We start from the raw sequence: 111,729 nt of genomic DNA, 5'->3' as shown, positions 1-111,729 counted from the left end.
CGCCAGATGGCGAGTTCCAGATGAAAATGGGTGAAGGTGTGGCGCACGTCGCCGGTCCGGCGTCGCCAGTCCAGCGAGAGGCGGGCGAGGTCCTCCGGCATCCCCGCAAGGTCGTCCATCGCAGCCGTCTCGCCCCACGCGCTGACCGGCGGTTCGCTCATCCCGCCGAGCAGTCCCTTCGGCGGACGCCGGCGCATCAGCACCGCCCCGTCGGCGCGCACGGCGACGAACGCCATGCCGCGCCGCGTCGGCTTGGCCGCCTTGGGGGCCTTTCGCGGCAGCGTCTCGGCGATGCCGGCAAGCCGAGCGGCGCAGGGATCGGTCCAGGGGCAGAGCGCGCAGGCGGGCTTGCGCGGGCTGCACAGCGTCGCGCCAAGGTCCATCATCGCCTGGGCGAAATCCCCGGGACGCGCTTCCGGCACCAGATCCGCGGTCGCGGCCCGGATTTCGGGTTTCGCCGCCGGCAGGGGCGTCTCGATCAGGCGGAGCCGGGAAATCACCCGTTCCACATTGCCGTCGACCACGGCAGCCGGACGGTCGAAGGCGATCGCGGCAATGGCGGCGGCCGTATAGGGGCCGATGCCGGGAAGCGCGCGCAGGCCTTCCTCGGTCCGGGGAAAGCGGCCGGCGAGCTCGCTGGCGATGGCCTCGGCGCAGGCCTTGAGGTTGCGGGCGCGGGAGTAGTAGCCAAGTCCGGCCCAGGCTTTCATCACCTCCGCCTCGTCGGCGGCGGCGAGATCCTCGACGCTCGGCCAGCGGGCAAGAAACCTCGCGAAATAGGGGCCGACCGCCTGCACTGTGGTTTGCTGGAGCATGATTTCCGAAAGCCACACCCGATAGGGATCGGGGGCTATGCCGCGCGCCCGGTCCTTCGGCGACACCCGCCAGGGCAGGGCGCGGGCGTGCCGATCGTACCAGCGGAGAAGGTCGTCGGCGAGAGAGGGTGTCGCGGTCGGCATCGGGTCGGCGGTTTCCTTGCGGCGGGCGGGCTTGGCACCGGCAAGCAGGATCGGGCTGCGGCGGGCGATTTCAAGGGGCGGCGGGCGCAGTCCTGTGGCAAAGCTGTGGACGGGGCAGGGATGACCTGCCGAAAGCTCTGGAGTGGCTGAAAACCGCGACGCGTGGCCCATGCGACTCGGACGAAGTGTCGTTAAATCGACTCAATTACGGAGTCGACTGAACCTATGAGTGATTCGCACAAGACGATGGCCGCCGGCGGCGCACAGCAGGGCTCGAGCCTGCGCTGGGTTACCCGTGCGCGCCCGATTGGCGATCTCATCGGCAAGGCGCTTGAGAAGTCCTGCCGCCGCAGGGGGTTCGCCGCCGCCGATCTCGTCGTTGACTGGCCGGATATCGTCGGCGAGCGCTACGCCGGGCGGGTCCAGCCGCTCAGGGTCGACTGGCCGCGCGTGCCCGAGGGGGCCGTCGATGGCGAGCAGAAGCCGGCGACGCTCGTCGTGCAGACCGATGGCGCGACGGCATTGCTGCTCACCCATGAAGTGCCCCAGGTGATCGAGCGCATCAACGGCTTCTTCGGCTGGGCGGCGATCGGGCGTATCCGCATCCTCCAGCGCCCGCTGACGCCGCCCAAGCGCACGCCGCCGAAGAAGCCGCGTCCGTTGACCGCCGAGGAGGAGCGCGAGCTGGAGGCGAAGCTTGCCGCCGTGCGGGGCACCCGCCTTGGCGAGGCGCTGGAAAAGCTTGGCCGCGCGGTGATCGCCAAGACCCGATAGGGTGCGATCACGCGCTGCTCGCGATCTTGTGAGCGGCGCTTAAAGCGGACAATCGCCCCGTTCCAAATGACGCCATATTCTCCTTGTCGGTTGACCGGAACGGCAAAGGCGATAAGAAGCCGGACGACGCCGCTGAAACCTCGATCAATGGGAGCCTTCCCCGTGAGCCTCAATCGCCGCCAGTTTATTCTCCGTTCCACCGCCCTCATGGCCGCAACAGGCCTGGCGCTGAACGCGCTTCCGGCGTGGGCCCAGGAGGTCGACGTCGACAAGCTGATGGAACCGGGCTTGCTGCCCGAAAATTCCATGGGTCCGGAAGACGCAAAGCTCACCATCGTCGAGTATGCCTCGATGACCTGCGGCCATTGCGCCCATTTCCACAAGACCACCTATCCGCATCTCAAGAAGGAATACATCGACACCGGCAAGGTGCGGTTCGTCTTCCGCGAGTTCCCGCTCGATCCGGTCGCAGCCGGCGCCTTCATGCTGGCGCGCTCGGTGCCCAGGGACAAGTATTTCGACGTCATCGACATCATGTTCGAGCAGCAGCGCACCTGGGCGTTCACCGACGACCCCTACAATGCGATGCTGAAGCTGGCGCAGCAGATCGGCTTCACCAAGGAGAGCTTCGAGAAGACGCTGTCCGACCAGAAGCTGCTAGAGGGCATCGAGGCCAACCGCGAGCGCGCGTCGAAGGAGTTCGGCGTCAACGCGACGCCGACCTTCTTCTTCAACGGCAACAAGGTCAGCGGCGCGCTGACGGTTGCGCAACTCGACGAGGAAGTTGCAAAGTACCTCTGACGGCCGGGGCCTTCCCGCGCCAGACTGATGAACCATTCGCCGCCCGGACAACGCGCAGGTCCCGGGCGGCTTTCGGCTTTGTTGGATGAGGCAAGGGGTTGCGGCCGCCATGGAGGCTTTGGGGCAATGATGGCTGAACGGACGGACCTTGTGGTCTCCCGGCCGGATTGTGCCCGCGCCTTTGCCGTGGTGGCGCCAACGCGCATGGCGCGGGTCGCGCGGCCATGAAGTTCTCCAAACTCCGCGTTCTCGGGTTCAAGTCTTTCGTCGAGCCGATGGAATTCATCATCGGTGACGGCCTGACGGGTGTTGTCGGGCCGAACGGATGCGGCAAGTCCAATCTTGTCGAAGCCCTGCGCTGGGTGATGGGGGAAAACTCCTACAAGAACATGCGTGCGTCCGGCATGGACGACGTCATCTTCTCCGGCAGCCTCAACCGGCCGGCGCGCAACACCGCCGAGGTGACGCTGTTTCTGGACAATTCCGACCGCACCGCGCCGGCCGGCTTCAACGATGCCGAGGTGCTCGAGGTGACCCGCCGCATCGAGCGCGAGTCCGGCTCCAACTACAAGATCAATGCTCGCGACGTGCGTGCCCGCGACGTCCAGCTCCTCTTTGCCGACGCCTCTACCGGCGCGCGCTCGCCCGCCCTCGTGCGTCAGGGCCAGATCGGCGAGCTCATTGCCGCCAAGCCGACCTCGCGCCGCCAGATCCTCGAGGAGGCGGCCGGCATTTCCGGCCTTCATTCCCGCCGCCACGAGGCGGAGCTGCGTCTGCGTGCCGCCGAGCAGAACCTCGAGCGGCTGGAGGATGTGCTCGTCCAGATCGACGGCCAGGTCGACAGCCTGCGCCGGCAGGCGCGTCAGGCGGGGCGCTTCCGCAATCTCTCAGCCGAGATCCGTTCCGCCGAGGCCGCGCTCTACTATCTGCGCTGGCTCGATTGCCGCGACCGGCTGGCGGAAGCCGAGCGGGAGTTTTCCGAGGCCGAGGCGGGCGTGCGGGAGGCCGCGACCGTGCAGGGCGATGCGGCCCGTGCTCAGGCGATTGCCGCCCTCAAGGTGCCGGAAACGCGCGACGCGGCCGCTGCCGCCGGTGCGGTTCTGCAGCGCCTTGTCATCGCCCGCAACGAGCTTGATGGCGAGGAGCGGCGTGTACGCGAGCGGCTCGAGGATCTCGGTCGCCGGCTTCAGCAGTTGCATCAGGACGTCGCCCGCGAGGAAGAGCTGCTCGCCGACAACGACGGACACCTGGCGATTCTCGCCGAAGAGGAAGAGGAGCTGCGCGGCGAGGCGATGGCCGAGGAGGACCGTGCCGAAGAGATTGCGGTGCGCGTCGACGAGGCCGAGACCGTGGTCGCTGCCGCCGAGGAGCGCTTGTCCGCGCTCACCCAGGAGCAGGCCGGGGTTCTGGCGCGACGCCAGCAACTCGCCGATGCCTTCGAGACGGCGCGCCAGCGATCAGACAAGCTCGCGCGCCAGCACGAAAGCGCGCGGTCCGACCTTGCGGGACTTGAAGCTGAAGTCGAGGACGCGCCGGATCTCGAAGCCGGGCGCGAGGCGCTGCTGGCGGCCGAGGAAACTCTGTCCGAGGCGGAGGAGCGTGTGCTCGAGGCGGAGGAGCGCACGGCCGCGTCTCGCGCCCGAATGGAGGCCGCGCGCGGCCCGCTCGGCGAGGCGGAGGCCCAGGCGTCGCGGCTGGAGACGGAGGCGCGCACGCTTGCCGAGGTGCTTGGCGAGGGCCAGCAGGGCGATTTACCGGCCATCGTCGAGGCGATGTCGGCCCGTCCGGGGTATGAGACCGCGCTTGGCGCGGCGCTGGGCGAGGATCTTGACGCGCCGCTCGGCGGCGATGCGCCGCTTCGCTGGACAGAGCCCGCCGAAGAGACTGTCGGGGCCGCCGATCCGGCGCTTCCCGCCGGAGTGGAGCCGCTGGCTGGCTTCGTCGATGCGCCGCGTGCGCTTGCCCGCCGGCTGGCGCAGATCGGCGTGGCGGAGGCGGCGGACGGCGCGCGGCTGGCCAGGCACCTGGCGCCCGGGCAGCGGCTTGTCAGTCTGGATGGCGCCCTGTGGCGCTGGGACGGTTTCGTGGTTGCCGCCGACGCGCCAACGCCGGCGGCCCAGAGGCTGGCCCGCAAGAACCGGCTTGCGGCTCTCGATGGTGAGATTGCGCTGGCGCGGGAGCGGCTCGAGGAGCAGCGCGCCGCCTTTTCGGAACTTGGCGACACGGTTCGGCGCGCCGCGGAAGACGAGCAGACGGCGCGCCAGAAGATCAGGGAGCTGCGCGGCGCGGCCGAGGCCGAGCGCCAGCGGGTGATCCGGCTGGAGCGTGCCCATGCGGAGGCCGAGGCGCGGCTTGCGTCCCTGCGCGATGCCCTGGAGCGCATCGAGGCGGATCTGGAGGAGGCTCGCGCCGCGTCTGAGGAAGCCGGCGAGGCGATGCGCGAGATCGGCGAGGACGCGGGGCTTGCCCGCGCCATCGAGGAGGCCCGTGCCGCTGTGGTCGAGGCGCGTGCGGCGCTGTCGCGCGAGCGCGCGAGCGCCGAGGGACTGGCGCGCGAGGGTGAGATGCGCCGCCGCCGCATGGAAGCAATCTCCCGCGAGCGCGCCGCCTGGAGCCAGCGCACCGCCGGCGCCCGCCAGCAGGTGCAGGTGCTGCGCGAGCGCATGGAGGCGGCCGAGGAAGAGCGTGCCGAGCTGATCGAGGCACCCGACGACATCGACTACAAGCGCCGCACGCTGCTCACCGAGATCGCGAAGGCGGAGGAGGCGCGGCGCGCCGCCGACGATGCGCTGGCGCGCGCCGAGGCTTTCCAGCGCGACGCCGACATGGCCGCCCAGGCAGGCCTTTCGGCGCTGACGGATGCACGCGAACGACGCATCCGAGCCGAGGAGCGCCTGCGGGCGGCGACCCAGCGCAAGGGCGAGATCGAGGCGCTGATCGATGAGGCGCTGGAGGTGGCGGTCGCCGCGCTTCCCGGTCTTGCCGGGCTGAAGGAAGGAGCGCCGCTGCCCGAACCGGAGGCGATCGAGCGCCGCGTGGACCGGCTCAAGGCCGAGCGCGAGCGGCTGGGCGGTGTGAACCTGCGGGCGGAGGACGAACTGCGCGAGATCGAGGAGCAGCGCGGCACGCTCACCGGCGAGCGCGACGACCTGATCGAGGCGATCAAACGCCTGCGCGGGGCGATCTCCAACATCAACAGGGAGGCGCGCGAGCGTCTTCTCAAAGCCTTCGAAACGGTGAACGCTCACTTCCAGCGGCTGTTCACCCATCTTTTCGGCGGCGGCACGGCGGAACTGCAACTCGTCGACGCCGAGGACCCGCTCGACGCCGGGCTGGAGATCATCGCCCGCCCGCCAGGCAAGAAGCCCCAGACCATGACGTTGCTGTCGGGTGGCGAGCAGGCGCTCACGGCGATGGCGCTGATCTTCGCCGTCTTCCTGACCAATCCGGCGCCGATCTGCGTGCTCGACGAGGTCGACGCTCCGCTCGACGACGCCAACGTCGAGCGCTATTGCGACCTGCTGGAGGAGATGACGCGCTCAACCGCCACGCGCTTTGTCGTCATCACCCACAACCCGATCACCATGGCGCGGATGAACCGGCTTTTCGGCGTGACGATGGCCGAGCGCGGGGTCTCGCAGCTCGTCTCCGTCGACCTCGACACGGCGGAGCGATTCCTCGAAGCCGTGTAGGGGCGAGGCGTCGCGCGCCGCCGTGACCGCGGCATTTGTGCGGAGGCGCCTCCAAAAGCCTGTGAGTAACGGCGTTTCCATTTTATTTTCAGCAACTTGACATGTTCTGATGCCTCCTTGACAGGGCCGGGGGTGCCGACTATGGTGCGCCCGGCTTTCAAGGGCAGGCGGGCATTTGGCCGGCTCCAGTCTGGGAAGGGGACGCAAGCATAATGTCTCCGGAAGAGAACGGACCGGGCGAGGGGGATCGCGGGTTTACGGAAGCCGAACTGTCCGAGCGAAAGAGCCGGCTGATGCGGGCGCTCGAGGAACGGCAGGAGGTGGCGGAAGCGTCGCTTCGCAAGTCGTCTTCATCGGGTGCGGGTCAGGGGTACGCTCAGGCAATGAAGCTGTCGACGGAGTTCGTCGCCGGCATCGTCGTCGGAGCGGGTCTTGGCTGGTTGTTCGACGCAGGACTGGGGACAAGTCCCTGGGGGCTGATCGTCTTCCTGCTGCTGGGCTTCGCTGCTGGCGTGCTGAATGTGCTGAGATCCGTCGGAATGGTGTCGGATCCGGTTGACAAGGCGCGCAACGGACGGAAATGAACCAGTTCACGACGCGAAAGCGTTCAATGCGACCGCTAAAGAGGGGCTGACCCGGTGGCGAACGATCCGATCCATCAGTTCCAGATCACCAAGCTTGTTCCGATCGAGGTCGGCGGCCTCGATCTGTCCTTTACGAACTCCGCCCTCTTCATGGTTGTGACCGTTGCGGTCGTCTCCATGGGGCTGATCCTGTCGACGAGCGGACGCGGTCTCGTTCCGAGCCGTTGGCAGTCGATCGCCGAGATGGGCTACGAGTTCGTTGCCGGTACCTTGCGAAGCTCGGCCGGCAACGAGGGTATGCGCTTCTTCCCGCTGGTGTTTTCGCTCTTCGTCTTCGTCCTGACGGCGAACATGCTCGGGATGTTCCCCTATTTCTTCACGGTCACCAGCCACATCATCGTCACCTTCGCGCTGGCGCTGGTGGTGATCGGTACCGTGACCATCTACGGCTTCGCCCGGCATGGCGTGAAGTTCCTCAAGCTGTTCGCACCTGACGGCGTTCCCGCGGCAATGATCCCGCTGGTGACGCCGATCGAGATCATCTCCTTCCTGTCGCGCCCCGTCAGCCTGTCGGTTCGTCTGTTCGCCAACATGCTGGCCGGTCACATCACGCTGAAGGTGTTTGCCGGCTTCGTGGTCTCGCTCGGCGCAGCGGAAGGTTTCGGTCTCCTCGGTCCCGCATCGGCGATCCTGCCTCTGCTGATGACCGTGGCGCTGACCGGTCTGGAGTTCCTCGTCGCCTTCTTGCAGGCGTACGTGTTCACGGTTCTGACTTGCATGTACCTCAACGATGCGCTGCATCCGAGCCACTAAGAGTCAGTCTGGTTCGACCGCGCAATGAGGCGCGGTCGCCCTTGTCGTCGCTGAAATTACCCCATCTAAGGAGCAAGTGTCATGGAAGCTGAAGCAGCAAAGTACATTGGTGCCGGTCTCGCATGTCTCGGCATGGGCGGCGCCGCCCTCGGCCTTGGCAACATCTTCGGCAACTATCTGTCCGGCGCGCTGCGCAACCCGTCTGCGTCCGACAGCCAGTTCGGTCGTCTCATCCTCGGCTTCGCCGTGACCGAGGCGCTCGGCATTTTCTCGCTGCTCGTCGCTCTTCTCCTGCTGTTCGCCGTCTAAGATCGCGACACGCGTCAGCGACGCAAACTTTCCAGCCGGGCGCGCAGCCGCGCCCGGCTGGCGCACCGCGCAAGGCGCGGTGTTTGCATGGCTGCGGCATTGGAGATGAACATGGCCACGACCGGCGCCGAGACCCACAGCGAAGTCAATACCCACGCTGTTATCGAGATCCCGGCCGACGAGCATTCGGTCGGCACCTTTCCGCCTTTTGACGGCTCGACCTTCGCGTCTCAGCTGCTCTGGCTGGCGATCACCTTCGGTGTTCTCTACTGGATCATGAGCAAGGTGGCGCTGCCCCGGCTCAGCGGCATCCTCGAGGACCGCCGCGATCGCATCGCGGGCGACGTCGCCGAGGCGAACCGCCTCAACGAGGAGAGCAACGCCGCCATCGCCGCCTACGAGCAGGCGCTCGCCGAGGCACGCGACAAGGCGCACAAGATCGCCCAGGAGACGCGCGACAAGCTCAAGACCGAGGTCGACAGCCGCCGTCACCAGACCGAGGAAGATCTTGCCGGGAAGCTGGCTGCCGCAGAGCAGCACATTGCCGAGATCAAGACCTCCGCGCTCGCCAGCGTCGGCGAAATCGCGACCGAGACGACTTCCGCTCTCGTCGAGACGCTGATCGGAAAGGCGCCGACGGAGAAGGAACTTAACACCGCCGTCGACGCGGCGATGAAGTGAGGACGCGCTGATGGACGCCACAGCATGGGCACTGGTCGGCCTGATTCTGTTCTTTGTCGTGCTGGCCTATTTCAAGGTCCCTGGCATGATCGGAAGCTCGCTCGACAAGCGGGCGGACACGATCCGCAAGGAACTGGACGACGCGCGCAAGCTGCGTGAGGAGGCGCAGGCTCTCCTCGCCGACTATCAGCGTCGTCGTCAGGAAGCCGAAGGCGAGGCCGAGGGCATCATTGCCGAGGCCAAGCGCGAGGCGGACCGCATGACGGTCGAGGCGAATGCCGCCCTCGAGGAGATGATCGCCCGGCGCACGGTTGCCGCCGAGCAGAAGATCGCGCAGGCCGAGGGGCAGGCGATTGCCGAGGTCAAGGCACGCGCCTCCGACCTGGCCATCGAGGCCGCCCGTGCGATTCTGTCGAAGAAGGTCACCGGCGCGGTCAGCGAGAAGTTGCTCTCCGAGAGCATCGATGCGGTCAAGACCCGTCTGAACTGAGTTCGCCCCCGGGTGCCTGGCGCCCGCGCGGACGCGAAAACGCGAACGGCCCTTCGGGGCCGTTTTTGCGTTTCAGTGCGCTGTCTTTTCAGGGAACTGTCTTGCGGGGGCGATGCGGCCGCCGTCAGCGGTCTTTGTCGGGTGCTTTGCCGGCCGCGGCTGCAGCAGCGACCGGACGGAAGCTCATCCGGTGCAGCGGCGATACGCCGGCCTCGGCAAGCGCGGCGGCGTGTCGGGCCGTGCCGTAGCCCTTGTGGCCGTCGAAGCCATAGGCGGGCCAATGGGTCGCCATGCGCTTCATCAGCCGGTCGCGCGCGACCTTTGCGATGATGGAAGCGGCTGCGACGCACATCAGCCGGCCGTCTCCCTTGACGACGGCTGCGCCCGGAACAGGAAGCCCCGGCGGTACGTCGCGTCCGTCAATCAGGCAAAAGGTCGGGGACAGTGGAAGGGCGCGTGCCGCGCGCGCCATGGCAGCCAGGGTCGCTGCGCGAATGTTGCGCCTGTCGATGGTTTCCGGTGCCGCATAGGCAAGCGCCACATGGGCGCGTGCGCAGATCTCCTCGAAGAGCCTTTCGCGTTCGGCCTCCTTGAGCACCTTGGAATCGGCGAGACCGTCCGGCACGTCGCCCGGTACGAGGACTACCGCCGCCACGGCGACCGGTCCGGCCCAGGGCCCGCGCCCGGCCTCGTCGATGCCCGCGAGCCGATTGTCGAAGCGTGCCGCGATCCGGGCTTCCGCACCGGGGTCGATGGCGTCAGGTATCTCGAGCCGGTCGAAGAGCGGCATGGATCCGCGAAGGGTCATGCCTGCGCGTCGGGATAGGGGGGAGCGTGCCTCATCTGACGTTCCTGCCGCGAAACGCCGGCAAAGACAAGTACGGGCATCGCTGCGCGGAGGTGCGGCAAGCCGGTCACGACGCTGCGGTCAAAACAGTTGCAGCTGGACGCCGCCCGCGCGCGGCGCGAGGAAGGCGTCCTTGTTCAGCGCCCGCCGCTTGGCGTTCATGCCGATGCGTTTTGCCGCGAGCTGAAACCGGCGGCCAAGCTGCTCGGCATAGGGGCCCTCGCCCTTCATGCGCTTCTGCCACTGCGCGTCGTAATCCTTGCCGCCGCGCATCGAGCGCACGAGGTTCATGACATGGCGATAGCTGTCGGGGCGGTGCCGCAACAGCCAGTCGCGGAAGAGCGGGCTTACCTCGATAGGAAGGCGCAGCAGGATGTAGCCCGCCTCGCGCGCGCCTGCCTCGTGGGCGCTCTCCAGGATCCGCTCCATTTCCGAATCGGTGAGCGCCGGGATCACGGGGGCAACCATCACGCTTGTCGGTATGCCCGCCTCGGACAGGCCGCGGATGGCGGCGAGCCGCTTTTCGGGCGTTGCGGCGCGCGGCTCCATCGTGCGCGCCAGCTTGCGGTCGAGCGTCGTGATCGAGAGCGCCACCTTGACCAGGCCGCGCTCTGCCATGGGGCCCAGAATGTCGATGTCGCGAAGCACCAGCGCCGACTTCGTGACGATGCCGACAGGATGATTGCAGCGGTCGAGAACGGTCAGGATCTCGCGCATGATCTTCCACTGGCGCTCGATGGGCTGATAGGGGTCGGTGTTGGTGCCGATGGCGATGGTGCGCGGCGCGTAGCCGGGGCGCGACAATTCCCGCTCGAGCAGCTCCGCCGCGTTGGGCTTGACGGTCAGGCGGCTTTCGAAGTCGAGTCCTGGCGACAACCCGACATAGGCGTGGCTCGGCCTGGCGAAGCAGTAGACGCACCCGTGCTCACAGCCGCGATAGGGATTGATCGAGCGGTCGAAGGAAATGTCGGGCGATTCGTTGCGGGTGATGATCGTTCGCGCGCGCTCCTCGTGGACGTGGGTGCGCAGGGTTTCGATCTCGTCGAGCGTTCCCCAGCCGTCGTCGAAGATCTCGCTGCTTTCCCGCTCGTAGCGCCCGGCCATGTTGAGGCCCGCGCCGCGTCCGGATGCGCCGCGGGCATCGCCGGCGGGCGGCGCGCCGGGCTCCGGCGCCGGGGGAAGAGGAGGGGAAAGAGGACGCTGCGTCCTGCCCGTCTGCATTGCCTGTCTGCTCCTGATCGGCATCAGCCTGAGTCACGCCTAATAGTGTGAACATATCAGGAACAAATAGCGCTGAAAAGAGACCCGTGGAGGGGCGTGCCAGAAGACCTGCAGCACCGGCGGCCATGGAAAAGTGACGGACGCTCGCTTTCTGTGTAGGCGGCTATGCGAGACAAAGCTGCGCCATTGAAGCCGGTGCCTGATCTGAGGCTATGGCGACAGCATGGCCGCGCGCTGTAGAGCGGGCGGCCATGCCATGGGGTCGTGCAATGCGGCCGCCGGCGTTAGCAGGTCGGGCGCGGTCGCTCCGTCGAGCCGCCAATAAAGAGCATGACGGACGCGCGGGTCACGGCAGCAAGTCCGGCGCTGTAGATCGGGGCGACCGCGCCAAGTCCTTCCAGCAAGAGGCCGCCAAGTACGGCACCGCTCGCGATGGCAACTTGAAAGGCTGTCGACAGAAGCGCCCCCGCAGTTTCGGCCTGATCGGGCGCTGCCTGGGCATTCCAGCTCGATATCGCGACCGGGAACGTTCCGAAGCCGAGCCCCCAGATCGCGGTTGCGACGAAGATGATGGGCGTCGTGCTCCCCTGGCTGGCCAGAACTGTCGTTCCAGCCGCGATGACGAGCGCCCCGCCGGCGGCAGTCAGAGCGGGACTGCGGGAGGACAGCGCTCCGCCGATCAGGTTTCCGAAGAAACCGGCGACACCGAAGGTCAGCAGCACGATTGAGATCGTCTTTACGTCGAGCTGCGGGCCGGCTTCCAGGAAGGGCCGGACGAAGGAGATGCCGGCCGTGTTTCCACAAAGGACGAAGAACACGGTTGTCAGGCCTGTCAGCACTGCCGGGCGGCTCAAGGTCATCCGGAACGACGCGATGCTGGGCGGGGTGGCTGTCGGAAGCCTGGGGATCGTCAAAACCTGCCCGGCAAGGGCGATGAAAGCGACGGCCGCGGCCATCAAGAAGGCGGCGCGCCAGCTCAGGACATCGCTGAGATAGGCGCCGATAGGTGCGGCAATGACGTTCGCGACGGATACGCCGGTGAAGATGATGGACAGGGCCAGAGGAACCTTTCCACCCGGCACGAGGCGCATCGTCAATGCGATTGCCATGGCCCATGTCCCGCCAAGCGCAACGCCCAGCAAGGCGCGCGCGGCAAGCAGCACAGGCAGGCTGGGGGCCAGTGCAGACATCGAAGTGGCAACGAAGAACAGGATACCCAGAATTCGGACCAGTCTTTGCCGGTCGAGGTGTCCCGATCCGAGAACGAGCAGCGGGCCCGCCACGGCGGCGATGATCGCCGTGGCGGTAACGGCCTGGCCGGCGGCGCCGTCGCTGACGCCAAGCTCGGACGCCATGGGCGTGATGAGACCGATGGGGAGAAGTTCGGTGGTCACAAGGCCGAAGAGCCCGAAGGACAACGTGAAGACCGCAGGCCAGTTGGCCCTGGCCTCGACATCTCCGCGAGCGGGGGGCGGAGAACCGGAAATGGAATTGGATGACATTTTTCGTCTTCTGGCTTTGTGGTCGCTGTGGAGCGAGCTTGTACGACCTCGACTATGGTTTAGGTCAAGGGGAATCCTTGCGCGCTCTGGCCGTACGGAATGTGCTTGCCCGGTCGCACGGATGTCGCGATAAGCTGAAGTAATGTCGAGGTTTGCCAAGGTGCCAGCATGAAAACCGAACTGACTGTCGGAGAGATGGCCAGACGCTCGGGCGTCGCCATATCGACCCTGCACTTTTACGAGAAAAAAGGTGTGCTCAAATCGCGCCGGACCGCAGGCAATCAGCGGCGGTATCCACGCGGCCTCCTTCGGCTTGTCGCAATTATCCGAATAGCGCAGCGGGCAGGGATCTCTCTCGCCGAGATCAAGGAAACGCTGTCTTCCCTACCCGAAGACCGCGCGCCCACTGCTCAGGAATGGCGCGTATTCTCCGCGAGTTGGAAAGATCGGCTGGAGCAACGAATAAGGGCGCTCAGTCAGCTTCGTGACGACTTGCAGGGCTGTATCGGCTGCGGATGCCTTTCCATGGAGGCTTGCCCGCTGCGCAACCCCGAGGATGTGTTGGGAAAAGACGGAGTTGGCCCGGTCCTGTTGGACTGAGGCATTCCGCGCGCCCACGCGAATTTCGGGGGCCCAAAAAAATGCCGCCCGGAGGGGCGGCAGGTGCGTCGGGGGAGGTATTGGCAGGGGGAGAACTTCTGGAAAGCTGAAAAAAGGGGCAGGCCCCGCCTCCCACGTGGGACGAGTGGGAGGCGGAGCCTGTCTCGCAGCGCCGGTTAGCCGCCGCTGTTGGAGGTGAGCACCTCGAACTCGGCCTCGGAAAGCGAGCCGTTGCCGTCCGCGTCCGCTGTGTTGAAGGCCTCCTGGGTGAGATTCGGCATCGCCGTCGCGAGCTCCGCGATGGAGAGTTCGCCGTTCTGGTCGACGTCGATCTCCGCGAAGCTCGGGGCCTGTGCAAGGGCCGCGCCGGTGAACGAGGTGAGAGCGGCAAGCGCGATGATCGTCTTCTTCATGGGTGCCTCCTTTTGGTCAGTCTGCCGGTCTCCCCGTTGGGACTGGGAGACCGCAGGCCGGCGGTGGTGCCGTCCATGTGAAGCAAGGTGGCGGTCGGTGCGGGCGATAAATAGGCTGTCAAGGGGTAACAGTGGGGAATGATCGTGGCGGAACCTAGATGTGACTGAAATGTGATCTCGAGTTACTGTAATAATTACAGATGATAAAAACGCAGCGTCACATTGATGATTTCGGCCGGCGGAAAAACTACGTTCCGAAATCCCTGTTATTCATGACAGGGGGCGGGCATGACGATCTGGCGGCCGGACGGGCGACCAGACCCTGAGTGCGGCTCCGCGCGAAACGAAAAAGGCCCCCGGATCGCTCCGGGGGCCGGGGAGGCCAGGCGGGTGGGGCGGCGGCGGTCCGCCGCGCCCTCACAGTTCGAACTGATAGGTCTCCGGCGCCCAGCGGTAGCCCTCACCGGAGGACTGGATGTAGCCGATGCCGGGGAACGGCATGTGATAGCCGATGACCGGCAGGCGGTCGGCGGCGGCCATGTCGAAGATCCGCTTGCGCGTCGCTGCGGCCTGCGCCTTGTCCATGTCGTAGCGCACATGCCAGTCCGGCCGCTGCACGGAAACGACGAAGTGGTTGGCGACGTCGCCCCACACGAGCAGCCGCTGGCCTTCGCTTTCCAGGTGGAACGACATGTGGCCCGGCGTATGGCCGAAGGTGTCGATGCCGGAGATGCCGGAGACGACCGTGCCCTCGTTGCCGATGAAGGTGGTTTTCTCGGCAAGCGGCGTGACATTGGCGTGGACCAGCTTGGCGACGCCTTCGGTCGGGCCGGTCATGCGCGCCTCCGCCGACCAGAAGTCGTATTCCGACTGCCCGGTGACATAGCGTGCGTTGGCGAAGGTCGGCTTTCCGTCGCGCATCAGCCCGCCGATATGGTCCGGGTGCATGTGGGTCAGCACGACGACGTCGATCTGCTCGGGCGCATAGCCGGCAGCCCGGATCTGCTCGGGCAGGGACCCCGCCTCGCCACCAAGCCCGGTGTCGAAGAGCACGAGCTCGGACCCGGTGTTGACCAGCGTCGGGGTGAAGCCATTGACCATGCGCCCGCTTGGCAGGCTGTTGGCCGCCAGAAGCTCGGCGACGGCCGAAGCCTCCTGGTCGGTGCCGAAGGTGGGATGCGGCCCGTCCATCGCGCGCGCCGCATCGCGGAGTGTGGTGACCTCGAAGGCGCCGAGCTTGATGCGGCGGAAGCTGGGGGCGGAGGCGCCGAGCATCGGCGCTCCTGCGCTGGCGATGCGCGTCTGCGAGAGCAGCGCCGGCGCGGCAAGCGCCACCGTCGCCGCGCCGGCGATCAGGGTGCGGCGATTGACCGTCTGAAGCGTCATGGTCTGGATCCTCCCGGATGAGATGAAGTCGTCGCAGTCGAACCTAGGATGACTCATGCGCCAAGGGAGACCTTCTCACGAAACCGTGAAGGCTTTTGATGCCGTTGCGTCAGAGCGAGGGGATCTCAGGCTTCCCGCAGTTTGCCGCGCTTCAGGTGTTCGTCGAGCCTGGGCATGATCTCCACGAAGTTGCAGGGCATGTGCCGATAGTCGAGCTGCCACTTGAGAATGCCGTCCCAGGCGTCCTTGCAGGCACCGGGCGAGCCGGGCAGCACGAAGATGTAGGTCGCCCCGGCGACGCCGCCGGTCGCCCGCGACTGGATCGTCGAGGTGCCGATCTTATCGTAGGAAATGCGGTGGAACACCTCCGAGAAGCCGTCCATGCGTTTCTCGAGCAGCGGCTCGATCGCCTCCGGCGTCACGTCGCGCCCGGTGAAGCCGGTGCCTCCGGTGGAGATGATGACGTCGACGCCGGGATCCTCGATCCAGCGGTTGACCGCCGCGCGGATCCTGTCGACGTCGTCGGTGACAATGGCCCTGTCGGCGAGCCGGTGGCCGGCATCCTCGATCCGTGCGGCCAGCGTTGACCCGGACCTGTCCTCGTCCAGCGAACGCGTGTCGGAAACGGTCAGCACCGCGATATTGAGCGGAACGAAGGGGCGGCTGTCATCGATGCGTGACATGATCATGGATCCTTGCAGGCAGGGGTTTGCATCGCGGGCGTTGCCAAGAATAGGCTCGGGCCAGGTTCCGCGCCACAACGAAGACCGCCGCGCTCCGTCGCAGATGGGCAGGGCGTACCGGTGGATCAAGGGGCAGGCGCGGGCGCGGCGAGAGGGAGGCGCAAGGCGGCATGGACTGGTGGGCTTCCGTCGACGCCTATTGCGAGCGTCTCGATCCTGGCTTCTGGGCGGAGCCGGTCAACGCGTTGACCAACGCCGCCTTTCTGGTCGCCGCCCTGGCTGCCTGGGGGCTGGCAAGGGCACGCGGCCGCATCGATCCGGCTGTCGGCCTGTTGATCGCGATCCTTGCGGTCATCGGCCTGGGCTCCTTTCTATTCCACACGTTCGCCAACCGCTGGTCCGGTGTTGCCGATGTGCTGCCGATCGCGGTCTTCATTCACGTCTATTTCTATCTGGCGCTGACCAGGCTGCATGGCCTGTCGCGGCGGGTTTCCGCGTTTGCGACAGTGCTCTTCCTGCTCGGCGGCTTCGCCGTCGCGCGCCTGGCGTCGGGGCTCGGTTCTGGCGCTGGCTACCTGCCGGCGGCGCTGGCCATGCCGGGCGTCGCCGTCGCGCTTCGCCTGCGCGGGCTGGCCGGAGCCGGGTCGCTTCTCGCCGCTGCCGGCGTCTTCATCGTCTCGCTCGCCTTTCGCACAGCGGACGCGGCTGTTTGTCCTGCTTTCCCCCTTGGTACGCATTTCGTATGGCATTGCCTGAACGCCGTCGTGCTCTTCTTGTTGATTCGCCTGCTGATACGGGCGAAGGGTGAAGAAGCGACGGTGGCCGCGCCAACCGTTTCAACTGCCGAACCCTGGCCGGGCGCCGCCCCGGCCGCCGACCGCAAGCCCGAGTGACCCGCCATGACCGATGCGCCGAAGACAGCCCCGCACACCGCGACGAACCATGCCCGCGATCTTGATGAGGCGGCGCTGTTTTATCACAGCCACCCGCAGCCGGGAAAACTGGAGATCCAGGCGACCAAGCCGCTCGGCAACCAGCGCGATCTGGCGCTCGCCTATTCGCCGGGCGTGGCGGCGCCGTGCAACGAGATCGCCCGCGATCCGGCGATGGCGGCCTACTACACCGCGCGCGCCAATCTCGTGGGCGTGATCTCCAACGGCACGGCGGTTCTTGGGCTTGGCGCCATCGGGCCGCTCGCCTCCAAGCCGGTGATGGAGGGCAAGGCGGTGCTCTTCAAGAAGTTCGCCGGCATCGACGTCTTCGACATCGAGGTCGACGAGACCGACGTCGAGCGTTTCGTTGACGCGGTCGCGGTGCTCGAGCCGACCTTCGGCGGCATCAACCTGGAGGACATCAAGGCGCCGGAATGCTTCATGATCGAGCGCGCCCTGCGCAAGCGGATGAACATTCCCGTCTTTCATGACGACCAGCACGGCACCGCCATCATCGTCGCCGCGGCGGTCAAGAACGCGCTTGAGCTTGCCGGCAAGGACATCTCCAAGGTCAAGATCGTCACATCGGGCGCAGGCGCGGCCGCCCTTGCCTGTTTGAACCTGCTCGTCTCCCTCGGCGCTGCCCGGGAAAACATCTTCGTCACCGACATCGAGGGCGTCGTCTACGAGGGTCGCGAGAGCCTGATGGACGAATGGAAGTCGATCTTTGCCCAGAAGACCGACGCGCGCACGCTGGCGGAGGTCATTCCCGGTGCCGACGTGTTCCTGGGGCTTTCGGCGGCCGGCGTGCTGAAGCCGGCGATGGTCGCCTCCATGGGCGACAGGCCGCTGATCCTGGCGCTCGCCAATCCGCGCCCCGAGATCATGCCGGAAGACGCGCTCGCCGTGCGCAACGACGTGATGATGTGCACCGGCCGCTCGGACTATCCGAACCAGGTCAACAACGTCCTCTGCTTCCCCTATATCTTCCGCGGCGCGCTCGATGTGGGCGCGACGACCATCAACGAGGAAATGAAGCTCGCCGCGGTCACCGCCATCGCCGAGCTTGCCCGCGAGGAGCCCTCCGACGTTGCCGCCCGCGCCTATGGCGGCGTGACGGAGACCTTCGGTCCGAAGTACCTCATTCCCTCGCCTTTCGACCAGCGGCTGATCCTGCGCATTGCCCCGGCTGTCGCCCGCGCGGCGATGGAAACCGGCGTCGCGGTGCGTCCGATCACCGACTTCGACGCCTATAACGACCGGTTGAACCGCTTCGTCTTCCGCTCCGGGCTGATCATGAAGCCGATCATCGCCGCCGCGCGCGCCAGTGAGACCCGCATTGCCTATGCCGACGGCGAGGACGAGCGCGTTCTGCGCGCCGCCCAGGTGCTCATCGAGGACCAGCTTGCGCTGCCGATCCTGATCGGCCGTCCGTCGGTGATCGAGAATCGCTGCGAGCGCTTCGGTCTCAAGATCCGTCCCGGCGTCGACTTCGAGTACATCAATCCGGAGGACGACCCGCGGTACCGCGATTATGTCGACACTCTGTTCTCGATCGCCGGCCGGCGCGGTGTGACGCCGGAGGCCGCCCGAAACATCGTGCGGTCCAATCCGACGGTGATCGGCGCGCTCGCCGTACGTCGGGGCGAGGCGGATGCGCTGATTTGCGGGCTGGAAGGGCGCTATTCCAAGCACCTGGGCAATGTTCGCAGCATCATCGGCATGGCGCCCGGCGTTCAGGACTTTTCCGCCCTGTCGCTGCTGATCAATTCGAACGGCGCGACCTTCTTCACCGACACCTATGTCACCATCGACCCGTCGGCGCGCGAGATCGCGGAGATGACCCGTCTCGCGGCGGAGGAGATCAGCCTCTTCGGCATTACCCCGCGCGCCGCGCTGCTGTCGGCCTCCAACTTCGGCTCCCGCGACATGGCCTCGGCCGGCAAGATGCGCGAGGCGCTGGAGCTGCTGCGCGAGATCGCGCCGGACTTGCAGGTGGACGGTGAGATGCACGGCGATAGCGCGCTTTCCGAGGCGATGCGCAACCGTGTCATGCCGAACTCGCGCCTGACCGGGGAGGCCAACCTTCTGGTGTTCCCGTCGCTGGATGCGGCCAACATCGCCCTCAACCTGGTGAAGGTGATGACAGACAGCCTCCACGTCGGGCCGATCCTGCTTGGCACGGCGCAGCCGGCGCACATCCTCACCCCGTCGGTGACCTCGCGTGGCGTCGTCAACATGTCGGCCTTCGCGGCGGTGGAGGCGCAGACCAAGCGCCTTCAGGCGCAAGCCTGATCGATTTGCCGGCTTAGGCCGAAAGACAAGGCGCCGCGTCATGCAACCGTCGTCGGCATGATGCACTCTGAACGTGCCGGGGAGGCAGGTTCAGGTGGCAAGCATGTCGCATTATCTCGTGGTCTATGCCACGTCGGAGGGACAGACACGGAAAATCGCCGAGCGCATCGCGGCGCGCCTGAAGGCGGCCCGCGCGCAGGTGACGCTCGTCGATGCGCGCGCGGCGGCGGCTCTCGAGCTTGGCCTCTTCGACGCGGCCGTGCTTGCCGCCTCGCTGCATCTGGGACGCCACCAGGCAGAGATGGTCGACTTCATCCGCCTGCAGCGGGCGCGGCTCGAGCGGGTGCCGACGGCGTTCGTTTCCGTCAGCCTGTCGGCGGCGTCGATGCTTGCGGAGGATCTGGCCGACGCGCGCGCCGTGGTCGAGGATCTCTTCGATGAGCTGCATTGGGAGGCGACCAGCGTGCATCTTGCCGCTGGCGCCGTCCATGACAGCCGCATGGGCCTTCTCAAGCGCTGGGTCATTCACCGGATTCTGCGTGAGAAGGGCGTCGCGATGCCGGCGTCCGGCGAGCTGGAATTCACCGACTGGGCAGCGCTTGATCTTTTCGTCGACGGGTTCATCACCCGTGTTGTTCCCTTTGCCCGCGAGACCGCCTGAGATCTCGTGACCCAGCCAGCGTGCGTGACCGCGGGGGGAGGCGAAAAAGCAAAGGCCCCGCGCGGAGAACCGCCGGGGCCTTTTTCGTCATGTGGTGGCGAAGCGCCGGATCACATGTTCGGATAGTTGGGGCCGCCCGAGCCTTCCGGCACCGTCCAGGTGATGTTCCGGTTCGGGTCCTTGATGTCACAGGTCTTGCAGTGGACGCAGTTCTGCGCGTTGATCTGGAAGCGCGGCGCGTCTTCGCCCTCCTCGACCCATTCATAAACGCCGGCCGGGCAGTAGCGGTTCGACGGACCCGCGAAGACGTCGTGCTCGGATGCCTTCTGCAGTGCCATGTCCTTCACCTTGAGGTGGATAGGCTGATCCTCCTCATGGTTGGTGTTGGACAGGAACACCGAGGAGAGCTTGTCGAAGGACACCTCGCCATCCGGCTTCGGATAGGCGATGGGGGTGAAGTTCGCCGCCGGCTCCAGGCAATCCGAATCGCGCTTGCCGTGCTTCAGCGTGCCGAAGAAGGAAAAGCCGAACAGTTCGTTGGTCCACATGTCGAGCCCGCCGAGGAGCGTGCCGATCCGGGTGCCGAAGCGCGACAGCAGCGGCTTGACGTTGCGCACGCGCTTCAGGTCCTTGCCGATCTCGCCGGCGCGCCAGGCGCTGTCATAGGCGGCAAGCTCGGTGTTGGCCTCGCCGCGCGCGAGCGCGCCCATGACCTCTTCCGCGGCCAGCATGCCGGAGAGTATCGCGTTGTGCGAACCCTTGATGCGCGGCACGTTGACGAAGCCGGCCGAACAGCCGATCAGCAGGCCGCCGGGGAAACTCGTCTTCGGGACCGACTGGAACCCGCCCTCGGTGATGGCGCGCGCGCCGTAGGAGATGCGCTTGCCGCCCTCGAAGGTCTCGCGGATCGCCGGGTGCGCCTTGAAGCGCTGGAACTCGTCGAAGGGCGAGAGATAGGGGTTCTTGTAGTTCAGGTGGACGACAAAGCCGACCGCCACCTGGTTGTCCTCCAGATGGTAGAGGAAGCTGCCGCCGCCGGTCTTGTCGTCAAGCGGCCAGCCGAAGGAGTGCTGAACGAGGCCCGGTCGGTGCTTCTCCGGAGCGACCTGCCACAGTTCCTTGATGCCGATGCCGAACTTCGGCACATCGCAGGCGGCATCGAGCTCGTAGCGGGCGATCAGCTCCTTGGCGAGCGAGCCGCGCGCGCCTTCGCCGATCAGCACGTATTTGCCGCGCAGCTCCATGCCGCGCGTGTAGCCGGCGTTGGGCTTGCCGTCGCGGCCGACGCCCATGTCGCCGGTGGCGACGCCGACGACGCGACCGTCCTCGTCATAGAGCACCTCGGCGGCCGCGAAGCCGGGATAAACCTCGACGCCGAGCGCCTCGGCCTTCTCGGCAAGCCAGCGGCAGACGTTGCCGAGCGAGACGATGTAGTTGCCGTGGTTGTTCATCAGACCCGGCATAAGGAAGTTCGGCAGGCGCATGGAGCCGGCCGGCCCGAGCAGCAGAAAATGATCCGCGCTCACCGGCGTCTTGAAGGGCGTGTCCGCCTCCTCGCGCCAGTTCGGCAGCAGCCGGTCGATGCCGACAGGGTCGACCACCGCGCCGGAGAGAATATGCGCGCCGACTTCCGAGCCCTTCTCGAGCACGACCACGGACACGTCCGTCCCGCTTTCCTGCGCAAGCTGCTTGACCCGGATCGCCGCCGACAGGCCGGCAGGACCGGCGCCGACGATCACCACGTCGAAATCCATGCTCTCGCGTTCCGGCAGCTCGTCCGTCTCGGCCATGCCCGTCTCCCTCTTTTTCTGGCGCGTACCCGCTCTTTCTTTAGTGCAGTGCGAAAGCGCTCGCAATCCGCCTTGCCATAGTATCCGGCTATATGCCTTTGACGTAAGGGGAATGTGGCGCGCTTCTCCGCCGGCGTTGCGCGCGCGCGCCGGATGCGTCACAACAGCCCCATGGGACCGAGCCGACCGACCGACGGGGAGACTGCCTTCCCCCACGCCCCGCCGCCCGAGGTGGTGCGGGGGCTGGAAGCGCTCGTCGATTTCTATCTCGGCACCGGCGCGGATGCCTGGATCGGCGACGAGGCGGTTGACGCCTTCGCCCTGACGGAGCTTTCGCTTGCCGTGCGCAGCGCGCCTGCGTCATCGCGGGGCGCGCAAGGCGACGCGGGGGAGGGGGCGTCTTCCTTCCAGAACGAGCCCCTTGCCCGGCCGATGGAGCGCTCAGCGCCGAAAGCGCCGCTGACGCGCGAGCCTGCCCGAGCGATGCCCGCCCCGCCGGCGCAGGCCCGCGAAGGCGGCGAGATCCCGACCATTCCGGGCGACGAGGCCATCGCCACCGCGCGTGAGGCGGCGGCCACCGCCGGCAGCCTTGCGGAACTGCGCGATATTCTTTCCCGCTTCGAAGGCTGCAACCTGCGCCTCACGGCCAAGTCGCTGGTCTTTGCCGACGGCAATCCGCAGGCTGACGTGATGTTCGTCGGCGAGGCCCCGGGGCGCGAGGAGGACCGCTCCGGTGTTCCCTTCGTCGGCCGCTCCGGCCAGTTGCTCGACCTGATGCTGGCCGCCATCGGGCGCGACCGGTCGCAGGCCTATATCACCAATGTGGTGCCCTGGCGTCCGCCCGGCAACCGCACGCCGAGCCCGCAGGAAACCGAAATCTGCAAACCCTTCGTCATGCGTCAGATCGAACTGGTGCGGCCGAAGGTGCTCGTCTTTCTCGGCGGTGCCTCGGCCAGCGCGCTTGCCGGAACCCAGGAAGGCATCCTGCGCCTGCGCGGCCGCTGGCTCGACGTTCCGCTCGGGCCGGCCGCCGGAGGCGGGACGCTGCGGGCCATGGCGACGCTGCACCCGGCCTATCTGCTGCGCAACCCGATCCAGAAGCGCTATGCCTGGCGCGACTTCCTGGCGATCCGCGAGGCACTGGAAAGCGCCTGAACCCGTCGCGCGGCCCGCGTTTGCCGCGCGGTTCTTTGTATCGGCGCGGTTGCGTCCTATATCGTTGGGTGACGCTTTATCCTTTCCGACGCCGATTTCGAGGTTCGCCCGCGTGTTCAATCGCCTTCGCAAGTTTCTCCCCGGCAAACTCGGCAAGGTGCCGGTCACCGTGCCCGTCGTCCGCCTGAGCGGTGCCATCGGCATGGGAGCGCCCTTTCGCCCTGGCTTGTCGATGGCAACCGTTGCCCCGCTTCTTGATCGCGCCTTCGCGCTTGACGCGCCGGCGGTGGCCTTCGTGATCAATTCGCCCGGCGGTTCGCCCGTCCAGTCGCGGCTGATCCACGACCGCATCCGCCAGCTCGCAGGCGAGAAGAAGCGCGAGGTGCTGACCTTCATCGAGGACGTGGGCGCCTCCGGCGGCTACATGCTGGCGATTGCCGGCGACGAGATCCACGCCGATGCCAATTCCATCGTCGGCTCCATCGGCGTCGTCTCCGCCGGCTTCGGTTTTCCCGAGGCGATTGCCCGGCTTGGCATCGAGCGCCGGGTGCATACCTCCGGCGAGAGCAAGGCGATCCTCGATCCCTTCCGCCCCGAGCGCTCCGAGGATGTTGCCCATCTCAAGGCGATCCAGCAGGAAGTGCACGAGGATTTCATCGCCATGGTGAAGGCGCGGCGCGGCGACGTGTTGTCCGATGCGCCGGATCTGTTTTCCGGCCTGTTCTGGACCGGCCGCACCGCCCGCGACCTCGGCCTGGTCGACCGCCTCGGCGATATCCGCTCGACGCTGCGCGCCCGCTTCGGCGATGATGTGCGCATGCGGCTGATCGGCGGGCAGCGCTCGCTGTTCTCGCGCAAGCAGGGTGTTGGCGTCGGCCTTTCGGCCCTTGCCGCCGGCGCGCCGCTTGCCGCCGGCCTTGCCGGTGATACGCTGGCAACGCTTGAGGAACGCGCGATGTGGGCGCGCTACGGACTGTGAGCGCGCGAGCGCCCTGCCGCTTCTGGGGATTTTGAGATGGTCAATGTGATTGCAGCCGCGAGCCTCGCCATTGGCGGCTACCTGCTGGTCAAGGCGGCGCGGCGCGAGATGGCCCGCGTTGAGCGCAAGGTGTCTGAGGCGGCCAGAAAGACGGCAAAGGGCGAGGCGATCCCGACCCTTGAGCGCGACCCGGAAACCGGCCGTTACCGCCCGAAGGACTGAGCCGGACGGGGAAACCCGCCCGACGCCTGCCCGCGATCCGCGTCGGCGCGGAAAACGCTGCCTGAAACGGAAGCGACAGGACCGTCGTCGACGTGTCCTGTCGCCTGCCTGTCAGCCGGCGATCTTGGAGAAGTCGGCGACCTCGCGCGTCGCCTCACGGATTTCGGCGAGAAGGCGCAGCCGGTTGAGGCGCAGCGCCGCATCCTCGGCATTGACGAGGATATCGTCGAAGAAGGTGTCGACGGGCGCGCGAAGGCCGGCGAGCGCCGTCATCGCGCCGGCGAAATCCTCTCGCGACAACGCCGCGCGGATCGCCGCGCGCGCCGTATCGATGGCTGCGGCGAGCGCGATTTCCGCCGGCTCGACCAGATGGTCGGCATGCGGCGCGCCCGTGATGGTGCTGCCGTCCTTCTTCTCCTCGGCGCGCAGGATGTTCGCCCCGCGCTTGGTGCCGGCGAGAAGGTTCGCTCCGTCCTCGGTTGCAAGGAAGGAGCCGAGCGCCTCGACACGCTTCACCACCATCAACAGGTCGTCCTGGCCGTCCAGCGCGAAGACCGCGTCGATGAGATCGTGCCGCGCGCCTTCCTCCTTCAGATGGACCTTCAGCCGGTCGGCGAAGAAGGCGAGGAGATCGGCGGCAAGCGCGTTGTCGTTGCCCGCCATTGCCGGGTTCGCGACTGCCAGCAGCGCGCCGAGCTTCAGCCTCAACCCGTTCTCCAGCACGATGCGGATCACGCCGAGCGCCGCGCGGCGCAACGCGAAGGGGTCCTTGGAGCCGGTCGGCTTTTCGTCGATCGCCCAGAAGCCGGTCAGCAGATCGAGCTTGTCGGCGAGCGCAACGGCGATGGCGACAGGGTCGGCCGGCACCGCGTCGGATGGGCCCTGCGGCTTGTAGTGGTCCTCGATGGCGACGGCGACCGAGGCGTCCTCGCCCTGCAATTCGGCATAGGTGCGGCCCATCTGGCCCTGCAGTTCGGGGAACTCGTAGACCATCTGCGTCGGCAGGTCGGCCTTGGCGAGCCGTGCCGCACGCTCCGCCTTGTCAGCGTCAGCGCCAACAAGCGGGGCGATCTCGCGGGCCAGCGCCTCGAGTCGGCGCACGCGCGCGCCCTGGGTGCCGAGCTTCTCGTGGAAGACGACGCTGTCGAGCTTCGGCAGACGGCTTTCCAGCGAAGCCTTCAGGTCTGTCTCCCAGAAGAAGCGGGCGTCCGAAAGCCGGGCGCGGATCACCTTCTCGTTGCCGGCGATGATCGTCGCTCCGCCGTCCGGGGCCTCGATGTTGGAGACGGCGACAAACCGGTTGGTGAGCCGGCCGGTGGCCGGGTCGCGCATGACGAAGCACTTCTGGTTGGCGCGGATCGTCAGGCGGATCACCTCGTCGGGAAGCTCCAGGAACGCCTTCTCGAAGGTGCCGACGAGAACCACCGGCCATTCCACCAGGCCGGCGACCTCTTCCAGCAGCCCCTCGTCCTCGACCAGCTCCAGCCCGAGCGCCATCGCCCGGTTGCGCGCGTCATGGGCGATGATGTCCTTGCGCCGGTCGGCGTCGAGCACGACCTTCGCCTTTTCCAGCTTTTCGGCGTAGTCCTCGAGCCGGCGCACCTCGAAGGCGTCGGGCGCATGAAAGCGATGGCCGCGCGTTGTCTTGCCAGAGCGGATGCCGTCGATCTCGAAGTCGATGACCTCCGGCTCCTCGGTCTCGGGGCCGTAGCTGGCGACGATGGAATGCAGCGGGCGTACCCAGCGCAGCTGCCCCGTTCCCCAGCGCATGGACTTCGGCCAGGGGAAGGTGCGGATGATCTCCGGCATCACGTCGGCGACGATTTCGCCCGTCGCCCGGCCGGGCTTCTCGATCACGGCGACATAGAAGTCGCCCTTCTTCGGGTCCGTAACGATGCTGGCCTCGTCGATGGAGGCAAGCCCCGCGCCGCGCAGGAAGCCCTCCAGAGCCTTTTCCGGGGCGCCGACGCGCGGTCCCTTGCGCTCCTCGCGGGTCGCTTTCGAGCCCGCCGTCAGACCGGCGATGTGCAGCGCCAGCCGTCGGGGCGTGGCGAAGGCCTTGGCGCCCTCATAGGTGACGCCCGCGTCGACCAGCGCATTGGTCACCAGCGACTTGAGGTTTTCCGCGGCACGGCGCTGCATGCGGGCGGGGATTTCCTCGCTGAACAGCTCCAGGAGAAGATCGGGCATCTTGGCGTCTCGATTGGTTCATGGGCGCGGCCGGTCGGCACGCTGAATGATTGCCTGCGTCCGTTAGCAAGCGGGGGCCGAAAAGTCACCCCCCGGCGCCGGCCGGGAGGTTGCGAATTTCGCGAGGGCGCGGTCCATCCGCGCCGTGCTTACCAGCCGCCGCCGCCGCCACCGCCGCCACCGCCGCCGGAAAAGCCGCCGCCGCCGGAAAAACCGGAGCTGGAGGATTTGGGCGCCGGCAGCGAGGAGGAAAAGCCGCTCGCCATCCCGCTCAGTGTGTCGCCGAAGGAGCCGGCGACGTCGCTGCTGTCGAAATGACGGCCCGAGTAGAAACCGGGATGGTAGCTTGCCGCCAATGCCGCTCCCTCCGCACTCGCAAGCCATGTCTGGAAGGCGCCCGACCACGGTTTCTCGACGCCGAGCGCAACGGCGAAGGGGAGGAGCGTCTCGAAATGGGAGGGGGACATTTTCGGCGCCCCTTCCATGTTCATCCGGTCCTTCTCGGCGACCGTCAGATACATCTTCAGGCCTTCGATCTCGTCCGTCACCTTCCGCCCGAGCGCTGTCGGGGCACCCAGAAGCCTGGCGAAGAGGACGTTGACCATGAGCAGCGCCAGCGCGATCATCGGCAGCACCGGCATGCCGCCGGAGGTGAAGACCAGGAACACGGTGCTGAAGATCAGACCGAAACCGAGGACGAAGAAGGCGACAAGGGCGAGAACGACCCGCTTGACGATGCCGCTTGCCCGGCGGAACGACTTGCCGAAATTGACCGAGGCGATCGTGACGAAGATGCCCATGAAGGCGACCGGGATGAGCAGTGCGACCTGCTCCTCGTTCAGGTCTCCGAAGACGAGAAGCACGAAGATCGACAGGACGCTGAGCGCGATGCCGGGGACCAGATAGAAGCGGTTCTTCTTGTAGTAGCGCTCGCGGTTCTCGCCCTCGATGGCCGCGCGAAAGGCGTTGCCCAGCTTCTGGATGGCCGGACCATTGGCCTTCTCGAGCGTCAGCGGTTCGCCGCGCGCGTCCATCCACTTGACGATTGCCGCCTCGCCGCGCGGCAGCCCGCCGCGCGCTCGGCTGTCGCCGCCCGGGCGCGACAAGGTCAGGTCGCCTTCCACGTCGTCGAAGTGCAGGTATCCCTTGACCGCCAGATTCAGGCAGGCGGCCGAAAGCGCCTTCCAGCCGCCGTCGCCGAAACCCTTGTCGGCGACATAGGCCGACAGCGCCGGCGACAGGCCGTCGGGTGCCTCGAAGCGCGGGAAGATGACGCCGGCGCGCGGGTCTCGTCCGACCGTCCGCCAGGCCCAAAGATAGTAGCCGAGAACCAGCAGCCCGCCGAGGCCGCCGAGAATTTCCAGCTTGTGATCGAGGAAGAAATAGCCGGCCTCGTCGCTGGCGGTCGGTTCCGCCACCGCCCCCTTCGGCATGGCGATGAGGACGCTCAGTCCCTCACGCGGCGCGAGCGGTCGCGTCGTGGAAAAGACCAGCCGGTTTCCGCCATCCTCCCGCCGGATCGTCGCGTCGCGCGCGGTCGAGCCATAGGCCCCGGTGAAGGCGTCGGCCTTTTCAGCCTTAACCCCGTCCGGAAGCACGACGCGCGCCGTCGCCGTGTCGATGGGAAAGGCCCACTGGTTGCCGGTGGCGTTCCAGTAGACCTCGTCGTGATCGGCGAAAAAGCGGACCTGGCGTGTTGTCTCGTAGACGATCCGGTAGCTGTAGATGCCCGGACGCAGGAACATGTCGGACGAGCCGATGTAGATCCTGACGCCGTCGCCCGAGCTGTTGGTGCGGTGCGGTTCCTCGTGTCCGTCGCGCTCGACCGAGACAAGATCGAAGCCGGCGCGTGCCCGCCGTCCCCCGGCTGCCTCGAAGGTGAGCGGAATGTCGCGGAAGATGCCGCGCCGGATCTCGTTTCCCTCCGCGCGCACGCGGATCGTTTCCGTGACGGTGAGCACGCCGTCGCGGGCAACGCGCACGTCGCTGTCGAAGGAGAGGATGCGTTCATCCGCATGCGCCGCGGCGCCGAGAAGGATCAGCAGCGGCGCGAGAAGGGCGAGGACGCGCGCCATCGCGGCAGGGCGGGAGTGCATGGCGGAGGCCTTCAGAACGAGACCTTGGGAACGGTGCGCTCCGCCGGGTCCTCGATTTCGAAATACTCTTCCTGGGTGAAGCCGAAGCGGCCGGCGACGAGGTTCGAGGGGAAGCTCTCGACCAGAATGTTGAGCGCCCGCACCGCGCCGTTGTAGTAGCGCCGCGCCATCTGCAGCGCGTCCTCGGCCTTTTCCAGGGAGGCCTGAAGGTCGCGGAAACCCTCGTTCGCCTTGAGGTCGGGATAGGCCTCGGCGACGGCGAAGAGCCGCCCCAGCGCCTGGGACAGCATGCCCTCCGCCTGGGCGCGGCCGGCGACGTCGTCGCGCGGCATACCAGCGGCCTTTGCGCGCATCTCCGTCACCGCCTCGAGCGCGTCGCGCTCGTGGCTGGCGTAGCCCTTCACCGTCTCGACCAGATTGGGAATAAGGTCCGTGCGTCGCTTGAGCTGCACGTCGATGCCGCTCCAGCCCTCGCGCACCATCTGCCGCTTCCGCACGAGGTCATTGTAGAGATAGACGAGGTAAAGGCCGATCAGGACGATCAGCCCGAGCACGATCCAGGTTGCCATATCGCGTAGTCTCCGTTCGCCCGCGCAGGAAGCGCAGGCTATTGCAAGTCTCGCGCAAGTGGAAACCGGATTTGCCCGGCCCGCTGTGACGGATGTCACGGCGCGGGGAGAAGCACCGGTTCGCCCGGCCTCGGCCGCCGGCGCGAACCGGGAATATCCGCTGCTCAGCCCGCGACGTAGCCGACGCCACCGGCTTCCGTCTCAAGGAAGGCGCCGCCGCAGGCCTTGGCCAGCTCGCGCACCCTGAGGATATAGCTCTGCCGCTCCGTCACAGAGATGACGCCACGCGCATCGAGCAGGTTGAAGACGTGGCTCGCCTTGATGCACTGGTCGTAGGCGGGCAGCACCATCTGGTGCACGGCGGCGCCGGTCGTCTCGCGGGCCCTTGCGCCCAGGTCGAGCAGGCGGCGGCATTCCTCTTCCGCGTCCTTGAAGTGGCGAAACAGCATGTCGGTGTCGGCATGCTCGAAATTGTGCCGCGAATATTCCTGCTCCGCCTGCAGGAAGACGTCGCCGTAGGTGACCTTTTCCGCGCCCTCGCGGCCGTTGTAGTTCAGGTCGTAGACGTTATCCACGCCCTGGATGTACATCGCCAGGCGCTCGAGGCCATAGGTCAGCTCGCCCGAAACGGGCGCGCACTCGAAGCCCGCGACCTGCTGGAAGTAGGTGAACTGCGACACTTCCATGCCGTCGCACCAGCACTCCCAGCCAAGCCCCCAGGCGCCCAGCGTCGGGCTTTCCCAGTCGTCCTCGACGAAGCGCACGTCATGGAGGTCCGGGTCGAGGCCGATGGCCTTGAGGCTCGCCAGATACAGCTCCTGCAGGTTCTCCGGAGAGGGCTTCAGGATCGCCTGGAACTGGTAATAGTGCTGGAGCCGGTTGGGGTTTTCCCCGTAGCGCCCGTCTGCCGGGCGGCGCGACGGCTGGACGTAGGCGGCTTTCCAGGGACGCGGACCGAGCGAGCGCAGGGTGGTCGCGGGATGGAAGGTGCCGGCGCCGACTTCCATGTCGTAGGGCTGAAGCACGACGCAGCCCTGGTCGGCCCAGAAGCGCTGCAACGTCAGGATGAGCCCCTGGAAGGAGTTCTCGGGCCGCATATGCGCGGCGACCGCGTCGCTCGTCATGTCTCTTCGTCCCCTGGTGAAACTCCGGCTGCCAGCCGGACCGCTCGGCGCAGGCAGGCGCCGGGCGGAGAGGTGCCATCAACCTTGCAGCGCGTCAAGGCGGAGCGGCTGCCGGAGCAAACGGTGAGCCTGTGCCGCACGTCACAGCGCTTGCAATGCCGTTGCGTCATTGTCTGGTCATGGAGGCGAGGAGAGCGCCAAGGCGCCGCCTCCACAACCCGGACCGGCCGGGATGATCCCGCCGGCCACTTGGAGGAAATGACGATGATCACCTTGAAAACACTTGCGATCACCGGCCTTACGGCCCTGTCGATCTGCAGCTTTTCCGCATCGGGCATGGCCCAGAGCGCCGGGGCCGGCGGCGGCGGTTCGAGCGCGGCCTCCTCGAGTGACGGCCAGGGCGGTGGCGGCTCGCGGACCTGGAGTTTCCGCGGTTCGGCGAACGGCCCGATCATCTGCGCCTCGGCGGCCTGCATGGCGCGCGCCGCCTCGCCCGCCGCTGCCGCCGGGACTCCTCCGAGCAACTATCAGCGTCCCGATCGGGTGCGCAATCTGCCGGCGGAGTCCTGCAACACGGTTCGCTATGTCTATCCCAACGGCACCGTGATCGTGCAGAAGGAATGCCCGCGCGCCGTCACCGGGGTGATGACCACCCACAGGTAGGACGCGTGACAGGTCGGGACGGAAGAGGGGGCTGCGCGGCGCGCGGCCCCTTCCGTTTTTAGGCAGGGCGTGTGCAATTCGTGCAATCTCGCGCCGGAATTTCGAAAACATGTCGCGTTCCGACGCGATTTCGTCATTCCGCCGGCTGGCCGGCGAGCCTTGCCACGGGCGCCTCGCGGATCGGCCAGTGGACCAGCGCCGCGAACAGCGCCAGCGCGATCCCGAGCCACCAGATGACGTCGTAGGAGCCGGTCTGGTCGTAGAGCCGGCCGCCGAGCCAGACGCCGAGGAAGGCGCCGATCTGGTGGAAGAAGAAGACGAAGCCGAAGAGGGTGGCCATGTAGCGCGGTCCGAACATGACCGCGACCAGCCCCGAGGTTGGCGGCACCGTGGATAACCACAGGAAGCCCATGGTGCCGGCGAAGATCAGCACGGTCACGGGCGTCGCCGGAACCATCAGGAAGAGGGCGATGGCGATGGCGCGGCCGAGGTAGATCGCCGACAGCAGGTAGGGCTTGGAGAAGCGTCCGCCGATGTAGCCCGACGCGAGCGCCCCGAAGACGTTGCAAAAGCCGATCAGCGCGATGGCGATGGCGCCCCAGCTCGCGTCGAGGCCAAGGTCGACGATATAGGGCGGCAGGTGCACGGTGATGAAGGCGACGTGGAAGCCGCAAACGAAGAAGCCGAAGGAGAGCAGCACGAAGCCGCGCGTGCCGAAGGCCTCGGCGATCGCCTGGCCGACGTTCTGATCCCGTTCCCCGGACGCTGGCGAATGCGGCGTCGGCTTGCCCTTCAGCGCAATCGCCAGGAAGGGCACGAACATGGTGATCGCGGCGAGGATCATCAGCGCCTGCTGCCAGCCGAAACCGCCGATCAGCCCCTGGCCAAGCGGCGCGAAGAGGAACTGGCCGAAGGAGCCGGCGGCGGTGCCGACGCCGAAGGCGAGCGAGCGCTGGGCCGGGGTCACGGCGCGACCGAAGGCGGCGAGCACCAGCGAGAACGACGAGAAGGCAACACCCAGGCCGATCATTACGCCGGCCGAGATGTAGAGCATGCCTGGCGTTTCGGCATTGGCCATGAGCACCAGACCGGCCATGTAGACCACCGCGCCGAGCGCGATGGTGCGCGCCGTGCCGTAGCGGTCGGCGACCATGCCGGCGATGGGCTGGCCGGCGCCCCACATCAGGTTCTGGATGGCGAGCGCCAGCGAGAACACCTCGCGCGACCAGTCGCGCGCCTCCGTCATCGGCGTCAGGAACAGGCCGAGAGCGGACCGCGGGCCGAAGCCGATCATCGAGATCAGGCAGCCGCAGACGATGATCAGCGCGAGGTTGGGGCGGTCGGCGAACCGGGAAGCACCGGGCGGTGCGGACGCAGGCGAGGAACGGGTCATGGACGTGGATCCTGTCGAGGCGACCGGAGCGTCGAACGCGCGCGCCCGGACCGCCCGGGATCACCGCCGCCGCCGAGTTCCCGGCCTCTGGTGGGAGCGTTCCCGCCGCGCGGCCAGGGCGCGCATGGCCCGGCGCACGAGGAAACCGTTGCCCCGATCATGGGGGGAAACCCGGATGCGGAAAAGCGAAAGATTCTGATCGGAACCATTCACCCTGCTCATGGGTGATCGGGAGCGCGGTCCGATGGAAGCATTCGCGCAAGCGCCTCCGGCAGAGGGCATCAAGCGGAACGAGGTCAGTCGCTTAGGTCGTGTGGACAAACCTGATCCATTGGCGGATCGTTGCGAGTTGCATGAAGCCGAGAAAGCTTGATGCCAGCTTGTCGTACCGGGTTGCGATGCGGCGAGAGTGCTTGAGACGGTTGAAGAAGTGCTCGATGCGATTGCGCAACGCGTACTTGGTCTTGTCGACCGGCTTCTGGAGCTTCCGGTTCGACTTGGTTGGAATGACCGGGTCGGCCCCGCGCCGTTCAAGGTCGTTGCGGATTGCATCACTGTCGTAGCCCTTGTCGGCCAGCATCGCGGTTGGATTGGGCGCCTCTTCCTGCATCAAATCCTCATAAGCGGCCATGTCCGAGGCCTGGCCGGGGGTCAGGCAGAAGCCGATGGCAAGACCCTGCGCATCCGTTCGGGTATGAAGTTTGGTAGTGAGCCCACCGCGCGAACGGCCAATAGCATTTCTATGAATCCCCCCTTTCCGCCGGCTGCGTGCTGGTGAGCTCTTACAATCGTGCTGTCGATCATCTGCATGGTGGCGTCAGCCACCTCGCTTCCGGCAAGCGCTGCCAGCATCACGTCCCATACGCCGGCTTCAGTCCAGCGGCGATACTGGCGGTGGATCGAGTTCCAGTTGCCGAACTCGTCCGGCAGATCACGCCACGGCGAACCCGTCCGCGTGATCCAGAAGATGCCGTCCAGAACCTTGCGGTGATCTTGCGGCAGACGGCCGCCACGTGAACGGTTCTCAATCAGGAACGGTGCGAAGAACGCCCATTCCACGTCGCTCATCAGCCCTCGAATCAACGCCGCCCTCCTCAAAGAGCAGCGTTGCATCACAGCTTTAGCGGATCGCCAATGCAGCAGGGAGGGGCCCAATTCACCCGAGACCAATCCTTTATCGGTGCTTGAGCTCCATGAACCGAATGCGGTTATTGAAGGGATCGATGACCTGTAGTTCTATCCGGTCCCCCTCATCCTGAAGTCCAGGCTTCATGTAGCGATAGTCCTGGGTCTGAAGCTCTTTGTGAAGGTTGCGGATGCCCGTCATATAGACGCACATGTTGCCACCGGGGGTGGCATCGCCAGCATGTTCCGACAGGTGCAGCCTGAGCCCTGATCGCGAGATCTGCATGTAGAGCGGGAAGTTGTCGCCGTAGCGGTGTTCCCAATCGACGGTGAAACCGAGAAATCCGAGATAGAACTCGTTCGCCTTCTCGACATCAAATATGCGGACGATGGGCACCGCCTGTTCGAGGGAAATCCCCTCGGAACGCACGGCCTCGTCATCGTCGACTTTCGCCGATAGGACATTCCAGTTCGGCAGCCCGAACTGGCGGGCGATGATTTCCAGTGCCTCGGTGTGGGTGATCGTCGCCCCACGCTCGGCAAGTGCTTCCCGCATGGCTTTTGCCATGGCCTTTGCATCGCGATAGTCGCGCATGTCCGTTTCCTTCGTCACGGCGAAGTCTTCGTCAGCGCCCGCATTACCAACGCCTTCGCCCGACGGTTGAACGGTCAGGAAGGATTGAGTGGGAGGCATTTGCCATGCCCCCTTCAGGGGGCGCGGGCTGCTGGCCGCCTCCAGCCATAAAGCCAGCTTAGCGATGGGGTCCGCTGTTGTCAGCAAAGAAGTTACACAACGGATATGGATCAGGTTTGTCCACACGACCTAGATTTGGGCCCCTCGAATGCGTCGGGAGATTTTCTCATTACATGAAAGAAAGAGAATTTATCAAATAAATATTATAATAATATTATGAATTCAGAATATATAATACATGATATATCAGTATTTTTTGAGATTATAAAAAGTTACGACAGCGTCAGCCTCTCGGCCAATCCTTTTGCGAAAGCGGTTTTACGATGCGACACACCGAGCCTGCGCGTCCCGGCATCCGCATCGAGCAGAGGCAGAAGCGTGAGGTCGTCGCGCCCGTCTCCATGGGAGAGCGGCACAAAAGCGATCCCCAGTCCTGCGGCAACCAGATCCAGCAGTTGCGTGTCATTCGTGGTCTGCGCGACGGGAGATACCAGCGAGGCCCCAAGCTCCATCTGATCCGCATTCGGGCAGTAGGGCCGATGAATCAAGGGATGATCCCGAAGGTCGGCCAGGTGCACTCCAGACAGGGCGGAAAGCGGATGAAACCGCGCGACGGCGACGCGAAAAGGCTCCTCCGCCAGCGGAATGAACGCGTGGTTATCCGGAACGCATGCGTCTGACAGATAGGCTATGTCGCTGTCGCGCGGCTTTTCGGTGAAGCTGAAGATCAGCGTCGCGAAATTCCGACGCAGACTGCTGAGCCCGGGCGCGATCCCCTGGATCAGAACGTCGGGCGCGCAATGGATTCGGACAGTTCGCTGCGGCTGGTCGCGCAGCCGCGTCTCCAGTGTGGCGAGATGAGTGACGCTCTGTTCGGCGTCTTGATAGAGCCTGCGCGCCAGCGGCGTGGGGGTCAGCCCCGTTTTCGATCGCAGAAACAGGGGCGCGCGCAGCTTTTCTTCCAGTTTCTGGATCGCCACTGACACCGTCGGCTGGCTGACGCCGTTTGCGCGCGCCGCCTGGCTGAACGTGCCGGTCTCGAATGCGCTGGTGAAGTAGCGCAGCGTGTTGAGGTCGATCATAGCAAATGACTATATCAAGGATAGTTAGAATAGCAATTTCATAACCATAGGCGCGGCTGCATATAGGCTTTGTCACAGCAAAAGGGATTTATGATCATGCAGATGACCCCCGCACGGCCGGAGGCGACAGCCATTGGGCAGATACTCGCCAAGTTCGTCGCCGGCGACCCGTCGCTCTTCGAGCTGATGTCGGACGATATCGATTTCCGCATCGACCACTTCCGCGACGCACTCGATACAAGCTGGCAGCAAGCCAAGTCCCGCGAGGCCCTGATGGCCGTGATCGGGCGGCTCGGTCGGGAGGTGTTTCCGAAAGGCACCGAGGCGCTTGGGATCGACAGCTACGCCTTGGGCGACGGCTGGCATCTGACCCTGTTCAATCAACGGTTCTTTTATGGCGAGAGGCAGCGTGACGTCACCAGCCTGACGTTCATCGTCTCGCACGAAACCGACGGCTTGCTGGATTTCTTCCGGGAGACAGTCACGAACATCGTGGACGTCTGACCGGCGGTCTCGTGGAGGGCTTGCCAGTCAGTTCGCACTCCAGTCAGGTCGCATATCCAACGGGACGCACATCGGTCCACATCCTAGCCGCCGAACGGCCAGAAGAGGCTTCGCCGGGGTGCGGCGGGGGGCGCTTCGGCGGCGTGGGCCGGATGCTCGCTTTCCTGCGCGGCACCTTCGGGCGGGTAGGGCAGGGCGTTCTCGATCTCGGCGATTTCCTCGGCGGTGAGATTGGGAAAGGGCAGGTGCCCGCCGCGACGCCAGCCGTCGACCTCCTCGGCGGCGCGCGTGCCCTTTTCCTTGTCGATCCCCCGGTCGCGGCCGAAGTAGAGGGTTTGCGCCGGATAGGCGAAATCCGTCCCGGAATTTGCGACGATGGTCATCATCCGCAGGAACAGGTCCTCCTGAATGGCCAGGAACTCGGACCAGTCCGTCGAGCGAATGTAGGCGAAGATCTCCACCTCGATGCGGTTGTGCTCCACGCCGGTGAAGCGCACGCGCGCCGGATCGGCCGTGACCCTGGGGTGACCGACGAGCAGCCTGCGAACCTCGGTGAGGACGAAGCGCAACTGGTCCGGCTCCGTCTCCGGGCGCAGCGCGAACGTGCGGCGCATGAGAATGCTGTCGCGCCTGGTGAAGTTCTCGAGGTGCAGGCCGACGAATTCGGCGTTGGGGATCGAGATCAGCGTGCGCTCGATTGTCCGGATGGTGGTCGCGCGCAGGCCGATGCGCTCCACCGTTCCGATCCGTCCGTCGAAGCGGCCAAACTCGCCGACATCGACCGGACGGTCGGCGAAGAGGATGAAGCCGGAGATGACGTTCTCCAGCGTCGAGCGGGCGGCGAGCGCGATCGCGATGCCGCCCATGCCAAGGCCGGCGAGCGCCGCGCCATAGGGAATGCGCAGCGCCTCGGCGAACAGCAGGATGTTGGCGCAGATGATCAGCACCTTGATCACGCCGACGAGCAGCGAGGCCAGGATTTCGCCGCGCGCGCTGATCAGCCCGGCGCGGTCGAAGGCCCTGTGGCCGTGATCGATGACCCAGAACTCGATGGGGATCGTTCCGACAATAATGGTCAGGACAGCGAGCGTCTTGACCACGCTGGCGAATTCGGATGGCAGGCCGAGGATCGCGAACCCGGCGTAGCTTATTGCACCGAACACCAGCAGGCGGATGCCCCACACCGCATAGGGCGCGGGCTTCTCGGCTCCGGCGTCTTGCCACAGCAGGCGGCGCAGCGACAGCAGCAGGAAGCCGCCGATGATGCTGGCGAGCGCGGCGCAGGCAAAGACGGTCGCCAGCGCGATCCACTGCCAGACCTCCAGAGGGCCGGCCGAGCGCAGGCCGGTCGGCGCGACTGCGGCGACCAGCGCGCGGATGCGAAAATAGGTCGCTTTCGAGTGGGCGTCATAGGGCAGGATGCGCACCGCCGGAGGCAGGTTCTCCGTCGCCGCATAGAGCGAGCGGATGGACCGCAGCGTCTCCGGGGTGAACTTCCATTTCAGGCCGTCCGCGGTCTCGGTCGGCGCCAGCACGATGTCGCCGGCGGCATGCATGAAATAGACGAAGGGTTCACGCGCTCCCGGGTCGTTGGGGATCTCCTGGAAGATCACCTCGCCGATGCGGGCAAGCACTTCGTTGAGATATTCGGCCGCCAGAACGGCCTCGCGGTCGCGCACCACGGGCGGCATTTCCGAAAGGTCGAGCGCGGCCAGGGCCGTGTCCTGCATCGCCGGGCCGGCGCGCATCGCGTCGAGAAATGCCTCCATGGTGGCACGCGGCGTGTCCATGGCAAGCAGGCCGACGCGCGGTGCGAGCCCGCTGTCCGCCTCCGACACGATCTGCTTGAGCATCGTCTTCACCGCCTCGGGCGAGGGCGGGACCATGAACCAGTCGTCATTGATGCGCCGGAACTCCAGCGGCAGGGTGCGCCCGTCGTAGCGGGTGAGGACCAGTTGCGCGCGCTCGCCCGACGGCGGACGGGTCTCGAAAATATCCGGATCGACCGTGAACTGGTTCATCAGCAGCGCCAGCGGCCCGAGTTCGCGGACGTGGTTGGCCTGGTCGTTTTCCGGGAAGACCATCAGCGCGATCAGGTCGTCCTGATATTCCAGCCGGCCGCTTTCCACCGCATCCGCGGCGACGAGAAAGGTGCGCAGGGTTTCCGCCGGCGTCGATTGCAGCGGTTTCAGGTTGCGTTCGTCGTCGGGCAGGATGCGCGATCCCGTCCACCACTGGTTCTTGCCGAAGCGGCCGATGAAGCTGCGTCCGTCCTCGGCGAGGATGAACTCGAAGGTTCCAGACCCCTTGGGCGCGGACCAGGTGCCGATCAGTCGCTTGCCCTCGACGCGGCCCTCGAGCATGCCCGTGTAGGCCGGATAGCGGCCGACGACCTTGTCCTCCTCCTGCTTCAGGTAGACGCGCGCGCCGCCACCCAGCCAGCGGGAATCCCAGATGCCGTTCCAGTCCTGCGCCGAGGTGGCCAGAGCGGGAGAACAGGCGAGCCAGCCGGCGAGCAGCGCAAGAACCAGGGCGCGTGCGGCAGGTGCGGACAAAATGCGGCTCGCGCAGAGGGGGCGCGGGGAAGAGGGCTGTGTCGATTGAAAGGCTCGCGACCGAAGCCGCCGGAAAAGGACATTACGAAGAAGCGGATGGTCCATCGGGGCCTGTGCCTGTCATGGTCGCGAGTTGGCCGTGGTGCTTGATTTTCAAGTTATTCAGCCATTTCCGTTTCGTCCAGCCGGCCGTCCCGCATCGGGCGTTGTCACGGCGACCGCGGAGGCCGCGCGCGCCGGTGCGCCTGACATTTGTTCATGTCCTACAAAAGGCATTGGCAAGCGGCATGCGCCTGCCTATATATGAGCACGAAGAGCATAAGCGTCGGCTAGGGCCGCGTTTTTTAAACCAGCATTTATGCTCAAATTGAGTATAAAGATTCGAGCCGCACAGGCCCGATGCAGGAGGACGGCCTGAAAGGGCCGGCCCGCACTCAGTCAGGGAGGTCGCCATGTCGACCATCGCACTTGCCACGGGCGCACTTGCCAACGACAGCGGCGCTGCCGCGCCGGTCCGTTCCGCGACCCGCGCGTTTCCGCCGGTCGAGCGTCCGGTCCTGGCCTTCACGGAGGAGGTGAAGGCAGAGACGGCCGAGGTCTACGAGAAGGTCAAGCACTTGATCCCGGAGATCGAATGGCCGCTGCTGGCGCCGGTGATCCACGCGATCAACAAGCTCAAGAAGCAGCGCAACGCGGTCATTCTGGCGCACAATTACATGACGCCGGAGATCTTCCACGGCGTCTCCGACATCGTCGGCGACAGCCTGGCGCTGGCCAAGGAGGCGGCGAAGTCCGAGGCCGATGTGATCGTCCAGTGCGGTGTGCACTTCATGGCCGAGACCGCGAAGATCCTCAATCCGGACAAGACGGTGCTGATCCCGGACATGAATGCCGGCTGCTCGCTGGCCGAGTCGATCACCGCCGCCGACGTGCGGGGCCTGCGCGAGAAATATCCGGGCGTGCCGATCGTCACCTATGTCAATACCTCCGCCGACGTGAAGGCGGAATGCGACATCTGCTGCACCTCGGCCAATGCCGTGCAGGTGGTGGAGAGCCTCAACGCGCCGCGCGTGCTGCTTATCCCCGACCAGTATCTGGCCGCCAATGTCGCGCGCCAGACGGATGTGGAGATCCTCACCTGGGCGGGTGCCTGCGAGGTTCACGAGCGCTTCACCGCCGAGGAACTGCGCGAGTACCGGGCAATCGAGCCGGGCGTCAAGATCGTCGCCCACCCGGAGTGCCCGCCGGAAGTGGTGGACGAGGCGGACTTCACCGGCTCGACCACGGGCATGATCGACTGGGTGAAGGAGCACCGTCCGGCCAAGGTCATGCTCGTCACCGAGTGCTCGATGGCCGACAACATCGCCTCCGCGACGCCCGGCGTCGACTATGTGCGGCCCTGCAACCTGTGCCCGCACATGAAGCGCATCACGCTGTCCAAGATCCTCGACGCGCTCGTGGAGATGAAGGACGAGGTGATTGTCGACCCGGTCATCGCCGCCCGCGCGCGCCAGTCCGTGGAACGCATGATCAACCTCAAGAGCTGAGCCTGCCAACGGGGCGCGGTCGATGGCCGCGCCCCGTTTTTCCTCGCAAGGCCGGTCCGCCGGACCGATGGCGCGAGGACATTCCTGAAATCGGCTCTTGATGATATGGCGCGAAAGACCGAGTCTGACGTGCAATCCCCCGCCGGTCCCGACAGGCAAGGCGATGCCGGCTCCCGGCACACCCAGGGTCACCCGACCGACGCTCCCTCCTTGCCGCCACTTGCGGCCTTCTCGGACCCAACCACATGACTTCCAACCTTTCCGCGACGACTCACATCGACGACGTCGTCATCCTGGGGGGCGGCCTGACCGGCCTTTTCTGCGCGCTCAAGCTGGCGCCGCGTCCGGTGACGATCCTGTCCACCTCGCCCATCGGCGAGGGCGCGTCCTCGGCCTGGGCACAGGGCGGCATCGCCGCCGCGGTCTCCGACGATGACAGTGCAGCAGCCCACGCCCGCGACACGATCGCCGTCGGCGGCGGCATCTGCGACGAGAACATCGTCCGCCTGATGACCCAGGAAGCCGGCGACCGGGTCCGCGACCTGCTCGGCTACGGCGTTCCCTTCGACATGGATCTGGAAGGCCGGCTGCAGCTCTCCCGCGAGGCGGCGCATTCGGTCAACCGCATCGTGCGCGTGCGCGGCGACATGGCCGGGCGCGCGATCATGGATGCGCTCGTCGCCGCCGTGCGCAAGACGTCGTCGATCCGCGTCGTCGAGGGCTATATCGGCGAAGAGCTGCTGAGCGAGGGCAAGCTCGTTACCGGCGTTCTCGCCCGGCGGCGCGGCGACCGCGAGCGGCTTGCCTTTCCCGCCCACGCAGTGGTGCTCGCCTCCGGCGGCATCGGCCACCTCTATGCGGTGACCACCAATCCGGGCGAGGCGAACGGCCAGGGCATCGCCATGGCCGCGCGCGCCGGGGCGGTGATCGCCGACCCGGAGTTCGTCCAGTTCCATCCGACCGCGCTCGACGTCGGCATCGATCCGGCGCCGCTTGCCTCCGAGGCACTGCGCGGCGAGGGCGCGACGCTGATCGACCGCGACGGCAAGCGCTTCATGCTCGACATCGATCCGCTGAAGGAGCTGGCGCCGCGCGACGTGGTGGCACGTGCCGTCTTCTCGCAGATCCGCGCCGGGCGCGGCGCCTTCCTGGACTGCCGCGAGGCACTGGGCACGGCCTTCGCGGAGAAGTTCCCGACCGTTCATGCCGCGTGCCTGCGTGCCGGCATCGACCCGGTGACACAGCCGATCCCGGTCGCCCCGGCCGAGCACTACCACATGGGCGGCGTGCTCACCGATGCCAACGGGCGCACCTCGCTCGACAACCTGTGGGCCGCCGGCGAGGTCGCCTCGACGGGCGCCCATGGCGCCAACCGGCTGGCCTCCAACTCGCTGCTTGAGACGGTGGTCTTCGCCGCGCGCGTCGCCGAGGACATCCAGAACCAGATGCCGAACCCGCGCACGGCGCACTGGCCCGGCATCGACGACACCATCCAGGAGCCGACGCGGCGCAACGAGGTGGAGCGCGAGGCGATCACCGTGCTGCGCGCGCAGATGGCCGCCGGCGTCGGCGTGCTGCGCGACGCCGACGGGCTGGCGGGAACGCTCGCCGTGCTCGACGCGCTGGAAGGGAACTGCCGCCGCCGCTCGATCCTCAACATGATCACCGCCGGCAAGCTCGTCGCCGCCGGGGCACTGCTGCGCACGGAAAGCCGCGGCGGTCACAGCCGCAGCGATTTCCCCGACGCCGATCCGGGCCAGGCGCATCGCACCTTCCTGACCATGCGCCAGGTCGACGCCATCGTCGCCGAGGCGGTGGCAAGCGAGGCCGGCCGCAAGGCCGTCGCCGAGAGGGGGCTCGCATGAGCACAAACGCCAGGGACGCAAGCGCGCATCTGCCGGTGCTGCCGGGGCTGATGGTGGAGGACGCGGTTCGCGCCGCCTTGCTGGAGGACTGGGGACGGGCCGGCGACATCACCGCGCAGGCGACGCTCGGGCCCAAGGTGTCGGCCACAGCCGTGATCGCGGCGCGCACCCCTGGCCGGCTCGCCGGTCTTGACCTGGCCGCCTGCGCCTTCCGTCTGAGTGATCCGGCGATCCGCGTCGAGGCGGTCAAGGCCGATGGCGACCGGCTGTCCCCCGGCGACGTGGTGATGCGCATCGCAGGACCGGCGCGCGGCCTGCTCTCGGCCGAGCGCGTCGCGCTCAACTATCTCGGCCACCTCTCCGGCATCGCCACGGCGACCGGCCTGTTCGCCGACAAGGTGGCCCACACCAGCGCCCGGATCGTGTGCACCCGCAAGACGACGCCGGGGCTGCGCGCCTTCGAGAAATACGCCGTGCGTTGCGGCGGCGGCGCCAACCACCGGTTCGGCCTCGATGACGCGGTGCTGATCAAGGACAATCACATCGCCGTCGCCGGTGGCGTCGCAAGTGCGATCGCGGCGGCGCGGCGCTTTGCCGGTCATCTGGTGCGGGTCGAGGTTGAGGTCGACACGCTCGACCAGCTGCGCGAGGCGCTGGAGGCGGCCCCCGACGTGGTGATGCTCGACAACATGACGCCGGCGATGATGCGCGAGGCGGTGGCGATCACCGGCGACCGGGTGACGCTTGAGGCCTCCGGCGGGGTCAATCTCGACACGGTGGCCGCCATCGCGGAGACCGGCGTCGACCTGATCTCGGTCGGCTGGATAACCCATTCCGCCCCGGTGCTGGACCTGGGGCTCGACATCGTCATCGCCTGAGCCCGATCAGGCTCAGGCGATTGCCTCGTCCGAAGCGCCCTTTGCGCGTGTGTTTGGGGTCGGCAATCGCGCCACCACGGCACGCTCTTCCTCGGCCGTCTCGTCTGCGCCGAAGCTTGACACCGCAAGGCCGCTCGCCTCCGCCTTGGAGCGGTGCTTCAGTCGCGCGATGTGGTTGCTGAGCAGATCGAGATTGCCGATGGAAATGCCCTTGGGCAGATGCAGAACGGCCATCGAGGTGGTCAGCAGCGGGTAGATCTGCGAGCGGCCGCGACGGTCCTCGGCGACGATGAAGCCGCGCTTGCGGTGGTCGGCGCTGTAGAGGCTTTCCACCTGACGGGCGAACTCCTCGCGCATGTCCGCCATCAGCCGGGTCACCCGTTTCGGCTCCCAGCCGTCGATGCCGACGAAGAAGTCGTCGCCGCCGACATGGCCGATGAACTGGCGCATCCCGCCCAGGCGCCGCTTCAGCAGATCGGAGAAGAGGATGATTGCCCGGTCACCGATGCGGAAGCCGTAGGTGTCGTTGAACGGCTTGAAGTTGTCGAAATCGATGTAGCAATAGGCGCGGTCGGTCTCCGGGCTGGCGCTGGTGCGGGTGACGTGATCCGAGATCGCCGAATTGCCCGGCAGCTTGGTCAGCGGGTTCTGGTCCTGGGCGATCTGCAGGCGCGCCTCGTTGGAGATCTTCAGCAGCGCGGTGGTCGACAGCCATCCGGCGTAGGTGCCTCCCTCCGTCATCAGGATGCCGTCGCCGAGCTCGGTGCCGCCCGCGTCGACGAGCCGCTCGAGCGGCGCCTGCATGTCGGCGACGGGACAGGAGCGCACGAAGCCCTTGAGGTGGTTGTCGATGGTCGGATTGAGCAGCAGGTCGCGCCCGTAGGACATGTAGAGGAAGCTCTTGAGATCCCGCTCGCGAATGATGCCGACCGGCTCTTCGTTGCCGTCCAGCACCGGCAGGACCGATTGGGTCGGATTGGCCCTGAACACCTCGAGTGCGCGCGCGACGTTCTCATGCGCGTGGATCGGCGCAAGATGCTCCATTTCCTGGTCGAGGAAATCGCGGTCGGCCTTGCGCTTGCCCTCGAGCCTGCGGTCGACGGACTGCGGCAACGGGTAGTTCGGCCGCACCATCGCGGGATCCTCCAGCGGGCGCGAGATCAGCGAGCCATGGACCAGGTCACAGCCGACGCTGCGGCAGGCCTGCAGTTCGGCGATCGTCTCCACACCGGTGGCGATGACACGGATGCCGAGCACATGGGCGAAATCGACGAGGCTCGACACGATCAGCCGCTTGCGGGCGTCGCTCTGCAGCGCGGTGATGAAGAAGCGGTCGATTTTCAGGATGCCCGGCTCGAGCTGGTAAAGGATGCGAAGCCGCGCGTAGCCGCGCCCGAAATCGTCGAGCGCCAGCGTGAACCCTCGTTCGCGGGCGGCCTGGGAAAAGAGGGTGAGCGCCTCGTCGGCCCCCTGACGCTCCAGGTCCGGAATGTCGATGCAGATGTTCCAGGCAGCCAGGCCCTGTGCCGTGGCGGTCTCCTGCATTGCGTCAAGCGTCGCGCCCTTGGCCAAGAGGCCGCGCGGGTCGAGCTTGACGAAGAGCCGCGTGCGCACGGCGCTCGGCAACCTGGAAAACGCCTGTATCGCCTTGCGCTGCACCAGCAACTCGACGTCGGCGACGCATTTCATCGTCTCCGCGTGGTCGAAGAGGTCGCTTATGCTGGAAACTCCGAGCTTTTCCAGGTCCGTGTATGTTGTCTCGAAGCCGTAGATGTCGCCGGAATGAATATCGACGACGGGTTCGAACGCGCAATCGAGAGCGGCCTCGACCTGAGCCAGAAAACGGCCAGGCACGTGCGAGATCCGCCGGTTGGCAGAAAAAGTCATGGCATCTATCGCCCACAGTCTTTCGCACGCCTTGTCGGGCGTGCGCGAAAAATGCGGCTCGGGCGCGCGCGATCCGCGCGTCCATAGTCGGGGTCGTTAAAATCGATGTCGCGCAGGCGGTCCCCCCGTCCGCAACGACGCAGAGCACGCGGCTTCAAAATCTCTGCCCCGCCGATCAGGAGCGGGGGCCGGTGGCCGCGGTGCACCGGGTCAGGCGCAAGTGTCTCCTGCCCGGGCGCGCCTTCAATAGCTGCAATCTATGAAAGGAGTGTTTCAGTCTCAGCAAAAAGACGTAGGGGGAGTCACATTTTCAGGAAACCGGGGCTTGCCGGGGACGGTGCGGCAGCTGTCTAGCTCCAGCCGCCGCCGTAGGTCCGGTAGAAGATGTGCTGGCCGATTTTCTGAAGCCGCTTCATGTGACGGGCCCAGCGCGGCTTCACGTAGGTGGCGTGATAGTGGGTCGATGCGCCGACCTTCTCCAGATAGCGCTGGCCCGACACGGTCTCCCGCGCGACCTTCTGCGCCACGTCCCAGCGTTCCTTCTCGTTGATCTGATCGCGGATGCCATCGCAGGCAAAGGAAAACTGGCAGCGATTCCGCAGATGCCGGTTCTGGTAGACGACCTTGCAGATGGTGGGCGGATAGGCCGGATTGCGCACCCGGTTCAGGACCACCTGGGCAACGGCGACCTGGCCGTCCACCGGTTCGCCACGAGCCTCGAAATAGACGGCCTCGGCCAGGCAGCGCTGTTCCTTGGAGGTGACGACGCTGGCCGGCAGCGGCCGCTTTGCCCACCAGTAGGGATCGCTCTCGCTGTTGGCCTCGAGTGCGGCTTCCTCGCTTGCCCCGATGCCGACATTGCCGCTCAGCAGTGCCTCGAAGGGCGCGCGGATGTTGTCGATGCCGTTCGGCGCGTAGGCGGAAGCGTAGGAAACGCTGGTTGCCGCCACATTGCGCGCCATGGCGAGACGGGCGAGGTCCAGCGGGTTGCCGGTTGCGCCGCTTCCGCCCTTGCCAGACGAGGCGATGAGCGAGGAGGCGGCCGGGATGGCGGAGCGGACGAAGGCGACACGGGGAAGCTCGGCCGGACTGCCGGCGGCGAGCATGCTGCCCATGTAATAGACGGTGCCGGAGGCGGCATCGACCATCTGCCGGTCGGGGGCCATCGACACGAAACGGTCGCCCTTGCGGGCGCGGTTGATCGGCGTCTTGTCGGGCGCGGACCTGGGCGCGCTTTCCTTGACGAAGACCTCGAGCCCGCGCACCACGGCCGGGTCGGTGCCAGGTGCTGCGTTGGTGACCGCGTAGTCGGGTGTGTCGGCGGAAGACTGCTTCGAGGCATCGGCGAGAACGACGCTGGGTGTCAGGCTCGAGATGTGGGGGGAGGCCTCGATGGCCGACATCCAGCGCGGCGCCTGGCCGCGGCTTGCCTCGATCAGTGCGGAAATGTCCTGCTGGGCAACGGCGTTCGTCCAGGCGAAATAGACGAAGGGGGCCGCCGCCGCGAGGAGGGCGAGCCGCCGGATGCGGGACGGTGCGCGGCGTCGAACGCCGGGCGTCCCGGGACGGCTGGGTACATATATGCGAGCCGTGCCATGCATACGCGGCAACTCCGGTCCTTACGCGAAAACTCGATGCGACCCGGGCGTTCAGCCGTCCGGCGCGATAACCATGATCGTCGTCGTTTAACCTTGAAAGAGAGTTAATGGCGGACAAGACCCGCGGAACCGGTGGGCTCGCGCCGTCTCAAGGGGGCGATCTTGGTTAATGCGATCGCCGTGGCAAGCGTCTTGCCGGACAGGGATTTTCGCGCGCAGCACCGCCCTGCGCCCAAGCCGGCGGGGAGGGGAGAAAAAAATTCGAGGGGGCTTTTCGTCAGAAGGGGGCAGGCGCGTCGAAGCGAAGCCTGGCGCCGCCGACGGGATGGCGTATCTCGAGCGTGGCCGCATGGAGCTGGAGCCGGTCGGCCGCCGTTAGCGCCGTGCCTGTGGCATAGAGCGGGTCGCCGAGGATCGGGTGGCCAAGCGCCAGCATGTGCACGCGAAGCTGGTGCGAGCGGCCGGTGACGGGCGAGAGCTGCACCCGTGTCGTGCCGTCGGCGGCCCGCTCCATCACCTGGTAGTGGGTGACGGCGCCACGGCCGCCCTCATGGTCGACCATCTGGCGCGGCCGGTTGGGCCAGTCGCACGACAGCGGCAGGTCGATGGTGCCTGCATCGGCCCGCAGATGGCCGGCGACGCGCGCCACGTAGGTCTTGTTCACATGCCGGCGCTCGAACTGCAGGCCGAGATGGCGGTGCGCGGCCGGGTTCATCGCCAGCACGAGCAGGCCGGAGGTGTCCATGTCGAGACGGTGGACGATGCGCGCACCCGGATGGCGCGCCGCCGCGCGGGAGGCCACGCAGTCGGCAAGCTCGGCGCTCTTGCCCGGCACCGTGAGAAGCCCGCAAGGCTTGTCGAGGACGAGGATGTCGTCGTCGGCATGGACCACCGCGAGAAAGGGCGCGGTCGGCGGCGCGTAGACGCGCGGGGCGGGCGGAGTTGCGAGCATGCGCCCTGATAGCCTGCCCGCGCCGGCCTTGCCAAGCACGGGAAAGGGCGCGCGGTAGTGGCGTCACAAATTTTCTACTTTTAATTGTATTTTTGACCGTTGCATGCAAGGTTGACTGCCTGCTGGACACGCGTGTGGGGTCCGGCTCGGGAGCCGGAAAAGCCGGTGCTCCCGGCGTCGTCGGGACAGTTTTCCCCGGGCGTCGCGATCCCGCCGCCTCACGCGGGGGCGAGCACCCGCAGTTCCTCGAAGTGCTTCATGTCCTCGAAGCTGCAATAGGCGGGAGGGGCAAGCTCGAGGGTCGGTGCCTCGTCGCGCAGGCGGGCGACGATGTCGGGAAGCGCCTCGTCCCAGGCCAGGATCGCCTCGTCGGAAAAGCGGCGGAGCACATAGGCGAAGGTGATGTGGTAGCGGTAGCTGTCATGGTCGGGATGGCGGTAGCCGAAGGCGCTGGCCAGCCGGTCGCGCCACTCCTTCAGACAGGCCCGGTCGGCCGCCGTCGCGCCGTCGATGGTCAGCCCCTCGGGCGTCGCATCCGTCACCGTCATCGTGAAGGGGCCGGGGGCGGCGAAGCTCTCGAGCTTGCGCAGGTAGTGAGCGGTCATGTCCTCGATCGGCGTGTCGAGCGGCATGTCCTGCGGCCAGAAGGGAACCGTCCGACGGTACTCGATGATCCCCTGGAACAGCGTCATGTGCAGGCTGGGGACCGGCGTGAAGGCGAGGTTTTCGCGCGCCTCCGGCAGGTCCATCAGGCTTTGCCGTGCCGCGACCACCGCCCGCTCGCTCGCCGAGCCTTTCAGCAGGTGACAGACGATGGTGTTTCCGGGCTCCGGCAGGAAGGCGCCGGTCGCGTCGTAACGCCGGCCGAGATGATGCAAGGGGCTGGTGTCGAGCGTGCGCGAATAGGGACGCAGGTGCGGCAGCAGGTCGTCGAGGGACATTCCGTCATCCATGTGCGGGAGGGATTTTCAGGGCGCGCCGGGGCAGGCTGGCGGCGCCTTGCGGATCCGCGAGGCCGAAGGGGCGATTGCCGAAGTCCATGGGTCCTGCCTCCCGGCGCTTGCGCAAAAAAGGGGTCAGCGGCCGCCGACGCGCAGTCCGAGCGCGGGGCGCTCCTTCAGCACCTCGTGACGGAAGCGGAAGAGGGCCGCCGGGCGGCCTCCGGTGCGGGTCGAGGTCTCGCCGGTCGGCTCCACGAGTTCGGTGTTCTCGACCAGCCGACGGAAGTTCTGCTTGTGCAGGTGGCGGCCGGAGATCGCCTCCACGCAGCGCTGCAACTCGGTGAGAGTGAAGCTGTGCGCCATCAGCTCGAAGACCACCGGCCGGTACTTGAGCTTGGTGCGAAGGCGCGAGATCGCGGTCGCCAGGATGCGCCGGTGGTCGTAGAGCATCGGCTTGCCGAGCATTGGCATGTCGGTGTGCTCGAGCGCCGCCGGGCGGCCGTCGCGGCGTGACTCCTCAAGCAGCCCCGCCTCGTAGAGCAGCTCGTAGCGGTCGAGCGCACGCTCCTCGTTCCAGATGCCGTCCTTGACGTCGAAGGCCTGGTGCACCCGGTCCTCGCGGGTGTTGGAGCGCGGCGGCGCGTCGTCGGGAACCGGCGAGACCATCCAGCGCTCGAGCGCCGGCAGGATCTCCTGCTGGACGATGGCGGGCATCCCCGAGCGCCAGTCTTCCCAGGGGAAGAACGTGTACCACGAGCGCCAGCGCGCCGCCTGCAGCGCCATGGCCTCGTCGGACCGCGCGGTCTGGCGGGCAAGGGCGAGATAGCCGACGGAGACCACATGCGGTCCGGCGTCCGGATGGATGTGGTGCCGGCCGCGGTCGCCGAATGTGTAGAGTTGCTCCACGTAGCCGAGCTTCAGCGCCGTCTGTTCCTCCACCCACTCGCGCAGACCAATCTCGAAGGTGCGATGCCGCATCGGGTCGAAGGGGCCGAAGGGCAGGGCGGGCGCCTCGCCCTCGTCGGGCACGGGAATGGTCAGCACCTGCGGCTGCGGATCGGCGACGGACACGATGACGGCGTTGAGGCCGATCTCGATCATCGCGAGGTCCCCGGCCCGGGGCGGGCAAGGCCCAGCGGAACGTCAAGGCTGAAGGGCGCTCCCTCGAAGGCATCGGCTCCCCGCCCGATGGCGCGGATCGCCTGGACCATGCGGCCGCCGCGCCCGAGCCGGTCGTCGGCGAGCGCGACGAGCCGGGCGTTGGGCGTGGCGGAGGGGGAGGCCTCGCGCAGGCGCGCTGCAAGCCGGCGTTCGCTCGCCTCCGGCGACAGCGCGCAGCAGGCGATGAAGGCGGCGGCCGTCGACCGGCTGATGCCGGCGAAGCAATGGATCACCATGGGCTGGGTCCGGTCCCAGGAGGTGACGAAATCGAGCAGCCGCTCGACGTGCTCGACACCGGGCGGCGTCAGGCCCTCGGCCGGCACGGTGATGTCGTTGAAGGCGAGGAAGAGGTGATCGTCGGCCGCGATGGAATGCGGGCGCGGCACGTCGGTTCCAGCCGTGATCAGCGTCACCAGGCGCCGGGCGCCCGTGCGTTCGACCGTTTCGGCAAGCCGTGCCAGCGAGCAGACCGTGATCATCGCGCCTCCTGTATATGTTATGGCCGCTTTCCGGGCCCGAATCCCGGTCAAAAGACATCCTGGTCAAAATACACGTCCGCGCGTGTCAGCGCGATGGCAGCTACCGCGCGCGGTCTTCCTGGATGGCGGCGAAACGCGCCAGAAAGCGCCGTTGCGCCGCCGCCGAGGGCAGCGGCGCCAGGCCGAGGCGCGGTCCCCTGGCGCGGGTGCCGCCGAAACCGCTCGGCCGGCCGAAGATGCGCCCCGCCTCCGCGTCATCGAAACCGGCAAGTTCCACCGCCTCGAAATAGGCGGCGAGCGTGTCGGCCTTCTTGGCCAGCCGCTTGACCCGCGCCGGCATCGCCGCCGGCAAGCCGACGCTCAGGTGGATCGCCCCCTGCAACCGCGCCTCGATCTCCTTGTAGTTGCCGCCCATCACCGCCTTGAACGGCGAGATCATGTCGCCGATCACATACTCCGGCGCGTCATGCAGCAGCACGGCAAGGCAGTCGTCGGGCGCGAGGTCGGGCTCCAGCCGGCGGGCGAGTTCCTCCACCAGCAGCGAATGCTCGGCGACGGAAAAGGCGTGGTCGCCGACGGTCTGTCCGTTCCAGCGGGCGACGCGGGCAAGCCCGTGGGCGATGTCCTCGATCTCCACGTCGAGCGGCGAGGGGTCAAGCAGGTTGAGCCGGCGGCCCGACAGCATGCGCTGCCAGGCACGAGGCTCGCTCTTCGGCGCGGCGCGCGCGCTCACGCGCCGCCCTCCGCCCCGGAAACCTCCGGCCAGGCGAAGCTCGCCCATTCGGGAAGCGTTGCCTCGATCGGCAGGCCGTTGCAAGTGATCTCGTCGCCCTTCGCCCGCGCCGAGGCGATGCGGTCGAGGCGCAGCAGCGCCAGCGCGCGCGTGCCCGACACGGTGCCGAGCGTGCCGGCCGGCTTGTCGCCGGCAAGGATCTCCGCGCCGCTTTCCGGCAGGTCGTCCTCGGCCGAGACCTTGACGATGCGCCGGCGCGCCGTGCCGCGGTGCTGCATCCGGCTCACCACCTCCTGGCCGACGAAGCAGCCCTTGTCGAAGGCGACGCCGCCGAGCTGGTCCATGTCGACGTCATGGGGAAAGGCCTCGCCGAGGGCAAAGTCGAAGGGCGCTTCCGGCACGCAAAAGACGACGCGGCGGGTGTGATAGGCGCTTTCAGGCGCGGCCGAGAAACCCTCGATCGCGTCCGGCGCACCCGCCTCGCCGTGGTCGAGCAGCACGCGGGTGCCCATCGCCGCAAGGCGCGGATCGGCGAAGACCACGGCCCCCGCGAGCGCTCCCGCAGCCGCTGGCGCGTCCGCGCCCCACAGCGCATGGACGGAGGTCGTGTCGCTGATATCGGTGATCTCGACCTTCGAGCGGAGCTTGTAGAACCGCAGGCGCCGGGCAAGCTCGGCAAGGCTTTGCGCGTCGCTTTCCAGCAGATAGGCGTCCTGCGCGTCGCGCGCCCGGGCGACCAGGAAGGCGAACAGGATCTTGCCCTGCGGTGTCAGCAAGGCGCCATGGCCCACGCCCGCTTCATCCACCGTGTCGAGATCATTGGTCAGCAGATTCTGCAGGAAATGGCGCGCGTCCGGGCCACAAACCCGCAGAACGCCGCGTCCGGACAGGCGAACACCCGTGCCCTCGCTCATCAAACCCTCCGCCCCGCGACAAGGCCCTCGGCCCTCATGCCGCTACGTGGAAACACCGTCCCCTGCGACATAGGCCGGATCGCCCGGCGCAACAAGGGCGGGCGTCGGATCGTCCCGCGCCGCCTGCGAAAAACACCCGCGCCGCCGTCGCCGGTTGGCGTCGCAAGAGGCTCTTGGGGAAAATGATCGAAAAAGCAGTGCTTATTCGGGGCGGATCCGGGTCTTCGGGGGCGAGATGCTGAAAATTCGACACGCTTTGTTCGGATCTCGGCGATAGGATCGCGCGTCGTTGTCCTGCGGCGTTCCGTGGCCGGCCGCCGTGGCCAGGCGGGGGCCGCGCCTGTTTGGGGCCCGTTTCGCCATGTGTCGCCTGGCTGCCTATCTCGGGACCGAAATCCCGCTTGAAAACATCATCGCAAGCCCGCGCCATTCGCTTCTCGTCCAGAGTCAGGACGCTCAGGAGGCGAAGCTGCGGGTCAATGGCGACGGCTTCGGCATCGCCTGGTACGGGCATCTGCCGGAGCCCGGGCTCTTCAAGGACGTGCTGCCCGCCTGGGCCGATACCAACCTGCCGAGCGTCTGCCGGCTGGTGCGCTCGCATCTGTTTCTCGCCCATGTGCGCGCGGCAACGACGGGTGCCTCCTCGCGCGACAACTGCCACCCCTTCGTCCACGGGCGCTGGGCCTTCATGCACAATGGCGGCATCGGCAATTTCGCGGTCCTGCGCCGCGACATGGAGGCGGTGATCGCCGACGATTATTACGCCGGCCGGCGCGGGACGACCGATTCGGAACTGGTTTTCCTCATGCTGCTGACCAACGGGCTGGAGGAGGACCCGGCCGGGGCGCTGTCGCGCACGCTGACGCAGCTTGCGGAAATCGCGGAAAAGCGCGGCACGCGGGGCGAGCCGACACGGCTCACCTGTGCCTTCAGCGACGGCACGCGCATCTTTGCCTTCAGATCCGCGGATGACGGCAGGGCTCCGACGCTTTATCTGTCGGACTGTCTGGACCACGGAGGCCGCGCTTTCGCCTCCGAGCCCCTTGAGGGGCCTTGCGACCGCTGGCGCAAGGTGGAGCCGGATGCCCTGTACGAACTCTCCGGGGCGGGCGTGACCATCAGCCCGCTTGTCCGGATCGATGCGCGAGGAACCGTGAATGCCTGACACCTACGATCTCGTCCTGAAGAACGGCACCGTCGTCAACCAGGACGGCGCCATACAACGGGACGTGGCGGTAAGGGGGGGCACGATCGTCGGCGTCGGCAGCTTCGACGCCGCGCAGGCCGGCAAGACGATCGACTGCACCGGACTGCATGTGCTACCGGGCGTGATCGACACACAGGTGCATTTCCGCGAGCCGGGCCTCGACCACAAGGAGGATCTTGAGTCGGGATCGCGCGCCGCCGTCATGGGTGGCGTCACGGCCGTCTTCGAGATGCCGAACACCAATCCGCTGACGACGAGTGCCGCGGCACTCGAGGACAAGATCGCCCGCGGCACGGACCGCATGCACTCCGACTTCGCCTTCTGGGTCGGCGGCACGCGGGAGAACGTCGACGACCTGCCCGAACTGGAGCGCCTGCCGGGCGCTGCCGGCATCAAGGTGTTCATGGGCTCCTCCACCGGCGACCTGCTGGTCGAAGATGACGCCGGCGTGGCGAGCATCCTGTCCAGGACCCGCCGGCGCGCCGCTTTCCACTCCGAGGATGAGTTCCGCCTGCGCGAGCGCATGGGCGAGCGCAAGGAGAACGATCCGCGCTCGCATCCCGTGTGGCGCGACGCCCAGGCGGCGCTGCAATGCACCGAGCGCCTTGTGCGCATCGCCCGCTCGGTGGGCGCGCGCATCCACATCCTGCATCTGTCGACGGCGGAGGAGGTCGATTTCCTGATGCCGCACAAGGATGTCGCCTCCATCGAGGTGACGCCGCACCACCTGACGCTGACCGACGAGGACTATGACCGGCTCGGAACGCTGGTGCAGATGAACCCGCCGGTGCGCGCCAAACGCCATGGCGAGAGGCTGTGGTGGGGGCTGGAGCAGGGCATCCTCGACATCTTCGGCTCCGACCATGCCCCGCACCTGCTGGAGGAAAAGCAGAAGCCCTATCCGGCCTCGCCCTCCGGCATGACCGGCGTGCAGACCCTGGTGCCGATCATGCTCGACCACGTCAACGCCGGCCGCCTCTCGCTCGCCCGCTTCGTCGACATGACCTCGGCCGGCCCGCAGCGGCTCTTCGGCATCGCCCGCAAGGGCCGCATCGCCGCCGGTTACGACGCCGATTTCACCATCGTCGACATGAAGCGCCGCGAGACCATCACCAATGACTGGATCGCCTCCAAATGCGGTTGGACGCCCTATGACGGCAAGACCGTGACGGGCTGGCCGGTCGGCACCTTCGTGCGCGGCAATCAGGTGATGTGGGAGGGCGAGCTGACCGGCCCCTCCGTCGGTCGCCCGGTGCTGTTCGACGAGGCGTTGCCGCGCGGCTGAGCGGCAGCGCGAGACTGCGCGCCGGCGGCCGGGCCGGGCTTTCGTCCAGGAGCCCTGCCGCCGGCGTTCCTTCCCTGTCCCGGGCGGATCCGCTGCGGGCCTGTCTTCCCAAAGCGAGGTCACGATGCTGGATGCTTTCCTTGCCCGCGATATCCTGCGTGCGGTCGATGACGGCTTCGAGGAGCAGATCGCCTTCACCGAAGAGCTGATCCGCTTTCCCTCGTTGCGGGGCGCGGAAAAGCCGGCACAGGACTTCATCGCCGGAGAGCTGGAAAGACGCGGCTACGCGGTCGACAGCTTCGCCATCGATCTCGACAAGATCCATGATCATCCGGGCTTCTCGCCGGTCGACGTCGACTACAGCGAGGCGGTGAACGTCGTCGCCACCCATCGGCCGCAGGTGGAGACGGGGCGCTCGCTGATCCTCAACGGACACATGGACGTGGTGCCCGAGGGGCCGCACGAGATGTGGGACGTGTCCCCGCCCTTCACGCCGAAGCGTGTCGGCGACTGGCTCCATGGGCGCGGCGGCGGCGACATGAAGGCCGGCATCGCAGCCAATCTCTTCGCCCTCGACGCGCTCCGCCGCCTCGGCCTGCAGCCGGCGGCGCGGGTGCATGTGCAAAGCGTGGTGGAGGAGGAATGCACCGGCAACGGCGCGCTCGCCTGCCTCGTCGAGGGCTATACGGCGGACGCTGCGATCATTCCCGAGCCGGTGAACGAACGGCTGGTGCGCGCCAATGTCGGGGTGCTGTGGTTCGAGGTCCATGTCGCCGGCCATCCGGTGCATGTGCGCGAGGCCGGTTCCGGCGCCAACGCCATCGAGGCGGGCTATCGGGTCATCGAGGCGCTCAAGCACCTGTGCGAGGCGTGGAACGCGGAAAAGGCGGACCACCCGCATTTCGCCGATCTCGACCACCCGATCAACTTCAACGTGGGGCGGATCGAGGGCGGCGACTGGGCCTCCTCCGTGCCGGCGTGGTGCAAGCTTTCCTGCCGGATCGCGATCTATCCCGGAGACGATCCGGCGGACCGGGCGCGGGCCATCGAGGCGCATCTGGCCTCGGCGCTCGCCGACGACGCCTTCCTCGGAAACCGTCCGCCGAAGGTCACCTGGAACGGCTTCTTCGCCCGCGGCTATGTGCTCGACGAGGGCAGCGAGGCGGAAGCGGCGCTTGCCCGGGCGCATGGGCTTGCGAGCGAGGCGGCGCTTGAGACCTTCGTGACGCCGGCCTATCTCGATGCGCGTGTCTTCGTGATCTATGCCGGCATGCCGTGCCTCGTCTATGGCCCCACCTCGGAGAGCGTGCACGGGTTCGACGAGCGCGTCAGCCTTGCCTCGATCCGCCGGGTGACGGGCGCCATCGCGCTCTTCATCGCCGAATGGTGTGGGCTCGAGCCGGTGGAGGCGCCGCAGCAGACGGCGCGCGCCGGCACCGACTGAAGGACGGGCGAGACGATGCGCGAGAAGAGCGAACCGCCGGCAATCCGCCGTGCCCTTGCCGATGATCTCGAAATCGTGCGGGGGATCACCAGCCGCGCCTATGCGGCGTGGGTGCCGGTGCTCGGCTATCCGCCGCTTCCCGTCGAGGAGGACTATGCCCCGCGCATCGCGCGCGGAGAGGTGCATCTGGCCTGCGACGGGGAGGGGGCCGCGCTCGGCCTCATCGTGATGGAGACCGATGCGCCGGACTTCGACCTGATCTACAGCGTCGCCGTCGCGCCCGAGCACGCGGGGCGTGGGCTCGGGCCGTTGATGATGACGGAGATGGAGGAGCGGGCGCGCCAGGCCGGCAAGCGCGAAATGCGGCTTTACACCAATGCGCTGATGGAGCGGAACATCGCGCTCTACACAAGGCTCGGTTACGTGGAGACGGGCCGCCGCCCCAACGCGGCGCGGCCGGGTTTCTTTCGTGTCGACATGGCCAAGGAGCTTGCGCCGGCCTGACCCTTTGCCGCGCTCAGGCGGCCGGGCTCGGCAGCGATCCGTGGCCGCCGCGACCGCCAAGCACGGCGGTCAGGTCTGCGATGCGGGCGCGGGCGGGGATCGGGCGGATGGTGAACAGGCGCGGGACGCGCGGTGTGCCGGTGTCCGAGGCCAGCGTCATCAGCGATTCGATCTGGCTGCCGACCCGGCGGTGGGTCTCCGTCTCGATGCGCACCCGCCGCCAGACATGGCGCTGGATCACGAGGTCCATGCAGGACTTGAGCTCGGGGATGAGGAACTCCAGGTCGAGCGTCGGCAGACCCAGATAGGCGCGCAGCTCGTCGAAGATGGTGCGCAGCACCGCCGCATAGGCCATCTCCTCGCTGGTCGGGCGCAGTTCGTTGATGTCGAGGCACTGGATCTGCGCTTCCTCGCGCGCCGTCTCGACGAAGGCGGACAGTTGCGCGCCGGTGAGCCGGGCGGTGCCGTCCTCAAGCGCCAGCTGCTTCATCAGCAGCGAGGCCTCGAAGATATCGAGGATGCGCCGCGACAGCAGGTGGACGAGATGGCGCAGCGCCTGCTCCTGCGGCGGGTTGCACTCCAGGAAGTTCATCTCGACGATGTCGAAGAGCCCGGCCTCGAAGGTCTCGCTCATGTTGCGGAAGCAGGGGTGCTGTTGCAGCAGCTTGTTCACGACCGGCAGGGCTTCCACCTCCACGGGACAGTCCGTCATGCGGATGTCGCCGATGTCGGTGAACAGCGAAAGCGTCTTGATGTCGGTCGTGTCAGGAGCTTTGAGCACAGCAATCTCCTTTGTCGGCCCCGGCGGGGTCGAGCGCAAATGCGTTTCTTTTCGGGTGGCCGGTCCGAAACGGGCCGTCTTGGTAAATAGATTCCGAATCGAATGCCGAGTCGCAACCTTGAAAGGCCTGACGGAGGCAAGCTTATTTCGGTGTTTTGGTAGTGTTTTGTGTGGACATGCGCGAATCGGCGACAGGGCTCCGTGCTTTCCCGCTCGGGAGATTGCGGATGCGACAGCCTGTGACTGTGATCACGGCGATGTGACGCGATCTCCGCCATATCTGGGCAAGACTAACCAGGGATTCACGGCTTCACGCTAGAGTACTCGCGAAAAGCCGGAACGAGATCGAGGATCTTTGCAGTGTTCAGGACGAAAGACAGGTCGGTGATAGTCGGTTCCACCAGCGCCCGCGTCTCCGGGGCGGTGATGGCCCTGAGCCTTGTCGCGATGCTTGCCGCCGGTCCGGCGCGCGCCCACGATGTGGCCGGCCTGAAGCCGGTGGCCGGCGAAAAGGCCGCCTCGCTGTCGGCGCCCCTGGTCGACGAGGACGCGCCGCTCCAGATCCTCGTGTCGCTGTCGGAGCAGAGGCTCGACGTCTATCGCGGCACGCGGCTGATCGAGACGACGCGCGTTTCCTCCGGCAAGGCCGGGCATGGCACGCCGACGGGCGTTTTCAGCATTCTGGAAAAGCGCCGGCGGCATTTCTCCAACATCTACGACAACGCGCCGATGCCCTACATGCAGCGGCTGACGTGGTCGGGCATTGCGCTGCATGAGGGCAGGGTGCCGAACTATCCGGCCTCGCACGGCTGCGTGCGTCTGCCGCGCGGCTTCGCCAAGAACCTTTTCGGCATGACCGAGCACGGCGGCCATGTCATCGTCACCCGCGGCCGCACCCATCCCGACGAGATCGTCAGCGCCGCGCTGCCGGGCTCAGGCTCCCGCGCGACCGAGGTGGCGAGCCTCGACGAGAGCATCGTCGGCCTGCGTCCGGGCCTGCCGGCGCCTGCCATCGCCGACAGCGAGCCGGCCACCGTCGGCGCCATCGGCAATGTCGAGCTGCAGGCGCAGCCGGGCGAGCCCTTGCGCATGCTCATCACCCGCGCGACGCCGGTGGAGCGGGTGCGCGAGATGCAGCGCCTGCTTGATCGTCTCGGCTACCGGCCCGGACCCGTCGACGGCGTCATGGGGCGCAAAACCCGCGAGGCCATTCGCCTGTTCCAGGAAGGCGCGGAGTTGCCGATTACCGGCAATCCGACGGATGTGGTGCTGAAGGCGCTCTACAAGGAGGCGGGCGAGAGCGGCCCGTCGACCGGGCGGTTGCTGGTGCGTCGCAAGTTCAAGGAAATCTACGCCGCCGGCATCACGCTGAAGGACCCGGACGCGCCGCTCGGCACCTATCTCTTCACGCTGATCGGCAAGGACAGGGGCGGCCCGCGCTGGATGGGCGTTGCCGCCGAGGAGGTCGAGGGCGTCAGCGCGGCAAGCGTGCTGGACCGGATCGAGTGGACCGCGGAGGCGCGCGCCTTCGTCGAGGGGCAGCTTGCCATCGGCTCGTCGCTGACGGTCACCGACCGGCCGTTCCGCCTGCATTCGGGCCTTGGCACCGACTTCGTCGTGATGACCCGCCAGTAAGGCGGGTCATCACGCATTCGAGCTTCGTCCGGATCAGATCCAGTCGAAGGCCTGACCGTCCCAGACGAGGACCTTGTCCTGCGGGGTGTCGAGGCCGGGAATCTCCTGGCGCGGGATCTGCTCCAGACGGCCGCGCAGCACGCGCATGACACCGCCGTGCGAGACCACGAGGGTGGGCCGCGTCACCGTCGCCAGCCAGGCGTCGATGCGGTTGGAGAGCATGGAGTAGCTCTCGCCCTCGGGCGGCACGAAGCCCCATTTGTCGGCCTTGCGGGCCGCGGTCTTGTGCGGCTGGCTCTCGGCAAGTTCCGGGATCGTGTGTCCCTCCCACGCACCGAAGGTGATTTCGCGCAGCCGGTCGTCGCGCTGGAACGAATCCTCGGCGCGGCCAAGTTCGCGGCAGACGATCTGCATCGTCTCGACGGTGCGCGACAGCGGCGAGGAAAGGAACGCGAGGTCCGCGTCGCTCATGCCGCGCCCGTCGAGGAAGCCCTTCAGGGCCTCGCCGTTGCGGCGGGCCTGCTCGCGGCCGGTGTCGTTGAGGGGAATGTCTTTCTGGCCCTGCATCCGTCCCTCCGCGTTCCAGTCGGTCTGGCCGTGGCGGATGAAGACGAGAAACGGCGGCGAGAGATGCAGGGCATCGGGGTCGTTCGTGGTCATGGCAGCTCCGGGAAGTCGGCGGACAGCCCCACGCCCGGCAGATGATGCCGGAAGCCCCCTCCCGCCTTGCGCGACATAAGAAACCGGGCGGCAGGCCGCCCGGTGCTCCTATCTGGCAGAGAATGTCTTACTCAGTCCTTGACGACCGAGATGTCCGGCGCGTCGACGGCCTTCATGCCGACGACGTGGTAGCCGCAATCCACATGCTGGATCTCGCCGGTGACGGCGCGGCTCAGGTCGGACAGCAGGAACAGGGCGGCATCGCCCACTTCCTCGATGGTGACGGTGCGGCGCAGCGGCGCGTTGTACTCGTTCCACTTGAGGATATAGCGGAAGTCGCCGATGCCGGAGGCCGCCAGCGTCTTGATCGGGCCGGCCGAAATGGCGTTGACGCGGATCGCGTTCTTGCCGAGGTCCGCGGCCAGGTAGCGCACGCTCGCCTCGAGCGCGGCCTTGGCGACGCCCATGACGTTGTAGTGCGGCATCACCTTCTCGGCGCCGTAGTAGGTCAGCGTGAGAATGGAGCCGCCCTCGCTCATCAGCTTCTCGGCGCGCTGGGCGACGGAGGTCAGCGAGTAGCAGGAGATCTGCATCGTGTGGCGGAAGTTGTCGGCGCTGGTGTCGACATAGCGGCCCGTCAGCTCGTCCTTGTCGGAGAAGGCGACGGCGTGAACGACAAAGTCGATCTTGCCCCAGGTCTCGGCCAGCTTGTCGAACACCGCGTCGATGGTCGTCTCGTCCGTCACGTCGCAATGGCCGACGACGATGGCGCCAAGCTCCTTGGCGAGCGGCTCGACCCGCTTGCGCAGCGCGTCGCCCTGATAGGTCAGCGCGATCTCCGCGCCCGAGTCCGACAATGCCTTGGCAATTCCCCAAGCGATGGACCGATTGTTGGCGACGCCCATAATAAGCCCGCGCTTCCCAGCCATCAGTCCCTGTGTCGTCGCCATGCTTCGTCTCCTGCACGCACAATCAGCTTGCGTGAATACCGACGGTATCCGCGCATGTCCCTGCCCGCGGGGCAACCGCTCCTCGCAGGGAGGGGTTCCTATGGCACAGCGCCCAAACAGCTTCAAGCCACAGAGAGAACACGGAGATTGTCGACGCTGAAGCAAAATGTGATATGCGTCGGCCCACCGCTCCACACGCCCTTCGAAACAAGACGGTGCCGCCGATGCTCGCTCCCGAGACCCTGTCCCGCTTCGCCGAAATCGTCGGTGAGGCCAATGTCCTGACCGACCCGCAGGACATGGCTCCCTTCCTGCGCGAATGGCGCGATCTCTATCAGGGGGAGACGCCGGCCGTGCTGCGCCCGGGAACGCGCGAAGAGGTCGCCGCGATCCTTGCCCACGCCGATGCGAACGGTCTCAAGATCATCCCGCAAGGCGGCAACACCGGCCTCGTCGGCGGGCAGATCCCCAATGATTCAGCACGCGAAATCGTTCTGAGCCTGGGCAGGCTGAACCGGGTGCGCGAGGTTGATGCCGAAGGCTTCTCGATGACGGTGGAGGCTGGTTGCACGCTTCAGGCGATCCATGACGCGGCCGAGGAGGCCGACCGTCTGTTCCCGCTGACGCTTGGCTCCCAGGGGTCGTGTCAGATTGGCGGAAACATCTCCACCAACGCCGGTGGCACCGCCGTTCTGGCCTATGGCAACACCCGCGATCTCGTGCTGGGGCTCGAGGTGGTGATGGCCGACGGGCGGGTTCTCGACGGGCTCAGGAGCCTTCGCAAGGACAATACCGGTTACGATCTGAAACAATTGTTTATCGGTGCGGAAGGGACGCTTGGCATCGTCACGGCCGCCGTCATCAAGCTGTTCCCGCGTCCGCGTGCACAAGATGTCGCCTTTATCGGGCTTGAGTCGCCGCATGAGGCGTTGAAGCTCTTCGCGGCCGCCCGCGCCCGCGCCGGCGGCATGCTCACCGGCTTCGAGCTGATGCCGCGCGTCGGCCTCGAATTCACGCTGCGCCACCTGCAGGGCGCGCGCGATCCGCTCGCCGAGGCGCACCCCTGGTATGTGCTGATGGAACTGTCTTCCGGTACCGAGACGGAAGACGGAGAAAACCCGACCCGGGCGCTGATGGAGACGATCCTCGGCGAGGCCTTCGAGGCCGGCCTCGTTGCCGACGCCGCGCTTGCCGAATCGAATGCCCAGGCCGCCGCCTTCTGGCACCTGCGCCACGGCATGTCGGAAGTGCAGCGCGAGGAAGGCGGCTCGATCAAGCATGACGTCTCCGTGCCTGTCGCCAGCGTGCCCCGGTTCCTCGACGAGGCCATCGCCGCGGTGGAGAAGATGGTGCCCGGCTGCCGTCCGGTGCCCTTCGGCCACATGGGCGACGGCAACATCCATTTCAACGTCAGCCAGCCGGTCGGCGCCGACAAGGCCGCCTATCTGGCGCGCTGGGACGAGATGAACGAAATCGTCCATGCCATCGTCGGCAGGTTCGCCGGTTCGGTCTCGGCCGAGCACGGCATCGGCCGCCTCAAGCGCGATCTGCTCGCCGAAGTGAAGAGCCCGCTCGAGCTGGAACTGATGAAGCGCGTCAAGGCCGCCTTCGATCCGAATTGCACGCTCAATCCGGGCCGGGTGCTCTGACGCCGGCGTGTTGCCGGCCCCTCTTCAGAAGAGATCGAGCTGATCGCCGCCGGGGGCCCCGCCTCCGGCGGTCTTGCGTTTGCGCGGGGCCGGCTCGGGGGCCGCGACCTCCGGCTCCGCCTCGCGGATGAGACCTGGATCGTCGGCCCGCGCCGCGTTGACGCGCGTGTCGACCGGGATCGCCTCAAGGAAATCGTCGGGCAGGGGGCGCAGCAGCGCCCTGACCTCCTTCGCCGATGCGTTCTTCACGTCGAGCCACAGGTCGAAATGCTCGGGCCGGATCACCGCCGGCATGCGGTTGTGCACGCCCGAAAGCGCGTGGTTCGCCGGCACGGTCAGAAGCGCGCCGGTGTCGATCACGCCGCCGTCCGGATCGCACCAGTCCTCCCACAGTCCGGCAAGGGCGAGGATCCCGCCGTCGCGCGGCCGGATCCAGTAGGGCACCTTCTGGCCGGTGTCGGGACGGTACCATTCATAGTAGCCGCTGGCCGGCACGAGACAGCGGCGGTGGCGCATGGCGGCGCGGAACGAGGGCTTCTGCGCCGCCGTCTCGGCGCGGGCGTTGACAAGCAGCGACAAGGCGGCCGGATCCTTGGCCCAGCCCGGCACCAGACCCCAGCGCACGAGCCGGAAGCGCCGCGCGCCTTCTTCCAGGCGAACCGTGGCGATCGGCTGGGTCGGGGCGATGTTGTAGCGCGGCGGGAAGTCAGGCTCATCCGCATAGCCGAACAGATTTCGAACTTCCGCCGGCGGCGCCGCCAGAACGAAGCGTCCGCACATGATGCCTCTCCATTTTCAGGAAGCGCCGCGGCGCATTCGGAACCCGCTCTCAACATTAGCTAATTCGAAACCGGATAACATTTATACTCCCTGCAAACAGAACTGAAGAGGCGGAATAGATGACCGTTGAGGATCTGACATTGGGGAAAGGGCGGTTGTCGGCAGACAAGCTCGCCGCGGCCAATATCAATCCGCGCACCGGTCTGGCAACCGATTACCTCAACCATTTCAACGAAGTCGTGATGATGCTCGAAATGCTTCCGGCAATGCCGGAATGCGCCGAAGACGTTCTTGAATGGGCTCCTGCGAATTACGAGCAGCATTTCGAGGCTTCCAGTTTCGCCGAGAAGAAACTCGCCATCGAGGCGTTTCGCGCCGCCCCGGAGCAGGTGCGCCGGGCGTTGCGCGACGTGGTTGCGACGCTCGACACCGCCGTCTGCGAGAAGCAGGGCCGCATCCGCGAGAGCGACGACATCACCGCCATCAGCGAGATGCTTGCCCGCGAGACCGTGGAGGAGGTGCGCCCGCTGATCGCCGCCGCCGGCGCCATCATTCATGGCGAGCCGGTCGCCAGCGAGGCGGAAGACACCGATTCGCAGGCCGAGATCGACGCGCTCTTCGCCTGAACCGCGTGCTGGCGAGCCGCCTGCTTGCGCACGCGCGCGCCGCATGTCACGACTTTTCCCCATGTCCAGCGCGCCAGATATCGTCCCCGTTCCCCTGCCACGCCTCGGTGTCAGCGTTCTGCTCGAGGACGCAGGCCGCGTGCTGCTGGTGAAACGTGGCAAGGAGCCGTATCTCGGCCACTGGAGCCTGCCGGGCGGCAGCGTCGAATACGGCGAGATGCTGGTCGAGGCGGCGGCGCGCGAGCTGCGTGAGGAAACCGGCCTGGGCGCGCGGATCGAGGCGCAGCCTGCCGAACTCGTCGAGCTCGTCTCGCCGCCATCGGGGATGAAGCCTGGCACGCATTTCGTCATCGCGGTGTTTCGCGCCAGCGCGCCGCAGGGCGCTCTGGTGGCCGGTGACGACGCGGCCGAGGCGGCCTTCGTCGCTCCCGATGCGCTCGATGCGCAGGCGATGACGCCGGGCACCGCCGCCCGTATCCGGCGCCTGCTTGGCATCGAAACCGCGTGAGGGTGCGCGGGTCGCGGCGCGCGGCAGTCACGGCGCGCTTGCGCAAGCCGGCCCGCCGACGCATCTTCTGCGCCATGATCGCCGTTGCCGTGAAAACCCCGTCCGCGATTGCCCGACGCCGTGCGCAGGCCTGCCTTCTTTCGGCGGTTCTTGCCGTGGCGCTCATTGTGGCTTCCGCCGCCGGCGTTCGCGCGCAGGATCCCGTGCGGCCCGACGATCCGCCCTATGAGACGGAGCTGATGCGCCTGGCGGAGATCCTCGGTGCGCTGCACTACCTGCGCCCGCTGTGCGGTGCGCCGGACGGCAGCCTGTGGCGCGACCAGATGCAGGCGCTGCTTGATGCGGAGGTGCAGGACGGCGACCGCAAGCGGCGCTTCATCGAGCGCTTCAACCAGGGCTATCGCGGGTATTCCTCGGTCTACCGGCGCTGCACGCCTGCGGCCGAAACCGCGCTTTCGCGGTATGTCGAGGAGGGCGGCGCGCTCATTCGCAATGTGACGACGCGCTACAACAGGTGACGCGGCGGGCCTCTCGGTTGTTAACCATATAATTTAAATTTTGGGGTGAACTTTAAGGTTTTCTTTACGCTCGCGGCGCGACTCACGCAAACTGTCCCGATCAGCCAATCAAGATCAATCGAAAGCGGCGCGAGAATGCGGGACACCGACCAAAGCGATATCGAGTTCGAGGACGTGCCTGTCACGGATCAGGAGATCCGCCAGATGGCGCTCGGCTACATCGACACGGCCTTTGCCGAGGCCGTTGCCGACGGCATCGATTCGGCCGCTGTCGCTCATGCCGCCCTGTTCACCGCCCTGGCCGACCTCGTCGCCTCCTTCGGAGAGGAAGCGGTTGCCGAGCTGGTCGAGAGCTTTCCCGACCGGGTGCGCCGGGGCGACTACACGGTGATGCGCCAGTTTCACTGAACGGCCGGCTTCACTTCACTGAACGACCGGGGCGCGCTCAGCTCCAGGCGGCATAGGCCAGATGGGCGAAGATGCCCAGGCCGAAGGCGACCAGCGCCAGACCGGAAATCCTGTTCATCCAGTCCAGCCAGGCGTCGGTCATGCGTCCGCGCAGATGCGAGACCGTCGCCGAGACCAACACCCACCAGCCCAGCGCGCCGGAAACCACGCCGGCGACCATGAAGGCGGCGCCGGTGTAATCGCCCGGGTCGGGCGCCCATTTCCCGAGACTGCCGAAGATCGCGAGAAAGCCCAGCACCACGCCGGGATTGGTGATGGTGATGGCGAAGCAGGTGAAGAAGGCGGAAATCATGCCCGTCTGCTTGCCCGGGGCGTCGGCGCTGAGATGGGGATGCGAGCGCAGCACCCGCACACCGAAGCCAATCAGCAGCAGCGCGCCGACGAACTGGATGATGTCGCTGTTGGCCTCGACGAATTCCGACACCGCCGTGATGCCGAAGGCGGCGAAGCTCGCGTAGACGCCATCGGCAAGAACCGCGCCGAGGCCGGCCAGCAGGCCCGGCACGAAGCCGTGGCGCAGAGCCCGCTCAACCGCGGCGATGTTGACCGGCCCGACCGGTGCGCTCGTCGCCAGGCCGATCGCCATGCCGATGAAAAAAAACAATGGTTCCGGCAAACGCGCTCGCTCTCCGGCCGTCAGGCCCTGCCCGGTGCGATTTCCCCTTCGGGATACCGCCGCTCCCTCGTGCCCCGGCTTCCAGCCCCGCCGGTGCGGCTCCTCTCCCTTTAGACAATGCGGCGGACTTGCTCAACCGCGCTTGGACACAACCGCGTACGGGCGGGCCGGTTGAGATCCATGCCTTTTCTCCGGCCCCGGCGGTGGTATAGGCTCTCGCCGACCGACGTCCGCCGGACGGTTGTCCCTTCTTGCCGCAGGACCGAGCCCCCCGATGAAATCCGCCTTTGCCGCAGCATTCCTTGCCCTTTTCGCGACCGCGCCAGGCCTTGCCGCCACGGTCAGCACCGAGCGCATCCAGGTCGCTCCGCCGGAGGTCGACCAGCCGGCCGGGATTCCGGACGGACTGGAGCCGGAGGCCGGAACCGCACCCTCCGACATGTCCGCGCCGCTTCCCGTCAATCTCCCTGAAATCCACTATGGCGACGCCGAGTTGCCAAAGCCGGTGGCGCGAATGCGCGACCAGTTGCTCAAGGCGGCCAAGGCCGGCGATCTGGAGCAGCTTCGGATGGTGCTCGAGGGCAACGAGATGATGCCGACGCTGACCTTCGGGGAAATGGACGACCCGATCGCCTATCTCAAGGAGGCCTCGGGCGATGGCGAGGGTCTGGAGATCCTGGCGATTTTGTCGGAGATCATGGAGGCTGGATATGTTCACGCCGACGCGGGCAGCGCGCAGGAAATGTACATCTGGCCCTATTTCGCCCGCTATCCGCTGGCGCGCCTGTCGCCGGAGCAGAAGGTCGAGATGTTCCGCATCGTCACGTCCGGCGACTACGCCGACATGGCGATTACCGGCACATGGACGTTCTACCGCGTCGGCATCGGCCCGGATGGGACGCTGCACTATTTCGTCGCCGGTGACTGAAACGCAAAGGCATGAGGGCAGCCGGCGGGAGGGCCCGCCGGCCGTCGGTCAGTTGTCGAGAATCTGCACGTCGGTGAGCGTGCGTCCGCCGCTGTCCTCGTCAAAGAACACGAGCACCTTCATGCCGGGCTTCAGGTCGTCGATGAAGAAGTCGACCGGAATCAGGTAGGAGGCGCCGTCCGACAGGACCAGCGAGGATGTGTCCGGCTTGATGTCCACGATCGTGGCCTCGGTTTCGCCGGCAAGCGCTGCGGAAAGTGTTGCGCCGAGCACCACGAGGGTTGCAAGAGCGGTCTGAAGAAAGCGTGTCATTGCGGTCTCCGTGGGGCCGTCGTTCAAGCGGCGGCACTGGATCGAAGCGGAACCGTCGTGTTGCGTCAAGTCTCTGGAACGGCTCCGGTTCGGAACTGCGCCTGTCACGAAAGCGTGTGGCTGGCTCTTTCGCAAAACCGCGGGCAGTCTGTGCCCGTAGAGGGGAGCAGACAGCCGGCGCGTCTCGCCATGACGATGCGCAGGGGCGGTTGGATAGAGCGCAAGGATGGCGTTTCGATGGCGCAGGCGATGACAGGAAGCGGGGAATTCTACGCCACATTGACGGCGTTCACGGAGTTCGCGCGCGTCGGCGAGGCGGACGCCTTCCAGCCGCTGCCGGACGACTGGGTGCTGCTGGCCGCCGACATCGTGCGCTCTCGCGATGCCCTTGCCGAAGGGCGCTACAAGACGGTGAACATGATCGCCGCGAGTGTCGTTGCCGCCGTGCTCAATGCGGCCGGGCGCGCCGAGCTTCCTTTCGTCTTTGGAGGCGACGGCGCGCTTGCCGCAGTCCCCCCGCAACACGCTGAAAAGGCGTCACGCGCGCTTGCCGGCGTGCGCGCCATGGCGAAGGCGGTCTGCGGGCTCGACTTGCGCGTCGCCGCGATCCCGGTCGCCGACATCCGTGCCCTGGGCCACGATCTGCGGGTCGCCAAGTTCGAGCTGAGCCCCGGCAACAATCTGGCGATGTTCTCCGGCGGCGGCATCGAATGCGGCGAGGCCATCCTCAAGGACCCGCAACGGATCATCCCTTACCGCATTGCGGAGACCAAGGCGCGCGACGCGGCCGATCTCGACGGGCTGTCCTGCCGCTGGGAACCGCTGCCGGCCGAGCACGGCTGCATGGTGACACTGCTGCTGCGCCCGCGCGATGGCCGGCCGGAGGAGCTGCGCGCCGTTCTCGCCGATCTCGACGGCGCGCTCGGCTTCGACCTCGCCGCGCGCAGTCCGAAGGTCGCGCCCGCCCGGCGCAGCAACCTGCGCTTCCGCTTTCCTCCCTCCGGGCTGATGGCGGAGGTGCGCATGGTCGGCTGGGGGCGCGGCATGGCGCGCACGCTGCTGCGCGGGCTCGCCGCCTCGGTGGCCTTCGTCTATGCCACCGCGAGCGGCCGCCGGCTCGGGTCCTTCGACGCGTCCAGTTATCTCGACGACGTTGTCGTCAATACGGACTTTCGCAAGTTCGACGATACGCTGCGCCTCGTGCTCGATGTGACCGGGACGCAGGTCAGCGCGCTCGCAGCCTATCTGGACGAGGCCTCGCGGGAGGGGCGCATCGCCTATGGCATGCATGTCTCCGATGCGGCGTTGATGACCTGCCTCGTCTTCGGTCTCGACCGGTCGAGCCATGTGCATTTCGTCGACGGCAACGACGGCGGCTTCACCCGCGCGGCGTTGGACCTGGAGGCGCGGCTCGAGCGGGAGAAGGGGCACGCCTGACCTCCGTGCGTCGCGACGACCGGCTTTCATTTTTGCCGCTCACCGCCTAGAAGACCGGAATGGGGATCTTGTCCCCGGTCCCTTCATGCGTTTCTCCGGGTCTTGTCGATGTCGCACAACACTTTTGGCCACATGTTCCGCGTCACCACCTGGGGCGAGAGCCACGGGCCAGCGCTTGGCTGTGTCGTCGACGGATGCCCGCCGCTGATCCCGATCACGGCGGAGGAGATCCAGGCGTTTCTCGACAAGCGCAAGCCCGGCCAGTCCAAATACACCACCCAGCGGCGCGAGGCCGACGAGGTGCGCATCCTCTCCGGCGTGATGGTCGACGACGCGGGCGTCCAGCGCACCACCGGCACGCCGATCTCGCTGATGATCGAGAACACCGACCAGCGCTCCAAGGACTATTCCGAGATCAAGGAGAGCTTCCGTCCCGGGCACGCCGACTACACCTATGACGCCAAATACGGCATCCGCGACTATCGCGGCGGTGGTCGCTCCTCGGCGCGCGAGACGGCGGCGCGGGTCGCTGCGGGCGCCATCGCGCGCAAGGTGATCGCCGGCATCACCATTCGCGGCGCGCTGGTGCAGATCGGCCCGCACAAGGTCGACCGCACCCGCTGGGACTGGGACGAGATCGGCAACAATCCGTTCTTTTGCCCGGACGCGACGACGGCGGCGCGCTGGTCGGAGTATCTCGACGTTATCCGCAAGGAAGGCTCCTCCGTCGGCGCCGTGGTCGAGGTTGTCGCCGAAGGCGTGCCCGCCGGCCTCGGTGCGCCGCTCTATGGCAAGCTCGACCAGGACATCGCCAGCGCGCTGATGTCGATCAACGCGGTCAAGGGTGTGGAGATCGGCAACGGCTTCGAGGCGGCGGAACTGACCGGCGAGGAGAACGCCGACGAGATGCGCAAGGGGGAGGGCGGTCGGCCCGTTTTCCTGTCCAACAACGCCGGCGGCGTGCTCGGCGGCATTTCCTCCGGTGAGCCGGTGGTCGCCCGCTTCGCCGTCAAGCCGACGTCCTCGATCCTCACGCCGCGCCGCTCGGTGACGCGCGCCGGCGAGGAGGTGGACCTGCGCACCAAGGGGCGCCACGATCCCTGCGTCGGCATCCGTGCCGTGCCGGTGGGCGAGGCCATGCTCGCCTGCGTGCTGGCCGATCACGTCCTGCGCCATCGCGGCCAGGTTGGCTGATATTCAGTATCGCTGAAATTCTGATCCTTTTTCATTGCCGGTGAAGGTGCCGTCGGCTAGCATATCGCCATGCGTCTCGATGAGTGGCTTCAACAGAAGAAGGAAACGCGGTCGGCATTCGCCCGTCGCGCCGGCATGTCGCCGGCGGCGGTGACCGCGCTTTGCAACGATCCCGGCGTCTGGGTGTCGCGCGACAGCGCGGAACGGATCGCCGCCGCGACCGGCGGCGCCGTCACACCCAACGACCTGCTCGGCCTGAAAGGACCCAAGGAATTGGACATGTCCCAGTCCCGTGTCGCGGAGGCCATTCGTGCCTTCGAACGTGGTGAAATGCTCGTTGTCACTGATGACGACGACCGCGAGAACGAGGGCGACCTGATCGTCGCCGCCTCCCTGATCAAGCCGGAACAGATGGCGTTCATGATCCGCCACACCTCCGGCATCGTCTGCGCGCCGATGACGCGCGACACGGCGCGTCGCCTGCGGCTCGACCCGATGGTCGCCGACAATGACGCGCCGCTGTCGACCGCCTTCACCATTTCCGTCGACTATCGCCACGGTCTGACCACCGGCATCTCGGGCGAGGAGCGCTGCGCCACCGTGCGTGGGCTCGCCAACCCGAACGCCGGGGCGGCCGATTTTGCCCGTCCGGGCCACGTCTTCCCGCTGGTCGCCCGTGAGGGCGGCGTGCTGATCCGCTCCGGTCACACCGAGGCGGCGGTCGACCTTTGCCGGCTCGCCGGACTGCCGGAGGTCGGCGTGATCTCCGAGCTGGTCAACGACGACGGCACCGTGAAGCGCGGCAAGCAGGTGGCGGAATTCGCCGCCGAGAACAATCTCAAGATGGTGTCGGTCGCCGATCTCATCGCCTGGCGCCAGCGCATGGAGCGGCTGGTCGAGCGTATCAGCGAGCAGCCGGTGGAAACCGTCGCCGGCCCCGCCTATGCGGTTACCTACGCCACTCCCTATGACCCGATGCACCATGTCGCCATCGTCTTTGGCGACATTCTGGACGGCCGCAACGTGCCGGTGCGTCTGCAGCTTGAATCCGTCCTCGACGACGTCTTCGGCGAAACGCGGGTTCTCGACGACGTGATGCGCGATTTCTCCGCCCGCGGACGGGGCGTCATCGTCTACCTGCGCGAGGGATCGGTCGGCGTCGCGCGGCAGACGCGCCGCGCCCGCGGCGATCTCGCCGCCGCCGAGGTCGAGGAGCATCATTCCGCCCAGGCGCGCGAGGAGCAGTGGCGCGAGATCGGCATCGGAGCGCAGATCCTCAAGGACCTTGGCGTCAACTCGATCACGCTGCTCGCGTCCCGCCAGCGCCGTTATGTCGGCCTGGAAGGATTCGGCATCGACATCGAGAAGACCGAGATCCGCGAGGGGTAAGCCGCGCGCCGCGGCAGGGTCGCGGCGCCGCTTCCGCGCGATGGTGGAACGCGCGCAAAAAAAGAGGCCGTGTGTGAACACGGCCTCAGTTGATCACTGTGCACGTGGCCCCATCGACCACAACTTCTGTTTAGTGTTTTTTTTCGCCTCTTGCATCCCCTTTTTGCCCATCCCCCGGCAATTTCTCTCGAATTTCCCAATTGCCAGCGCAACCCATAGGGTGTTTTCCGGAGGCGCGGAGAGGTCTGGCGCGCGGCATCGCGCCGCGCATGTACGGCTTGCCGCAGCTGTCGGTGAGCCTTATTTGCGCCCTTGCGGGTCTTGATGGTATTGAGCCCGCTCGTTCGGTCGCCAGAGTGCGACGCCGCAAGCCCGGGATCCTGTCCGTGTATCAACGCCCCGAAACGCCGCTTCTCGACACCGTGACAACCCCCGAGGACCTGCGCCGTCTTCAGGAGAAGGACCTGCGCCAGCTCGCCGACGAGCTGCGCGCGGAGGTGATCGACGCGGTCTCGGTCACGGGCGGCCATCTGGGCGCGGGGCTCGGCGTGGTCGAGCTGACGACGGCCATCCACTATGTCTTCGACACGCCGCGCGATCGCCTGATCTGGGACGTCGGCCATCAGTGCTATCCGCACAAGATCCTGACCGGCCGGCGCGACCGCATCCGCACGCTGCGCCAGGGCGGCGGCCTGTCCGGGTTCACCAAGCGTGCCGAGAGCGAGTACGACCCCTTCGGCGCGGCCCATTCGTCGACCTCGATCTCCGCCGGCCTCGGCATGGCGGTCGCCCGCGATCTGGACGAGGGCGACAACAACGTCATCGCCGTGATCGGCGACGGTGCCATGTCCGCCGGCATGGCCTATGAGGCAATGAACAACGCCGGCGCGCAGCATTCGCGCCTGGTGGTCATCCTCAACGACAACGACATGTCGATTGCCCCGCCGGTTGGTGCGATGAGCGCCTATCTGGCCCGCCTCGTGTCGGGCCGGGCCTATATGACCATTCGCGACGTGGCCAAGCAGCTTGCCAAGGTTCTCCCCCGCCAGCTCCAGCAGAAGGCGGCGCGGGCGGAGGAATACGCACGCGGCTTCTGGACCGGCGGCACCATGTTCGAGGAGCTCGGCTTCTACTACGTGGGGCCGGTCGACGGGCACAATCTCGATCATCTTCTGCCGGTGCTGAAGAACGTGCGCGACACCCACCAGGGGCCGGTGCTGATCCATGTGGTGACGCGCAAGGGCAAGGGCTACGCGCCGGCCGAATCCTCGGCCGACAAGTATCACGGTGTTGCCCGTTTCGACGTCGTCACCGGCAAGCAGGCCAAGCCCAAGGCCAATGCGCCGAGCTACACGCGGGTCTTCGCCGAGAGCCTGATCGAGGAAGCACGCCACGACGAGCGCATAGTCGGCATCACCGCCGCCATGCCCGATGGCACCGGCCTCGATCTCTTCGGCCAGGCATTCCCAAAGCGGGTGTTCGATGTCGGTATCGCCGAACAGCACGCGGTGACCTTCGCCGCCGGCATGGCGTCGGAAGGCTACAAGCCGTTCTGTGCCATCTATTCGACCTTCCTCCAGCGCGGCTACGACCAGGTCGTCCACGACGTGGCGATCCAGGGGCTGCCGGTGCGCTTTCCCATCGACCGCGCCGGCCTTGTCGGTGCCGACGGTCCGACCCACGCGGGAAGCTTCGACACGGCCTATCTCGCCTGCCTTCCCGGCTTCGTGGTGATGGCGGCGGCTGACGAGGCCGAGCTGCGCCACATGGTGGCGACGGCGGCGGCCTATGACGAGGGGCCGATTTCCTTCCGCTATCCGCGTGGCGAGGGCGTCGGCATGGAACTGCCGACGCGCGGCGAGGTGCTGGCCATCGGCCGGGGGCGGGTGCTGCGCGAGGGCTCCAAGGTGGCGCTCCTGTCGTTCGGCGCGCGGTTGAAGGAATGCCTGGCGGCCGCCGACGAACTCGACGCCGCCGGTCTGTCGACCACCGTCGCCGATGCGCGATTCGCCAAGCCGCTCGACGAGGATCTCATCCTGCGCCTTGCCCGCGAGCACGAGGTTCTCGTCCTCGTGGAGGATGGATCGGCGGGTGGCTTCGCCGCCCACGCGCTTCAGCTTCTGGCGACGCGCGGTGCGCTCGACGCCGGGCTCAAGGTGCGCCCGGTCTGTCTGCCGGATCTGTTCATCGACCACGACAAGCCCGAGGTCATGTATGCACAGGCCGGGCTCGATGCGCGCGGTATCCTGACCACGGTCTTTACCGCGCTGGGCAAGGACGCGGGCGCCTCTGTCCTGCGGGCGTGAGGCGGCCGCAAACCGACGCAGTGCTGACATGAGCCGCTCGTAAAAGGGCGGGACTTGCGCCGGCTCCGCCACCGGGTCCTGCCTTTTCCAGGGCCGTTGCGCCCGGGCAGGAAACGTCATGTTCTGCAAGTGAACAATCCCGCGCGCGAAAGGACCGCCGCCCCATGGCTCAGGCACTGGCCCCCGTCACGGCCCTTCTGATCGCGATCACGCTGCTGGTTTTCGGCCACGGCCTGCAGAACACGCTGCTGCCGCTGGCCGGTGACAGGGCCGGCTTTTCCGAGCTTGCCGTTGGTCTGGTTTCCTCCAGCTTCTACTTCGGTCTGGTGCTCGGCTGCCTCGGCGCGCCCTATGTAATCATGCGCGCCGGCCACATCCGCGCCTTCGCAGCGCTGGTGTCGCTGATGTCGGCGGCCGCGATCCTGCATCCGGTCTTCGTCGATCCGCTGGCCTGGACCGCTATTCGCATCATCGCCGGCTTCTGCCTCGCCGGCTTCTACATGATCGTCGAGAGCTGGCTGAACGAACAGGCCAGCAACGAGAACCGCGGCACGATCATGTCGATCTACATTCTGCTGGTCTACGGCGCGATGACGGTCGGCCAGATGTCGCTGACGCAGATGGACATCACCACCTTCGTGCCCTTCGTCATCGCCTCCGTCGCCGTCAGCCTCGCGGTGATCCCGGTGTCGCTGACGACGGCCAACCAGCCCGCGCCGATCACCGTTGTCCGGTTTCGCCCGGTCAAGCTCTACCGCACGTCGCCGACGGCGCTGATCGCGGTCCTGCTCATCGGCATCACCCAGGGCGGACTTGGCATGATGGCCCCGCTCTACGCCATCCAGATCGGCATGACCACCAATGAAGCGGCCTTCTTCTCCGCCGCGATCATCGGCGCCGGCGCGCTGGCGCAGTGGCCGATAGGCCGCATTTCCGACAGGCTCGACCGACGCTATGTGCTGCTCGGCCTGTCGGTTGCCTCGGTGATCGTCGGCGTCGTCTTCATCGGCGTTCCGATCACCTCCTTCGCGGTCGCCCTGCCGCTGGCGATGCTGGCCGGCGTCGCCGTGCAGCCGGCCTATGCCATCGCCGCCTCGCACGCCTTCGACCACGCCGAGCGCGACGATTATGTCGAGACCTCGTCCGGCATGAACCTGGCCTTCGGCATCGGCTCCTCGATCGGCCCGCTCGCCGCCGCTTTCCTGATGCAGGCGGTCGGCCCCTGGGGCCTCTTTCTGCAGACGGCGCTGATCCAGGCCGTGATGGGCGTCTACATCCTCTCGCGCCTGTTCCAGCGTGCCGCGCCGACGACGGAGGAGAAGACGGACTTCGACTACGCCGCAACCGCTCAGGTCGGTACCGTGCTCTCGCCCGAACCACTCGATCTGGAGGATCCGCAGGTCATCTCGCCGGGAGAATTCCCGGCCTATGACTACGATACCCCCGAGGACGAGCCGGCGGTGCAGGAGGAGACCTATCAGACCGCCGAAGCCGATGCGGATGGCGTCGCCGACGAGGCTCCGCAGACGCGCGAGGGCGGCGAACCGACAGGCGAGGACGAGGCGACCGGTTCGCGCCCGTTGGACAAGGATGCGCCGGATGCGCCAGGCGAGCGCAAGCCCTGAGAAGGTCCGCGCGCTGCCCGCGACAAATCTGCACTCGACGTCGGCAAGGGGCTGGGGCATTGTCCCGGCCATGAACAGATCCGCGACATGTCTCGGCGCCGTCCGGCGCGAGCGGCTGCCCCTGGCGCTTTTCGCCATGCTGGTGCTGCTTGTGCAGGTTGTCGCCGCGCCGATGGCGGCCTATGCCGCCCCGGCGGCGGATCGGGGAACCGCGATCATCTGTCTCGGAGGCGGCGGCTTTGCCGTGGGCGAGGCGGGCGGCGGCGCGCAGGATCCAGCCGGCCACGCGCCGGGAGGATGCGTTTGCGGCCCCGTGTGCCTGCATGTCCTGACATGCGGCAGCGGCATCATCGGTGCGGTGCCGATGAATTTCGTCGCGGTCGAACACGCAGAGCCGGCGGCCGAGCCCCGCCTGGCGCGTACCGCGCCCGCCTTTCCCCCGGACGAGGCCCATCTGACGGCCCGGGCAATCCGCGGCCCTCCGGTTTCGGCAAGGACCTGCGTGCCGGCATAACGCCGCCGCAGGGTTGCCCCGCAAGGGGCCTTCCGCCGGGTGGCGCCATGACGCGCACCCGCGAATCCCGTCGAAACACCGGAATACTCACATGACCAATTGCATCGCTTTCACCCGCGCCCTTCTTCGTCCGCTGGCGCGTGTCGCCGCGCCTGCGCTGCTGGCTGCTACACTTGCCACGGGCGGGGCCTTCGCTCATGACAGCAAGACTGTCGGCGACATCACCGTGTCGGGCGCCTGGACCCGCGCCACGCCGCCACGCGCCAAGGCTGGCGGAGCCTTCCTCAAGATCGAGAACGCCGGCAGCACCGACGACCGGCTCGTATCGGCGTCGGCGCCCGTTTCCGCGCGCACCGAGATCCACGAGATGGCCGTCACGGACGGCATCATGACCATGCGCGAGATGAAGGACGGCATTGTCGTTCCCGCCGGCGCGACCGTCGAGCTCAAGCCCGGCGGCTACCACGTCATGTTCCTGGACCTGACGCAGCCGATGAAGCAGGACGAAAACGTGCCGGTGACGCTGACCTTCGAGAAGGCCGGCGAGGTCACGCTCAACTTCAAGGTCGAGCGCATCGGCGCCAAGGGCCCCGAACACGGCGAGGCCGCGCATGGCGGTTCGCAGGAAAAGGGTGCCATGGATCATGGCAGCATGGATCATGGCACGATGGACCACAGCAACATGGGCCACGGCAAGATGGACCATGGCACGATGAGCGGCGGCTCCAACAACTGAGGAACGCATGTCCACGATCAAGATCATTCGCTATGTGGCATGGGCGGCGGTTGCCGTCATGCTTGGCGTCATCGCCTACGTCTTCTTCGCGCCGCGGCTCGGATGGGTCGACGTGGACCAGAACCTGGGGATCGCCGCCATCGGCGGTCCCTTCACCCTGGTCGACGCGCGAACCGGGAAGACGGTGACGGAAGCCGATTTCAAGGGCAAGCCGGCGGCCTTTTTCTTCGGCTTCACCTTCTGCCCGGACGTCTGCCCGACGACGCTGGCCGAAACGCAGACCTGGCTGGAGAAGCTCGGTCCCGACGCCGACAAGATCAACTTCGCCTTTGTCACCGTCGATCCCGAGCGCGACACCGCCGAGGTGATGCGCGACTATGTCGCCGCGTTCGACACGCGCATTCATCCACTCACCGGAACGCGCCCGCAGATCGACGAGATGCTGAAAACCTACCGGGTGTTCGCACGCAAGGTGCCGCTCGACGACGGCGATTACACCATGGACCATTCGGCGGCCGTCTACCTGATGAAGCCGGACAATACCTTCTTCGGCACCATCGCCTATGAGGAGGCACCCGAAAACGCCATGGCCAAACTGCGCCGCCTGATCGATACTAAGGGCTGAAACGACCGGAACGGACGGCGGGGACAGTGATGAACGGCGAAGACATGCGCGACACGGCCCTTGCGGGCGCGGCAACGGAGGGAGGCGAGACCGACAGCCTGCTGTTGCCGTTCGCGCTGGTCTTTGCGCTCGGGCTCGTCCTCGCCTCCGGCCTCTGGTGGGTCTATGGCGAAAGCATCTATGTCGACCGGCTGCTGACCGGCATTGTCAACTGTTTCTGAGGGGCGGACCGGTGGCGGAAAGCGAACGTCTCGACCAGCATCTGGTCGCCCTCGGACATTTCGAGAGCCGCGCGCGCGCCCGCGACGCGGTGCTGCGCGGGGCGGTCACCGTCGACGGCCGGGCCGCGACCAAGCCGGCGCAGAAGGTGGGAAAGGGTGCTGTGATCGGCATCGACGATCCGGCCGCTGCCTATGTTTCGCGTGCCGCGCTCAAGCTCAAGGCCGGGCTCGAGCGTTTCGCCATCGATGTGTCGGGGCAAGTGGCACTCGACCTCGGGGCTTCGACTGGCGGCTTCACGCAGGTGCTGCTGGAATGCGGGGCGCTGCGCGTTCACGCCATCGACGTTGGCCACGACCAGCTTCACGAAAGTCTCGACCGCGACCCGCGGGTGCTGCGTCGCGACGGGCTCAATGCCCGCGCGCTGACAGTCGAGGATCTTGCCGGCGAACGCCCTGGCATCGTCGTTTCCGACATGAGTTTCATCTCGCTGCGCCTGGCGCTGCCGCCGGCGCTCGACCTTGCAGCCCCCGGGGCGAGCGGGATCTTTCTGGTCAAGCCGCAGTTCGAGGCGGGCCGTGCGGCGATCGGCAAGAAGGGGATCGTCGATCCCGAGACCGGCGAGCGGGTTGCCCGCGAGCTTGCCGATTGGCTGGCGGAACGCGCCGGCTGGCGCGTGCTCGGCCTCGATCCCTCGCCGATCCTCGGCGGCGACGGCAACAGCGAGTGGCTTCTCGGCGCCGTGAAGGACGGCTAGGGGGCGTCCCGCCCACAGGCGCGGCGCGGTCAAGCCGCTTGCCTTTGGCGCGCAGGCAGGCTACCGCGCCTGCCATGACCAAGCGAGATCCCATGACCAGCCAAGCCACCCTCACCATCGACGCCCTGGCGCACAAGGGCGAGGGCCGCGCCGACACCGCCGACGGCCCGGTGCATGTGCCCTACGCCCTGCCGGGCGAGACAGTCCGCGTCGAGCTGGAGGCGGGCAACGCTTCGGGCGGGCGAGGGCGGCTCCTTGAGGTGGTCTCTCCGTCGCCGCTGCGCGTTGCGCCGGTCTGCCGCCATTTTGGAACCTGCGGCGGCTGCGTTCTCCAGCACATGGACATGCCGGCGTTGCTCGACTGGAAGCGGACGCTGGTGGTTTCAGCGCTCGCCGCGCGCGGGCTCGGCGATCTCGAGCCGCTGGTGGAACCAACCGTCGATGCGGGAGGCGATGGCCGGCGGCGCGCGGTGCTGGCGGCGACGCGGGCCGGGCAGAAGATCCTGCTCGGCTTTCATGAGCGCGCCAGCCATCGGCTGGTCGACCTTGTCGAATGTCCGGTGCTCGTTCCCGAGATCGTCCGCCTGCTGCCTCTGTTGAAGAAGCTGGCCGGCCTTGCCATGCCGCGCAAGGGGGAGGTCGGGCTCTCGGTGCTTGCCACCGCCGACGGCGCGGATCTGGCGATGACCAGCCAGGCGAAGCTTGCGCCGCGCGCCATCGCCGAACTGATCGAGACGGCGATGAGCGGCGGCATCTCGCGCCTGGCGTTCAACGGCGAGGTGCTGGTCGAGACCCGCGCGCCGGCGCTTGACATGGGCGGCGTCTCGCTGGTGCCCCCGCCCGGCGGCTTCGTGCAGGCGACCCGGGCGGGCGAGGACGCGCTTGTCGCCCGCGTGTTGCAGGGCGTCGGCGACGCCCGCAAGGTCGCCGACTTCTTCGCCGGCGCCGGCACTTTCGCGCTCCGCCTTGCCCGCAAGGCGAAAGTGCATGCGGTGGAGAGCGACCGGGCGAGCCTTGCCGCGCTCGACCGCGCCCGTCGTTCGGCCGGCGGCGCCCTGCGCGAGATCGTCTGCGAGCGCCGCGACCTGATGCGAAACCCGCTCACCGCAGGCGACCTCGATGATTTCGGCGAAGGCATGGAGGCGGTTGTGTTCGATCCGCCGCGCGCCGGCGCCGAGGCCCAGGCCCGCGAGATCGCCCGTTCGAAGGTGAAGCGCGTCGTGGCCGTTTCCTGCAATCCCGCGACGCTTGCCCGCGACCTGCGCCATCTCGTCGACGGCGGCTATCGGGTGCTGTCGGTGCTGCCGGTGGACCAGTTCCGCTTCTCGCCCCATATTGAGGCGGTGGCGGTGCTCGCGCGCGACTGATCCACCGCTGTCGCGCGGAGCGTGCCGCCTTCGCAAGACGGGGATGTCGCCATGGCCGAGGCAAGTCTGTCCGCAGCTGCTCGCATCTGGTCGCGTCGCGCGCGGTATGCGGCGCGGCAGGGGAGCCGGGTTGCCTGGTTCGCTGCTCACGGGGAACTCGCGCAGGCGATTTCGCGGCGGGTTTCGCGTGCCCATGCGCGCGACAACGGCACGGACCGGCTGGCGGATGATGGCCGCCCGGCCTCCGCTCCGGCTGGGCCGGCGCGTGAACGGCCCGATCTGCCCCGGATCCTCGGTCAGATTGCCGAGCTGTTTCGACGTGATCTCGCCAATATCGAGGCGGGGCTCTATCCGATGCCGGCAGGGGAATTCGGATCGCCGCTGGCTTTCGCCGACCTGAGCCGGCGGTTCCTCGCCGATGTACCGGCCGTTGCCCGCCGCCGGGCGACCGGCAATGCGCAGGAGGTGTTCGAGGCAACGCGCGACGCGCCGCAGGGGCTTCCGCGCTACTACCGGCAGAACTTTCACTTCCAGACCGATGGCTGGCTCTCGGGCGAGAGCGCACGCATCTACGATTTCCAGGTGGAGGTGCTGTTCAAGGGAGCGACGGCGGCGATGCGGCGGCAGGCGCTGGTGCCGCTGGCGCGGATCGTGCGGGCCAGGGACCAGCGGCACCTGGCCTATGCCGATATCGCCTGTGGCACCGGCGGGCTGTTGGCGCCGGCGCTGGCGTCGTTTCCAAGGCTTTCCGGGATCGGTGTCGACCTGTCCGCGCCCTATCTCGCCGAGGCGCGGTCGCGACTGCCCTCACGCATGCGTCGACGCGCCGGCTTCGTCTGCGCGCCGGCCGAGGCGCTTCCCTTTGCCACCGGGAGCCTCGACGTGGTGAGCGCGGTCTATCTCTTCCACGAGTTGCCGCCGAAGGTGCGGGCTCTGGTGGCGCTGGAGTTCGCCCGGGTTCTGAAGCCGGGAGGTCAGCTGATCTTTGCCGACAGTTTGCAGACGGGCGACCTGCCGGAGAACGACGGGCTGCTCGGGCTGTTTCCCGACCTCTTCCACGAACCCTACTACCACAGCTATCTGAGCGAGGATCTCGATGCGCTCCTTGCCGCCGGCGGCCTCAGGCGCACGCGCCTCGACACCGCATTCCTGACGCGGATCGCGGTTTACGAGAAGACGGTCGGGGCCTGAGGGGAAGGCGGGACGGTGACGGCCGGGGCCGCCGTCAGTCGACGTCGAGAGGTGCGGTGCCGGCGGCGCTGCCGTCCTCGGCGAGCTGGATCTTCTCGACCTTCGCCTCCGCCGCCTTCAGCAGCTTGTCGCAATGGCGGCGCAGCGCATCGCCGCGCGAATAGAGCTCGATGCTCTCCTCGAGCGGAACGTCGCCGCGCTCGAGCCGGCCGACGATGACCTCAAGTTCGCGCAGGGCCGCCTCGAAGGGCATGGCATCGATGGCCGGATCGGCGGGCGCTTCGCTGGTCAAGGGATCGGTCTCCGGGTTGCGTTGGCCGCGATCCTATAAGTCGCGCCCGCGCGCGGCAAGACGGTGTGCGCCCTTGTGGACAGGCGAGACACGGTGGCGCGAACGCGGTCTGATCAGGACTTCATCAGCGTCATGACGTGGGCGGCTGTCGAGCGGGCGAGCCCCTCGAGATCGTAGCCCCCCTCCAGCAGCGACACGACCCGGCCGTCGCAATGGCGGTCGGCGATTTCCATCAGCTTCAGCGTTGCCCAGGCGAAATCGGCCTCCACAAGACAGAGCCCGCCGAGCGGATCGCGGACATGGGCATCGAAGCCGGCGGAGATGATCACCAGATCCGGAGAGAAGGCCTCGAGCCGTGGCAGGATTGCGATGTCCATTGCCTCGCGGAAGGCTTCGCCTCCGTCGCCGGCGGCAAGCGGCGCGTTGACGATCGTGTCGGCCTCGCCGCGTTCGTTCGCCGCGCCCGAGCCCGGATAGAGCGGCATCTGGTGGGTGGAGCAATACATCACCGTCGGATCGCGCCAGAAGATGTCCTGCGTGCCATTGCCGTGATGAACGTCGAAATCCATGATCGCGACGCGCTCCGCGCCATGCACGGCCTGTGCGTGGCGGGCGGCGACGGCGGCATTGTTGAAGAAGCAAAAGCCCATGGCCCGCGTCAGCTCGGCATGGTGGCCGGGGGGGCGCGAGGCGCTGAAGGCATTGGCGACCCGGGCGGTCATCACCTCGTCGACAGCCCGGCAGGCGCCGCCGACGCCGCGCAGCGCCGCCTCCCAGGTGCCGGGCGACATGGTGGTATCTGCATCGACGCGCACCAGACCCTCGCCGGGGGCGGAGCGCTCGATCATGTCAACATAGGCGGCCGGGTGGGCGCGCAGGATGGCGTCGCGCTCGCCAAGCGGAGCGAGATCGCGCTCCAGCACCTGAAAGCGCTCGTGCTCCAGGATCCTGTCGATGGCGCGAATGCGGTCGGGACGTTCGGGGTGCCCGACCGGTGTCAGGTGATCGAGATAGGCGCCATGGTGCAGGTAAAGGGTGCTCAAGACAGGATCCTTGAAGAAACGCAGCAACATATGAGGCGAAACATCAGCCAATGTGGACGTTGGCGGAACGGCCTGTCAATGAGCGAGATCAACAAGGGGAGGGGCGGGTTTCGGGAGGCGCGGCCTGGTCAAAAGAAAGCCGGGACCGCGTGAAGGCAGGTCCCGGTGAAGGTGCGGGCACGAGCGTGCCCGTAGGGGAGGTCCGCAGCATTGTCAAATAATGCAATTCTTATGGTAGTTGATTCGCCGGATAAATTAAAGATACTTCATTTGATATTTTATTTAATGAATAAAGTTTCAGTATTTACGTAGAGGCATATTGATATTGGATTTGAATTTCCATCAGTATTTTGGGAGCTCGCATTTGCGGCAAGCGGGCGGGTGTTGCCTAGCGGGGCGCGGCGGCGCGGCGCAGACGGTCGTTGATTGCCTCGCCGAGCCCCTCGGAGGGGATCGGCATGGCGGCAATGACAGAGGCGCCGGAGGCGTCGAGCCGCCGGAGGGCGGTGAAGAGGCGCGCCGCCGCTTCGACCGTGTCGCCGCGCTCGCTCAGGTTCTCGATGGCCGGGGCGCCGGCGCTTCCCTCGGGCAGGTCAGGGCCGAAGGCAAGCAGCGCCTCTCCCGCGCGCAGGTCCCGCGCGTCCAGCCGCATGCGCGCGCCGGGCGCGTAGTGGGAGGTGAGAAGGCCCGGGGAAAGCGGCGCCTCCGGGTCCGTGGGCGTCGCCAGCGGCGGCCCGGCGAGCGGTGCGCCGAGCACCGCCTCGAGATCGGCGCGGGCAATGCCGCCGGGCCTGAGCAGGCGTGCGGTGTCATCGATGAGCGACACGATGGTCGATTCCACGCCGACGGGCGTCGGCCCCGCGTCGATGAGCAGAGCCAGCGCATCGCCGAGGTCGCCTGCCACCGCATCAGCGGTGGTGCCGCTGATGCGCCCGGAACGGTTGGCGCTCGGGGCGGCGATCGGCCGTTGGCTTGCCTCGGCGAGATCGCGCATGATCGCGGCCGACGGCACCCGCAGGGCAAGCGTCGGCAGGCCGGAGGTCGCGAGATCGCAGACGCTGCTGTCCGCCCGCTTCGGCACGACGAGCGTGAGCGGCCCGGGCCAGAACGCCTCGGCCAACGCACGCGCGCGCGCGTCGAAAAGGCCGTGCCGTTCCGCTGCGGCAAGGGATTCGACGTGTGAAATCAGCGGATTGAAACTGGGGCGTCCCTTCGCCGCATAGATTCCGGCACAGGCTTCGGGGCTCGACGCGTCGGCCGCCAGCCCGTAAACAGTTTCCGTCGGAACGGCGACGAGTCTGCCGGCGACGATGTTCGCGACAGCGGCGGCGAATTCCGGGGTGCCCCGCCAGTCGCGGTGGTTCGGGTCGATCGTCCAGCGTCGCATGTGGCTTCGTTCCGTTCCTGAAATAGGGGGCTGCGCCCGCGCACCTGAGGCATGCGGCGCAGTGCTCCGTCCGTCGAAAGATCACCGGTTGACGTTTACGTCAATGCGGACCATCCTCGCCGCCGACCCCGTTGCGGGCCGGTTCTGCGGCGTCCTTCGCCGTTCGTCAAGCCGGCGGCGCCATTCCGTCAGGGAGACAGATATGTACCGTGCCCCCGTTCAGGAGATTGCCTTCACGCTCAAGCACGTGGCCGGGCTTTCCGACGTGCTTGCCGAGGAGGCGCATGCCGAGATCGGCGAGGACCTCGTCGCGGCGATCCTGGAAGAAGCGGGGCGTTTCGCGTCCGAGCAGATCGCGCCGCTCAACGAGGTCGGCGACCGCGTCGGTGCCAAATGCACGAATGGCGAGGTGACCATGCCGCCGGGCTGGCGCGAGGCCTATCGCGCCTGGGCCGAGGGTGGCTGGAACTCGCTGATCGCCGCGCCTGAGTTCGGTGGCCAGGGCCTGCCGATGATGCTGCAGGCAGCGGCATTCGAGATGTGGAATTCCGGATCCATGGCGTTTGCCATCGGCCCGACGCTGACCGTCGGTGCCATCGAGGCGCTGGAGAAGCACGCAACGCCCGAGCTTCAGAAAACCTATCTGCCCAAGCTCGTCTCTGGCGAGTGGATGGGCACCATGAACCTGACAGAACCGCAGGCGGGGTCCGATCTCAACGCGCTGCGGGCGCGCGCCGAACGCGCCGACGACGGCACCTACCGCATCTTCGGCCAGAAGATCTTCATCACCTACGGCGAGCATGATTTTACCGACAACATCGTTCACCTGGTGCTGGCCCGCCTGCCCGATGCACCGGCCGGAACGCGGGGCATCTCGCTGTTCGTCGTGCCCAAGTTCCTGGTCAACGGCGACGGCTCGCTCGGCGCGCGCAACGATGTGCGCTGCGCCGGCATCGAGCACAAGCTCGGCATCCACGCCTCTCCGACCTGCACCATGGTCTATGGCGACGAGGGCGGCGCCATCGGCTGGCTCGTGGGCGAGGAGAACCGCGGCCTGGCCTGCATGTTCACGATGATGAACAACGCCCGCCTCGCGGTCGGCATCCAGGGGCTCGGCGTTGCCGAACGCGCCACCCAGCAGGCGCTGGCCTATGCGCTCGACCGCCGGCAGGGCCGCGCCGCCGGCCGCAAGGACGAGGGCATGAGCCCGATCGCCGCCCATCCCGACATCCGCCGCACGCTGCTTTCCATGCAGTCCTGGACGCAGGTCGCCCGTGCCATCTGTTTCGCCAATGCGCAGGCCATCGACATGGCCAATCTTTCTGGCGAGGCGGATACGAAGACGCATTGGAGCGAGCGGGCGGCAATGCTCACCCCGATCGCCAAGGCGTTGTCCACCGACATTGGCGTCGAGGTTGCTTCCCTCGGCGTGCAGGTTCACGGCGGCATGGGATACGTCGAGGAAACGGGGGCAGCCCGTCATTTGCGCGACGCGCGGATCGCCCCGATCTACGAGGGCACCAACGGCATCCAGGCCATCGATCTGGTTGCCCGCAAGCTGCCGCTTTCCGGCGGTGACCATATCCGCGGGCTCATCAGCGAATTGGCCACCGTCGGGGCCTCGGCCCGCGACAGCGGCGTGGCGGAGCTTTCCGAGGCGGCCGACCGGCTCGACAGGGCGCTGTTCAATCTTGGCGAGGCTTCCACCTGGCTGCTCGAGGCGCTGGCCGACGGACGCCAGCAGACGGCGCTCGCCGGCGCGACGCCGTTCCTGCGGCTGATGGGCATCGCGCTTGGCGGCGGCCTGCTGCTGAAGGGCGCGGTCGCCAGCCTTGGCGACAATTCCGAGGCTGCGCGCCATCGGATCCTGCTGGCGCGTTATTTCGCGGCAGCGCACCTGCCGGAGACGGCGAGCCTGCGCGAGCAGATCGAGAGCGCGGCCGACGCCGTGCTGTCCTTCGAGCCGGCGGCCTGAGGCGGACGCCGGCCGCGACAGGGAGGGGGACGGCATGATCGACATCGAGCGTCAGGGGCGGGTGCAGGTCATCCGCATGAACCGGCCGGCGAAGAAGAACGCGCTGACCGGGGATATGTATACGGCCATGGCCGAAGCGCTGGAGGCGGGAAACGCCGACCCTGGGGTCGGCGTGCATCTGGTCTGCGGCGTTGCCGGCAGCTTCACCGCCGGCAACGACATCGCCGACTTTCTCGCCTATGCCTCGAATGGCGGCATGGAGAATGCGCCTGTGGTGCGGTTCCTGCGCGCGCTCGTGGGGTGCGATGTGCCGATGGTGGCGGCTGTCGACGGGCTGGCCATCGGCGTCGGCACGACCATGCTGTTTCATTGCGACATGGTGTTCGCGAGCCCGCGCGCGCTGTTCAAGACGCCCTTCATCGACCTCGGGCTGGTCCCGGAAGCCGGCTCCAGCCTGCTGGCGCCGGCCTTGATGGGCCACGCGCGGGCTTTCGAGCTTCTCTGTCTCGGCGAAAGCTTCGACCCGGTCAGGGCGAAGGCGGCCGGCTTCGTCAGTCATATCGTGGCGGAAGACGAGCTCGAGGCGCGGGCGATGGCAACCGCACGGGCCATCGCCGCCAAGCCGGCCGAGGCGATGCGCCTGTCGCGCGAGCTGCTGCTGGGCGACCGCGCCGCGCTTGCCGTGCGCGTCGAGCAGGAGATCGCCGCGTTCACCGAACGGCTTTCCTCGTCCGAGGCGCGCGCCGCCTTCACCGCCTTCATGGACCGGGCGCGCCCGGCGGACTGATCCGCCTGGCCAAGGACCCGCTCGTCATCGCATCTGGGAGGAATTCGATGTCGCTATCCGGCAAGACGCTTTTCATCACCGGCGCCTCGCGCGGCATCGGCAAGGCCATCGCGTTGCGCGCCGCGCGCGAGGGGGCCAATGTCGCGGTTGCCGCCAAGACGGCGGAGCCGCATCCCAAGCTCGAGGGCACGATCTTCAGCGCCGCCAGCGAGATCGAGGCCGCGGGCGGCCGGGCGTTGCCGCTCGTCGTCGACGTGCGCGACGAGGAGGCGGTGAAGGAGGCGATGGAGCGCACGGCGGATGCCTTCGGCGGTATCGACATCCTCGTCAACAACGCCAGCGCCATCCAGCTCACGCCTCTGTCCCAGACCGACATGAAGCGCTTCGACCTGATGCATCAGATCAACACGCGGGGCACTCTGGTTTCGTGCAAGCACGCGATCCCGCATCTGGCCAAGTCCGACAACCCGCACATCCTGATGCTGTCGCCGCCGCTCGACATGTCGGAGAAATGGTTCGCGCCGTTCACGCCCTATTCGATTGCCAAATACGGCATGAGTCTCGCCGTTCTCGGACTTGCCGGAGAGCTGCGGGCGCGCGGCATCGCCGTCAACGCTCTGTGGCCGCGCACAACCATCGCGACGGCCGCCGTCAGGAACATCATCGGCGGCGACGACATGATTTCGCGCAGTCGTACACCGGAGATCCTCGCCGATGCCGCGCGTGAGATCTTCACCTCGCCGGCGCGCGAACTGACCGGTCAGTTCCTGATCGACGATACCTTCCTGGCCAGCCGTGGGGTCACGGATTTCGACCAGTACCGGGTCGATCCGTCGAAGGAGCTGATGGCGGATTTCTTCGTGCCGGAAGATAGCATCGCGCCAGCCTCGCTGGGGCCGGCGAAGGGCTGATCCACGTCAAAAAAGAAGCGCCGGCCTTGCGGACGGCGCTTCTCGATGATTTTGAACTCAAATTCGATTAAATCGATGATTTAACCGAGAGTCAGCTGAACTCCGGCCCGCGCGGGCGGTAGGGGCGCAGTTCCTTCCACGCCCGCATCAGCGTCGTCAGCTCCTCGTCGCCGCCCTCGGGCAGCACGATGCGCAGCGACACCAGCAGGTCACCGCGGCCGCCCGCCTTGTTGGGCAGGCCCTTGCCCTTCAGCCGCATTGTCTTGCCGGCGGATGCATTGGGGCCGACCGTCAGGTTGACCGCACCGTCAAGCGTCGGCACCCGCACCTTGTCGCCCAGAACCGCTTCGTAGAGCGTGATCGGAAGGTCGAGCTTCAGATCGTCGCCGGCCGGTGTGAACAGCACATGGCGGGCAAGCTGGATCTCGACGATGGCATCGCCGGCGCTGCCGCCATTCTCGCCCGGATACCCCTGGCCGCGCAGACGGATCTTTTCGCCGTCGACCGTTCCGTCGGGGAGCTTGACGTCGACCGACTTGCCGCTCGGCAGGCTGACGCGCACCTTGTGCTCGTGGACGAGCTCCTCCAGCGTCACCCGTGCGGTGATCTGCGCATCCGCGCCGCGCCGCGACTTGGCCGCGCGCGCGCCTGCGAAACCGGCGCCAGCGCCGCCACCGCCTGCCCGCGCCCGGCCGCCGCCGAACCCGCCGAGGATGTCGTTCAGGATATCGTCGAAGCCGCCCGCCTGAGGCCCGCCGCCGCCGGCGAAGCCGCGCCCGCCACGGGCATTGCGGAAGATGTCGCTGTCGGAGAAGCCGTCGAAGCCGTGGGCCTGAAAGCGCGGCTTGCCTTCCGCATCGATCTCGCCACGGTCGAACTGTCCGCGCTTCTCCTTGTCTCCGATGATCTCATAGGCCTGGGTCACCTCGGCGAAGCGTTCCTTCGCGGAAGGGTTGTCGGCGTTCTGGTCCGGGTGGAACGCCTTGGCGAGCTTTCTGTACGCCCGCTTGATGTCCGCCTCGCTCGCCGACTTGTCGACGCCGAGGACGCTGTAGGGGTCACGCATGGTTCCGACCGCAAATGTCTGTGGTTGTCACGGGTATACACCCGCGAAAGGCTCATGTGCCATATGGGAGTTTATAGGAATAAAATCCAGCCCCCTCGCGTTGCCGACACAGGGTCCGGCAGGGCGGCCCCCAGGCCCCACGCGCATTCCACTTCGAGGCGCGACAAGCATGACCGCGCGGCGATAGGGATGCAAGACCCGGCACTCGCTTCCGGCCGTCTGGGGAAAACGCGGAGCTAAGGCGGGAGACGCCCGGCAGGGGATCAGCCGGTGGTGGTTGCTGGCAGCATGCAGGCGCGGCGCGGCTTCAGCTTTCCGGCGCTTGCGTTTCCTCGGCCTTTTCCTTGAGCGCGATGACGGACCAGTCCTTCATCACGTCCTGGCAGGCGAGGCCCTGATAGGCGCGCACACCGCCGATGGTGTTGGCGGTGGTCTCGAAGCGCGTACAGCCGGTGCCGGTCTCGACGCTGTCGTCGACGAGCGAGAGGATCGTGCCGGAGTTGCCGCTGATCGGGTTGGTCCAGGTGAAGGGCGCCGGCGCCTGGGCGTTGTCCCGGGCAGTGGCGATGGTGCGGGCGATGACCGCGCGGTCCTGCTGGTTGATGTCGACGTCGGCGGCGTTCTGCTGGCTGTCGATCGAGCCCGTCAGGTCGAGCGGCGTTGCCACGTCGGCGCTGCCGATGGGCATCGACACGCCGCCACAGGCGGCAAGAGCCAGCGGCAGGAAGAGCAGGGCGATGCGCGCCGCGGTCCGTCCACGCCATATCCCGTGCGTCGCGCGGCATGACCCGGCGGACGGAGCTTTCATCTGGCGTGTCGGATACGGCAAGGGCGTCATGTCGGTCTCGTCCCGCTGTTGCAGGCGAGGGCGTTGCAGCCATCGCGTCATGCCGTGGGGCACGGTCTCCCGCGTCCCCGGCGGCTTCCCGACAGGATCGGCGATGTCGCTTAACAAATGGTAAGCACGAAACAACAGCGATTGCGTTCTGCGTTTTCGCGCAGGCATTTGCGTTTCGCCGAAGGGGGAGGGTGCGCCTTGGCGCGGGGCGTCAGAGAAGCTTCTTCCATCGGAAATACAGGTAGTTCAGCATCACCGATATCACCATCAGCACGAGAGAGAACGGATAGCCGAGGTCCCAGTGAAGCTCGGGCATGATCTCGAAGTTCATGCCGTAGACCGAGGCGATCAGCGTTGGCGGCAAGAAGACGACCGCGAGCACCGAAAAGATCTTGATGATCTGGTTCTGCTCGAGATTGACGAGACCGACGGTGGCGTCGAGCAGGAAGTTCAGCTTGTTGTCGAGCGCGTCGGCATGCTCGCGGATCGAGCGGATGTCGCGGCCGAGCGTCTTGCACAGGGTCTTCTGCTGGCTGGTCAGACCAACGGTCTTGGCATGGGCGGCAAGGAACAGGAACAGGCGCTCGAGGCTACCGCAGACATCGTGCATGCGTGCCACCTTCAGCCCGATGCGGCCGATGCGCTGGATCATGCCCTTGTATTCCGTGCTCTTGCGGGAATCGATGCCTTCCTCGAACACGTGACTGGAGATGGCATCGAACTCGGCCGAGGCTTCCTCGATCACATCGGCCGCCCTGTCGGCGATGGCATCGAGCAGAACGAAGAGCGCATCGCCCGCGCCATGGCTGGGCTGGACCTGTGCCTGGAGGCGCTTGGCGGCGATGTTGAGCGAATGGGATTCGGTGTGGCGCAGCGTCGCGATGCGGTCGCGGCGGGCGACGATGGTGAGGGCGGAGGACTTGAGATCGGGCGCGCGCACGTTCATCGGCAGCAATGCCGTCATGATCAGCGCGCCATGCTCCTCGTAGAGCCGCTCGGAGGTCTCGATCGCGGCCATTTCCTCGCGGGTGGGAATGCCCACGCCAAGCCATGCCTCGGCCTTCGCGCGGGCCTCGGGGCCGGGCGAGACGAGATCGAGCCAGATCGCGTCCATGGGCACCGGCTCTGTCTCGGCGAGCAGCCGGAACGTCACGGAGGTCTGGTCGACACAGCAGGCGTTGATCATGGGCGGAAAGCTCCGGGAGGGGGACGGGACACCGGCGGCTCCGCCCGAAGCAGGGCCGAGCGCGCCGGTTTCCGGAAGTTTAGCCGGGAATCCGCACAGTTTTGCAACGCGCGATACGGCAGTGGATAACTGCTGTCGCAGGGCGCTGGTCGAAGCTGCCATCGCAGGGCCTGGAGGGGCCGGAAACTTATCGGCCGGTGCCGGCCTTGACGCGCACATCCGGCTTGCGGCACAGCGTCGCCGCGGTGACGGCGCTGATGCCGACAGGCTTGTAGAGGGCGCCCAGGTCGGGACGCGGGGTGGTTTCTGCGGGGTGTGGCTTCTTGGCAGTCATTGGTCTGTCCAGCGTAGGGTTGTGTGGTCTCGGCAAGTCCCGATTGGCCTTGGACAATTCTCGTGGAATTGGGACCAAACTAAGGATTGGGGAGGGAAACACCGTGACGCCAGTCACATTCCTTATCTTCCTGTAATCAAAAAGCTTTCCTGGGCCGAAATTTCCATGGCGAGAGACGCAAAAGAGCCGGTCACATTGCCCATCCCGGGCGCTGGGATGTCGTGATAAGATGAGTAAAATCAAATATTTGACGAATTATTCGAAGTGTCATTCCTCAGTCTAAGATGACGTAAGGTCACTTTTGGCGCTCGCGCGACGGTCTGACGATTGTGATCACGGGCGATGTCATGCCCGTGCCTTTTGCCGGCTGTCTATTGCCCGGCAACGGGATTCAACCGCGATAAGGGAGATGTTTCGCGCGTCGTGGGAGACGCGTCGGGCTCCTCCTGGTAGATCTCCTGGAGATCGTCGGGAAGCACCTCGGGCTCCGCAATGGCGTCGGCCTCGCCTGCCTGTCCGTCTTCGCCGGCACTGGTCCTCGGGGTGTCGAGGGGCGCCTCCGCCGCGGGCTTGAAGCCCGGCAGCGGTGGCGGCAGATTGGCGGGCGCGGGCGCATTCGGGGCGAGCGGCGGCAGCTCGTCCGGCGCGACGCCCTCGACCTCCTCGTCCACGGTTTCGATCACGCCATAGGCCTCGAGCAACACCGCGTCGAGATCGCGGAAGAAGCCGCGAATGCGGCGCGCGTTGGCGCCGAGGTCATGGGTGCCGACGCGCGAGGCGGAGCGGATGTCGAGCCGTGCGCCGACAGGGTCTGGCAGGATGCGCACGGCGACATCGTCTCGAAACCCGAAGACGGGCGAGACCGCCACCGCCTGAAACCGGGTTGGCTCGTCGGGCATTCCCGGTGGAAGCTCGGCGGTCAGCTGCCACCCCGACTGGGTCGCGACCTTGAGCGCCGCCTGGTGCAGTTCTCCGGGCGAGATGCGGAACCGCCGGGTCACCAGATCGGGATAGGCCTCGTTCTGAAGCGCAAGCTGTTCCTGCGTCGGCAGCTCCGTGTCGTCCGGCCCGAGCGAGGGCGGCGACAGCGGGTCCGTGCTCACGTCGGAAAGCATGGGGTACTGCACGAAGGCGACAGACGCGCCGGCCAGCGGCAGCAGTGCCACCAGCGCATAGACCAGCGCACGCAACGCGCGGGCCCATCCCGCTCCGCCGTTGCGCCAGAGGGAGATCATCGCGGCGAGTGCACCGACCAGCGCGACCAGTCCGATCAGTGAGCCGAGGCTGATCGCGAGAAGGAACTGGGGGGTGGCCACGAGACCGCTGCGATGCGCGAGAACGGCGATCACCAGCACGGGCACCCCGTAGCGGGCGCAGCGCAGGCTGAGATCTGCGAGCCGCGAGCGGCGCGTGGGAAGGATCTTTCGCATGGCGGACACGCGGGTCCCGTTGTTGGATCTGCCAAGGGCTTAGCACGCCCCCGTGGCCGTGCGAAGCCGCCTTCAGCGCTGGGCCGAGATCCAGTCGACCGCAGCGGCAAGCGAGCCGACGATGGCGTCGGCGTGGCCCTCGAGGGTTGCCGGCTCGATCAGGCCGGTGGTCACCGCGAGCGTGCGCGCGCCCGCCGCGCGGCCCGCGTGCATGTCGTGCAGGCTGTCGCCGACCATCACGACCTCGCCCGGGGCGAGGTCGTTGAGCGTGCAAAACGCCGTCACCATGCCTGGCGCCGGCTTGGCGCCATGGCCGCTGTCAAAGCCGATGATCGAGCGGAACCGGTCGGTGAGGCCGAGCGCCTGCATCTGGGCGCGGGCCGAGGCTTCCGAATCGTTGGTGGCGACGCCGAGCACGAGTCCGAGCTCGAGCAGGCGGGCGGTGGCCGCGTCGAGATCGGGAAAGCCGCTGAGGAACGGCAGGCTCATCTCGCCGATGATGGCGTTGACCTCCAACGCCAGCGCCGACGGATCGGCAAGGCCGAGGATCTCGGCGTAGGCCTCGACAACATCATCGTTCGAGCCGGCGACAAGAACGGAATCGGCATCGAATGTCCGGCTGTCCAGGTGATAACTGCTCGCCTTGGCGAGCCGCTCCATCACGGCTTCGTCATTCCCTGCCAGATGGGCGATCAGCGCGTGAAAGGTCGGGCCCCAGGTCGCCTGGAAGTCGATCAGCGTGCCGTCCTTGTCGAACAGGACCGCACGGACGGGCGGGAAGGCGCCCGTCATTCGACGGTCTCTCCAAGCGCCAGCGTCAGAAGATCGGACATCTTGTCGAAGACGTGGTCGGCCGCCGGTTCCAGCGCCTCGCGCGCGACAGCGCCGGTGGTCACGGCGACACGGATCATGCCGGCCGCCTCGGCCGCGTGCATGTCGTGCAGGCTGTCGCCGACCATGGCGATCTCGGACGGCGCGAAGCCGGTGTGCCGGGCGAAGGCGAGAAGCTGGCCAGGCTCCGGCTTGCGGCCGAAGCCGGAATCATAACCCGCCAGGAAGCTGAAGTCGGAGCCGAGGCCGAGCACGTCCATCTGGTGGCGCGCCGAGGCCTCGGTGCCATTGGTGGCAAGGCCGATGGGAATGCCGGCGGCGACGAGCCCCTTCAGCGTGTCGACGACGCCGTCGAAAGGTGTGACGTTGATGCCGCAGCGGGCAAGCAGGGTCGCCTCGATGCGCTCCAGCATGGCGGCATGGTCGCTCTCGCCAAGTGCCTCCGCCCAGGCGGCGGAATAGTCCGCCGGCGTCTGCACCTTAAGCACCGAAGGCCCGGTGAAGCACTGCCGCGCGACGTCGAACATCGCCATGTCCTCAAGCATCGCGAGGGTGTCGTCGTCGCCGTTCGCGAGTTCACCGAGAACGGCGGCGATGGCCGGCCCCCAGGTGCGGTCGAAGTCGGTGAGGGTTCCGTCGCGGTCGAAGAGGACGGCCTTGATCTGCATGGTTTCAGTCCGTTTGGAGAAGGATGCGGGCGCACAGGCGGGCAGTCTTGCCATGCCCGCACGTCTTCGTCAAAGCGCCGGGCTCAGGCAAGCCGCAGGCGTGTGGCGGGATCGGGAACAGTGTCGCCGGCAAGGATCAGGCCGCGTTCGACGAGCCATTCCGCCTGCGCCAGCATGGACAGCGCGGCAGCGCCGTGGAGCGCCGGGTCGACGTCGCGGTAAATGGTGGCGACCATCTCGCGGATCGATGCAGGCCCCTTCGCGAGCTGGTCGAGAAGCGCGCGCTCGCGGGCCTTGCGATGCGCCTTCAATGCCTCGAGATAGGGTGCGGGCTCCATCACCGGCCCGCCGTGGCCTGGCAGGTAGAGAGCGTGGTCGAGCGCCATCAGCCGGTCGAGCGAAGTCATGTACTGGCGCATCGACCCGTCCGGAGGCGCGACGATGGAGGTCGACCAGGCCATCACGTGATCGGCGGAGAAAAGCACGTCGCCCTCGTCGAGGGCGAAGGCGAGATGATTGGCCGTGTGGCCAGGTGTCTCGACCGCGCTCAACGTCAGCCCGTCGACGGTGAGGCTGTCGCCGTCCGCCATCTCCCTGTCGGCGCGGTGCTCCCGGTCGCCGCTGGCGTCGAGCGGATTGACCTCGCCCCCGGCGAGCGCCCGTGCCGCCCGGTGCGGCGCGCAGCCGACGATGGGCGCGCCGGTCATTTCCCTCAGCAACCGTGCGCAGGGCGAGTGGTCCATATGGGTGTGGGAGACGACGATCGCCGAGATGGGAGCCTTGCCGGCGGTCTCCAGGATCAGCCGGGCATGGTTCCGGTCGAAGGGGCCCGGATCGATCACCGCCACCTCGTCGCGGCCAACGAGGTAGGTGTTGGTGCCGTGGAAGGTGAAGGGGCCGGGGTTGTCGACCGTGATCCGGCGCACCGCATCGGAAAGCGTGACGGCCGTCCCGTGGGCGGGGTCGAAGGTCCTGTCGTGGCGCAGTGCTGTCATCGAACCTCCCGAGGGGCGTGCGGCCTCGATTTGAACGCCGGGAATCGGCCGCGACGGCCTGCTTCCCGGCGGCTTTAGCCGATCAGACTTCGCCGAGGCAAGCGCCGCGATCCGACCTGCATGGAAAGTGGGTGCGGGCTTCCGTAGCGCAACTGCTTGCGCGGCAAAGTAGTTCCGCGCAAAATGCGCGCGCGGCCGGCCAAGGGAGGGAGGATCCCGGCAGGGTTGCGCGACGGTTTGTGTCACACAAGCGTTGTCAATTTGACCTATTGGCGATGGCAACGACCCGAGTGGTCTTCTCCGCTTGGATGGTCGTCGTCAGGTCCATAATTTGTCCAACGGGAGAGGTCCTCATGAAAATTTCACGTCGTTCCATGCTGAAGGGGTCGGCCGCCGCGTCGACCGTTCTTGCGGTGCCTGCCATTTTGAAGGCCGGTGACGCGCTGGCCTCCTCGGGTCAGGTCAATGTTTTCGCCTGGGGCGATTACATCCAGCAGAACATGATCGACAAGTTCGAGGGCGACACCGGCATCAAGGTCAACCTGTCGACCTACGGCTCGAATGACGAGGCCGAGCAGAAGCTGCGCGCCGCCGGCGGCAAGGGCTTCGACGTGATCTTCCCGTCGATCACCAACGGCAACAACTACTATCCCGACGGCCTTCTGGCGCCGATCGACGAGAGCAAGGTCAAGCTCGACGCTTTGATCCCCTCGATGCTGCGCGACAGCATCCAGCTCGGCGGCACCTATCGCGGCAAGCGCATGCTGCTGCCGTTCAACTGGGGCACCGAGGCGATCACGCTCGACAGCACCGTCTTCAACGCCGACGCTGTTTCCTTCGGCGACATGTGGACCCCGGAAGCGGTCGGCAAGGCCTCCTTCCGCCAGAAGTCGGCCCTGATGGGTGTCGGCCTCTATCTGGAAGCGATCGGCAAGTTCAATTCCAACCGCATGACCGACGTCTACAAGTCGGAAGAGGATGCGCGGCGCGCGTTCGATGCCTGCACCCAGTTCATCATCGAGCACAAGTCCAACATTGCCGCCTTCTGGAACAACGCCACCGAGGCGATCAACGCGTTCAAGCAGGCCGGCGCTCAGATCGGTCAGACCTGGGACACCACCGGCCTTCTCCTCAACCGCGAGGACGCCAAGTGGAAGTACCGCATGCCCAAGGAGGGCGGCATCACCTGGATGGACTCCGTCGGCATGCCGTCGGGCGCTGAGAACGTCGAGCAGGGCTATACCTTCCTCAACGCGATGCTTGACCCGAAGATGGCCGGTCTGATGTGCGCCAACACTGGCTACAACTCGGCCGTGGCCGGCGCCGCCGACTATGCTGGCGACACCTACAAGCAGCAGTTCGCCGACACCTACAACGCGGAGAACCTGGCGAACCTGTGGTGGTGGCCGGCCGACCAGCCGTGGGTCGCGCCGATGCGCCAGGAATACGTCGACAAGATCACCAACGCCTGAGGCGTCTGACAGATCGCGCGGATCGCGGCCCCGTGCCGCGGTCCGCGAGGCTTTTGCGGGATCTCCCGCCAAAACGACAAAGAGGGGCAGATGCACGGACAGGACGTCGTTCTCGACGGGGTATCGATGCGGTTCGGCGATTTCGTCGCGGTGCAACCAACGGACCTCACGGTAAATGCCGGGGAGTTCTTCTCCATTCTCGGTCCCTCGGGCTGCGGCAAGACCACGATCCTGCGCATGGTCTCGGGGTTCCTTGATCCGAGTTCGGGCGATATCCGCATCGGAACCAGCAGCATGACGGGCATCCGCCCGAATGCGCGACCGACGGCGCTGATCTTCCAGAACCTGGCTCTCTTTCCGCTGATGAGCGTCTGGGAGAACGTGGCCTTCGGGCTCGAGGCGCGCGGTGTCTCGAAGAAGAAGCGCCGCGAGCGCGCCGAGGAGCTCCTGGCCATGGTGGCGCTCGACGGGCAGGGCGAGAAACGTCCCTCCGAGCTTTCCGGCGGCCAGCGCCAGCGCGTCGCCATCGCGCGCGCGCTCGCCGTCGAGCCGTCGGTTCTGCTTCTCGACGAGCCGCTGTCGGCGCTCGACCTCAAGCTTCGCCAGCACATGCGCGCCGAGCTCAAGGAGCTGCAGCGCAAGACCGGCGTCACTTTCATCTACATCACCCATGACCAGGGCGAGGCGCTGACCATGTCCGACCGCGTCGCGGTGATGAACCGCGGCGTGATCGAGCAGGTCGCCTCCGCCGACGAGATCTACAACAACCCGCGGACCTCCTTCGTCGCCGGTTTCGTCGGCGAGCAGAACGTCTTCGCCGGCAAGGTCACATCGACTGTCAACGGTCACGTGGAGGTTGAGACGCGCCACGGCCCGATCCGCGGCCTCAACCGCCACGATCTGGCGGTCGGCGACGCGGCGCTTGCCATGGTCCGCCCGGAGCGCATCCGCCTCGGCGAGGCGGCGGCCGAGAACGACGTCAACCGGATGTCCGCCCTCCTGCAGCGGCGCGACCTCGAGGGCCCGCTGGTCAACCTGCATCTGGAAGCCGCAGGTGAGCCTGTCCAGGTGAGCCTGCACAACACCGGCGATGCCATGCTCGGCGCCGCGCGCGAGCAGACACTGGTCTTCGCCGCCGGCGACACGCTGGTGATGCGCCCCGACGCGACAACGGGCGGGGGCGCCTGAAGCCATGGGATCTCTGGTCAAGAGCTACGGAAAGGGACTGACGGGCCTCTTCGTGCTGCTGACGGTGGGCTGGATCCTGATCCTGATCGTCCTGCCGCAGGTGCGCATGATCGAGCGTGCCTTCACCTACAGCGATCGCGGCGGCGAGGCGGCGACGCTCTCCGTCGACATCGACAACGCCTATGTGCGCGTCTTCCAGATTGACGAGAGCCTGCGCGACCTGCGCGCTCAGCTCGACCGCGCCCGGGCCTCGGACAGTGGCGGGCCGGCCAGCCCGCCCGCCGACGGCGCGCTTCCGCTCGTGCCGTCACCATCGCTTGTACCGTCGCCGTCGCTGGTTCCCAGTCCCTCCCCGTCGACGCCCAGTCCCTCAACGCCCAGTCCCTCAACGCCCAGTCCGTCAACGCCAAGCCCGTCACTGCCTGGCCTGACGCCGAGCCCGAGCCTTGCGCCGAGCCCCTTTGCCCGCTCCTCCACGCCGAGCCTGTCGCCATCCGAGCTGGAGACGCGCATCCAGGCGCTGGAGACCGAGAAGGCCGGCCTGCAGGAAAAGATCGCCGTTCTCGAGAAGGAGGAGGCCAACAATTCCTCCGCCGTCGGCGTCAACGAGAGCTATTCGGCGAAAAACTTCACCGACATGAGCGAGCTGCACTTCAAGATCTTCGTCTCGACGCTCTTCTATGCGCTCTGCGTCACGGTGCTGTCCTTCGTCGTGTGCTACCCGGTTGCCTATGCGGTGGCGACGACCGACAATCCGCGCAAGGTCGCGCTGATGATGCTTGGCCTCATCATCCCCTATGCGATCAATGAGCTGCTGCGCATTTTCTCCTGGGTCATGATCCTGGAAAAGCAGGGCATTCTCAATGGTTTGCTCGACCTGCTCGGGCTGATCGACATGGGTGCCGGCGAGGGGCTGCGCTTCGTTGCCTCCAACGGCGCGGTCTTCACCGTGATGGTCTATGCCTATGTGCTGTTCATGGTGTTTCCGATCTACAACACCATCGAGACGCTCGACCGCAACCAGATCGAGGCGGCGAAGGATCTCGGAAGTTCCATGTGGCGCATTCACTGGCGCGTGGTGCTGCCGCACGCCAAGCCGGGCATCGCCGTCGGCGCGATCATGACCTTCATGCTGTCGGCCGGGTCCATCGCGGCGCCAGAGATCGTCGGGCGCGGCCTGCACCCGGACTGGTTCTCGCAGGTCATCTACCGTCGTTTCTTCGAGGCGGACGCCTGGAACGAAGGCGCGGCCTATTCGCTGGCGCTGCTTGTCGCCTGCCTTCTCTTCATTCTGATCAACATGGCCGTCTTCCGCGTCGGCATCAGGGATATCGCCAAATGAGCGCGGCCAACACAAACATCGCGCCGACGGCCCACGCCCCGGCCCGCAAGAAGACCCGCGACTGGTCGGACGCGATCCTCGCCGGCTATCTCGTCGTCTTCTTTGCCTACATGTTCCTGCCGCTTCTGTTCATGGTGGCGGCAGCCTTCAACGCCAATCCGACCCCGTCGGTCACCGACTGGCAGGGCTTCTCGCTGAAGTGGTTCCGCGAACTGCCGCAGGACCAGCGCTTCATCGACGGGTTGCTGCACTCCCTGCAGATCGCCTTCGGCGTCATCGTCATCGCGATCCCGCTGGGCCTTGCCGGCGCGCTCATTCTGACGCGGCTGCGCTCCGGCGCCTCGACGCTGCTCTACACCGTGCTGGTCTCGCCGATCCTGACGCCCGGCATCGTGCTGGGCGCGACGACGATGATCTTCTGGCGCGATGTCTTCGGCGTGGAGGCGGGGCTGCTGACGGCTTCAATCGCGCAGGCTGCCTTCATCGCCTCCTACTGCATGCTGATGTTCATGGCGCGCCTGCAGCGTCAGGACCGGGTGCTGGAGGAGGCGGCGCTTGACCTTGGCGCATCGTCGATCTTCGTCTTCCGGCGCATCACGCTGCCTTTCCTCATGCCGACGGTGCTGACGGCTGCGGTGATCTCGTTCCTCCAGTCGATCGAGAACTACAACACCACCTTCTTCGCCATCGGTTCGAGCTGGACGCTGGTGACCGAGATCGGCGCGCGCATGCGGTTCGGTCTGTCGCCCGTGGTCAATGTTATCGGCGTCATCTTCGTGCTGATCACCATTGTCGCCGCCACGGCCTGGGTTCTTTCGCAGCGCAGCGACAAGTCCGGTTGACGGACGCTGGAAAGGCTTGTCACCTTGGCCGCAATGCCGAGGGGCGGAGTCGCATTCCCGAAGGCGCGCACGAACGAAAACAAGTCACGCGAGGACGCACCCATGGCCGGGACGGAAGTGCCCTGCATCTTCGACACCACGCTTCCCTATCTGCGCGAGGATGCCTTCGCGCTCTTCGTCGACCGCATGGCCGCGTGGTGGCCGAACGAATACACCTTCTCCCATGATCCCGATTGCCACCTGTCCATCGAGCCGATGGTCGGCGGGGCGTGTACCGAGCTTGCACCCGGCAGGCCGCGCATCGTCTGGGGCACGGTGCTGTCGATCGAGCGGCCGCTCTACATTCGCCTTGCCTGGCAGATCGGCCCGAACCGGGAGATCATTGCCGACCCGGCTGCCTCGAGCCGCGTCATGGTCGAGTTCCGCACCGCCGCTGACGGCACGCGCGTCGAGCTGACCCACACCGACTTCCTGCGTCACGGCGATGGAGCTGATGCCTACCGCGAGGCGATGTCGGCGCCGGAGGGATGGCCGCTCTGCCTCGCCCGGCTGGCCGCGGCCGCGCGCGCGCGCAAATAAGGGGCTGAACGGCGGATGAAGCTTGCCCTGCGCTGCCTGCCGGAGCTTCTGGGTCATGTGCCCGAGCCAGTGCCTGCCCGCGCCAGTCTTCCCGACTGGTTGCGCGCGCTTCCCTCCATGGTGGTCAGCGAGACGCTTGGCGGGGTGGAGGTGCGCGGCATGAAGCAGTGTCCGCCACTCGTCGACGCGCTTTCGCTTGGCGTGATGTTCCGCCTTGCCGCCGATGTCGAGGTCGCCGATGGGACGCTGTCCTGGGACTGGGATCCGCCGCTCGATGCGGCGGCGACCGAGACACGCTCGCCCGTTGGCGCGCATGTGCCCGAGCAGGCGAGCGGTGCTCCCTTCGGCCTCGAGCCCGGGCAGTTCATCGTCAAGTTCACCAACTTCTGGACAGTGGAGGCGCCCGATGGCGTGTCGCTGTTGTTCACCCATCCGCTCAACCGCGAGGATCTGCCGTTCCGCACGCTCGCCGGCCTCGTCGACTGCGACCGGTTTCGCGACGGCTATGTGCATTTCCCCGCGCTCTGGACGGACCCGGGCTTTTCCGGGCGGCTTGCCGCCGGGACGCCCGTTGCCCAGGCCTTTCCCATCCGCCGCGAGGCGCTGGAACTGTCGGTGGCGGCGATGACGGATGCGGAGCGCGCGCGTCATCGTGCCGTGCAGGAGGGGCTGCAGTCGTCTCCCGGACTTTATCGCAAGGAGTTCCGCGCCGGGCCGGTCAGGCCCGTCGGTTCAGCCGAGAATGGAGGAGGCCGATAGCGGCATCCGTCCGCGGCGTCCCTGCGTCATCGCCTTGAGCAGCCGCGGACGCTCGCCCGCGTGGGCGCGGAACAGCGCCGCAAGCGCCGCCTGGCCACCTTGCGCATCGACAAGCAGCAGCGCCTCCGCCTTGCCGATCTCCGCTTCGAGATCCCCCTCGACGAGAGCCGCGCGTCGCGAGAAGGCGTCGATGGCTCCCGGCCCGTCGCCACGCCGCAGCCGCAGCCGCGCGAGGTTCAGCCAGGCATCCGCATCCTGCGCGCGCACCGCGCAATAGGCATCGAAGCCAGCTTCCGCCCGGTCCATTTCGCCAAGGTCCATGTGGCAGGCGGCCAGCTCGAAGCGGGCGTTGTGATGATCGCAAGCAAGGGTGAGGGCACGCGAGAGCGCCTTTTCGGCCTCCCGGTCGCGCCCGAGGCGGCGCAGGACGAGGCCGAGGTTGTAGGCAAGGGAGGCGTTGGCGGGATCCGCCTTCGACAGCACGATCAGCGCCTTGTGCGCCACTGGCCAGTCGCCTGCGGAAAGCGCGCCGGGGAGCCTGGTGGCAGCCTGCCTCGGTGTCATCGCGCCCGTGTCTCCCGTTGCCGCGTCGATCCCGCCACCGTTGTTAGCATCACCGCCTCTGACGATGAAGACGAATATTGCGAGAATCGCTTAGGTTTCGGTGTCTTGGGGCTGTCATCCGGGCCATGATATGAAGCACGCTTCACTCCACCCCCTGCCGGATTCGGACATCGCGCGGAGCGCGGTTCATCCGCCGGCACATGCGAGGCCACGCGCATGAGCGACAACTCAACATCCCGGCCGCGGTCCGGCGGCGGGCGGCTGCGCCATCCCTTTCGCGAGCGTCTCGAAGCGCAGCGCTGGGTGCTGATCGCGGCGGTGCTGCTGGCGGCGCTGGTGCTGCGCGGGGGCGTTGCGACGCCCGCGCAGGTTGCCATCGGCCTTGCCGTTCTGGCCGCAGCCGCCTTGCTTGCGCCGCAGCGCCGGCCGCTTGCCGCCCGGCGCCTGCGCCAGGCGCGTGCCGCGTTGCCGTGGCCGGACGCGGGCATGAAGCGCATCGCCGATGCACTCCACAACCCCTGTTTCATCGTCGATGCGCGTGGCATCACCCGCTATGTCAACCGCGCCGCGAGCGAACGGTTCGGCAATCCCCACCCCGGCGATCCGGTGTCCTTCCGCCTGCGCTCACCCGGCCTGATCGAGGCGCTCGACCGGGTCATCGCCAGCGGCGAGGCGCAGCGGATCGAGTGGAGCGAGAAGGTGCCGACGGAGCAGTGGCTGGAAGCCTATGTGTCGCCCGTGGCGCCGCTTGCAGCGGACGCCTCCGGCGGGCAGGACGAACCGGAAGGCCGCCGGCTGATCCTGGTGACGGTGCGCGATCTCACCGAACAGCGCCGACTGGAGCGGATGCGCGCCGACTTCGTCGCCAACGCGAGCCATGAATTGCGCACGCCGCTGGCCTCGCTCACCGGCTTCGCCGAGACGCTCCTCGGCCCGGCCCGCGACGATGCCGTCGCCCGCGAGCGTTTTCTCAACATCATGCTCCAGCAAGGCGACCGGATGCGCCGGCTCATCGACGATCTGCTGTCACTGTCGCGGATCGAGATGAAGGCGCATGTCCAGCCGGAAACCGTGATCGACCTCGCGCCTCTGGTCCGCCAGACGGGGGACACGCTGAAGCCGGTGGCCGACGACCTCGGCGTGGACCTGTCGCTGGAGTTCCCGGCGACACCCTGCCTGGTGCGCGGCGACCGCGATGAACTGATCGAGGTCATCGAGAACCTGACGGAAAACGGCATCAAGTACGGGGCGACCGGCGGTCGGGTCGAGATCGCGCTTTTCGCCCAGGGCGGGGAGGGGGAGAACGGCCCCGCACGCGCGCCCCGGCAGTGGTGCATCAGCGTGCGCGACCATGGGCCAGGCATCGCGCCGGAGCATCTGCCGAGGCTGACAGAGCGCTTCTACCGCGCCGACGTCGCGACGAGCCGCGAGATGAAGGGCACCGGCCTCGGTCTGGCCATCGTGAAACACATCCTTACCCGTCACAAGGCGCGCCTCGATATCGAGAGCAAGCTCGGGGAGGGGGCGCGGTTTACTGTCAAAATACCGGCTGCGGAAACGCACCCGGCGATTGGCTCAAGCAAATAATGTATATAATTCATGTACTTATACTGTCATAAAACGGATACGAAAGCTTCATAGAAGGATCACGGCGCGGGACTAGGGTCCCCCTGCCCTTGACGGAATAAGTTCGCAAGGGGACGCACGAAATCCTGAACATCCAGGGAGAAGTCAGGTGAAAATCAAAGCCCTTCTCAGCGCGACGGCGCTCGCTGTTGCCGCGACCTCCTTCGCCGGCGCTGCCCATGCCCGCGACCAGATCCAGATTGCCGGCTCCTCGACGGTGCTTCCCTACGCCTCGATCGTTGCCGAAGCCTTTGGCGAGAATACCGATTTCCCGACCCCGGTCGTCGAGTCGGGCGGTTCCTCTGCCGGTCTCAAGAAGTTCTGCGCCGGCGTCGGCGAGAACACCATCGACATCGCCAATGCGTCGCGCCCCATCCGCGACAAGGAGATCAAGGCCTGCGCCGAGGCCGGCGTGACGGACATCATCGAAGTCCGCATCGGCTATGACGGCATCGTCTTCGCCTCCGACATCAAGGGTAACTCCTTCAAGTTCACCCCGGCCGACTGGTACAAGGCGCTCGCCGCCGAGATCCTCGTCGACGGCAAGCTCGTCAAGAACGAGCTGACCTCGTGGAAGCAGGTCAACGACCAGCTCCCCGATCAGCAGATCCAGGCCTATGTTCCCGGCACCAAGCACGGCACCCGTGAAGTGTTCGAGGAGAAGGTCATCCTGCAGGGCTGCGAAGACAGCGGCGCGCTGAAGGCGATGATCGACGCCGGCACCGACAAGAAGGCCGCCGAGAAGGCCTGCATGTCGCTGCGCACGGACGGCCGCTCGGTCGACATCGACGGCGACTACACCGAGACGCTCGCCCGTATCGATGCCAACAAGGACGGCATTGGCGTGTTCGGTCTCTCGTTCTACGAGAACAACACCGACAAGCTGCAGGTCGCGACCATGGCCGGCGTCACGCCGTCCACCGAGACGATCGCGTCCGGCGAATACCCGGTTTCCCGCCCGCTGTTCTTCTACGTCAAGAAGGCGCACATCGGCGTGATCCCGGGCCTCAAGGAGTACGCCCAGTTCTTCGTCTCCGACGAGATTGCCGGCCCCTCCGGTCCGCTCGCACAGTATGGCCTGGTCTCCGATCCGGAGCTGGCCAAGGTCCAGGAAGCGGTTGCCAGCGAAACCGTCCTGACCCACTAAGCCGACTAGAAACGAAGGGGCGGCCTGGCCGCCCCTTCCCCTTTTCCCATGTCGGATGGAACCTCATGTCATTGCCAGTGATCCTGCTCGTGCTGCTTGCGCTTGCCGCCGCGGGCTTTTTCCTCGGGCGTGCCCGCGCGCTCGCATCGGTTGGCGGTGACGGTCGCCTGCTGCATTCCCTGCCCAATTATTACGGCTGGAATGTCGCGCTCGTCACGCTGCTCCCGGCGCTTCTTGCCCTTGCTGTGTGGCTGGCCGTCCAGCCCGCGGTTGTCGAAAGCCGTGTTTCCTCCATGATCTCGACGCAAGCCGCCGAGGAGAGTTCGCTCGATCTGGTGATGAGCGACGTTCGCCGCATCGCCCACGGCCTCGATCTTGCCGTGGAAGCTGGCGTCATGACGGCGGAGAAGGCTGATTCCATCCGCACCGAATTCACCGATGTGCGTGATAGGCTGGGTGATGTTGGCGTCGCCCTCGGCTCCGACGTCACATCCGAGACGCTGCACGCGGCACAGCGCTACCGCGAGCTTGATCGCGTCGGCCTGATGGCCCGCACGTTCGCCATTCTGGCGCTGGCGCTTGCCGGCTTCGCCTATGGCTACCTGCGCTCTAGCAAGGACTTTCGCGCCCGCAACAGCGTCGAGAAAGTGATCCTGGCGCTGCTGATCATCTCTGCCTCGATCGCGATCCTGACAACGCTCGGCATCGTGCTGTCGCTGATCTTCAACACGGTCGAGTTCTTCCGCCTCTATCCGGCGAGCGAGTTCTTCTTCGGCACCACCTGGAGCCCGAGCTTCGGCGGCGGTTCCGAACTTGGCATCGTTCCGCTGATCTGGGCGACGCTCTACATCTCCTTCATCGCACTGGCGGTGGCGGTTCCCGTCGGCCTTTTCGCCGCTGTCTACCTTTCGGAATACGCCCCTCCGGTCGTGCGCGCTGCGGCCAAGCCGATGCTCGAGGTTCTCGCCGGCATTCCGACCATCGTCTACGGCCTGTTCGCACTGCTCACCATCGGGCCGCTGCTCGTCAGCGCCTTCGGCTCCGGCGGCGTGCTCGGTGTCGACTGGATGGCCGGCGGCACGGCGGTCATGACCGCCGGCCTCGTCATGGGCATCATGCTGATCCCCTTCGTCAGCTCGCTCTCTGACGACATCATCAACGCGGTGCCGCAGGCCATGCGCGACGGCTCGCTCGGCCTCGGCGCCACCCATTCGGAGACGGTGAAGCAGGTGATCCTGCCGGCCGCGCTTCCGGGCATCGTCGGCGCCATCCTGTTGGCCGCCTCGCGTGCCATCGGCGAGACCATGATCGTTGTGCTCGGCGCCGGCGCCGCCGCCAAGCTCAGCCTCAATCCCTTCGAGGCCATGACAACCGTGACGGCCAAGATCGTCAGCCAGCTCACCGGTGACGCGGACTTCGCCTCGCCGGAGGCGCTCGTCGCCTTTGCGCTTGGCATGACGCTCTTCGTCATCACGCTCTGCCTCAACATCTTCGCCCTCTACATCGTGCGGAAATACCGGGAACAGTACGAATGACCGACGCGACCGTGACCAAATCGCCGGCGTCGGATACGACACCGGCCCGCCGCAAGACCTCGCTGCTCGAGGTCGACGCCCTGACCCGCAAGCGCAATGCCGCCGAGACGCGCTTCCGTCTCTATGGCATCGCCGCAATCCTGATCGGCCTGCTTTTTCTGGTCGCCTTGCTCTGGGCGATCTTCTCCAACGGGCTCAGCGCCTTCAGCCAGACCTTCTTCAGCGTGCCCGTGGCCCTGGAGAAGACGGCGGTGGAGCAGGCCGAGAAGTCGATCGTCAAGACGTCCAAGTACAATCTGATGATTGAGGCCGGACTTGAGGCCCAGCTCAAGTCCGCCGGTATCTCGACCGACATGAAGGGCCGCGACCTGCGGCTGATGCTCTCCTCCGGCGCTGCCGCCCAGGTGCGCAACTTCGTGTTGGCCAACCCGGACCGGATCGGCGAGACGGTGACCTTCGACCTGTTGGCGTCCTCGCGCGTCGACGGCTACCTGAAGGGCCGCGTCTCGCGGGAGGCGCTCGTCAACGACAAGAACCTCGACGCCAGCCACCTGGACATGATCGATGTCCTGAAAAAGGCCGGCATCGTCCAGAAACGCTTCAACACCGCCTTCATCCTGGGCTCGGACGCCTCCGACTCGCGTCCCGAGGAGGCCGGCATCGGCGTTGCGATGATCGGCTCCCTCTACATGATGCTGGTGGTGCTGGTCCTGTCGCTGCCGATCGGCGTCGCCGCCTCCATCTATCTGGAGGAATTCGCCCCCAAGAACCGGTTCACGGATCTGATCGAGGTGAACATCTCCAACCTGGCGGCCGTGCCTTCGATCGTCTTCGGTATCCTGGGTCTGGCGGCGTTCATCCAGTTCGCGCATCTGCCCCAGTCGGCTCCGCTCGTCGGCGGCCTGGTGCTGACGCTGATGACGCTGCCGACGATCATCATCTCGACCCGCGCCTCTCTCAAGTCGGTGCCGCCGTCGATCCGCGACGCGGCTCTGGGGGTTGGCGCCTCGAAGATGCAGTCCGTGTTCCACCACGTTCTGCCGCTCGCCATGCCGGGCATCCTGACGGGAACGATCATCGGCCTTGCCCAGGCTCTCGGCGAGACCGCGCCGCTGCTCCTCATCGGCATGGTCGGCTTCATCGCCTCCAACTACCCGACGTCGGCCGTCTCCGGTTTCCTGGAGCCGAACTCGGCGATGCCCGCCCAGATCTACGAGTGGGCCAAGCGCGCCGATCCCGCCTTCTACGAGCGGGCATGGGGCGGCATCATCGTTCTGCTCGTTTTCCTCATGACCATGAACATCCTCGCGGTGATCCTGCGCCGCCGCTTCGAGCGCCGCTGGTAAGGACTGACACGCCATGAACCAAATGCCCAAAGCCGAGAAGGTTGCCGCCATGAACAACATGAAGATCCTGGCCAGGAAGGTGCAGGTCTACTATGGCGAGACGCATGCGATCAAAGACGTCGACCTGCAGATCGAGGACAAGACGGTCACCGCCTTCATCGGCCCGTCGGGTTGCGGCAAGTCGACCTTCCTACGCTGCCTCAACCGCATGAATGACACGATCGACAGCTGCCGCGTCGAAGGCGACATCGAGATCGATGGCGAGGATATCTACGATCCCAAGGTGGATCCGGTGCAGTTGCGCGCCAAGGTCGGCATGGTGTTCCAGAAGCCGAACCCGTTCCCCAAGTCGATCTTCGACAATGTCTCCTACGGACCGCGCATCCACGGTCTTGCCAGCAACAAGTCCGGGCTTGAGGAAATCGTCGCCTCGAGCCTGCAGAAGGCCGGCCTGTGGGAAGAGGTCAAGGACCGTCTCGACGAGCCGGGAACCGGCCTTTCCGGCGGTCAGCAGCAGCGCCTGTGTATTGCCCGCGCCATCGCGGTCAGTCCCGAGGTGATCCTGATGGACGAGCCCTGCTCGGCGCTGGATCCGATCGCGACCGCCAAGGTCGAGGAGCTGATCGACGATCTGCGCGCCAACTACACCATCGTGATTGTGACGCACTCCATGCAGCAGGCCGCGCGCGTCTCCCAGCGCACCGCCTTCTTCCATCTCGGCAATCTTGTCGAGGAGGGAGACACCAAGGAGATCTTCACCAACCCTGCGGACAAGCGGACGCAGGACTACATCACCGGACGCTTCGGCTGACGACAAGGCGGGTTGGTCCGTGCCCATGCACCCTGGAAAGGGTGCGGGCGCGGGCCTGCCCCGGCTTCCCGATCCCGTTACCGCCGTCGGCGGAGGAGATGAAGAATGACTAGCCATACCGTTACGTCTTTCGATGAAGAGCTGAAGTCCATTGCCGGGCGCGTCTCGGAGATGGGCGGCCTCACCGAGGCCATGCTCAATGAGGCGATCTCGGCGCTGATCCGCATGGACAAGGATCTCGCGCGCCGCGTCGTGCTCCAGGACAAGCGTGTCGACCAGCTGCAGTTCGAGGTCGAGGAGCAGGCGATCCTGGTCATCGCCCGCCGCCAGCCTGTCGCCCAGGACCTGCGCGATGTGATTTCCGCCATGCGCATCTCCAACGACCTGGAGCGCGTCGGCGATCTCGCCAAGAACGTGGCCAAGCGCGTCATCGCCATCGACGGGTCCTTCGATTCCAAGAAGTTCGCGCTTGGCGTGGAGCACATGACCGAGCTTGCCCAGCAGCAGCTCAAGGACGTGCTCGACGCCTATGCCAGCCGCGACACGGCCGAGGCCGAGGCAGTGCGCGAGCGCGACGATGCGGTCGACGCGCTTTACACCTCGATCTTCCGTGAACTGCTCACCTACATGATGGAGGATCCGCGCCAGATCTCGATCTGCGCGCATCTGCTCTTCTGCGCCAAGAACATCGAGCGCATCGGCGACCATGCGACCAACATCGCCGAAAACGTCATCTACATGACGACCGGCGTGCAGCCGATGGACGAGCGCCAGAAGCAGGACGAGACCGGCGTCGAGACCAACGTCTGACGCCTTCGAAACGGACAGGGTCCGGCGGCATAGCCGGGCCCTTGCGACTGACATACGAGGTTTCCGGGAATGCCGAAGGTTCTGATTGTCGAGGACGAGGAACCGCTTGCCATGCTTCTGAGGTACAATCTCGAAGCTGAGGGCTACACGGTCGAGACCTGCATGAGGGGCGACGAGGCCGATATCCGGCTGCGCGAAAACCAGCCCGACCTTCTCCTGCTCGACTGGATGTTGCCGGGTCTGTCCGGCATTGAATTGTGTCGTCGGCTGCGCTCGCGGGCCGAGACCGAGCGCCTGCCGGTGATCATGCTCACGGCGCGTGGCGAGGAGCAGGAGCGCATCCGCGGCCTGGCGACAGGTGCCGACGACTATGTGGTCAAGCCCTTCTCGATCCCCGAGCTCATGGCACGGGTGCGCGCCATGCTTCGGCGCGCAAAGCCGGAGGTCGTCTCCTCGTTGCTGCGCGCCGGCGATCTCGAACTCGACCGTGAAACGCACCGGGTGCGTCGCTCTGGCCGCGAGATCCATCTGGGGCCGACCGAGTTCCGCTTGCTGGAATTCCTGATGACTTCGCCCGGCCGTGTCTTCTCGCGCGAGCAGCTGCTCGACGGTGTATGGGGACATGACGTCTATGTGGACGAGCGCACCGTCGACGTTCACGTCGGTCGCCTTCGCAAGGCGATCAACCGGGGCAAGGCGCCGGACCCGATCCGCACCGTGCGCGGCGCAGGCTACGCCTTCAACGACCAGTTCGCCCAGGCGTCTTGAAACGGCCTTTCCCGGCGGGTCGGATCCGGACCCACCGCCAGGAAATGGAGCAACCAGCCGTCAACGAAAAAGGCCCGCGCGATGCGCGGGCCTTTTTTCTGTGGCACCCTGCTGTGGCGATATCAGCCGGTCGCGGCCGCCGTGTTGCGCTCGCGACGGCGGTCATTCGCCGGCTGGTAGGCCATGCGGCAGTGATACGGGCAATAGGGCACGCCCGGATTGGAATTGTTGCCGCAGAAATAGAAGTCATCCTTGGTCGGATCGCCGATCGGCCACTTGCAGGTGCGCTCGGTGAGCGTCAGGATGGTGGCGCGCTTGGCGATGGGGACCAGTTCCGCAACGGGCTTCTGCTGCGGTGCGGGGGCCGGGGAAGGAGCCATCTTCAGCGCCGTGGCGCCGATGGTCTGCGGTGCGCCGGCGTTGGTCTCGGGCGCTTGCGCCGTCTCGGCGCCGGCTGTGGGCTGCGTGGTCTTGCGCGATGGCTTGGCAGCGTTCGTCGGCGCCTTGGCACGGCCGGAGAGGCCCAGCCGGTGCACCTTGCCGATGACCGCGTTGCGCGTCACGCCGCCGAGCTCGGCGGCGATCTGACTCGCGCTCAAGCCTTCGAGCCAGAGCTTCTTGAGAAGGTCGACACGCTCGCTTGTCCAGGACATGCGTCTCACTCCGTCTTCGTCGTCCGTCCGGCATATGGTTAAAAAAACCTTGCCGGCACACCCTGATGGTGTCCCGCCTATTGCCGGATTTTGAGGCTATTCTGAGTCAAGCACACGAGATGTCGTGTCTCTGATGTCTGAAACCTACAATATGCCGCGTTTTTCGTGCAAGTCGTTGGCCCGATTCACTTGGGGATAGTCGATGTTTTCCCCAATTAAGGAGGTCTCGGGCGCGGGGCGTGCAAAAACGGGCGGATTGCTATTTCGTTGACTTTCGCTCGGCTGGGCGGTGTATAACGAAACCCTGTTGTCGTGCCGCCTTTCGGGGCGGCGCTATGCTTTTAAGGGGGGCAAATGCCCGCCTGTTTTCGTTGCCGCGTGAGCGCGTGGCGCGGGAGGGCATGGCGGCGGCGACGGGTTCATCCGATGACGGGCCATGAGGTGGGCGGCCAGGGAAAGGCGCGCCACCGGCAACAAGGAGCAAGACGGCTATGGTTGGCTCAACTCTCTACCCGACCTACAACCGCGCGAACCTGGAGTTCGAACGCGGCAATGGTGTCTGGCTGGAGACGACCGATGGCCGACGCTTTCTCGATTGCGGCTCCGGCATTGCGGTGAACTCGCTCGGCCACGGCCATCCGGCGCTTGTCGAGGCGCTGAAGACGCAGGCCGAGAAGCTTTGGCACGTGTCGAACGTCTACACGATCCCGGGCCAGGACACCTTTTCGCGCAAGCTGACCGAAGCGACCTTCGCCGATCGGGTGTTCTTCACCAATTCCGGCGCCGAGGCACTGGAATGCGCGATCAAGACGGCGCGGCGCTACTTCTATTCGAAGGGCGAGCCGGAGCGGGTCGACATCATCACCTTCGAGGGTGCCTTCCACGGCCGGACGCTGGCGACCATCGCCGCCGGCGGTCAGGCGAAGTACCTCGAGGGCTTCGGGCCCAAGGCTCCGGGCTTCGTGCAGGTTCCCTTCGGCGACCGCGAGGCGCTGCTGGCCGCGATCTCCGACACGACGGCCGGTCTCCTGATCGAGCCGATCCAGGGCGAGGGCGGCGTGCGGTCCGTGCCGACCGAGACGCTGCGCGACCTGCGCAAGATCTGCGACGACAACGGCATCCTGCTGCTGCTCGACGAGGTGCAGACCGGCGTCGGACGCACGGGCAAGCTCTTTGCCCATGAATGGGCCGGCATCACCCCGGACATCATGGCGATTGCCAAGGGCATCGGCGGCGGCTTTCCGGTTGGCGCCTGCCTTGCGACCGAGGAGGTTGCCTCCGGCATGCAGCCGGGCACCCACGGCACGACCTATGGCGGCAATCCGCTCGCCATGGCGGTCGGCAACGCTGTGCTCGACGTGGTGCTCGCCGATGGCTTCCTCGAGGACGTGCGCGACAAGGGCCTGCTTTTGACGCAGAAGCTCTCCGGCGTCATCGACCGGCATCCGGAGATTTTCGAGGATCTGCGCGGCAAGGGCCTGTTGCTCGGCCTCAAGTGCCGTGTCCCCAACGGAGCCTTGCTTGAGCGTTTCCGCGCAGAGGGCGTGCTTGCGATCGGCGCCGGCGACAACGTACTGCGCATCCTGCCGCCGCTGACGATCACCGCAGAGGAGATCGAGGAAGCCGTGGCGCGCATCGAGAAGGCAGCCATTGCCATGGAAGCAGAGCTGAAGCAGGGAGCTGCCGAATAATGACTGTCCAGCCCCGCCATTTTCTCGACCTCACCGAGGTCGGGGCAGACGAACTGCGCTCTATTCTCGACGGCAGCCGCCGCATCAAGGAAGCGCGCGGTCCGGTTCGCGTCAGCGGCACGGGGCCGCTGGCCGGCCGCGTGCTCGCCATGGTGTTCGAGCAACCGTCGACGCGCACGCGCATTTCCTTCGACGTCGGCATGCGTGAGCTCGGCGGCGAGACGTTGATGCTGACTGGCGCGGAGATGCAGCTCGGTCGCGGCGAGACCATCGCCGACACCGCGCGCGTTCTGTCGCGCTACGTCGACGCGATCATGATCCGCATCCTTGATCATGACGCGCTGCACGAACTGGCGGAACATGCGACCGTTCCGGTGATCAACGGCCTGACCAAGCTCACCCATCCGTGCCAGATCATGGCCGACGTGCTCACCTTCGAGGAGAAGAAGGGCAAGATCGCCGGCCGGTCCGTCGCCTGGACTGGCGACAGCAACAATGTGCTGGCCTCCTGGGTTCATGCGGCGGCGAAGTTCGATTTTGAACTGCGCATCGCCACGCCCTCCCAGCTTGCCCCCCCGGCGGATCTTATCGCCGCTGCCCGCAAGGCCGGCGCCGAGATCAGCCTGACCGACGATCCGTTCGAGGCCGTGCGCGGCGTCGATGCGGTGGTCACCGACTGCTGGGTCTCGATGGGTGACGACGAGGGCGACCGCCACAACATGCTGAAGCCCTATCAGGTCAACAGCCGGCTGATGGGCGAGGCCGACGCCGACGCGATCTTCATGCATTGCCTTCCCGCGCACCGCGGTGAGGAGGTCACGTCCGAGGTGATGGACGGCCCGGCTTCCGTCGTCTTCGACGAGGCGGAAAACCGCATGCATGCGCAAAAGGGCATTCTTGCCTGGTGCTTTGGAGCCCTGCAGGCCTGATGACTGTTGCTGAAGAACTCGACCGGCTCGGCGTCCAGCCGGCCGGTCGCGATGCCGTCCTGCCCTATTCGGTGGAGCCGCTCGACGTGCGCGGCCGTGCCGTGCTTATGGGCCCGGTTCTCGACAAGATCCTGAAGCGCCACGCCTATCCGACGCCGGTGTCACGCCTGCTGGCGGAAGCTGCGACGCTCGTCGCGTTGCTTGGAACCTCGCTGAAGTTCGACGGGCGCTTCACGCTGCAGACAACGACCGACGGGCCTGTGTCGATGCTCGTCGTCGATTTCGACACGCCGGACGGCCTGCGCGCCTGTGCCCAGTTCGATGAGGCGGCGCTTGCCGAGGCCGAGCGCGCGGGCGCGACCGATACGGCGTCCCTGCTCGGGCGTGGCCATCTGGCAATGACGGTGGATCAGGGCGCGGCGATGAACCGCTATCAGGGCATTGTCGCGCTGGACGGCATTTCGTTGGAGGAGGTGGCGCACCGCTACTTCGCCCAGTCGGAGCAGATCCCGACCGTCGTGCGTCTCGCCGTCGGCGAGGTGTTTGAGCGCCAGGAAGGCTCCGCGCCGCGTCATTCGTGGCTTGCCGGTGGCGTGCTGGCGCAGTTCCTGCCCGAGGCGCCGGAGCGCATGCGTCAGCCCGACCTGCATCCCGGCGATGCGCCGGAGGGCGCGGGCGCGCATCACCTTGACGAGGACGACGCCTGGCGTGAGGCGCGCGCGCTCGTCGAGACCTTGCGCGACGACGAACTCACCGACCTGGACATGACAGCCGAACGGCTGCTTTTCCGTCTCTTCAACGAGCGCGGCGTGCGCATCTTCCCGCCCCAGCCCATCGTCGACCGCTGCCGTTGCTCGGATACGCGTATTCGGGGCATGCTCAAGGGCTTTTCCGCCGAGGAGCGCGACGACATGACGGTGGGCGGGCGGATCGAGGTCACCTGCCGCTTCTGCA

The 111,729-nt window shown here is 66.7% G+C and carries 105 protein-coding genes and 1 pseudogene (2 of these 106 only partly in view); 62 read left to right on the top strand and 44 right to left on the bottom strand.

The features are described 5' to 3' along the window. Positions 1 to 959, bottom strand: the 5' portion of a protein-coding gene (gene mutY, locus ACSLUQ_RS11375) for an A/G-specific adenine glycosylase (protein WP_461808599.1). Its footprint begins 133 nt before the window's first position; the window shows 959 of its 1,092 coding nt (coding positions 1-959); it begins with the start codon at positions 957 to 959; the stop codon falls past the left edge of the window. Between the two features lie 225 nt (positions 960 to 1,184). Here mutY and ACSLUQ_RS11370 point away from each other — a divergent pair, with 225 nt between their 5' ends. The 8 genes from ACSLUQ_RS11370 (at position 1,185) to ACSLUQ_RS11335 (ending at position 9,103) form a co-directional block, all read left to right on the top strand. After that, positions 1,185 to 1,733, top strand: a complete 549-nt coding sequence (locus tag ACSLUQ_RS11370) for a DUF721 domain-containing protein (RefSeq protein WP_417772419.1) — start codon at positions 1,185 to 1,187, stop codon at positions 1,731 to 1,733. A gap of 162 nt (positions 1,734 to 1,895) precedes the next feature. Further along, on the top strand, positions 1,896 to 2,534 hold the full coding sequence (locus ACSLUQ_RS11365; protein WP_461808598.1) for a DsbA family protein: 639 nt from the start codon (positions 1,896 to 1,898) through the stop codon (positions 2,532 to 2,534). Positions 2,535 to 2,758: 224 nt separating this feature from the next. Beyond that, positions 2,759 to 6,226, top strand: coding sequence for a chromosome segregation protein SMC (gene smc, locus ACSLUQ_RS11360; RefSeq protein WP_461808597.1), 3,468 nt, complete (start codon positions 2,759 to 2,761; stop codon positions 6,224 to 6,226). 212 nt (positions 6,227 to 6,438) lie between these two features. Further along, on the top strand, positions 6,439 to 6,810 hold the full coding sequence (locus ACSLUQ_RS11355; protein WP_417772422.1) for an AtpZ/AtpI family protein: 372 nt from the start codon (positions 6,439 to 6,441) through the stop codon (positions 6,808 to 6,810). 54 nt (positions 6,811 to 6,864) lie between these two features. Beyond that, a complete protein-coding gene (locus ACSLUQ_RS11350) occupies positions 6,865 to 7,623 on the top strand; it encodes a F0F1 ATP synthase subunit A (protein ID WP_417772423.1) in 759 nt (252 codons plus the stop codon). Positions 7,624 to 7,704: 81 nt separating this feature from the next. Beyond that, on the top strand, positions 7,705 to 7,932 hold the full coding sequence (locus tag ACSLUQ_RS11345; protein WP_417772424.1) for a F0F1 ATP synthase subunit C: 228 nt from the start codon (positions 7,705 to 7,707) through the stop codon (positions 7,930 to 7,932). 87 nt (positions 7,933 to 8,019) lie between these two features. Further along, positions 8,020 to 8,613 (top strand): F0F1 ATP synthase subunit B, encoded by a 594-nt coding sequence (locus tag ACSLUQ_RS11340; RefSeq protein ID WP_417772425.1) that lies wholly within the window; start codon positions 8,020 to 8,022, stop codon positions 8,611 to 8,613. A gap of 10 nt (positions 8,614 to 8,623) precedes the next feature. Further along, entirely contained in the window at positions 8,624 to 9,103 is a 480-nt protein-coding gene (locus ACSLUQ_RS11335) for a F0F1 ATP synthase subunit B (protein ID WP_417772426.1), read from the top strand. A 124-nt stretch (positions 9,104 to 9,227) separates the two neighbouring features. On the opposite strand, the gene ACSLUQ_RS11330 is transcribed toward ACSLUQ_RS11335, so the two are convergent. The 3 genes from ACSLUQ_RS11330 to ACSLUQ_RS11320 all read right to left on the bottom strand — a co-directional run bounded on the left by ACSLUQ_RS11330 (position 9,228) and on the right by ACSLUQ_RS11320 (position 12,673). After that, entirely contained in the window at positions 9,228 to 9,911 is a 684-nt protein-coding gene (locus ACSLUQ_RS11330) for a ribonuclease HII (RefSeq protein WP_461808596.1), read from the bottom strand. A gap of 120 nt (positions 9,912 to 10,031) precedes the next feature. Further along, entirely contained in the window at positions 10,032 to 11,171 is a 1,140-nt protein-coding gene (locus ACSLUQ_RS11325) for a PA0069 family radical SAM protein (protein WP_461808595.1), read from the bottom strand. 284 nt (positions 11,172 to 11,455) lie between these two features. Then, positions 11,456 to 12,673, bottom strand: a complete 1,218-nt coding sequence (locus ACSLUQ_RS11320; protein WP_461808594.1) for an MFS transporter — start codon at positions 12,671 to 12,673, stop codon at positions 11,456 to 11,458. Between the two features lie 168 nt (positions 12,674 to 12,841). On the opposite strand from ACSLUQ_RS11320, the gene soxR reads away from it, so the two are divergent. Further along, positions 12,842 to 13,273 (top strand): redox-sensitive transcriptional activator SoxR, encoded by a 432-nt coding sequence (gene soxR / locus ACSLUQ_RS11315; RefSeq protein ID WP_461808593.1) that lies wholly within the window; start codon positions 12,842 to 12,844, stop codon positions 13,271 to 13,273. 176 nt (positions 13,274 to 13,449) lie between these two features. Here soxR and ACSLUQ_RS11310 read toward each other — a convergent pair whose 3' ends face one another. The 3 genes from ACSLUQ_RS11310 to moaB form a co-directional block, all read right to left on the bottom strand. Then, positions 13,450 to 13,686 carry a hypothetical protein gene (locus ACSLUQ_RS11310; RefSeq protein WP_461808592.1) on the bottom strand — a complete coding sequence of 79 codons (237 nt, stop codon included), beginning with the start codon at positions 13,684 to 13,686 and terminating at the stop codon, positions 13,450 to 13,452. 417 nt (positions 13,687 to 14,103) lie between these two features. Then, positions 14,104 to 15,072: an MBL fold metallo-hydrolase gene (locus ACSLUQ_RS11305; RefSeq protein ID WP_461808591.1), complete on the bottom strand. Its 969-nt coding sequence runs from the start codon at positions 15,070 to 15,072 to the stop codon at positions 14,104 to 14,106. Positions 15,073 to 15,197: 125 nt separating this feature from the next. After that, positions 15,198 to 15,755, bottom strand: coding sequence for a molybdenum cofactor biosynthesis protein B (gene moaB / locus ACSLUQ_RS11300; RefSeq protein WP_461808590.1), 558 nt, complete (start codon positions 15,753 to 15,755; stop codon positions 15,198 to 15,200). A gap of 170 nt (positions 15,756 to 15,925) precedes the next feature. Between moaB and ACSLUQ_RS11295 the strand changes: the two genes are divergently transcribed. From ACSLUQ_RS11295 to ACSLUQ_RS11285, 3 genes are all read left to right on the top strand, one after another. Then, positions 15,926 to 16,648, top strand: a complete 723-nt coding sequence (locus tag ACSLUQ_RS11295) for a ceramidase domain-containing protein (protein ID WP_461808589.1) — start codon at positions 15,926 to 15,928, stop codon at positions 16,646 to 16,648. A 6-nt stretch (positions 16,649 to 16,654) separates the two neighbouring features. Then, positions 16,655 to 18,982, top strand: a complete 2,328-nt coding sequence (locus ACSLUQ_RS11290; RefSeq protein WP_461808588.1) for an NADP-dependent malic enzyme — start codon at positions 16,655 to 16,657, stop codon at positions 18,980 to 18,982. A 103-nt stretch (positions 18,983 to 19,085) separates the two neighbouring features. Then, complete coding sequence (locus ACSLUQ_RS11285) at positions 19,086 to 19,643, top strand: flavodoxin domain-containing protein (RefSeq protein WP_417772436.1); 558 nt, start codon at positions 19,086 to 19,088, stop codon at positions 19,641 to 19,643. A gap of 110 nt (positions 19,644 to 19,753) precedes the next feature. Here the strand turns inward: ACSLUQ_RS11285 and ACSLUQ_RS11280 are convergent, their stop codons facing one another. Further along, a complete protein-coding gene (locus ACSLUQ_RS11280; protein ID WP_461808587.1) occupies positions 19,754 to 21,433 on the bottom strand; it encodes an electron transfer flavoprotein-ubiquinone oxidoreductase in 1,680 nt (559 codons plus the stop codon). A 171-nt stretch (positions 21,434 to 21,604) separates the two neighbouring features. Between ACSLUQ_RS11280 and ACSLUQ_RS11275 the strand changes: the two genes are divergently transcribed. From ACSLUQ_RS11275 to ACSLUQ_RS11265, 3 genes are all read left to right on the top strand, one after another. After that, a complete protein-coding gene (locus tag ACSLUQ_RS11275) occupies positions 21,605 to 22,588 on the top strand; it encodes a uracil-DNA glycosylase (RefSeq protein WP_461808586.1) in 984 nt (327 codons plus the stop codon). A 112-nt stretch (positions 22,589 to 22,700) separates the two neighbouring features. After that, positions 22,701 to 23,567 (top strand): S49 family peptidase, encoded by an 867-nt coding sequence (locus ACSLUQ_RS11270; protein WP_461808585.1) that lies wholly within the window; start codon positions 22,701 to 22,703, stop codon positions 23,565 to 23,567. A gap of 36 nt (positions 23,568 to 23,603) precedes the next feature. After that, positions 23,604 to 23,789 (top strand): hypothetical protein, encoded by a 186-nt coding sequence (locus ACSLUQ_RS11265; protein ID WP_417772440.1) that lies wholly within the window; start codon positions 23,604 to 23,606, stop codon positions 23,787 to 23,789. A gap of 111 nt (positions 23,790 to 23,900) precedes the next feature. Here ACSLUQ_RS11265 and glyS read toward each other — a convergent pair whose 3' ends face one another. From glyS to ACSLUQ_RS11245, 4 genes are all read right to left on the bottom strand, one after another. Continuing rightward, positions 23,901 to 25,979 (bottom strand): glycine--tRNA ligase subunit beta, encoded by a 2,079-nt coding sequence (gene glyS, locus ACSLUQ_RS11260; protein WP_461808584.1) that lies wholly within the window; start codon positions 25,977 to 25,979, stop codon positions 23,901 to 23,903. Between the two features lie 149 nt (positions 25,980 to 26,128). Beyond that, positions 26,129 to 28,054 carry a DUF2207 domain-containing protein gene (locus ACSLUQ_RS11255; protein WP_461808983.1) on the bottom strand — a complete coding sequence of 642 codons (1,926 nt, stop codon included), beginning with the start codon at positions 28,052 to 28,054 and terminating at the stop codon, positions 26,129 to 26,131. 32 nt (positions 28,055 to 28,086) lie between these two features. Further along, positions 28,087 to 28,644 carry a LemA family protein gene (locus ACSLUQ_RS11250; RefSeq protein ID WP_417772442.1) on the bottom strand — a complete coding sequence of 186 codons (558 nt, stop codon included), beginning with the start codon at positions 28,642 to 28,644 and terminating at the stop codon, positions 28,087 to 28,089. Between the two features lie 164 nt (positions 28,645 to 28,808). Continuing rightward, entirely contained in the window at positions 28,809 to 29,741 is a 933-nt protein-coding gene (locus tag ACSLUQ_RS11245; RefSeq protein ID WP_417772564.1) for a glycine--tRNA ligase subunit alpha, read from the bottom strand. A gap of 291 nt (positions 29,742 to 30,032) precedes the next feature. Here ACSLUQ_RS11245 and ACSLUQ_RS11240 point away from each other — a divergent pair, with 291 nt between their 5' ends. After that, positions 30,033 to 30,431 (top strand): hypothetical protein, encoded by a 399-nt coding sequence (locus tag ACSLUQ_RS11240; RefSeq protein ID WP_461808583.1) that lies wholly within the window; start codon positions 30,033 to 30,035, stop codon positions 30,429 to 30,431. A 133-nt stretch (positions 30,432 to 30,564) separates the two neighbouring features. On the opposite strand, the gene ACSLUQ_RS11235 is transcribed toward ACSLUQ_RS11240, so the two are convergent. From ACSLUQ_RS11235 to ACSLUQ_RS11220, 4 genes and pseudogenes are all read right to left on the bottom strand, one after another. After that, positions 30,565 to 31,824, bottom strand: a complete 1,260-nt coding sequence (locus tag ACSLUQ_RS11235) for an MFS transporter (RefSeq protein ID WP_417772444.1) — start codon at positions 31,822 to 31,824, stop codon at positions 30,565 to 30,567. 304 nt (positions 31,825 to 32,128) lie between these two features. Then, a pseudogene (locus ACSLUQ_RS11230) lies at positions 32,129 to 32,892 on the bottom strand (IS5 family transposase). A 106-nt stretch (positions 32,893 to 32,998) separates the two neighbouring features. After that, on the bottom strand, positions 32,999 to 33,544 hold the full coding sequence (locus tag ACSLUQ_RS11225; RefSeq protein WP_461808982.1) for a glyoxalase superfamily protein: 546 nt from the start codon (positions 33,542 to 33,544) through the stop codon (positions 32,999 to 33,001). 371 nt (positions 33,545 to 33,915) lie between these two features. Next, positions 33,916 to 34,725, bottom strand: coding sequence for a LysR family transcriptional regulator (locus ACSLUQ_RS11220; protein ID WP_461808582.1), 810 nt, complete (start codon positions 34,723 to 34,725; stop codon positions 33,916 to 33,918). Positions 34,726 to 34,821: 96 nt separating this feature from the next. On the opposite strand from ACSLUQ_RS11220, the gene ACSLUQ_RS11215 reads away from it, so the two are divergent. After that, a complete protein-coding gene (locus ACSLUQ_RS11215) occupies positions 34,822 to 35,229 on the top strand; it encodes a hypothetical protein (RefSeq protein ID WP_461808581.1) in 408 nt (135 codons plus the stop codon). An 83-nt stretch (positions 35,230 to 35,312) separates the two neighbouring features. Here the strand turns inward: ACSLUQ_RS11215 and ACSLUQ_RS11210 are convergent, their stop codons facing one another. Next, a complete protein-coding gene (locus ACSLUQ_RS11210) occupies positions 35,313 to 37,784 on the bottom strand; it encodes a mechanosensitive ion channel family protein (RefSeq protein ID WP_461808580.1) in 2,472 nt (823 codons plus the stop codon). A gap of 452 nt (positions 37,785 to 38,236) precedes the next feature. Between ACSLUQ_RS11210 and nadA the strand changes: the two genes are divergently transcribed. The 3 genes from nadA (at position 38,237) to nadC (ending at position 42,074) form a co-directional block, all read left to right on the top strand. Then, entirely contained in the window at positions 38,237 to 39,331 is a 1,095-nt protein-coding gene (nadA, locus tag ACSLUQ_RS11205) for a quinolinate synthase NadA (protein ID WP_417772448.1), read from the top strand. Between the two features lie 245 nt (positions 39,332 to 39,576). Further along, complete coding sequence (locus ACSLUQ_RS11200; protein WP_461808579.1) at positions 39,577 to 41,196, top strand: L-aspartate oxidase; 1,620 nt, start codon at positions 39,577 to 39,579, stop codon at positions 41,194 to 41,196. After that, positions 41,193 to 42,074 (top strand): carboxylating nicotinate-nucleotide diphosphorylase, encoded by an 882-nt coding sequence (gene nadC, locus ACSLUQ_RS11195; protein WP_461808578.1) that lies wholly within the window; start codon positions 41,193 to 41,195, stop codon positions 42,072 to 42,074. The genes ACSLUQ_RS11200 and nadC overlap by 4 nt, the downstream gene beginning before the upstream one ends. A 12-nt stretch (positions 42,075 to 42,086) precedes the next feature. On the opposite strand, the gene ACSLUQ_RS11190 is transcribed toward nadC, so the two are convergent. The 8 genes from ACSLUQ_RS11190 to ygfZ form a co-directional block, all read right to left on the bottom strand. Beyond that, entirely contained in the window at positions 42,087 to 43,961 is a 1,875-nt protein-coding gene (locus ACSLUQ_RS11190; protein ID WP_461808577.1) for an EAL domain-containing protein, read from the bottom strand. A 350-nt stretch (positions 43,962 to 44,311) separates the two neighbouring features. Beyond that, positions 44,312 to 45,562, bottom strand: coding sequence for a cell wall hydrolase (locus ACSLUQ_RS11185; protein WP_461808576.1), 1,251 nt, complete (start codon positions 45,560 to 45,562; stop codon positions 44,312 to 44,314). Between the two features lie 274 nt (positions 45,563 to 45,836). Beyond that, the gene (locus ACSLUQ_RS11180; RefSeq protein WP_417772453.1) at positions 45,837 to 46,511 is read right to left on the bottom strand and encodes an RluA family pseudouridine synthase; all 675 of its coding nucleotides are present in this window, start codon (positions 46,509 to 46,511) and stop codon (positions 45,837 to 45,839) included. 218 nt (positions 46,512 to 46,729) lie between these two features. Next, entirely contained in the window at positions 46,730 to 47,452 is a 723-nt protein-coding gene (locus ACSLUQ_RS11175; protein ID WP_461808575.1) for a DUF1868 domain-containing protein, read from the bottom strand. A 135-nt stretch (positions 47,453 to 47,587) separates the two neighbouring features. After that, on the bottom strand, positions 47,588 to 48,553 hold the full coding sequence (locus ACSLUQ_RS11170) for an NUDIX hydrolase (protein WP_417772455.1): 966 nt from the start codon (positions 48,551 to 48,553) through the stop codon (positions 47,588 to 47,590). Beyond that, entirely contained in the window at positions 48,550 to 49,092 is a 543-nt protein-coding gene (locus ACSLUQ_RS11165) for a tyrosine phosphatase family protein (RefSeq protein ID WP_461808574.1), read from the bottom strand. Before ACSLUQ_RS11165 ends, ACSLUQ_RS11170 begins: the two co-directional genes overlap by 4 nt. 100 nt (positions 49,093 to 49,192) lie before the next feature. Next, positions 49,193 to 49,825 (bottom strand): YfbR-like 5'-deoxynucleotidase, encoded by a 633-nt coding sequence (locus ACSLUQ_RS11160; protein ID WP_417772457.1) that lies wholly within the window; start codon positions 49,823 to 49,825, stop codon positions 49,193 to 49,195. Next, complete coding sequence (gene ygfZ, locus ACSLUQ_RS11155) at positions 49,822 to 50,739, bottom strand: CAF17-like 4Fe-4S cluster assembly/insertion protein YgfZ (protein WP_461808573.1); 918 nt, start codon at positions 50,737 to 50,739, stop codon at positions 49,822 to 49,824. The genes ACSLUQ_RS11160 and ygfZ overlap by 4 nt, the downstream gene beginning before the upstream one ends. A 361-nt stretch (positions 50,740 to 51,100) precedes the next feature. Here ygfZ and ACSLUQ_RS11150 point away from each other — a divergent pair, with 361 nt between their 5' ends. The 4 genes from ACSLUQ_RS11150 (at position 51,101) to ACSLUQ_RS11135 (ending at position 55,179) form a co-directional block, all read left to right on the top strand. Next, positions 51,101 to 51,904: a class II glutamine amidotransferase gene (locus ACSLUQ_RS11150; protein WP_417772459.1), complete on the top strand. Its 804-nt coding sequence runs from the start codon at positions 51,101 to 51,103 to the stop codon at positions 51,902 to 51,904. Beyond that, entirely contained in the window at positions 51,897 to 53,231 is a 1,335-nt protein-coding gene (locus tag ACSLUQ_RS11145; protein ID WP_461808572.1) for a dihydroorotase, read from the top strand. The genes ACSLUQ_RS11150 and ACSLUQ_RS11145 overlap by 8 nt, the downstream gene beginning before the upstream one ends. Before the next feature lie 124 nt (positions 53,232 to 53,355). Then, positions 53,356 to 54,675: an ArgE/DapE family deacylase gene (locus ACSLUQ_RS11140; protein ID WP_461808571.1), complete on the top strand. Its 1,320-nt coding sequence runs from the start codon at positions 53,356 to 53,358 to the stop codon at positions 54,673 to 54,675. A 15-nt stretch (positions 54,676 to 54,690) separates the two neighbouring features. Beyond that, the gene (locus ACSLUQ_RS11135; RefSeq protein WP_461808570.1) at positions 54,691 to 55,179 is read left to right on the top strand and encodes a GNAT family N-acetyltransferase; all 489 of its coding nucleotides are present in this window, start codon (positions 54,691 to 54,693) and stop codon (positions 55,177 to 55,179) included. Between the two features lie 13 nt (positions 55,180 to 55,192). On the opposite strand, the gene ACSLUQ_RS11130 is transcribed toward ACSLUQ_RS11135, so the two are convergent. Beyond that, complete coding sequence (locus ACSLUQ_RS11130; protein WP_417772463.1) at positions 55,193 to 55,960, bottom strand: hypothetical protein; 768 nt, start codon at positions 55,958 to 55,960, stop codon at positions 55,193 to 55,195. Positions 55,961 to 56,320: 360 nt separating this feature from the next. Between ACSLUQ_RS11130 and ACSLUQ_RS11125 the strand changes: the two genes are divergently transcribed. Continuing rightward, positions 56,321 to 57,595 carry a L,D-transpeptidase family protein gene (locus ACSLUQ_RS11125; RefSeq protein ID WP_461808569.1) on the top strand — a complete coding sequence of 425 codons (1,275 nt, stop codon included), beginning with the start codon at positions 56,321 to 56,323 and terminating at the stop codon, positions 57,593 to 57,595. Positions 57,596 to 57,628: 33 nt separating this feature from the next. On the opposite strand, the gene ACSLUQ_RS11120 is transcribed toward ACSLUQ_RS11125, so the two are convergent. After that, positions 57,629 to 58,255, bottom strand: coding sequence for a histidine phosphatase family protein (locus ACSLUQ_RS11120; RefSeq protein ID WP_417772465.1), 627 nt, complete (start codon positions 58,253 to 58,255; stop codon positions 57,629 to 57,631). 131 nt (positions 58,256 to 58,386) lie between these two features. Continuing rightward, positions 58,387 to 59,205, bottom strand: coding sequence for an enoyl-ACP reductase FabI (gene fabI, locus ACSLUQ_RS11115; protein WP_417772466.1), 819 nt, complete (start codon positions 59,203 to 59,205; stop codon positions 58,387 to 58,389). Positions 59,206 to 59,429: 224 nt separating this feature from the next. On the opposite strand from fabI, the gene ACSLUQ_RS11110 reads away from it, so the two are divergent. After that, positions 59,430 to 60,854: an FAD-binding oxidoreductase gene (locus ACSLUQ_RS11110; protein ID WP_461808568.1), complete on the top strand. Its 1,425-nt coding sequence runs from the start codon at positions 59,430 to 59,432 to the stop codon at positions 60,852 to 60,854. A 24-nt stretch (positions 60,855 to 60,878) separates the two neighbouring features. On the opposite strand, the gene ACSLUQ_RS11105 is transcribed toward ACSLUQ_RS11110, so the two are convergent. Continuing rightward, positions 60,879 to 61,634, bottom strand: coding sequence for an SOS response-associated peptidase (locus ACSLUQ_RS11105; RefSeq protein WP_461808567.1), 756 nt, complete (start codon positions 61,632 to 61,634; stop codon positions 60,879 to 60,881). Positions 61,635 to 61,753: 119 nt separating this feature from the next. On the opposite strand from ACSLUQ_RS11105, the gene ACSLUQ_RS11100 reads away from it, so the two are divergent. From ACSLUQ_RS11100 to ACSLUQ_RS11085, 4 genes are all read left to right on the top strand, one after another. Next, entirely contained in the window at positions 61,754 to 62,260 is a 507-nt protein-coding gene (locus ACSLUQ_RS11100) for a hypothetical protein (protein WP_417772469.1), read from the top strand. Between the two features lie 61 nt (positions 62,261 to 62,321). After that, positions 62,322 to 62,768 (top strand): NUDIX hydrolase, encoded by a 447-nt coding sequence (locus ACSLUQ_RS11095; RefSeq protein ID WP_461808566.1) that lies wholly within the window; start codon positions 62,322 to 62,324, stop codon positions 62,766 to 62,768. 89 nt (positions 62,769 to 62,857) lie between these two features. Then, complete coding sequence (locus ACSLUQ_RS11090; protein ID WP_461808565.1) at positions 62,858 to 63,286, top strand: TIGR02301 family protein; 429 nt, start codon at positions 62,858 to 62,860, stop codon at positions 63,284 to 63,286. 135 nt (positions 63,287 to 63,421) lie between these two features. After that, positions 63,422 to 63,694, top strand: coding sequence for a hypothetical protein (locus ACSLUQ_RS11085; protein WP_417772472.1), 273 nt, complete (start codon positions 63,422 to 63,424; stop codon positions 63,692 to 63,694). A gap of 37 nt (positions 63,695 to 63,731) precedes the next feature. On the opposite strand, the gene ACSLUQ_RS11080 is transcribed toward ACSLUQ_RS11085, so the two are convergent. Next, the gene (locus tag ACSLUQ_RS11080) at positions 63,732 to 64,358 is read right to left on the bottom strand and encodes a LysE family translocator (protein ID WP_417772473.1); all 627 of its coding nucleotides are present in this window, start codon (positions 64,356 to 64,358) and stop codon (positions 63,732 to 63,734) included. A gap of 286 nt (positions 64,359 to 64,644) precedes the next feature. Here ACSLUQ_RS11080 and ACSLUQ_RS11075 point away from each other — a divergent pair, with 286 nt between their 5' ends. Beyond that, entirely contained in the window at positions 64,645 to 65,298 is a 654-nt protein-coding gene (locus tag ACSLUQ_RS11075) for a hypothetical protein (protein ID WP_417772474.1), read from the top strand. Between the two features lie 48 nt (positions 65,299 to 65,346). Here ACSLUQ_RS11075 and ACSLUQ_RS11070 read toward each other — a convergent pair whose 3' ends face one another. Further along, a complete protein-coding gene (locus tag ACSLUQ_RS11070) occupies positions 65,347 to 65,610 on the bottom strand; it encodes a DUF1344 domain-containing protein (protein ID WP_417772475.1) in 264 nt (87 codons plus the stop codon). 189 nt (positions 65,611 to 65,799) lie between these two features. On the opposite strand from ACSLUQ_RS11070, the gene ACSLUQ_RS11065 reads away from it, so the two are divergent. The 12 genes from ACSLUQ_RS11065 (at position 65,800) to ACSLUQ_RS11010 (ending at position 78,970) form a co-directional block, all read left to right on the top strand. After that, the gene (locus tag ACSLUQ_RS11065; protein ID WP_461808564.1) at positions 65,800 to 67,047 is read left to right on the top strand and encodes a DUF3095 domain-containing protein; all 1,248 of its coding nucleotides are present in this window, start codon (positions 65,800 to 65,802) and stop codon (positions 67,045 to 67,047) included. Positions 67,048 to 67,155: 108 nt separating this feature from the next. Then, on the top strand, positions 67,156 to 68,241 hold the full coding sequence (gene aroC, locus ACSLUQ_RS11060; RefSeq protein WP_417772477.1) for a chorismate synthase: 1,086 nt from the start codon (positions 67,156 to 67,158) through the stop codon (positions 68,239 to 68,241). A 69-nt stretch (positions 68,242 to 68,310) separates the two neighbouring features. Then, positions 68,311 to 69,630 (top strand): 3,4-dihydroxy-2-butanone-4-phosphate synthase, encoded by a 1,320-nt coding sequence (ribB, locus tag ACSLUQ_RS11055; protein ID WP_417772478.1) that lies wholly within the window; start codon positions 68,311 to 68,313, stop codon positions 69,628 to 69,630. Between the two features lie 386 nt (positions 69,631 to 70,016). Beyond that, on the top strand, positions 70,017 to 71,936 hold the full coding sequence (dxs, locus tag ACSLUQ_RS11050; RefSeq protein WP_417772479.1) for a 1-deoxy-D-xylulose-5-phosphate synthase: 1,920 nt from the start codon (positions 70,017 to 70,019) through the stop codon (positions 71,934 to 71,936). Positions 71,937 to 72,100: 164 nt separating this feature from the next. Beyond that, on the top strand, positions 72,101 to 73,561 hold the full coding sequence (locus tag ACSLUQ_RS11045) for an MFS transporter (protein ID WP_417772480.1): 1,461 nt from the start codon (positions 72,101 to 72,103) through the stop codon (positions 73,559 to 73,561). A gap of 70 nt (positions 73,562 to 73,631) precedes the next feature. Continuing rightward, entirely contained in the window at positions 73,632 to 74,075 is a 444-nt protein-coding gene (locus tag ACSLUQ_RS11040) for a hypothetical protein (RefSeq protein WP_461808563.1), read from the top strand. A gap of 91 nt (positions 74,076 to 74,166) precedes the next feature. Then, entirely contained in the window at positions 74,167 to 74,811 is a 645-nt protein-coding gene (locus ACSLUQ_RS11035) for a copper chaperone PCu(A)C (RefSeq protein WP_417772482.1), read from the top strand. 7 nt (positions 74,812 to 74,818) lie between these two features. Further along, the gene (locus ACSLUQ_RS11030; RefSeq protein ID WP_417772483.1) at positions 74,819 to 75,436 is read left to right on the top strand and encodes an SCO family protein; all 618 of its coding nucleotides are present in this window, start codon (positions 74,819 to 74,821) and stop codon (positions 75,434 to 75,436) included. Positions 75,437 to 75,465: 29 nt separating this feature from the next. After that, positions 75,466 to 75,657, top strand: a complete 192-nt coding sequence (locus tag ACSLUQ_RS11025; RefSeq protein WP_461808562.1) for a hypothetical protein — start codon at positions 75,466 to 75,468, stop codon at positions 75,655 to 75,657. Positions 75,658 to 75,668: 11 nt separating this feature from the next. Next, on the top strand, positions 75,669 to 76,412 hold the full coding sequence (locus tag ACSLUQ_RS11020) for a TlyA family RNA methyltransferase (RefSeq protein WP_461808561.1): 744 nt from the start codon (positions 75,669 to 75,671) through the stop codon (positions 76,410 to 76,412). 92 nt (positions 76,413 to 76,504) lie between these two features. Further along, positions 76,505 to 77,779, top strand: coding sequence for a class I SAM-dependent RNA methyltransferase (locus tag ACSLUQ_RS11015; protein ID WP_461808560.1), 1,275 nt, complete (start codon positions 76,505 to 76,507; stop codon positions 77,777 to 77,779). Between the two features lie 51 nt (positions 77,780 to 77,830). Next, complete coding sequence (locus ACSLUQ_RS11010) at positions 77,831 to 78,970, top strand: class I SAM-dependent methyltransferase (RefSeq protein WP_461808559.1); 1,140 nt, start codon at positions 77,831 to 77,833, stop codon at positions 78,968 to 78,970. Between the two features lie 34 nt (positions 78,971 to 79,004). Here ACSLUQ_RS11010 and ACSLUQ_RS11005 read toward each other — a convergent pair whose 3' ends face one another. The 3 genes from ACSLUQ_RS11005 to ACSLUQ_RS10995 form a co-directional block, all read right to left on the bottom strand. Further along, positions 79,005 to 79,262, bottom strand: a complete 258-nt coding sequence (locus ACSLUQ_RS11005; protein ID WP_417772488.1) for an exodeoxyribonuclease VII small subunit — start codon at positions 79,260 to 79,262, stop codon at positions 79,005 to 79,007. A gap of 113 nt (positions 79,263 to 79,375) precedes the next feature. Continuing rightward, positions 79,376 to 80,305: a histone deacetylase family protein gene (locus ACSLUQ_RS11000; RefSeq protein WP_461808558.1), complete on the bottom strand. Its 930-nt coding sequence runs from the start codon at positions 80,303 to 80,305 to the stop codon at positions 79,376 to 79,378. A 388-nt stretch (positions 80,306 to 80,693) separates the two neighbouring features. Next, positions 80,694 to 81,692 carry an L-threonylcarbamoyladenylate synthase gene (locus ACSLUQ_RS10995; protein WP_461808557.1) on the bottom strand — a complete coding sequence of 333 codons (999 nt, stop codon included), beginning with the start codon at positions 81,690 to 81,692 and terminating at the stop codon, positions 80,694 to 80,696. A 202-nt stretch (positions 81,693 to 81,894) separates the two neighbouring features. On the opposite strand from ACSLUQ_RS10995, the gene ACSLUQ_RS10990 reads away from it, so the two are divergent. The 3 genes from ACSLUQ_RS10990 to ACSLUQ_RS10980 are packed head-to-tail and all read left to right on the top strand — an operon-like array spanning position 81,895 to position 85,365. Further along, positions 81,895 to 83,667, top strand: a complete 1,773-nt coding sequence (locus tag ACSLUQ_RS10990; RefSeq protein WP_461808556.1) for an acyl-CoA dehydrogenase — start codon at positions 81,895 to 81,897, stop codon at positions 83,665 to 83,667. 34 nt (positions 83,668 to 83,701) lie between these two features. Next, complete coding sequence (locus ACSLUQ_RS10985; RefSeq protein WP_461808555.1) at positions 83,702 to 84,454, top strand: crotonase/enoyl-CoA hydratase family protein; 753 nt, start codon at positions 83,702 to 83,704, stop codon at positions 84,452 to 84,454. Positions 84,455 to 84,501: 47 nt separating this feature from the next. Further along, positions 84,502 to 85,365 carry an SDR family oxidoreductase gene (locus tag ACSLUQ_RS10980; RefSeq protein WP_417772493.1) on the top strand — a complete coding sequence of 288 codons (864 nt, stop codon included), beginning with the start codon at positions 84,502 to 84,504 and terminating at the stop codon, positions 85,363 to 85,365. Between the two features lie 91 nt (positions 85,366 to 85,456). Here ACSLUQ_RS10980 and ACSLUQ_RS10975 read toward each other — a convergent pair whose 3' ends face one another. The 8 genes from ACSLUQ_RS10975 to ACSLUQ_RS10940 all read right to left on the bottom strand — a co-directional run bounded on the left by ACSLUQ_RS10975 (position 85,457) and on the right by ACSLUQ_RS10940 (position 92,713). After that, a complete protein-coding gene (locus ACSLUQ_RS10975; protein WP_417772494.1) occupies positions 85,457 to 86,431 on the bottom strand; it encodes a DnaJ C-terminal domain-containing protein in 975 nt (324 codons plus the stop codon). A gap of 307 nt (positions 86,432 to 86,738) precedes the next feature. Then, entirely contained in the window at positions 86,739 to 87,269 is a 531-nt protein-coding gene (locus tag ACSLUQ_RS10970; protein ID WP_417772495.1) for an RT0821/Lpp0805 family surface protein, read from the bottom strand. 211 nt (positions 87,270 to 87,480) lie between these two features. After that, a complete protein-coding gene (locus ACSLUQ_RS10965) occupies positions 87,481 to 88,455 on the bottom strand; it encodes a magnesium transporter CorA family protein (protein WP_417772496.1) in 975 nt (324 codons plus the stop codon). 187 nt (positions 88,456 to 88,642) lie between these two features. Beyond that, on the bottom strand, positions 88,643 to 88,789 hold the full coding sequence (locus ACSLUQ_RS10960) for a hypothetical protein (protein WP_461808554.1): 147 nt from the start codon (positions 88,787 to 88,789) through the stop codon (positions 88,643 to 88,645). A gap of 371 nt (positions 88,790 to 89,160) precedes the next feature. Next, on the bottom strand, positions 89,161 to 90,219 hold the full coding sequence (locus ACSLUQ_RS10955; protein WP_461808553.1) for a DUF1499 domain-containing protein: 1,059 nt from the start codon (positions 90,217 to 90,219) through the stop codon (positions 89,161 to 89,163). A gap of 72 nt (positions 90,220 to 90,291) precedes the next feature. Beyond that, the gene (locus ACSLUQ_RS10950; protein WP_461808552.1) at positions 90,292 to 91,011 is read right to left on the bottom strand and encodes an HAD family hydrolase; all 720 of its coding nucleotides are present in this window, start codon (positions 91,009 to 91,011) and stop codon (positions 90,292 to 90,294) included. Further along, a complete protein-coding gene (locus tag ACSLUQ_RS10945) occupies positions 91,008 to 91,718 on the bottom strand; it encodes an HAD family hydrolase (protein ID WP_461808551.1) in 711 nt (236 codons plus the stop codon). The genes ACSLUQ_RS10950 and ACSLUQ_RS10945 overlap by 4 nt, the downstream gene beginning before the upstream one ends. An 83-nt stretch (positions 91,719 to 91,801) precedes the next feature. Continuing rightward, entirely contained in the window at positions 91,802 to 92,713 is a 912-nt protein-coding gene (locus ACSLUQ_RS10940; RefSeq protein ID WP_461808550.1) for an MBL fold metallo-hydrolase, read from the bottom strand. 353 nt (positions 92,714 to 93,066) lie between these two features. On the opposite strand from ACSLUQ_RS10940, the gene ACSLUQ_RS10935 reads away from it, so the two are divergent. The 6 genes from ACSLUQ_RS10935 to ACSLUQ_RS10910 all read left to right on the top strand — a co-directional run bounded on the left by ACSLUQ_RS10935 (position 93,067) and on the right by ACSLUQ_RS10910 (position 98,895). Further along, complete coding sequence (locus tag ACSLUQ_RS10935; RefSeq protein WP_417772502.1) at positions 93,067 to 94,185, top strand: substrate-binding domain-containing protein; 1,119 nt, start codon at positions 93,067 to 93,069, stop codon at positions 94,183 to 94,185. A 90-nt stretch (positions 94,186 to 94,275) separates the two neighbouring features. Then, positions 94,276 to 95,373: an ABC transporter ATP-binding protein gene (locus ACSLUQ_RS10930; protein WP_417772503.1), complete on the top strand. Its 1,098-nt coding sequence runs from the start codon at positions 94,276 to 94,278 to the stop codon at positions 95,371 to 95,373. A gap of 4 nt (positions 95,374 to 95,377) precedes the next feature. Further along, a complete protein-coding gene (locus ACSLUQ_RS10925) occupies positions 95,378 to 96,715 on the top strand; it encodes an ABC transporter permease (protein WP_461808549.1) in 1,338 nt (445 codons plus the stop codon). Then, the gene (locus ACSLUQ_RS10920) at positions 96,712 to 97,557 is read left to right on the top strand and encodes an ABC transporter permease (protein WP_461808548.1); all 846 of its coding nucleotides are present in this window, start codon (positions 96,712 to 96,714) and stop codon (positions 97,555 to 97,557) included. Before ACSLUQ_RS10925 ends, ACSLUQ_RS10920 begins: the two co-directional genes overlap by 4 nt. A gap of 102 nt (positions 97,558 to 97,659) precedes the next feature. Further along, positions 97,660 to 98,136 carry an SRPBCC family protein gene (locus ACSLUQ_RS10915; protein WP_461808547.1) on the top strand — a complete coding sequence of 159 codons (477 nt, stop codon included), beginning with the start codon at positions 97,660 to 97,662 and terminating at the stop codon, positions 98,134 to 98,136. Between the two features lie 15 nt (positions 98,137 to 98,151). Then, positions 98,152 to 98,895 carry a hypothetical protein gene (locus tag ACSLUQ_RS10910; protein WP_461808546.1) on the top strand — a complete coding sequence of 248 codons (744 nt, stop codon included), beginning with the start codon at positions 98,152 to 98,154 and terminating at the stop codon, positions 98,893 to 98,895. On the opposite strand, the gene ACSLUQ_RS10905 is transcribed toward ACSLUQ_RS10910, so the two are convergent. Next, a complete protein-coding gene (locus ACSLUQ_RS10905; protein ID WP_461808545.1) occupies positions 98,869 to 99,459 on the bottom strand; it encodes a tetratricopeptide repeat protein in 591 nt (196 codons plus the stop codon). The genes ACSLUQ_RS10910 and ACSLUQ_RS10905 overlap by 27 nt on opposite strands. A 216-nt stretch (positions 99,460 to 99,675) precedes the next feature. Between ACSLUQ_RS10905 and ACSLUQ_RS10900 the strand changes: the two genes are divergently transcribed. From ACSLUQ_RS10900 to phoB, 7 genes are all read left to right on the top strand, one after another. Then, positions 99,676 to 101,046, top strand: a complete 1,371-nt coding sequence (locus tag ACSLUQ_RS10900) for an ATP-binding protein (protein ID WP_461808544.1) — start codon at positions 99,676 to 99,678, stop codon at positions 101,044 to 101,046. Positions 101,047 to 101,200: 154 nt separating this feature from the next. After that, positions 101,201 to 102,232 carry a substrate-binding domain-containing protein gene (locus ACSLUQ_RS10895; RefSeq protein ID WP_417772566.1) on the top strand — a complete coding sequence of 344 codons (1,032 nt, stop codon included), beginning with the start codon at positions 101,201 to 101,203 and terminating at the stop codon, positions 102,230 to 102,232. A 65-nt stretch (positions 102,233 to 102,297) separates the two neighbouring features. After that, positions 102,298 to 103,767 (top strand): phosphate ABC transporter permease subunit PstC, encoded by a 1,470-nt coding sequence (gene pstC / locus ACSLUQ_RS10890; protein WP_417772510.1) that lies wholly within the window; start codon positions 102,298 to 102,300, stop codon positions 103,765 to 103,767. Beyond that, positions 103,764 to 105,113 (top strand): phosphate ABC transporter permease PstA, encoded by a 1,350-nt coding sequence (gene pstA / locus ACSLUQ_RS10885; protein ID WP_417772511.1) that lies wholly within the window; start codon positions 103,764 to 103,766, stop codon positions 105,111 to 105,113. Before pstC ends, pstA begins: the two co-directional genes overlap by 4 nt. 13 nt (positions 105,114 to 105,126) lie before the next feature. Then, positions 105,127 to 105,924, top strand: coding sequence for a phosphate ABC transporter ATP-binding protein PstB (gene pstB / locus ACSLUQ_RS10880; RefSeq protein WP_417772512.1), 798 nt, complete (start codon positions 105,127 to 105,129; stop codon positions 105,922 to 105,924). A 105-nt stretch (positions 105,925 to 106,029) separates the two neighbouring features. Next, positions 106,030 to 106,734: a phosphate signaling complex protein PhoU gene (phoU, locus tag ACSLUQ_RS10875; RefSeq protein ID WP_417772513.1), complete on the top strand. Its 705-nt coding sequence runs from the start codon at positions 106,030 to 106,032 to the stop codon at positions 106,732 to 106,734. Positions 106,735 to 106,803: 69 nt separating this feature from the next. Further along, entirely contained in the window at positions 106,804 to 107,502 is a 699-nt protein-coding gene (gene phoB / locus ACSLUQ_RS10870; protein WP_417772514.1) for a phosphate regulon transcriptional regulator PhoB, read from the top strand. A gap of 122 nt (positions 107,503 to 107,624) precedes the next feature. On the opposite strand, the gene ACSLUQ_RS10865 is transcribed toward phoB, so the two are convergent. Continuing rightward, positions 107,625 to 108,155, bottom strand: a complete 531-nt coding sequence (locus ACSLUQ_RS10865; protein WP_417772515.1) for a GcrA family cell cycle regulator — start codon at positions 108,153 to 108,155, stop codon at positions 107,625 to 107,627. 491 nt (positions 108,156 to 108,646) lie between these two features. Here ACSLUQ_RS10865 and ACSLUQ_RS10860 point away from each other — a divergent pair, with 491 nt between their 5' ends. The 3 genes in view from ACSLUQ_RS10860 to ACSLUQ_RS10850 are tightly spaced (each overlapping or abutting the next) and all read left to right on the top strand, a layout consistent with a single transcriptional unit that may run on beyond the window. Further along, positions 108,647 to 109,846 carry an acetylornithine transaminase gene (locus ACSLUQ_RS10860; RefSeq protein WP_461808543.1) on the top strand — a complete coding sequence of 400 codons (1,200 nt, stop codon included), beginning with the start codon at positions 108,647 to 108,649 and terminating at the stop codon, positions 109,844 to 109,846. Beyond that, positions 109,846 to 110,775 (top strand): ornithine carbamoyltransferase, encoded by a 930-nt coding sequence (gene argF, locus ACSLUQ_RS10855; RefSeq protein ID WP_417772517.1) that lies wholly within the window; start codon positions 109,846 to 109,848, stop codon positions 110,773 to 110,775. Before ACSLUQ_RS10860 ends, argF begins: the two co-directional genes overlap by 1 nt. After that, positions 110,775 to 111,729, top strand: the 5' portion of a protein-coding gene (locus ACSLUQ_RS10850) for an Hsp33 family molecular chaperone (RefSeq protein ID WP_461808542.1). It continues 35 nt past the right edge of the window; only the first 955 of its 990 coding nucleotides appear in the window; its start codon is at positions 110,775 to 110,777; the stop codon falls past the right edge of the window. The genes argF and ACSLUQ_RS10850 overlap by 1 nt, the downstream gene beginning before the upstream one ends.

The organism is Stappia sp. ICDLI1TA098 (assembly GCF_054880955.1).
This window is presented reverse-complemented; position numbering and strand designations above follow the sequence as displayed.

Excerpts from the sequence above, each read along its gene's own strand:
- ACSLUQ_RS11370 (WP_417772419.1), top strand. The coding sequence starts at position 1,185 with ATGAGTGATTCGCACAAGACGATGGCCGCCGGCGGCGCACAGCAGGGC.
- smc (WP_461808597.1), top strand. The coding sequence starts at position 2,759 with ATGAAGTTCTCCAAACTCCGCGTTCTCGGGTTCAAGTCTTTCGTCGAG.
- ACSLUQ_RS11355 (WP_417772422.1), top strand. The coding sequence starts at position 6,439 with ATGTCTCCGGAAGAGAACGGACCGGGCGAGGGGGATCGCGGGTTTACG.
- ACSLUQ_RS11345 (WP_417772424.1), top strand. The coding sequence starts at position 7,705 with ATGGAAGCTGAAGCAGCAAAGTACATTGGTGCCGGTCTCGCATGTCTC.
- ACSLUQ_RS11340 (WP_417772425.1), top strand. The coding sequence starts at position 8,020 with ATGGCTGCGGCATTGGAGATGAACATGGCCACGACCGGCGCCGAGACC.
- ACSLUQ_RS11335 (WP_417772426.1), top strand. The coding sequence starts at position 8,624 with ATGGACGCCACAGCATGGGCACTGGTCGGCCTGATTCTGTTCTTTGTC.
- ACSLUQ_RS11330 (WP_461808596.1), bottom strand. The coding sequence starts at position 9,911 with ATGACCCTTCGCGGATCCATGCCGCTCTTCGACCGGCTCGAGATACCT.
- ACSLUQ_RS11325 (WP_461808595.1), bottom strand. The coding sequence starts at position 11,171 with ATGCAGACGGGCAGGACGCAGCGTCCTCTTTCCCCTCCTCTTCCCCCG.
- ACSLUQ_RS11320 (WP_461808594.1), bottom strand. The coding sequence starts at position 12,673 with ATGTCATCCAATTCCATTTCCGGTTCTCCGCCCCCCGCTCGCGGAGAT.
- soxR (WP_461808593.1), top strand. The coding sequence starts at position 12,842 with ATGAAAACCGAACTGACTGTCGGAGAGATGGCCAGACGCTCGGGCGTC.
- ACSLUQ_RS11310 (WP_461808592.1), bottom strand. The coding sequence starts at position 13,686 with ATGAAGAAGACGATCATCGCGCTTGCCGCTCTCACCTCGTTCACCGGC.
- ACSLUQ_RS11305 (WP_461808591.1), bottom strand. The coding sequence starts at position 15,072 with ATGACGCTTCAGACGGTCAATCGCCGCACCCTGATCGCCGGCGCGGCG.
- moaB (WP_461808590.1), bottom strand. The coding sequence starts at position 15,755 with ATGTCACGCATCGATGACAGCCGCCCCTTCGTTCCGCTCAATATCGCG.
- ACSLUQ_RS11295 (WP_461808589.1), top strand. The coding sequence starts at position 15,926 with ATGGACTGGTGGGCTTCCGTCGACGCCTATTGCGAGCGTCTCGATCCT.
- ACSLUQ_RS11290 (WP_461808588.1), top strand. The coding sequence starts at position 16,655 with ATGACCGATGCGCCGAAGACAGCCCCGCACACCGCGACGAACCATGCC.
- ACSLUQ_RS11285 (WP_417772436.1), top strand. The coding sequence starts at position 19,086 with ATGTCGCATTATCTCGTGGTCTATGCCACGTCGGAGGGACAGACACGG.
- ACSLUQ_RS11280 (WP_461808587.1), bottom strand. The coding sequence starts at position 21,433 with ATGGCCGAGACGGACGAGCTGCCGGAACGCGAGAGCATGGATTTCGAC.
- ACSLUQ_RS11275 (WP_461808586.1), top strand. The coding sequence starts at position 21,605 with ATGGGACCGAGCCGACCGACCGACGGGGAGACTGCCTTCCCCCACGCC.
- ACSLUQ_RS11265 (WP_417772440.1), top strand. The coding sequence starts at position 23,604 with ATGGTCAATGTGATTGCAGCCGCGAGCCTCGCCATTGGCGGCTACCTG.
- glyS (WP_461808584.1), bottom strand. The coding sequence starts at position 25,979 with ATGCCCGATCTTCTCCTGGAGCTGTTCAGCGAGGAAATCCCCGCCCGC.
- ACSLUQ_RS11255 (WP_461808983.1), bottom strand. The coding sequence starts at position 28,054 with ATGGCGCGCGTCCTCGCCCTTCTCGCGCCGCTGCTGATCCTTCTCGGC.
- ACSLUQ_RS11250 (WP_417772442.1), bottom strand. The coding sequence starts at position 28,644 with ATGGCAACCTGGATCGTGCTCGGGCTGATCGTCCTGATCGGCCTTTAC.
- ACSLUQ_RS11245 (WP_417772564.1), bottom strand. The coding sequence starts at position 29,741 with ATGCGGCCCGAGAACTCCTTCCAGGGGCTCATCCTGACGTTGCAGCGC.
- ACSLUQ_RS11240 (WP_461808583.1), top strand. The coding sequence starts at position 30,033 with ATGATCACCTTGAAAACACTTGCGATCACCGGCCTTACGGCCCTGTCG.
- ACSLUQ_RS11235 (WP_417772444.1), bottom strand. The coding sequence starts at position 31,824 with ATGACCCGTTCCTCGCCTGCGTCCGCACCGCCCGGTGCTTCCCGGTTC.
- ACSLUQ_RS11225 (WP_461808982.1), bottom strand. The coding sequence starts at position 33,544 with ATGCGCGACTATCGCGATGCAAAGGCCATGGCAAAAGCCATGCGGGAA.
- ACSLUQ_RS11220 (WP_461808582.1), bottom strand. The coding sequence starts at position 34,725 with ATGATCGACCTCAACACGCTGCGCTACTTCACCAGCGCATTCGAGACC.
- ACSLUQ_RS11215 (WP_461808581.1), top strand. The coding sequence starts at position 34,822 with ATGCAGATGACCCCCGCACGGCCGGAGGCGACAGCCATTGGGCAGATA.
- nadA (WP_417772448.1), top strand. The coding sequence starts at position 38,237 with ATGTCGACCATCGCACTTGCCACGGGCGCACTTGCCAACGACAGCGGC.
- ACSLUQ_RS11200 (WP_461808579.1), top strand. The coding sequence starts at position 39,577 with ATGACTTCCAACCTTTCCGCGACGACTCACATCGACGACGTCGTCATC.
- nadC (WP_461808578.1), top strand. The coding sequence starts at position 41,193 with ATGAGCACAAACGCCAGGGACGCAAGCGCGCATCTGCCGGTGCTGCCG.
- ACSLUQ_RS11190 (WP_461808577.1), bottom strand. The coding sequence starts at position 43,961 with ATGACTTTTTCTGCCAACCGGCGGATCTCGCACGTGCCTGGCCGTTTT.
- ACSLUQ_RS11185 (WP_461808576.1), bottom strand. The coding sequence starts at position 45,562 with ATGCATGGCACGGCTCGCATATATGTACCCAGCCGTCCCGGGACGCCC.
- ACSLUQ_RS11180 (WP_417772453.1), bottom strand. The coding sequence starts at position 46,511 with ATGCTCGCAACTCCGCCCGCCCCGCGCGTCTACGCGCCGCCGACCGCG.
- ACSLUQ_RS11175 (WP_461808575.1), bottom strand. The coding sequence starts at position 47,452 with ATGTCCCTCGACGACCTGCTGCCGCACCTGCGTCCCTATTCGCGCACG.
- ACSLUQ_RS11170 (WP_417772455.1), bottom strand. The coding sequence starts at position 48,553 with ATGATCGAGATCGGCCTCAACGCCGTCATCGTGTCCGTCGCCGATCCG.
- ACSLUQ_RS11165 (WP_461808574.1), bottom strand. The coding sequence starts at position 49,092 with ATGATCACGGTCTGCTCGCTGGCACGGCTTGCCGAAACGGTCGAACGC.
- ygfZ (WP_461808573.1), bottom strand. The coding sequence starts at position 50,739 with ATGAGCGAGGGCACGGGTGTTCGCCTGTCCGGACGCGGCGTTCTGCGG.
- ACSLUQ_RS11150 (WP_417772459.1), top strand. The coding sequence starts at position 51,101 with ATGTGTCGCCTGGCTGCCTATCTCGGGACCGAAATCCCGCTTGAAAAC.
- ACSLUQ_RS11145 (WP_461808572.1), top strand. The coding sequence starts at position 51,897 with ATGCCTGACACCTACGATCTCGTCCTGAAGAACGGCACCGTCGTCAAC.
- ACSLUQ_RS11140 (WP_461808571.1), top strand. The coding sequence starts at position 53,356 with ATGCTGGATGCTTTCCTTGCCCGCGATATCCTGCGTGCGGTCGATGAC.
- ACSLUQ_RS11135 (WP_461808570.1), top strand. The coding sequence starts at position 54,691 with ATGCGCGAGAAGAGCGAACCGCCGGCAATCCGCCGTGCCCTTGCCGAT.
- ACSLUQ_RS11120 (WP_417772465.1), bottom strand. The coding sequence starts at position 58,255 with ATGACCACGAACGACCCCGATGCCCTGCATCTCTCGCCGCCGTTTCTC.
- fabI (WP_417772466.1), bottom strand. The coding sequence starts at position 59,205 with ATGGCGACGACACAGGGACTGATGGCTGGGAAGCGCGGGCTTATTATG.
- ACSLUQ_RS11110 (WP_461808568.1), top strand. The coding sequence starts at position 59,430 with ATGCTCGCTCCCGAGACCCTGTCCCGCTTCGCCGAAATCGTCGGTGAG.
- ACSLUQ_RS11105 (WP_461808567.1), bottom strand. The coding sequence starts at position 61,634 with ATGTGCGGACGCTTCGTTCTGGCGGCGCCGCCGGCGGAAGTTCGAAAT.
- ACSLUQ_RS11100 (WP_417772469.1), top strand. The coding sequence starts at position 61,754 with ATGACCGTTGAGGATCTGACATTGGGGAAAGGGCGGTTGTCGGCAGAC.
- ACSLUQ_RS11095 (WP_461808566.1), top strand. The coding sequence starts at position 62,322 with ATGTCCAGCGCGCCAGATATCGTCCCCGTTCCCCTGCCACGCCTCGGT.
- ACSLUQ_RS11085 (WP_417772472.1), top strand. The coding sequence starts at position 63,422 with ATGCGGGACACCGACCAAAGCGATATCGAGTTCGAGGACGTGCCTGTC.
- ACSLUQ_RS11075 (WP_417772474.1), top strand. The coding sequence starts at position 64,645 with ATGAAATCCGCCTTTGCCGCAGCATTCCTTGCCCTTTTCGCGACCGCG.
- ACSLUQ_RS11070 (WP_417772475.1), bottom strand. The coding sequence starts at position 65,610 with ATGACACGCTTTCTTCAGACCGCTCTTGCAACCCTCGTGGTGCTCGGC.
- ACSLUQ_RS11065 (WP_461808564.1), top strand. The coding sequence starts at position 65,800 with ATGACGATGCGCAGGGGCGGTTGGATAGAGCGCAAGGATGGCGTTTCG.
- aroC (WP_417772477.1), top strand. The coding sequence starts at position 67,156 with ATGTCGCACAACACTTTTGGCCACATGTTCCGCGTCACCACCTGGGGC.
- ribB (WP_417772478.1), top strand. The coding sequence starts at position 68,311 with ATGCGTCTCGATGAGTGGCTTCAACAGAAGAAGGAAACGCGGTCGGCA.
- ACSLUQ_RS11045 (WP_417772480.1), top strand. The coding sequence starts at position 72,101 with ATGGCTCAGGCACTGGCCCCCGTCACGGCCCTTCTGATCGCGATCACG.
- ACSLUQ_RS11040 (WP_461808563.1), top strand. The coding sequence starts at position 73,632 with ATGAACAGATCCGCGACATGTCTCGGCGCCGTCCGGCGCGAGCGGCTG.
- ACSLUQ_RS11035 (WP_417772482.1), top strand. The coding sequence starts at position 74,167 with ATGACCAATTGCATCGCTTTCACCCGCGCCCTTCTTCGTCCGCTGGCG.
- ACSLUQ_RS11030 (WP_417772483.1), top strand. The coding sequence starts at position 74,819 with ATGTCCACGATCAAGATCATTCGCTATGTGGCATGGGCGGCGGTTGCC.
- ACSLUQ_RS11025 (WP_461808562.1), top strand. The coding sequence starts at position 75,466 with ATGAACGGCGAAGACATGCGCGACACGGCCCTTGCGGGCGCGGCAACG.
- ACSLUQ_RS11015 (WP_461808560.1), top strand. The coding sequence starts at position 76,505 with ATGACCAGCCAAGCCACCCTCACCATCGACGCCCTGGCGCACAAGGGC.
- ACSLUQ_RS11010 (WP_461808559.1), top strand. The coding sequence starts at position 77,831 with ATGGCCGAGGCAAGTCTGTCCGCAGCTGCTCGCATCTGGTCGCGTCGC.
- ACSLUQ_RS10995 (WP_461808557.1), bottom strand. The coding sequence starts at position 81,692 with ATGCGACGCTGGACGATCGACCCGAACCACCGCGACTGGCGGGGCACC.
- ACSLUQ_RS10990 (WP_461808556.1), top strand. The coding sequence starts at position 81,895 with ATGTACCGTGCCCCCGTTCAGGAGATTGCCTTCACGCTCAAGCACGTG.
- ACSLUQ_RS10985 (WP_461808555.1), top strand. The coding sequence starts at position 83,702 with ATGATCGACATCGAGCGTCAGGGGCGGGTGCAGGTCATCCGCATGAAC.
- ACSLUQ_RS10980 (WP_417772493.1), top strand. The coding sequence starts at position 84,502 with ATGTCGCTATCCGGCAAGACGCTTTTCATCACCGGCGCCTCGCGCGGC.
- ACSLUQ_RS10975 (WP_417772494.1), bottom strand. The coding sequence starts at position 86,431 with ATGCGTGACCCCTACAGCGTCCTCGGCGTCGACAAGTCGGCGAGCGAG.
- ACSLUQ_RS10970 (WP_417772495.1), bottom strand. The coding sequence starts at position 87,269 with ATGACGCCCTTGCCGTATCCGACACGCCAGATGAAAGCTCCGTCCGCC.
- ACSLUQ_RS10965 (WP_417772496.1), bottom strand. The coding sequence starts at position 88,455 with ATGATCAACGCCTGCTGTGTCGACCAGACCTCCGTGACGTTCCGGCTG.
- ACSLUQ_RS10960 (WP_461808554.1), bottom strand. The coding sequence starts at position 88,789 with ATGACTGCCAAGAAGCCACACCCCGCAGAAACCACCCCGCGTCCCGAC.
- ACSLUQ_RS10955 (WP_461808553.1), bottom strand. The coding sequence starts at position 90,219 with ATGCGAAAGATCCTTCCCACGCGCCGCTCGCGGCTCGCAGATCTCAGC.
- ACSLUQ_RS10950 (WP_461808552.1), bottom strand. The coding sequence starts at position 91,011 with ATGACGGGCGCCTTCCCGCCCGTCCGTGCGGTCCTGTTCGACAAGGAC.
- ACSLUQ_RS10945 (WP_461808551.1), bottom strand. The coding sequence starts at position 91,718 with ATGCAGATCAAGGCCGTCCTCTTCGACCGCGACGGAACCCTCACCGAC.
- ACSLUQ_RS10940 (WP_461808550.1), bottom strand. The coding sequence starts at position 92,713 with ATGACAGCACTGCGCCACGACAGGACCTTCGACCCCGCCCACGGGACG.
- ACSLUQ_RS10935 (WP_417772502.1), top strand. The coding sequence starts at position 93,067 with ATGAAAATTTCACGTCGTTCCATGCTGAAGGGGTCGGCCGCCGCGTCG.
- ACSLUQ_RS10930 (WP_417772503.1), top strand. The coding sequence starts at position 94,276 with ATGCACGGACAGGACGTCGTTCTCGACGGGGTATCGATGCGGTTCGGC.
- ACSLUQ_RS10925 (WP_461808549.1), top strand. The coding sequence starts at position 95,378 with ATGGGATCTCTGGTCAAGAGCTACGGAAAGGGACTGACGGGCCTCTTC.
- ACSLUQ_RS10920 (WP_461808548.1), top strand. The coding sequence starts at position 96,712 with ATGAGCGCGGCCAACACAAACATCGCGCCGACGGCCCACGCCCCGGCC.
- ACSLUQ_RS10915 (WP_461808547.1), top strand. The coding sequence starts at position 97,660 with ATGGCCGGGACGGAAGTGCCCTGCATCTTCGACACCACGCTTCCCTAT.
- ACSLUQ_RS10910 (WP_461808546.1), top strand. The coding sequence starts at position 98,152 with ATGAAGCTTGCCCTGCGCTGCCTGCCGGAGCTTCTGGGTCATGTGCCC.
- ACSLUQ_RS10905 (WP_461808545.1), bottom strand. The coding sequence starts at position 99,459 with ATGACACCGAGGCAGGCTGCCACCAGGCTCCCCGGCGCGCTTTCCGCA.
- ACSLUQ_RS10900 (WP_461808544.1), top strand. The coding sequence starts at position 99,676 with ATGAGCGACAACTCAACATCCCGGCCGCGGTCCGGCGGCGGGCGGCTG.
- pstC (WP_417772510.1), top strand. The coding sequence starts at position 102,298 with ATGTCATTGCCAGTGATCCTGCTCGTGCTGCTTGCGCTTGCCGCCGCG.
- pstA (WP_417772511.1), top strand. The coding sequence starts at position 103,764 with ATGACCGACGCGACCGTGACCAAATCGCCGGCGTCGGATACGACACCG.
- pstB (WP_417772512.1), top strand. The coding sequence starts at position 105,127 with ATGAACCAAATGCCCAAAGCCGAGAAGGTTGCCGCCATGAACAACATG.
- phoU (WP_417772513.1), top strand. The coding sequence starts at position 106,030 with ATGACTAGCCATACCGTTACGTCTTTCGATGAAGAGCTGAAGTCCATT.
- phoB (WP_417772514.1), top strand. The coding sequence starts at position 106,804 with ATGCCGAAGGTTCTGATTGTCGAGGACGAGGAACCGCTTGCCATGCTT.
- ACSLUQ_RS10865 (WP_417772515.1), bottom strand. The coding sequence starts at position 108,155 with ATGTCCTGGACAAGCGAGCGTGTCGACCTTCTCAAGAAGCTCTGGCTC.
- ACSLUQ_RS10860 (WP_461808543.1), top strand. The coding sequence starts at position 108,647 with ATGGTTGGCTCAACTCTCTACCCGACCTACAACCGCGCGAACCTGGAG.
- argF (WP_417772517.1), top strand. The coding sequence starts at position 109,846 with ATGACTGTCCAGCCCCGCCATTTTCTCGACCTCACCGAGGTCGGGGCA.